This is a genomic window from Gillisella vitis (assembly GCF_021559775.1).
Lineage (GTDB): Bacteria > Pseudomonadota > Alphaproteobacteria > Rhizobiales > Rhizobiaceae > Allorhizobium > Allorhizobium ampelinum.
Genome location: NZ_CP056047.1, coordinates 2,575,859 through 2,691,201, shown reverse-complemented (window position 1 = coordinate 2,691,201; position 115,343 = coordinate 2,575,859). Strand labels below are relative to the sequence as shown.

General features: G+C 58.4%; 93 protein-coding genes, 1 tRNA gene, 1 other RNA gene and 1 pseudogene (2 of these 96 running past the window's edge). 34 read left to right on the top strand and 62 right to left on the bottom strand.

What is annotated here, in order from left to right; translation table 11 throughout:
• The 17 genes from AVCG78_RS12630 to cpdR1 all read right to left on the bottom strand — a co-directional run.
• Positions 1 to 162, bottom strand: partial view of a DUF2332 domain-containing protein gene (locus tag AVCG78_RS12630; RefSeq protein WP_071203777.1) — the 5' portion only. It extends 888 nt beyond the left edge of the window; only the first 162 of its 1,050 coding nucleotides appear in the window; its start codon is at positions 160 to 162; its stop codon lies off the left edge, out of view.
• Position 163: 1 nt separating this feature from the next.
• Positions 164 to 652 (bottom strand): MaoC family dehydratase, encoded by a 489-nt coding sequence (locus AVCG78_RS12625; protein WP_071203776.1) that lies wholly within the window; start codon positions 650 to 652, stop codon positions 164 to 166.
• A 303-nt stretch (positions 653 to 955) separates the two neighbouring features.
• Entirely contained in the window at positions 956 to 2,905 is a 1,950-nt protein-coding gene (gene glgX, locus AVCG78_RS12620; protein WP_071584634.1) for a glycogen debranching protein GlgX, read from the bottom strand.
• Positions 2,906 to 2,919: 14 nt separating this feature from the next.
• Entirely contained in the window at positions 2,920 to 4,548 is a 1,629-nt protein-coding gene (locus AVCG78_RS12615) for an alpha-D-glucose phosphate-specific phosphoglucomutase (protein ID WP_071203772.1), read from the bottom strand.
• A gap of 7 nt (positions 4,549 to 4,555) precedes the next feature.
• Positions 4,556 to 5,992, bottom strand: a complete 1,437-nt coding sequence (glgA, locus tag AVCG78_RS12610; protein WP_156601679.1) for a glycogen synthase GlgA — start codon at positions 5,990 to 5,992, stop codon at positions 4,556 to 4,558.
• Positions 5,993 to 5,997: 5 nt separating this feature from the next.
• Positions 5,998 to 7,263: a glucose-1-phosphate adenylyltransferase gene (gene glgC / locus AVCG78_RS12605; RefSeq protein ID WP_071203768.1), complete on the bottom strand. Its 1,266-nt coding sequence runs from the start codon at positions 7,261 to 7,263 to the stop codon at positions 5,998 to 6,000.
• 138 nt (positions 7,264 to 7,401) lie between these two features.
• Entirely contained in the window at positions 7,402 to 9,651 is a 2,250-nt protein-coding gene (gene glgB, locus AVCG78_RS12600) for a 1,4-alpha-glucan branching protein GlgB (protein ID WP_071584632.1), read from the bottom strand.
• On the bottom strand, positions 9,651 to 12,119 hold the full coding sequence (locus AVCG78_RS12595; protein WP_071203764.1) for a glycogen/starch/alpha-glucan phosphorylase: 2,469 nt from the start codon (positions 12,117 to 12,119) through the stop codon (positions 9,651 to 9,653). The genes glgB and AVCG78_RS12595 overlap by 1 nt, the downstream gene beginning before the upstream one ends.
• A 316-nt stretch (positions 12,120 to 12,435) precedes the next feature.
• Positions 12,436 to 12,648: a hypothetical protein gene (locus AVCG78_RS12590; protein WP_071203762.1), complete on the bottom strand. Its 213-nt coding sequence runs from the start codon at positions 12,646 to 12,648 to the stop codon at positions 12,436 to 12,438.
• A gap of 92 nt (positions 12,649 to 12,740) precedes the next feature.
• A complete protein-coding gene (locus AVCG78_RS12585; protein WP_143049383.1) occupies positions 12,741 to 14,078 on the bottom strand; it encodes a VWA domain-containing protein in 1,338 nt (445 codons plus the stop codon).
• A 154-nt stretch (positions 14,079 to 14,232) separates the two neighbouring features.
• On the bottom strand, positions 14,233 to 15,111 hold the full coding sequence (locus AVCG78_RS12580) for a transglutaminase family protein (RefSeq protein ID WP_071203909.1): 879 nt from the start codon (positions 15,109 to 15,111) through the stop codon (positions 14,233 to 14,235).
• Positions 15,112 to 15,125: 14 nt separating this feature from the next.
• Entirely contained in the window at positions 15,126 to 17,522 is a 2,397-nt protein-coding gene (locus AVCG78_RS12575) for a circularly permuted type 2 ATP-grasp protein (protein ID WP_139191372.1), read from the bottom strand.
• A gap of 140 nt (positions 17,523 to 17,662) precedes the next feature.
• Complete coding sequence (locus AVCG78_RS12570) at positions 17,663 to 21,007, bottom strand: transglutaminase family protein (protein ID WP_156583034.1); 3,345 nt, start codon at positions 21,005 to 21,007, stop codon at positions 17,663 to 17,665.
• Positions 21,008 to 21,320: 313 nt separating this feature from the next.
• Positions 21,321 to 22,748, bottom strand: a complete 1,428-nt coding sequence (locus AVCG78_RS12565; RefSeq protein ID WP_156537091.1) for a mannose-1-phosphate guanylyltransferase/mannose-6-phosphate isomerase — start codon at positions 22,746 to 22,748, stop codon at positions 21,321 to 21,323.
• A 272-nt stretch (positions 22,749 to 23,020) separates the two neighbouring features.
• Positions 23,021 to 24,163: a mechanosensitive ion channel family protein gene (locus AVCG78_RS12560; RefSeq protein WP_071203759.1), complete on the bottom strand. Its 1,143-nt coding sequence runs from the start codon at positions 24,161 to 24,163 to the stop codon at positions 23,021 to 23,023.
• Positions 24,164 to 24,366: 203 nt separating this feature from the next.
• Positions 24,367 to 24,441 (bottom strand) — tRNA-Val (locus AVCG78_RS12555).
• 264 nt (positions 24,442 to 24,705) lie between these two features.
• Positions 24,706 to 25,071: a response regulator CpdR1 gene (gene cpdR1, locus AVCG78_RS12550; protein ID WP_015917105.1), complete on the bottom strand. Its 366-nt coding sequence runs from the start codon at positions 25,069 to 25,071 to the stop codon at positions 24,706 to 24,708.
• 299 nt (positions 25,072 to 25,370) lie between these two features.
• Between cpdR1 and AVCG78_RS12545 the strand changes: the two genes are divergently transcribed.
• Together AVCG78_RS12545 and hisN are read left to right on the top strand one after the other, a co-directional pair.
• Positions 25,371 to 26,267, top strand: a complete 897-nt coding sequence (locus AVCG78_RS12545) for an N-formylglutamate amidohydrolase (RefSeq protein WP_071203757.1) — start codon at positions 25,371 to 25,373, stop codon at positions 26,265 to 26,267.
• Between the two features lie 352 nt (positions 26,268 to 26,619).
• Entirely contained in the window at positions 26,620 to 27,393 is a 774-nt protein-coding gene (hisN, locus tag AVCG78_RS12540; protein WP_071203755.1) for a histidinol-phosphatase, read from the top strand.
• Positions 27,394 to 27,453: 60 nt separating this feature from the next.
• Here hisN and AVCG78_RS12535 read toward each other — a convergent pair whose 3' ends face one another.
• Positions 27,454 to 28,503 (bottom strand): hypothetical protein, encoded by a 1,050-nt coding sequence (locus tag AVCG78_RS12535; RefSeq protein WP_071203753.1) that lies wholly within the window; start codon positions 28,501 to 28,503, stop codon positions 27,454 to 27,456.
• A gap of 218 nt (positions 28,504 to 28,721) precedes the next feature.
• Positions 28,722 to 29,729, bottom strand: a complete 1,008-nt coding sequence (locus AVCG78_RS12530) for an alpha/beta fold hydrolase (RefSeq protein WP_041697078.1) — start codon at positions 29,727 to 29,729, stop codon at positions 28,722 to 28,724.
• A 420-nt stretch (positions 29,730 to 30,149) separates the two neighbouring features.
• Between AVCG78_RS12530 and AVCG78_RS12525 the strand changes: the two genes are divergently transcribed.
• Entirely contained in the window at positions 30,150 to 30,617 is a 468-nt protein-coding gene (locus AVCG78_RS12525; protein ID WP_015917100.1) for an Hsp20 family protein, read from the top strand.
• Between the two features lie 86 nt (positions 30,618 to 30,703).
• On the opposite strand, the gene AVCG78_RS12520 is transcribed toward AVCG78_RS12525, so the two are convergent.
• Positions 30,704 to 31,750, bottom strand: a complete 1,047-nt coding sequence (locus tag AVCG78_RS12520; protein WP_071203752.1) for a threonine aldolase family protein — start codon at positions 31,748 to 31,750, stop codon at positions 30,704 to 30,706.
• 712 nt (positions 31,751 to 32,462) lie between these two features.
• On the opposite strand from AVCG78_RS12520, the gene gltB reads away from it, so the two are divergent.
• The 6 genes from gltB (at position 32,463) to AVCG78_RS12490 (ending at position 41,839) form a co-directional block, all read left to right on the top strand.
• Positions 32,463 to 37,184, top strand: coding sequence for a glutamate synthase large subunit (gltB, locus tag AVCG78_RS12515; RefSeq protein ID WP_081363319.1), 4,722 nt, complete (start codon positions 32,463 to 32,465; stop codon positions 37,182 to 37,184).
• A gap of 96 nt (positions 37,185 to 37,280) precedes the next feature.
• On the top strand, positions 37,281 to 37,511 hold the full coding sequence (locus AVCG78_RS12510) for an antitoxin (protein WP_234617775.1): 231 nt from the start codon (positions 37,281 to 37,283) through the stop codon (positions 37,509 to 37,511).
• Positions 37,508 to 37,906 (top strand): type II toxin-antitoxin system VapC family toxin, encoded by a 399-nt coding sequence (locus AVCG78_RS12505; RefSeq protein WP_015917096.1) that lies wholly within the window; start codon positions 37,508 to 37,510, stop codon positions 37,904 to 37,906. Before AVCG78_RS12510 ends, AVCG78_RS12505 begins: the two co-directional genes overlap by 4 nt.
• 18 nt (positions 37,907 to 37,924) lie before the next feature.
• Complete coding sequence (locus AVCG78_RS12500) at positions 37,925 to 38,083, top strand: hypothetical protein (protein WP_156583032.1); 159 nt, start codon at positions 37,925 to 37,927, stop codon at positions 38,081 to 38,083.
• Between the two features lie 11 nt (positions 38,084 to 38,094).
• Positions 38,095 to 39,549, top strand: a complete 1,455-nt coding sequence (locus AVCG78_RS12495; protein ID WP_071203749.1) for a glutamate synthase subunit beta — start codon at positions 38,095 to 38,097, stop codon at positions 39,547 to 39,549.
• A 355-nt stretch (positions 39,550 to 39,904) separates the two neighbouring features.
• Complete coding sequence (locus tag AVCG78_RS12490; protein ID WP_015917094.1) at positions 39,905 to 41,839, top strand: HAMP domain-containing methyl-accepting chemotaxis protein; 1,935 nt, start codon at positions 39,905 to 39,907, stop codon at positions 41,837 to 41,839.
• 386 nt (positions 41,840 to 42,225) lie between these two features.
• Here AVCG78_RS12490 and AVCG78_RS12485 read toward each other — a convergent pair whose 3' ends face one another.
• Both AVCG78_RS12485 and AVCG78_RS12480 read right to left on the bottom strand, forming a co-directional pair.
• The gene (locus AVCG78_RS12485; protein ID WP_156612381.1) at positions 42,226 to 43,449 is read right to left on the bottom strand and encodes an SGNH/GDSL hydrolase family protein; all 1,224 of its coding nucleotides are present in this window, start codon (positions 43,447 to 43,449) and stop codon (positions 42,226 to 42,228) included.
• A gap of 45 nt (positions 43,450 to 43,494) precedes the next feature.
• Positions 43,495 to 44,712: a lytic murein transglycosylase gene (locus AVCG78_RS12480; protein ID WP_071205801.1), complete on the bottom strand. Its 1,218-nt coding sequence runs from the start codon at positions 44,710 to 44,712 to the stop codon at positions 43,495 to 43,497.
• A gap of 257 nt (positions 44,713 to 44,969) precedes the next feature.
• Between AVCG78_RS12480 and galU the strand changes: the two genes are divergently transcribed.
• On the top strand, positions 44,970 to 45,857 hold the full coding sequence (gene galU, locus AVCG78_RS12475; protein WP_015917091.1) for a UTP--glucose-1-phosphate uridylyltransferase GalU: 888 nt from the start codon (positions 44,970 to 44,972) through the stop codon (positions 45,855 to 45,857).
• 62 nt (positions 45,858 to 45,919) lie between these two features.
• Here the strand turns inward: galU and AVCG78_RS12470 are convergent, their stop codons facing one another.
• Positions 45,920 to 47,437 (bottom strand): outer membrane beta-barrel protein, encoded by a 1,518-nt coding sequence (locus tag AVCG78_RS12470; RefSeq protein WP_174089706.1) that lies wholly within the window; start codon positions 47,435 to 47,437, stop codon positions 45,920 to 45,922.
• A 217-nt stretch (positions 47,438 to 47,654) separates the two neighbouring features.
• Between AVCG78_RS12470 and AVCG78_RS12465 the strand changes: the two genes are divergently transcribed.
• Positions 47,655 to 48,650 (top strand): KpsF/GutQ family sugar-phosphate isomerase, encoded by a 996-nt coding sequence (locus AVCG78_RS12465; RefSeq protein WP_015917089.1) that lies wholly within the window; start codon positions 47,655 to 47,657, stop codon positions 48,648 to 48,650.
• A gap of 244 nt (positions 48,651 to 48,894) precedes the next feature.
• Here the strand turns inward: AVCG78_RS12465 and AVCG78_RS12460 are convergent, their stop codons facing one another.
• Together AVCG78_RS12460 and AVCG78_RS12455 are read right to left on the bottom strand one after the other, a co-directional pair.
• On the bottom strand, positions 48,895 to 49,353 hold the full coding sequence (locus tag AVCG78_RS12460) for an NfeD family protein (RefSeq protein WP_071205805.1): 459 nt from the start codon (positions 49,351 to 49,353) through the stop codon (positions 48,895 to 48,897).
• Positions 49,354 to 49,359: 6 nt separating this feature from the next.
• Positions 49,360 to 50,394: an SPFH domain-containing protein gene (locus AVCG78_RS12455; protein ID WP_071584627.1), complete on the bottom strand. Its 1,035-nt coding sequence runs from the start codon at positions 50,392 to 50,394 to the stop codon at positions 49,360 to 49,362.
• 197 nt (positions 50,395 to 50,591) lie between these two features.
• Here AVCG78_RS12455 and queC point away from each other — a divergent pair, with 197 nt between their 5' ends.
• The 4 genes from queC (at position 50,592) to AVCG78_RS12435 (ending at position 53,709) form a co-directional block, all read left to right on the top strand.
• Entirely contained in the window at positions 50,592 to 51,299 is a 708-nt protein-coding gene (queC, locus tag AVCG78_RS12450) for a 7-cyano-7-deazaguanine synthase QueC (protein WP_071205808.1), read from the top strand.
• 4 nt (positions 51,300 to 51,303) lie between these two features.
• Positions 51,304 to 51,660 carry a 6-carboxytetrahydropterin synthase QueD gene (queD, locus tag AVCG78_RS12445; protein ID WP_071205810.1) on the top strand — a complete coding sequence of 119 codons (357 nt, stop codon included), beginning with the start codon at positions 51,304 to 51,306 and terminating at the stop codon, positions 51,658 to 51,660.
• On the top strand, positions 51,579 to 52,406 hold the full coding sequence (gene queE, locus AVCG78_RS12440) for a 7-carboxy-7-deazaguanine synthase QueE (protein WP_409065478.1): 828 nt from the start codon (positions 51,579 to 51,581) through the stop codon (positions 52,404 to 52,406). Before queD ends, queE begins: the two co-directional genes overlap by 82 nt.
• Before the next feature lie 88 nt (positions 52,407 to 52,494).
• A complete protein-coding gene (locus tag AVCG78_RS12435) occupies positions 52,495 to 53,709 on the top strand; it encodes a hypothetical protein (protein ID WP_071205812.1) in 1,215 nt (404 codons plus the stop codon).
• A gap of 82 nt (positions 53,710 to 53,791) precedes the next feature.
• Here AVCG78_RS12435 and AVCG78_RS12430 read toward each other — a convergent pair whose 3' ends face one another.
• Positions 53,792 to 55,825 carry a methyl-accepting chemotaxis protein gene (locus tag AVCG78_RS12430; RefSeq protein WP_071205814.1) on the bottom strand — a complete coding sequence of 678 codons (2,034 nt, stop codon included), beginning with the start codon at positions 55,823 to 55,825 and terminating at the stop codon, positions 53,792 to 53,794.
• Between the two features lie 339 nt (positions 55,826 to 56,164).
• Between AVCG78_RS12430 and AVCG78_RS12425 the strand changes: the two genes are divergently transcribed.
• Positions 56,165 to 57,256: an acyltransferase family protein gene (locus AVCG78_RS12425; protein ID WP_071205816.1), complete on the top strand. Its 1,092-nt coding sequence runs from the start codon at positions 56,165 to 56,167 to the stop codon at positions 57,254 to 57,256.
• A gap of 153 nt (positions 57,257 to 57,409) precedes the next feature.
• Here the strand turns inward: AVCG78_RS12425 and hemH are convergent, their stop codons facing one another.
• The 8 genes from hemH to AVCG78_RS12385 form a co-directional block, all read right to left on the bottom strand.
• Positions 57,410 to 58,444 (bottom strand): ferrochelatase, encoded by a 1,035-nt coding sequence (hemH, locus tag AVCG78_RS12420; protein WP_071205818.1) that lies wholly within the window; start codon positions 58,442 to 58,444, stop codon positions 57,410 to 57,412.
• Between the two features lie 148 nt (positions 58,445 to 58,592).
• Entirely contained in the window at positions 58,593 to 60,509 is a 1,917-nt protein-coding gene (locus AVCG78_RS12415; protein WP_071584626.1) for a 5'-nucleotidase C-terminal domain-containing protein, read from the bottom strand.
• Positions 60,510 to 60,692: 183 nt separating this feature from the next.
• Positions 60,693 to 61,061, bottom strand: a complete 369-nt coding sequence (gene omp10 / locus AVCG78_RS12410; RefSeq protein WP_041697066.1) for an outer membrane lipoprotein Omp10 — start codon at positions 61,059 to 61,061, stop codon at positions 60,693 to 60,695.
• A gap of 361 nt (positions 61,062 to 61,422) precedes the next feature.
• Complete coding sequence (locus tag AVCG78_RS12405) at positions 61,423 to 62,865, bottom strand: homospermidine synthase (protein ID WP_015917077.1); 1,443 nt, start codon at positions 62,863 to 62,865, stop codon at positions 61,423 to 61,425.
• Positions 62,866 to 63,030: 165 nt separating this feature from the next.
• Complete coding sequence (locus tag AVCG78_RS12400) at positions 63,031 to 64,107, bottom strand: hypothetical protein (RefSeq protein WP_071205823.1); 1,077 nt, start codon at positions 64,105 to 64,107, stop codon at positions 63,031 to 63,033.
• A 392-nt stretch (positions 64,108 to 64,499) separates the two neighbouring features.
• On the bottom strand, positions 64,500 to 65,144 hold the full coding sequence (locus AVCG78_RS12395; protein WP_071203348.1) for an aminotransferase class IV family protein: 645 nt from the start codon (positions 65,142 to 65,144) through the stop codon (positions 64,500 to 64,502).
• Positions 65,129 to 66,364: an aminodeoxychorismate synthase component I gene (locus AVCG78_RS12390; protein WP_071203347.1), complete on the bottom strand. Its 1,236-nt coding sequence runs from the start codon at positions 66,362 to 66,364 to the stop codon at positions 65,129 to 65,131. The genes AVCG78_RS12395 and AVCG78_RS12390 overlap by 16 nt, the downstream gene beginning before the upstream one ends.
• A 19-nt stretch (positions 66,365 to 66,383) precedes the next feature.
• A complete protein-coding gene (locus AVCG78_RS12385) occupies positions 66,384 to 68,243 on the bottom strand; it encodes a M3 family oligoendopeptidase (protein WP_156601721.1) in 1,860 nt (619 codons plus the stop codon).
• Positions 68,244 to 68,819: 576 nt separating this feature from the next.
• Between AVCG78_RS12385 and AVCG78_RS12380 the strand changes: the two genes are divergently transcribed.
• Both AVCG78_RS12380 and AVCG78_RS12375 read left to right on the top strand, forming a co-directional pair.
• A complete protein-coding gene (locus tag AVCG78_RS12380) occupies positions 68,820 to 70,367 on the top strand; it encodes a sigma-54-dependent transcriptional regulator (protein ID WP_041697057.1) in 1,548 nt (515 codons plus the stop codon).
• A 400-nt stretch (positions 70,368 to 70,767) separates the two neighbouring features.
• Entirely contained in the window at positions 70,768 to 72,687 is a 1,920-nt protein-coding gene (locus tag AVCG78_RS12375; protein ID WP_156583084.1) for a DUF882 domain-containing protein, read from the top strand.
• A 199-nt stretch (positions 72,688 to 72,886) separates the two neighbouring features.
• Here the strand turns inward: AVCG78_RS12375 and AVCG78_RS12370 are convergent, their stop codons facing one another.
• Positions 72,887 to 73,840, bottom strand: coding sequence for an AEC family transporter (locus AVCG78_RS12370; RefSeq protein WP_071203344.1), 954 nt, complete (start codon positions 73,838 to 73,840; stop codon positions 72,887 to 72,889).
• Positions 73,841 to 74,047: 207 nt separating this feature from the next.
• Here AVCG78_RS12370 and AVCG78_RS12365 point away from each other — a divergent pair, with 207 nt between their 5' ends.
• Positions 74,048 to 75,010 carry a LysR substrate-binding domain-containing protein gene (locus AVCG78_RS12365; RefSeq protein WP_071203343.1) on the top strand — a complete coding sequence of 321 codons (963 nt, stop codon included), beginning with the start codon at positions 74,048 to 74,050 and terminating at the stop codon, positions 75,008 to 75,010.
• Positions 75,011 to 75,116: 106 nt separating this feature from the next.
• Here the strand turns inward: AVCG78_RS12365 and AVCG78_RS12360 are convergent, their stop codons facing one another.
• The 3 genes from AVCG78_RS12360 to AVCG78_RS12350 form a co-directional block, all read right to left on the bottom strand.
• Positions 75,117 to 75,380, bottom strand: a complete 264-nt coding sequence (locus AVCG78_RS12360; protein WP_015917069.1) for a DUF2312 domain-containing protein — start codon at positions 75,378 to 75,380, stop codon at positions 75,117 to 75,119.
• Positions 75,381 to 75,606: 226 nt separating this feature from the next.
• A complete protein-coding gene (locus AVCG78_RS12355; RefSeq protein WP_041698200.1) occupies positions 75,607 to 75,918 on the bottom strand; it encodes a DUF1244 domain-containing protein in 312 nt (103 codons plus the stop codon).
• Positions 75,919 to 75,929: 11 nt separating this feature from the next.
• Positions 75,930 to 76,733 carry an N-formylglutamate amidohydrolase gene (locus tag AVCG78_RS12350; RefSeq protein WP_071584716.1) on the bottom strand — a complete coding sequence of 268 codons (804 nt, stop codon included), beginning with the start codon at positions 76,731 to 76,733 and terminating at the stop codon, positions 75,930 to 75,932.
• Between the two features lie 491 nt (positions 76,734 to 77,224).
• Between AVCG78_RS12350 and AVCG78_RS12345 the strand changes: the two genes are divergently transcribed.
• Together AVCG78_RS12345 and pyk are read left to right on the top strand one after the other, a co-directional pair.
• Positions 77,225 to 77,704, top strand: coding sequence for a DUF1036 domain-containing protein (locus AVCG78_RS12345; protein ID WP_041697052.1), 480 nt, complete (start codon positions 77,225 to 77,227; stop codon positions 77,702 to 77,704).
• Positions 77,701 to 79,140, top strand: a complete 1,440-nt coding sequence (gene pyk, locus AVCG78_RS12340) for a pyruvate kinase (RefSeq protein ID WP_071203341.1) — start codon at positions 77,701 to 77,703, stop codon at positions 79,138 to 79,140. Before AVCG78_RS12345 ends, pyk begins: the two co-directional genes overlap by 4 nt.
• Before the next feature lie 646 nt (positions 79,141 to 79,786).
• On the opposite strand, the gene AVCG78_RS12335 is transcribed toward pyk, so the two are convergent.
• The 6 genes from AVCG78_RS12335 to AVCG78_RS12310 all read right to left on the bottom strand — a co-directional run bounded on the left by AVCG78_RS12335 (position 79,787) and on the right by AVCG78_RS12310 (position 84,002).
• Positions 79,787 to 80,794 (bottom strand): alpha/beta fold hydrolase, encoded by a 1,008-nt coding sequence (locus AVCG78_RS12335; RefSeq protein WP_156583081.1) that lies wholly within the window; start codon positions 80,792 to 80,794, stop codon positions 79,787 to 79,789.
• 207 nt (positions 80,795 to 81,001) lie between these two features.
• Complete coding sequence (locus AVCG78_RS12330) at positions 81,002 to 81,802, bottom strand: tetratricopeptide repeat protein (RefSeq protein WP_234665062.1); 801 nt, start codon at positions 81,800 to 81,802, stop codon at positions 81,002 to 81,004.
• Positions 81,803 to 81,910: 108 nt separating this feature from the next.
• Positions 81,911 to 82,036: a type B 50S ribosomal protein L36 gene (ykgO, locus tag AVCG78_RS12325; RefSeq protein ID WP_003497670.1), complete on the bottom strand. Its 126-nt coding sequence runs from the start codon at positions 82,034 to 82,036 to the stop codon at positions 81,911 to 81,913.
• Between the two features lie 162 nt (positions 82,037 to 82,198).
• A complete protein-coding gene (locus AVCG78_RS12320) occupies positions 82,199 to 83,212 on the bottom strand; it encodes a 5-(carboxyamino)imidazole ribonucleotide synthase (protein WP_071584718.1) in 1,014 nt (337 codons plus the stop codon).
• A 69-nt stretch (positions 83,213 to 83,281) separates the two neighbouring features.
• Positions 83,282 to 83,782 (bottom strand): 5-(carboxyamino)imidazole ribonucleotide mutase, encoded by a 501-nt coding sequence (gene purE, locus AVCG78_RS12315; protein ID WP_015917061.1) that lies wholly within the window; start codon positions 83,780 to 83,782, stop codon positions 83,282 to 83,284.
• Between the two features lie 16 nt (positions 83,783 to 83,798).
• Positions 83,799 to 84,002, bottom strand: a complete 204-nt coding sequence (locus AVCG78_RS12310; RefSeq protein WP_041697050.1) for a YdcH family protein — start codon at positions 84,000 to 84,002, stop codon at positions 83,799 to 83,801.
• A gap of 340 nt (positions 84,003 to 84,342) precedes the next feature.
• Between AVCG78_RS12310 and AVCG78_RS12305 the strand changes: the two genes are divergently transcribed.
• Positions 84,343 to 84,516, top strand: coding sequence for a YdcH family protein (locus AVCG78_RS12305; RefSeq protein WP_015917059.1), 174 nt, complete (start codon positions 84,343 to 84,345; stop codon positions 84,514 to 84,516).
• A gap of 340 nt (positions 84,517 to 84,856) precedes the next feature.
• Here the strand turns inward: AVCG78_RS12305 and AVCG78_RS12300 are convergent, their stop codons facing one another.
• The gene (locus AVCG78_RS12300) at positions 84,857 to 85,117 is read right to left on the bottom strand and encodes an ArsR/SmtB family transcription factor (RefSeq protein ID WP_060718245.1); all 261 of its coding nucleotides are present in this window, start codon (positions 85,115 to 85,117) and stop codon (positions 84,857 to 84,859) included.
• A gap of 182 nt (positions 85,118 to 85,299) precedes the next feature.
• On the bottom strand, positions 85,300 to 86,067 hold the full coding sequence (locus tag AVCG78_RS12295; RefSeq protein ID WP_071202399.1) for a sulfite exporter TauE/SafE family protein: 768 nt from the start codon (positions 86,065 to 86,067) through the stop codon (positions 85,300 to 85,302).
• A 351-nt stretch (positions 86,068 to 86,418) separates the two neighbouring features.
• Here AVCG78_RS12295 and AVCG78_RS12290 point away from each other — a divergent pair, with 351 nt between their 5' ends.
• From AVCG78_RS12290 to AVCG78_RS12265, 6 genes and pseudogenes are all read left to right on the top strand, one after another.
• Entirely contained in the window at positions 86,419 to 87,081 is a 663-nt protein-coding gene (locus tag AVCG78_RS12290) for a thiamine phosphate synthase (protein WP_071202432.1), read from the top strand.
• Between the two features lie 299 nt (positions 87,082 to 87,380).
• A pseudogene (locus tag AVCG78_RS12285) lies at positions 87,381 to 88,430 on the top strand (tetratricopeptide repeat protein); the annotation flags it as partial.
• Positions 88,431 to 88,843: 413 nt separating this feature from the next.
• On the top strand, positions 88,844 to 89,644 hold the full coding sequence (locus AVCG78_RS12280; RefSeq protein ID WP_071202401.1) for an inositol monophosphatase family protein: 801 nt from the start codon (positions 88,844 to 88,846) through the stop codon (positions 89,642 to 89,644).
• A gap of 184 nt (positions 89,645 to 89,828) precedes the next feature.
• Positions 89,829 to 90,842, top strand: a complete 1,014-nt coding sequence (locus AVCG78_RS12275) for a flagellar motor protein MotA (RefSeq protein WP_071202403.1) — start codon at positions 89,829 to 89,831, stop codon at positions 90,840 to 90,842.
• A 3-nt stretch (positions 90,843 to 90,845) separates the two neighbouring features.
• Positions 90,846 to 91,877, top strand: coding sequence for a peptidoglycan -binding protein (locus AVCG78_RS12270; RefSeq protein ID WP_015917052.1), 1,032 nt, complete (start codon positions 90,846 to 90,848; stop codon positions 91,875 to 91,877).
• Between the two features lie 342 nt (positions 91,878 to 92,219).
• Entirely contained in the window at positions 92,220 to 93,878 is a 1,659-nt protein-coding gene (locus AVCG78_RS12265; protein ID WP_156601719.1) for an FAD-binding dehydrogenase, read from the top strand.
• Positions 93,879 to 93,882: 4 nt separating this feature from the next.
• On the opposite strand, the gene AVCG78_RS12260 is transcribed toward AVCG78_RS12265, so the two are convergent.
• Entirely contained in the window at positions 93,883 to 95,709 is a 1,827-nt protein-coding gene (locus AVCG78_RS12260) for an ABC transporter transmembrane domain-containing protein (protein ID WP_071584735.1), read from the bottom strand.
• A 166-nt stretch (positions 95,710 to 95,875) separates the two neighbouring features.
• Between AVCG78_RS12260 and rpmE the strand changes: the two genes are divergently transcribed.
• Complete coding sequence (rpmE, locus tag AVCG78_RS12255) at positions 95,876 to 96,097, top strand: 50S ribosomal protein L31 (protein ID WP_015917049.1); 222 nt, start codon at positions 95,876 to 95,878, stop codon at positions 96,095 to 96,097.
• Positions 96,098 to 96,294: 197 nt separating this feature from the next.
• Here the strand turns inward: rpmE and rcdA are convergent, their stop codons facing one another.
• From rcdA to AVCG78_RS12240, 3 genes are all read right to left on the bottom strand, one after another.
• Positions 96,295 to 96,810: a protease adaptor protein RcdA gene (rcdA, locus tag AVCG78_RS12250; protein ID WP_071202408.1), complete on the bottom strand. Its 516-nt coding sequence runs from the start codon at positions 96,808 to 96,810 to the stop codon at positions 96,295 to 96,297.
• A 408-nt stretch (positions 96,811 to 97,218) separates the two neighbouring features.
• Positions 97,219 to 97,413 (bottom strand): DUF1192 domain-containing protein, encoded by a 195-nt coding sequence (locus AVCG78_RS12245; RefSeq protein WP_015917047.1) that lies wholly within the window; start codon positions 97,411 to 97,413, stop codon positions 97,219 to 97,221.
• Between the two features lie 3 nt (positions 97,414 to 97,416).
• Positions 97,417 to 98,700, bottom strand: coding sequence for an MFS transporter (locus AVCG78_RS12240; protein WP_071202434.1), 1,284 nt, complete (start codon positions 98,698 to 98,700; stop codon positions 97,417 to 97,419).
• Between the two features lie 287 nt (positions 98,701 to 98,987).
• Here AVCG78_RS12240 and AVCG78_RS12235 point away from each other — a divergent pair, with 287 nt between their 5' ends.
• On the top strand, positions 98,988 to 99,143 hold the full coding sequence (locus AVCG78_RS12235; RefSeq protein ID WP_015917045.1) for a hypothetical protein: 156 nt from the start codon (positions 98,988 to 98,990) through the stop codon (positions 99,141 to 99,143).
• 119 nt (positions 99,144 to 99,262) lie between these two features.
• Here the strand turns inward: AVCG78_RS12235 and AVCG78_RS12230 are convergent, their stop codons facing one another.
• From AVCG78_RS12230 to AVCG78_RS12200, 7 genes are all read right to left on the bottom strand, one after another.
• Positions 99,263 to 99,589, bottom strand: coding sequence for a hypothetical protein (locus AVCG78_RS12230; RefSeq protein WP_071202411.1), 327 nt, complete (start codon positions 99,587 to 99,589; stop codon positions 99,263 to 99,265).
• A 105-nt stretch (positions 99,590 to 99,694) separates the two neighbouring features.
• Positions 99,695 to 100,864 (bottom strand): HPP family protein, encoded by a 1,170-nt coding sequence (locus AVCG78_RS12225; RefSeq protein ID WP_156582831.1) that lies wholly within the window; start codon positions 100,862 to 100,864, stop codon positions 99,695 to 99,697.
• A gap of 30 nt (positions 100,865 to 100,894) precedes the next feature.
• Positions 100,895 to 101,812, bottom strand: a complete 918-nt coding sequence (locus AVCG78_RS12220; protein WP_071202438.1) for a PhzF family phenazine biosynthesis protein — start codon at positions 101,810 to 101,812, stop codon at positions 100,895 to 100,897.
• A 160-nt stretch (positions 101,813 to 101,972) separates the two neighbouring features.
• Positions 101,973 to 102,998, bottom strand: a complete 1,026-nt coding sequence (locus tag AVCG78_RS12215) for a class I fructose-bisphosphate aldolase (RefSeq protein ID WP_071202413.1) — start codon at positions 102,996 to 102,998, stop codon at positions 101,973 to 101,975.
• Between the two features lie 184 nt (positions 102,999 to 103,182).
• Positions 103,183 to 104,385: a phosphoglycerate kinase gene (locus AVCG78_RS12210; RefSeq protein ID WP_071202415.1), complete on the bottom strand. Its 1,203-nt coding sequence runs from the start codon at positions 104,383 to 104,385 to the stop codon at positions 103,183 to 103,185.
• A gap of 119 nt (positions 104,386 to 104,504) precedes the next feature.
• Entirely contained in the window at positions 104,505 to 105,329 is an 825-nt protein-coding gene (locus tag AVCG78_RS12205) for a TIGR00282 family metallophosphoesterase (RefSeq protein ID WP_156601717.1), read from the bottom strand.
• A gap of 13 nt (positions 105,330 to 105,342) precedes the next feature.
• Positions 105,343 to 105,921 (bottom strand): 5-formyltetrahydrofolate cyclo-ligase, encoded by a 579-nt coding sequence (locus AVCG78_RS12200; protein ID WP_071202417.1) that lies wholly within the window; start codon positions 105,919 to 105,921, stop codon positions 105,343 to 105,345.
• Positions 105,922 to 106,232: 311 nt separating this feature from the next.
• Between AVCG78_RS12200 and AVCG78_RS12195 the strand changes: the two genes are divergently transcribed.
• On the top strand, positions 106,233 to 108,275 hold the full coding sequence (locus tag AVCG78_RS12195; protein ID WP_071202419.1) for a methyl-accepting chemotaxis protein: 2,043 nt from the start codon (positions 106,233 to 106,235) through the stop codon (positions 108,273 to 108,275).
• Between the two features lie 137 nt (positions 108,276 to 108,412).
• Here the strand turns inward: AVCG78_RS12195 and AVCG78_RS12190 are convergent, their stop codons facing one another.
• The 4 genes from AVCG78_RS12190 to AVCG78_RS12175 all read right to left on the bottom strand — a co-directional run bounded on the left by AVCG78_RS12190 (position 108,413) and on the right by AVCG78_RS12175 (position 110,068).
• Positions 108,413 to 109,051, bottom strand: coding sequence for an FMN-binding negative transcriptional regulator (locus AVCG78_RS12190; protein ID WP_071202420.1), 639 nt, complete (start codon positions 109,049 to 109,051; stop codon positions 108,413 to 108,415).
• A 123-nt stretch (positions 109,052 to 109,174) separates the two neighbouring features.
• A non-coding RNA gene (ssrS, locus tag AVCG78_RS12185) (6S RNA) lies at positions 109,175 to 109,332 on the bottom strand.
• A 64-nt stretch (positions 109,333 to 109,396) separates the two neighbouring features.
• The gene (locus tag AVCG78_RS12180) at positions 109,397 to 109,762 is read right to left on the bottom strand and encodes a cell division protein ZapA (RefSeq protein ID WP_015917036.1); all 366 of its coding nucleotides are present in this window, start codon (positions 109,760 to 109,762) and stop codon (positions 109,397 to 109,399) included.
• Positions 109,763 to 109,798: 36 nt separating this feature from the next.
• Positions 109,799 to 110,068, bottom strand: coding sequence for a DUF4164 domain-containing protein (locus AVCG78_RS12175; protein WP_015917035.1), 270 nt, complete (start codon positions 110,066 to 110,068; stop codon positions 109,799 to 109,801).
• 451 nt (positions 110,069 to 110,519) lie between these two features.
• On the opposite strand from AVCG78_RS12175, the gene tkt reads away from it, so the two are divergent.
• The 3 genes from tkt (at position 110,520) to AVCG78_RS12160 (ending at position 115,003) form a co-directional block, all read left to right on the top strand.
• Positions 110,520 to 112,496, top strand: coding sequence for a transketolase (tkt, locus tag AVCG78_RS12170; protein ID WP_071584737.1), 1,977 nt, complete (start codon positions 110,520 to 110,522; stop codon positions 112,494 to 112,496).
• Positions 112,497 to 112,694: 198 nt separating this feature from the next.
• The gene (gene gap / locus AVCG78_RS12165; protein WP_071202425.1) at positions 112,695 to 113,702 is read left to right on the top strand and encodes a type I glyceraldehyde-3-phosphate dehydrogenase; all 1,008 of its coding nucleotides are present in this window, start codon (positions 112,695 to 112,697) and stop codon (positions 113,700 to 113,702) included.
• 872 nt (positions 113,703 to 114,574) lie between these two features.
• Entirely contained in the window at positions 114,575 to 115,003 is a 429-nt protein-coding gene (locus tag AVCG78_RS12160; RefSeq protein WP_071584738.1) for a hypothetical protein, read from the top strand.
• Positions 115,004 to 115,094: 91 nt separating this feature from the next.
• Here the strand turns inward: AVCG78_RS12160 and AVCG78_RS12155 are convergent, their stop codons facing one another.
• A protein-coding gene (locus AVCG78_RS12155; RefSeq protein WP_071204973.1) for a GNAT family N-acetyltransferase crosses the window boundary here: on the bottom strand, positions 115,095 to 115,343 show its final stretch. 351 nt of this gene lie beyond the right edge of the window; 249 of the gene's 600 nt are visible here — the last part of the coding sequence; its start codon lies off the right edge, out of view — the gene reads right to left on this strand; the stop codon is at positions 115,095 to 115,097.

The window sequence follows — 115,343 nt, the reverse complement described above, 5'->3', positions numbered from 1 at the left end:
CGTGATGTCGCCCGGCCAATCGATCAGCCGCGCGCCAATGGCGCTTGCGGGCGTCAGCCGCTCGGCGGCAAGCCGGCACAGCCTTGCGGTAAAAGGAGACCCGAGGATATCACAGGATCGGGCCTGATCGGTGAGGGCATGCCGTAAGCTATCGATCGTCACCTCAAACCCCTTCTGGCCGGTTTTCAGGATCGAACTGGATGATGGTCTGCCAGATGGCGGTGAGCGCCGGTTTACGCTCCTCTTCGATCTCGACGCTGACATCATAGGTGGTCATCAACATGCCTGCGCCGCGAAAGCGGGCACCGGCCAGCACGAAGCGGCCCCGCACCCGCTTTCCCGAGCGGACCGGCGCCATCAGCCGGATTTTCTCAAAGCCGTAATTGATCCCCATGGTTTGTTCGCGGATCACAGGCAGGCAATCGTAATTCATTGCCGATAGCAGCGAGATCGTCAGAAATCCATGAGCAATGGTGCCGCCATAGGGCGTTTCGGCCTTGGCGCGCTCGGGATCGGTATGGATGAACTGGTGATCGTCAGTTGCCGTGGCGAAGGCATCGATCATGGTCTGATCGACGGTAATCCATTTGGATATGCCCAGTTCCTCCCCGACCATGGCGGGGACGTCTGCGAGAGAAATTTGACGCTGCATACTCTACTCTCGTTGGGTTGGGGCTCTGGTGGGTGTTCAGATCAAAAAGAACCCTATCGCCATTTGTGGCGGCTGAAAATCACGCACTCGATAATTGTTTAAAACCATGTCCTGAATGCTCAGAATCGAGCGGAAAGAATGAGAAATTCGTTAATTCCGGTGTGCTGGGGAATGGTTTAAAGACGTTTTCTATAAAAATCATTCAATGAATGTGGGCGCTTATCATGTCGTTTCTGCGTTCTGCTCCGGTGGAAACCACGAGGCCCGGCATTGGTGGTCAAGGCACATCTTGTGCTGACTGGCTCAACCTTCGACGAGAAATGCCACATGGCGTGGTTCCATCACCAGTTTTGAAACAGCTGCATCCGAAAAAACCTCCCGCCATCCCCCTCCCGTTGAGGCGGGTAGATTGACGCCACAGGCTTCACCCCTGTTGATCAGGATTGTCAACCGCGTGTCGCGTCCTGTGGTTCGATCCGGCGTGGCCACCAGCAGGCCTAAGAAGCGGGTCTGCGGATCTTGCCAGCTCTCGACGCGCATCGACTGGCCGGAGGCATCAATCCAGCTGACATCGCCATTGCCGGTGAAAAAGGCTGGATCTGCGAGGGCCGGAAACCGTTTGCGCAGGGCGGCCAACCGTCCGGTGTGGGCGAGCAGATCGGCATCGAGCGCTGCCCAGTCCAGCCAGGTGATGGCATTGTCCTGGCAATAGGCATTGTTATTGCCGCGCTGGCTGCGACCGCCTTCATCGCCAGCCGTCAGCATCACCCAGCCTTTCGAGGCAAACAGGGTGGAGAGCAGAGCGGTACAATCACGCTTGCGGGCGGTCAGGATATCAGGGTCGCTGGTTTCGCCCTCAGCGCCATTGTTCCAGCTGTGATTGTCATTATGGCCGTCTCTGTTATCCTCGCCATTCGCCTCATTGTGCTTATGGGCATAGGACACCAGATCGTGCAGCGTGAAACCGTCATGGGCGGCGATGAAATTGACGCTGCGGGTGTGAGGGCTGCCGTTGCGCGAGAAAATATCCGATGAACCCGCCAGCACCGTGGCCATCTCCCCGGTCAGCCCATCATCGCCGCGCCAGAAGCGGCGCATCGTGTCGCGGGCGCGGTCGTTCCATTCCAGAAACGGTGCCGGGAAATTGCCGAGCTGATAGCCGCCCGGACCAATGTCCCAGGGCTCGGCAATCATCACCCGGTCCTTCAAAATCGGGTCCTGGAGCATGGCCGTCAGCATCTCGCCTTGCGCCTCAAAGCCCGTCGCGGTCCGGCCCAGGACCGGGGCGAGATCGAAACGAAAGCCATCGACGCCCGCCGCCAGGACGAAATGGCTGAGTGTGTCGAGGATCAGCTGGCGCACCACCGGTCTGTCGCAGGCAATGGTATTGCCGCAGCCGGTATCGTTGACCAGCACGCCCGGCTGGTCGGGCAGGTGCCGGTAATAGCTCCTGTTGTCGAGGCCGCGCATCGACAGCGTTGCGCCGAACCGGTCGCTTTCACCGGAATGGTTGAAGACCAGATCGAGGATGACGCCGATGCCATTCTCATGCAGGCATTCGACGGTGCGGCGCAATTCTTCCACCCCGCCGGGGCAGAGGCGCGGGTCGAGCGCCATCAGGGCGACAGGGTTATAGCCCCAGCTGTTGGAAAGGCCGAGCGGCGGCAGGTGCCGTTCATCGATCCAGGCAATGATCGGTAAAAGCTCCACCGCATCGACGCCAATGGCTTGCAGATGGGCGATGATGGAAGGATGGGCGAGGGCCGCCACCGTGCCGCGCAGGTTTTCAGGCACATCAGGATGCAGCATGGTGAAGCCGCGCACCGGCAATTCATAGATAAAGCCGCCATCTGGCAGGCGGGGCGGCTCCAGCACGGCCTGCCCGGGCACGGTCAGGATGGCCTTAGGCGCCAGATCGGCGGTGTCCTCGCCAAATTGGCTGAGGCGCGGATCGTGACGGAAGGGACGGTCGATTTCCAGCGCATAGGGATCGACCAGCAGTTTTGCTGGATCAAACCACAGGCCTTGGTCGGGATCATACGGCCCATGGGCGCGGTAGCCGTATCGCGCTCCAACGACCAGTCCTTCGACGGTCAGCCGGTGCAGATCGTCTTCGCCGCGCTGCATTGGCAGGCGGCGAAGTTCGGTGTCTCCGGTCTCATCAAACAGGCACAGGTCCAGATGCTCGGCATCACGGGAATAGACCGCAAACTCCGCGCCTGTTGCGGTCAGACGAGCGCCAGCACCTGTCATAGGGCCATCCGCGATCAGGTGATCACGGTCGGTGCGTCGCGGCCAGTGCGGGCCTTGATACCGGCCAGGTCCTCGGCAGCGACGATCAGGTCGGCGAGTGCCTCCTGGGTTTCGATGCCGTGGTTGGACGAGTTTGGCTCATAGCGCTCGATATAGACGCGCAAAGTTGCGCCCGACGTGCCGGTGCCGGACAGGCGGAAGACCACCCGCGAGCCGCCCTCGAACATCACCCTGATGCCTTGCTTCTTGCTCTCGGAATGATCGACCGGATCGTGATAGGCGAAGTCATCGGCCTTTTCGACCTTCAATGCGCCGATCATGGTGCCGGGAAGGGTGGCAAGCTTGGCGCGCAGCGCGTCCATCAGGCCATTGGCGGCATCCGAATCCACTTCCTCGTAATCGTGGCGGGAATAGAAATTGCGGCCATAGGAGGCCCAATGCTGGCGCACGATGTCCTGCACGCTTTCGCCACGGCTGGCCAGTACGTTCAGCCAGAGCAGCACGGCCCAGAGCCCGTCCTTTTCGCGCACATGGCTGGAGCCGGTTCCGGCACTTTCTTCACCGCAGATCGTCACCTTGCCGGCGTCGAGCAGGTTGCCGAAGAATTTCCAGCCGGTCGGGGTCTCGTACATGCCGATCTTCAGCCGTTCGGCGACGCGGTCGGCAGCGGCACTGGTCGGCATGGAGCGGGCAATGCCGGCAATGCCGCCGGAATAACCGGGCGCTAGATTGGCATTGGCGGCCAGAATGGCCAGACTGTCTGACGGCGTGACGAAAATGCCCTTGCCGATGATCAGGTTGCGGTCGCCGTCGCCGTCGGAGGCTGCGCCGAAATCGGGCGCATCCGCTCCCATCATCTCGTCATAAAGCTCCTTGGCATGAACGAGGTTCGGGTCGGGATGATGACCGCCGAAATCCGGCAGCGGAATGAAATTGCGCACCGTGCCCTCAGGCGCGCCCAGGCGGTTTTCGAGGATTTCCTTGGCATAGGGACCGGTGACAGCGCTCATCGCGTCGAACACCATGCGGAAGCCGAGGCTGAACAGATTGCGGATACCGGCGAAATCGAACAATGTCTCCATCAGCGCGGCATAATCGGCCACCGGGTCGAGGACCTCAACAGTCATTTCGCCGAGATCGAACGAGCCGATCCGGTCGAGATTGATGTCGGCTGCCTCCACCGTCTTATAGGCGGTGATGGTCTTGGTATTGGTGTAGATCGCGTCGGTGATCTTTTCGGGCGCTGGCCCACCATTGCCGATATTGTATTTGATGCCGAAATCTTCGGTCGGGCCGCCGGGATTGTGGCTGGCCGACAGCACGATGCCGCCGAAAGCCTTGTATTTGCGGATGATGTGGGAGGCCGCTGGCGTCGAGAGAATGCCGCCCTGGCCGACCAGCACCCGGCCAAAGCCGTTGGCCGCCGCCATCTTGATGGCTTTCTGGATGACTTCACGGTTGTAAAACCGGCCATCGCCGCCAATCACCAGCGTCTTGCCTTTGAAATCTTCAAGCGAATCGAAAATCGACTGGATGAAGTTTTCGGCGTAATGCTCCTGCTGGAATTGGGGCACCTTCTTGCGCAGACCCGACGTGCCGGGTTTCTGGTCCGAATAGGGTTTGGTTGGAACCGTAATAATCATGCGTGTTTCAGCCTTTTCCGAGGAGGCGGTTATAAACATCGACGTAGCGCTGGGCGCTTGCTGTCCAGGATACGTCTGCTTTCATGCCCTGCTTCTGGATCTGATACCATAGTTTCTTGTCGTCGAAGAGGCGGATTGCCCGGCGTATAGCCTGTCGCAAACCCGCCACCATGACCGGGGCGAACTGTATGCCGGTGGCAGCCTTTGCCGCAAGTGCTGCCGCATTGGCGTCAATGACCGTGTCATTCAAACCACCGGTGCGGCTCACCACCGGAACACAGCCGTAGCGCAGGCCGTAAAGCTGGGTCAAGCCGCAAGGTTCAAATCGCGACGGAATGAGAATGGCATCGGCACCCGCCTGCATCAGATGTGACAGCGGTTCGTTATAGCCCATCACCATGCCGATCCGGCCCGGATGACGGCTGGCCGCCGCCTGCAAGGCCTCTTCCAGGGCTGGATCGCCGGAGCCGAGAATGACCAGCTTGCCGCCTGCCGCGACCAGATCATCGGCGACCTCGGCCAGCACATCCATACCCTTTTGCCAGGTGAGGCGGGAAATCACGCAGAAAATCGGTGCCGCATCATCGTCGAGGCTGAAATGCCGGGTGAGTGCCTCGCGATTGGCAACGCGCTTGCGCAGGGCAGCTGCGCTATAAGGGGAGGCGATCAGCCCGTCATCATCGGGGTTCCAGACGGCGGTATCGATGCCGTTGACGATGCCGAACAGGTCATTGGCGCGGCTGGCGATCAGTCCTTCCATGCCCATGCCGAAATGCGGATCGAGAATTTCCTCGGCATAAGACGGGCTGACGGTGCTGATGGCATGGGCGGTGGCAATGCCGCCTTTCAGAAAAGCCAGCGTGCCGTAATATTCAAGCGCTTCCCACAATGCATGCTCTGGCAGACCGAGAGCCGGGAGGATGTCAGTGGAAAATTGCCCTTGAAAGGCGATGTTGTGAATGGTGATGAGGCTCGGAATTTCCGGCTTCTCATCGTAGCGCATATAAACCGGCACCAGGGCGGCCTGCCAATCGTGGACATGGACGAGATCGGGCCGCCAATCATCCAGCGCACCTTGAGCGATCCGGGCGCCTGCCAGCGACAGCGCCGCAAACCGTTTCCAGTTGTCGTCATAGTCGCGGCCATTGCTATCCACATAGGGGCCGCCTGGGCGGTTAAACAGCGTTGGCGCATCAAGGATCAGCAGGTCCAGGCCCTCATGGCGGGCCGAAAGCACGGTTGCAGGCTCGCCTAGAAGATCAGGCATATGCAGCAGCACATCCGTGTTAGCCAGCTTGGCGAGGACTGCCGGATAGCCCGGCAGCAGGGTTCTGGTGTTTATGCCCAAGGGTTCGAGCGCCAGCGGCAGGGCGCCCGCCACATCGGCAAGCCCCCCGGTCTTGATCAGGGGATAGACTTCCGAGGCGACCGACAGGATGTTCATGTGCTCTACAGCCCCAGCTTGTCAATCATCGCCTGGGTAATCAGGCAGATACCGTTTTCACTGCGGCGGAAGCGTTTGGCGTCGATTTCCGGGTCTTCGCCGACGATCAGCCCTTCGGGAATGGCGACGCCATGGTCGATCACCACATTGGTCAAGCGGGCATGACGGCCAATGGTCACCTTGGGCAGAATGACGGCACCTTCCAGCCTTGAATAGGAATTGGCGCGAACCCCGGTAAACAGCAGGCTGCGATAGAGCGTCGAGCCGGATATGATGCAATCGCCCGAGACCAGAGAGGAAATCGCCGAACCGCGACGACCTTCATCGTCGTGGACGAATTTTGCCGGCGGATTGATTTCGGCATAGGTCCAGATCGGCCAGGATTTATCGTAGATATCCAGTTCCGGCAGGATGTCGGTCAGGTCGACATTGGCCTGCCAATAGGCATCGATGGTGCCGACATCGCGCCAATACGGGGTCTTTTCGAAATCCGAGCGCACGCATGAGGAGGCAAAGCGATGCGCCACGGCTTTGCCGTGTTCGACGATATAGGGAATGATGTCCTTGCCAAAATCCCGGCTGGAATTGGGGTCGGCGGCGTCGCGGCGCAGGCAATCCATCAGGAATTTGGTGTGGAACACGTAGATGCCCATCGAGGCCAGCGCCATGGTCTCGTTGCCGGGAATGCCCGGTGGATCGGCGGGCTTTTCGACGAAGGCAATGATCTGGTCCTTGTCGTCGACATGCATGACACCGAACGCCGAAGCTTCCATGCGCGGCACTTCCATGCAGCCAATGGTGACATCGGCACCGCTGTCAACATGCTGCTGGAGCATGAATTCATAGTCCATCTTGTAGACGTGGTCGCCCGCCAGGATCACCATATATTCCGGGCCATAAGGCTCGATAATATCGATATTCTGGAAGACGGCATCCGCCGTGCCTTCATACCATTGCGTTTCAGAAACGCGCTGGCTGGCGGGCAGGATGTCGAAGCTTTCATTGCGCTCGGGCCGCAGGAAATCCCAGCCACGCTGCATGTGGCGGATCAGCGAATGGGCCTTGTATTGGGTGGCGACGCCAATGCGGCGAATGCCGGAGTTTAGCGCATTCGACAGGGCAAAATCGATGATCCGGGCCTTGCCACCGAAATAGACGGCGGGTTTTGCCCGCCGGTCGGTCAGCTCCTTAAGGCGGCTGCCGCGTCCGCCGGCCAGTACATACGCCATGGCATCGCGCGCCAGCGGCTGAATTCTCTTTGTCGGCGTCATGCAATCTCCTCCCGCATGTCTAAAATACGTGTTCGTCCGAGAGCATCGTACAGAAAACCGGAATTAGCTCGATGCTCTCAGTTTTTGTTTACGCATCGGATTTATCCGAAAACCGGCTCTTAACTTTCGGTCCGATGCTTACTGTTCCAACTCCAGCATAATCACTGCCAGCGGCGGCAGTGACAGCGTCGCGTGCGCCCATGGCGCCTTGTCAGAGGCGGTTGCCGCATCGAGTACGGCCTCCACCCGGCCGCCATTGCCCTTGCCGCTACCGCCATAGATCTCGGCATCGGTATTGAGGATTTCCCGCCACCGGCCTGCCACCGGCAGAGGTACGTCGTAACGCTGGTAATAGACCGGCGTCAGGTTGGCGATAACAGCCACCGGCCTTTCGCCGGGCGTCTTGCGCAGCCAGGCAAAGACCGATTGATCGGCATCCTCGCTGATCAGCCATTCGAAGCCTTCACCCTCGCAATCGCGGGCATGCAGCGCCGGCTTGTTACGATAGGTAAAGTTCAGATCACGCACCAGGCGGCGCATGCCCTCATGCAGCGGATATTGCAGCAGGTTCCAGTCCAGCGACCGTTCCTCGCTCCATTCGCTCCACTGGGCAAATTCCTGCCCCATAAACAGCAATTTCTTGCCAGGATAACCCCACATGAAGCCATAATAGGCGCGAAGATTGGCAAATTTTTGCCAATCGTCTCCAGGCATTTTGGCAATCATCGAACCTTTGCCATGCACCACTTCATCGTGGGAAATCGGCAGCATGAAATTTTCGCTATAGGCATAGATCAACCCGAAGGTGATTTCATGGTGATGGTGCTTGCGATGCACGGGGTCGCGGGCAAAATAGCTCAAAGTGTCGTGCATGAAGCCCATGTTCCACTTGAAGCCGAATCCAAGCCCGCCCTCGTGGACCGGCTGGGACACTTTCGGCCAGGAGGTGCTTTCCTCCGCAATGGTCATCACCTGCGGATGGGCGCCATAGAGATGCTCGTTCATCTTTTGCAGGAAGCGCACCGCCTCCAGGTTTTCTCGCCCGCCATATTCATTGGGGATCCACTCGCCTTCCTTGCGGGAATAGTCGAGATAGAGCATCGAGGCGACCGCATCGACCCGCACGCCATCCAGGTGAAATTTTTCCGCCCAATACAGCGCATTGTTGACCAGGTAGGAGAGAACCTCGATCCGTCCGTAATTGTAGATGGCGGTGTTCCAATCGGGGTGGAAGCCCTTGCGCGGATCCTCGTGCTCGTAAAGAGCCGTGCCGTCGAAAAACCGCAGCCCATGGGCATCGGTCGGGAAATGGGCCGGAACCCAGTCGAGAATGACGCTGAGGCCGACCTTGTGACAGCCATTGACGAAGCGGGCAAAGCCTTCCGGCTCGCCAAACCGCGCGCTTGGCGCGTAAAGACCTGTCGTCTGATAGCCCCAAGAAGGGTCATAGGGATGTTCGGTAATGGGCAGGAATTCGATATGGGTAAAGCCCATTTCGGTGCAATAGGGGATCAGCCGTTCCGCCAGCTCGTCCCAACTGAGGAATGTGCCGTCAGGCCGCTTTTGCCAGGAACCAGCATGGACCTCATAGACCGAAATCGGCTGGCGGCGTTTGTCAATGCTGCCCCAATGGGCCAGATGCGCCGCATCCTCCCAGTTCTGGGAAAGCTCGGCGGCGGTGACGGACGCGGTCTGCGGGCGAAACTCGCTGCGGCGGGCGAAAGGATCGGCCTTCAGCGGCAAAAGCTCGCCATTGACGCCGATGATCTCGTATTTATAGGCCGAACCAGGCCGGACATCGGGGGCGAAAATCTCCCAGATGCCGGTATCGCGGCGCAATCGCATCACATGGCGGCGTCCATCCCATTCATTGAAATCGCCGACCACCGAGACCCGTCTTGCATTCGGCGCCCAGACGGCGAAATGAAAGCCATCGACGCCCTGATGCTTGATAGGATGGGCACCCATCTTGTCGAACAGCCGCAGATGTGAGCCTTCACGCAGAAAGTAATCGTCCATCGGTCCGAGAACCGGCCCGAAACTGTATGGATCGGTCAGCGACCATTCCACATCGCCCCGGCAGGCGCGGTAGCGCAGTGGCTGCTGGGTCTTGATCGCCACCGGACCGGCGAAAAAACCAGCTGGGTCAAGACAGGCCAGCTCTCCGGCAAGGCTGCCGTCGAGCGTGAGCGCGGTAATGCTTTCGGCGCCCGGCACAAAACAGCGGGCAATGAACCCATTCGCTCCGGCATGAACGCCGAGCACCGAAAACGGATCGGTGTGCAGGCCGGCGACGATGGCTTCGATCTCGGCAGAAGACAGGTGGTCAGCGGAGGGCGGATGGCCGCTCTCGGCTGATACCTGCGTCTGCCTGGTTGTTTTCTTCATCAGGCTCTCCAGATGTCGGCCGTATACTGTCTGATCGTCCGGTCGGAGGAGAACCAGCCCATGCGGGCCGTATTCAGAATGGCTTTGGATTGCCAGAGGGACTGGTCGGTCCAGACCGCGTCCACCTGACGTTGGGCTGTGGCATAGGCATCGAAATCGGCAGCCACCATGAACCAGTCATGGTTATAGAGCCCATCCACCAGGCTGGCGAACCGGTCCCGATCGTCAGGCGAGAACACGCCGGACGCAATGGCGGCCAGCGCCTGGGACAGTTCGCGCGACCGTTCGATGATCGGGCGCGGGGTGTGCCCCTCGGCACGCACCTTGCCGACCTCTTCCGCAGTCATTCCAAAGATAAAGATATTGTCTTCTCCGACGTGATCGCGCATTTCCACATTGGCCCCATCCAGGGTGCCGATGGTCAGCGCACCGTTTAACGCGAACTTCATGTTCCCGGTTCCCGATGCTTCCATGCCGGCGGTGGAAATTTGTTCGGAGAGATCGGCTGCCGGCACCATGACTTCGGCCAGCGACACATTGTAATTGGGAATGAACACCACTTTCAGCAGGCCGCGCACCGAGGGATCATTGTTGATGACCCGCGCCACGTCATTGGCCAGTTTGATGATCAGCTTGGCATTGTGATAGCTCGGTGCCGCCTTGCCAGCGAACAACTTGACGCGCGGTGCCCAGTCGCGTTCCGGATGCGAGCGGATCTGGTCATACAGCGCCACGGTCTCGATGATGTTCAAGAGCTGGCGCTTGTATTCGTGGATGCGCTTGATCTGGATGTCGAACATCGCCGAAGGGTCAAGCCTGATGCCCATGCGGCTGGCAACCAGATTGGCCAGTTGCTCCTTGTTGGCCCGCTTGACAGCGGCAAATTTCTGCTGGAAGGCGCTGTCCTTGGCAAAGGCATCCAGCGCGGTCAGCTTTTCGGCATCGTCAAGGAAGTCGTCGCCGATCGATTCGCGGATCAGCGAGGTCAGGCCGGGGTTGCACTGCATCAGCCAGCGGCGCGGAGTAATGCCATTGGTCTTGTTGTTGATCCGGTCTGGATAGAGCTTATGCAGGGTGGCGAATACCGTTTCCTTCATCAGCTCGGTATGCAGGGCCGAGACGCCGTTGATCGAATGGGAGCCCATGAAGGCCAGATTGCCCATCCGCACCCGGCGGTCGCCGCTTTCATCGATCAGCGACAGGCTGGTGATTTCCAGATCGGTGAAATTCTTCTGCTTGCGCGCTTCCACCAGGCATTTGGCGTTGATCGCGTAGACCAACTGCATATGGCGTGGCAACAGCCGCTCGAACAGCGGCACCGGCCAGCTTTCCAGCGCTTCGGGCAGCAGCGTGTGGTTGGTATAGGAGAAGGTCTCACGGGTCACGTCCCAGGCGGTGTCGAAGTCCATGCCGTGGACGTCGGTCAATTGCCGCATCAGTTCAGCGACAGAGACGGCAGGATGCGTGTCGTTCAGCTGGATCGCCACCTTTTTCGGCAGGTCGATCAGCGCATTGCCGTGCTGGAGATGACGCCGGACGATGTCCTGTAGCGAGGCCGAGCAGAAGAAATATTCCTGCCGCAATCGCAATTCCTGGCCAGCGGCGGTCGCATCGGCCGGGTAGAGAACACGGGTCAGGCTTTCGGCCCGGTTGCTTTCGCGCAGCGCACCGATATGGTCGCCTGCATTGAAGGCATCGAGCAGGATCGGGTCAATCGGCTGGGCCGACCAGAGCCGAAGCGTGTTGATGCGCTCGCCGCGCCAGCCGACGATCGGCGTGTCATAGGCAGTGGCAATCACCCGCTCGCTCGGCTTCCAGACATGGCGGATCTCCTCGCCACTGGTGCCGTTCGACGCGGTCTCGACGCCGCCGCCGAAGCCGACTTCATAGGAGCTTTCGCGCCGCTCAAATTCCCAGGGATTGCCGTGGGCGAGCCACGTCTCGGGCAGCTCCACCTGCCAGCCATCGGCCATCTGCTGGCGAAACAGGCCGTGGACGTAGCGAATACCATAGCCATAGGCCGGGATATTTACGGTCGCCATGCTTTCCATGAAGCAGGCAGCCAGACGGCCAAGTCCGCCATTGCCCAGCGCCGCATCGGGCTCCAGCCCGGCGATGATGCCAAGATCGACGCCGAGCGATTCCAGCGCTGCCTTGATCTCCTCGACCAGACCGAGATTGGTCATCGCATCGCGCATCAACCGGCCGATCAGAAACTCCAGCGACAAATAATAGACCCGCTTGGCATTTGTGGCATAGGTCTGGCGGGTGGATTCCATCCACTTGTCGATAATGCGGTCACGCACCACGAGAATGGTGGCGGTCAGCCAGTCATGCGGCTTGGCAACCTTCGCATCCTTGCCGATACCATAGGTCAGCCGCTCGATGATTTCGGCGGCAAGCGTTTCCGGATTGGAAACACGGGGTGTTGGAAGGGGAAGATCGGCCTTTGGATGAGTTTCATTCATGACTTCGCCACATGGTGAGGAGGAAAGGGCAGGGCGCGAGACCGATGGTCATGCGGTTTGCCAACCACCGGCACATGCAGTGTATGCATCCTTGGCGAATAGTTGCAACAGCGTATTTTTTTGAAGAGCAGTCGTTGCTTCGTGTTTTTATGGCTCAGTTAAGCCCCGGATTATTCTTGGGATTATTCTAGCGTCCGCACTTTGTGCCAATACTTCGCCCTTTGCGTCATCACGAAAGCTAAGAGGGCCTGCGATAATCGAGGTATGTTCGGGATGGGCCGCAAGGATATGGCCAGCCCGCAAGCCATCCGCCTCGCTACTTGTCGTTCATAGACGGCAGAAAGTCCTCGACCTGCTTGCGCTCGCCCTCTGCCAGAACCTCGATATGGTCCTCCCAGAATTTGGCGGCTTCCGCCGGTTCGCCTTCCCATTTGCGGGTATCGGTGATGTTGTCGTCCATCTTCAATTTTCGGGTGCCGCCCAGTTCCAGATAGCGCTTTGCCAGTTTCAGCGACGGTGTGTCTTCCATGGTTCGCTCCTTGTGTTTCAAGGAGGCTAAAGGCGCGCCAGAGGGGTAAAGTTCCAGACATCTTGGCCTAGCCTGGTTTTGACCTGCCAAAATCAGTTCGTCAGGCGGGTCGAGGTGGAGGTCGCTTTCTTGCCGATTTCCCCGAAGGCGGCGACAAGGCTTGCTGCGTCTGTCGCCTCGTAATAGTGCGAGGCGTCGCTGGCACAGGCACTGAGCAGCGACTTGCCATTGGCCGGTGCCATGAACGCAACCGTATAGATCTGGATGCCGTCGGCCTTGATGCTGGTGCATTGGCTGCGCACAGCAGAGTCGATGCTGGAGCTCCAGCTGCTGCTGTTGCCGGTCATTTCGCCGTCCGTCATGAACACGATGTAGCGGCCGATCTTGCTGACGCTTGACACATTATGGGCGGTAATCTCTGTCTTGTTGGATGTTTGCAGCGCGCTATAGGCAGCACTCAGCGCGCCCCTGGCATCGGTGCCGCCGGTAGCGCTGAGCGCGTTGACGTAGGTGACGACATTGGCGGTTCCCCAGCTCATCGCCTGGGCGGTATCGGCACTGGCATTGTAGGAATCGGCACCGGTGCGTACATATTCACTGTTTGGATCGGCCTTCTTGAGCTGTGCGGCCAGATCGGCGACGGCCAGCTTCAGGGATTCGATCTTCGTGTAGTTTTTCGTGCAGCTATAGCTCGTCGTCGTGGTCTTCTTGTTCCACCCATAGCCAGACGTCGTGGTTTTGGTGCAGGTCCCCGTGTAGGTCGTCGCCGTTTCATCATTCATCGAGCCTGACCGGTCGAGCACCAGATACATAGAGAGCGGGCTTTCGGAGGCCGTGGTCGCGGCCTGGGCCTTGCCATAGGCTTTCAGCGTCACGGTCTCCCAGCCCAAAACCCTCGAAAGCGGGTTCATCGTTATGGTGTAGCTGCCTGTCAGTTCTACGTCATAGGAGGTCGATGAGCTGTTGACCTGGGTAGTCTTGACGGAAATATCCGGTTCCGCCTGTGTGATCTGGTCCACCGAACTGGTGTTTTCGTCTCTGGCCATGGTATTGGCCAGCTGCGAGGAAAGGAAGCTCTTGGCAAGCGCAATGGCGTCAGCCTCGCTCATGCCGTTGCTCATTGCCGAGGCGGCGGCAAGGGCCGCGGCATCCACCGAGCTTTGCAAGGCACTTCTCGACTGCACCATCTCGGTCGCGTCCATCGCCAGACCTGCCACGCCGATGGATACCGGCAGCAGAACCGCCGTCATCATGCCGAAATTGCCGCCGCTATGCCTGAGCAGGCGGCATGCCAAAGCACCGGCTTGCCGCGCTTTCGTGGCGAGTAAACGACAGGCACGCAAACCAGGGTTAAGCGCCGAAATGACCATCATGTCCATCCGTGACGTTGATCCGGCACTTGTCATCTCTTCAACGAAACGAAAGCACACGGTCGTGTTTCCTGCAACAGGACCGTGGCTTGACGATCCGCATCGCTGCTGAGGAATTGATAGGACACACTGCTTGCAACTGGCTTAATGGGGTTGCTCAAATGCAACCTATTCCTGAAATAGTGCGGTTGAAACGGAGGCGACACTTGCCTCGTCAGCCAATCGGAATCAGGTCCACCGCCTGGACGGTCGTGTGATTGCCATAGCCTTTCAGCACGCCGATGACGGGTGCGACATCGGAATAGTCACGGCCATAGGCGACGACGACGTGGTCGGTGCCGGCGGCAATATCATTGGTCGGGTCCAGCTCGACCCAGCCGACGGTTTTGCCGCACCATACCCTGACCCAGGCATGCATGGCGTCGGCGCCTGCCAGCCGTTCCTTGCCCGGCGGCGGAATGGTGCGCAGGAATCCGCTGACATAGCCCGCGGGAATGCCGAGGCTGCGCAGCGCCACGATCATGATATGGGAAAAATCCTGGCAGACGCCCTTTTTCAGCGCAAAGGCCTGTTTCGGGGTGGTATCGACAGTGGTGGCCTTGGGGTCGTATTTGAAATCCTTGTGGATGCGGGCGCAAAGTTGTTCGGCAATCTGGCGCACGGTCATGCCGGGCTTCACGATGGAGCGGGCATAGGCGGCAATATCGGGGTTTTCAGGCAGCCGTGGGCTCGATCCGGTGAAATGATGCGGGGAGGCTGGCTCCAGCGACCAATATTCGAAAAGCTCGACGGCTAGCCGTTCGAGCAGTGGCGAAAAATCCGCAGTGAACGGTTGGCTATCCACCTGGATACGAGCCTGAAGGCGGATATCCAGTTTGTCATGGGAAGAGCGATAGGCGAAAGTCGTGGCGGGATGCGTGAAAAAATCGGCAAAACCAGTCCGTTCATCCGGCTGCGGCTCGATGGAAATCGAACCGGCAATCAGCCTTTGCCGCTCCGGCAGCGAGATCGGCATGATGCGCAGGATATGGCGTCCACCAGCGGCGGCCACATCGTAATCATAGCCCATATGCAGTGTCAGATCGTACAGCATCGATATGTCTTTGCTCATCCGAGGTAGGTTTGCGCCAAAAGATCTGACAGCAATTCCAGTTCTTTTTCCAGATGATTGTAGATATCAGGCGTCATCATTTCCGGTGTCATCACCGCCACGCTTGAATGCAGCCGAACGGTTTCGCGCAGGAAGCGTGACATCTGACCGTTGACCTTGGCATTGGGCAATTGCTCTACCTCATTGTGGATCTCGTTGAGTTGAAACAGGATGGAGCGCGGATTGAGCGGGTCGAGCGCCAGAAGATCGGTCACGGTCAGGTGGGCGGTGTTGACGTTATAGCGCCGCCGGTGGGTCATGACATTGTCGCCAATCTCTAGCAGCATGTCGAGCGCGCCATCCGGCGCATCCTGCCCTGCCATATGGCCGAGCAGCCGGGTCATGTGCATGCCGCGCTCCAGATAGCGGCCGATGGCGAGGAAGCGCCAGCCGGTGAAGCGATACATGTTTTCATGCACCAGACCGGCAAAGCCCGCCAGCTTGCGCAGCAGGATGGTCATGGCATGCGAGGCGTCGTCGCCGGGCTTGATCTTTTCATGAAAACGCCGCGCGGTCTTGGCGAGATCATTCAGCGCCAGCCATCCATCCGGCGAGAACCGGTCGCGGATATTGCTGGCGGAATAGACCGCGCTGTTGATATTGCCGAGCAGGCTTTCCGGCACGCCCTGGTCTGTATTGATGTCCAGTGCTTCGAGGTATTCGCTGACAAAGGCCAGAAGCGGCTGTTTCGGATCGGCTGTTTCGGCAAAGCGGGCATTCCAGGCACGCAGAATTCTAAGCGCCCCTTCGGCCCGCTCGATATAGCGGCCAAGCCAGAACAGGTTGTCGGCGGCCCGGCTGGGCAGGCTGCCCGGCATGTTGCGGGTAAACTGCTCTTCGGCTGGCAGCAGCGTGATCCGCTCGACCGGCTTTTCGGAAACGATCCACACATCGGCGGCAGACCCGCCGGCCTGCATGGCCATCGCCGCCACATCGCTGCCGCTGCCGATCCGCCCAAACCCGCCCGGCATGATCTGCCAGCCGTCCTTGGTGCGTGCCGCAAACACCCGCAAGCTCATCGGCCTCGGTTGCAGTCTACCATCGACCATGGCGGGGGTGGTGGAGAGCGTCACGGCTTCCTGACCGACCAGCTTGGCGCCGTCGGTTTCCAGCCAGCTGGCAATCGAGTGCTGGGCGGTTTCCCGCAAGGTCGCGCCGAGCACCGATTGCCTGTTGTCGTCGAAAAACGGTTGGCGGGAATAGGCCGGACCGATCACCATTTTCTCGATATTGCCGGCGACATGATCGCGTTCCTGTTTTTGCCCGCACCACCAGGTGGCAATTGAAGGCAGCAACAGGTCCTCGCCCAGCAGATGCCGACAGATGGTCGGCAGAAAAGCCATCAGCGCCCGGGTTTCGAGAATGCCGGAGCCGAGCGCGTTGACGAAAGTGACCGCCTGGTTGCGCAGCGCCTGCACCACGCCCGGTGTGCCGATATGGCTGAGTTGGTTCAGTTCCAGCGGATCGGCAAAGGCCGCATCCAGACGACGCCAGAGCACCCCGATCGGCTTCAGCCCGGCCACGGTACGCACCATCACCTTGCCGTTCACCACCGTCAGGTCTTCACCCTCCAGCAGCATGATGCCGAGATAGCGGGCGATATAGGCGTGTTCGAAATAGGTTTCATTGGCCGGGCCTGGGGATAGCACGGCGATCCGGTCATCAGGGCTTTGTTTGTGGCCCTGAAGCGCGTCACGAAATGCCCCGAAGAACGAGGCAAGCCGGTGGACATGGGTTTCGGCATAGATATCGGAAAAGGCCCGCGCCGTCGCCACCCGGTTTTCCAGCGCAAAGCCCGCGCCAGAAGGTGCTTGCGTGCGGTCGGCCAGCACCCACCAGGCGCCATCTGGCCCACGGCCGATCTCGAAGGAACAGAAATGCAGGTAATGGCCACCTGCCGGTTTCACCCCGACCAGAGGCCGCAGGAATTCGCCATTGGCGGCAATCAGTGCCGGCGGAATGAAGCCCTCCTGCACCAGCCTGTTATCGCTGTAAATATCGGCGACAACCCGTTCCAGCAATTCGGCCCGCTGCACCAGGCCGCGCGCCAGAACCTGCCATTCGGCATCGGCGATCAGCACCGGAATATGGGAGAACGGCCAGGCCCGCTCGGTGGGACCGGCAGAGCCATAGGCACGATAGAAGACCCCGGCATCGCGCAGATAGCGGTCGGCACGGGCAAAGCGCTCGTGCAATTGCTCTTCATCCATGCCGTTGATGGCGGCGACGAAAGTCTGCCAGACCGGACGGATGTTTCCGTCCCGGTCCAGCATTTCATCGGCGGCACCGGGCAAGGACCGATAGCCATCGGCAAACGCCGCTCCGGGGTCCTTCTCCAGCCTGTCCATCTCCATGGCCGTACGCTTGGTCATCTTCATTCCTGCCGAAGCATGTCATTCTCGTAAAGCGGTTTCGCATGTTTACCGGAACGACATGGCTTCTTGTTGACGCATGTCGTCTCCGTAAAACCGTTTCACACTTTTACGCGACATGCTTAGATCCCATGTGGTCGCCGCAAATCCAATGTGTGCGGAAATTCCGGCCAGACGGCTTCCGGCCACAGCGGATAAGATCCGGCTGTATGACCCCAGGGTTCGAACCGCGCAAGCCGCCTAGCCTCCGCTTCATTGCCATTCACAGGGAAAGTATCATAACTGCGACCACCGGGATGCGCGACATGATACACACAACCACCGATCGACCGCCCTGTCCATATATCATAAACGTCGAATGTTAGCGGTGTGTTTACAGGCAGGACCGGATGCAGACCCGATGCCGGTTGCCAGGCCTTGTAGCGAACACCGGCGACGGCCACGCCATTTGTGCCGCTTTTCTTCAGCGGCAGACGGCGGCCATTGCAGGCAATGGTGTAGCGGTCGGGATTGGCGGTCTCCAGCTTGACCTGCAAACGTTCAACGGAACTATCGACATAGCGCACCGTGCCGCCGATGGCACCTTCCTCGCCCATCACATGCCAGGGCTCCAGCGCCTGGCGCAGCTCCAGCTTGCTGTCTTCGTATTCTACCTGTCCGACGAAGGGGAAGCGGAATTCCAGCTGGGCGGCAAACCATTCCGGCTTGAAGTCGAAGCCGTGTTCGCGCAGGTCTGACAACACTTCGAGAAAATCCTGCCAAAGATAATGCGGCAGCATGAAGCGGTCGTGCAATGCCGTGCCCCAGCGCACGAAATTTCCACCGATGGGGTTCTTCCAGAACCTAGCGATCAGTGCCCGCACCAGCAATTGCTGGGCCAGCGACATGCGGGCATTCGGCGGCATTTCAAAACCACGGAATTCAACCAGACCCAGCCGTCCCGTCGGTCCGTCAGGCGAAAACAGCTTGTCGATGCAGATTTCCGAGCGATGGGTGTTGCCGGTAACATCGGTCAGCAGGTTGCGAAACAGCCGGTCGACCAGCCAGGGCAAAGGCGGGGCCGCGCCACTGTCTGGCATGGGGATCTGGGCCAGCGCGATTTCCAGCTCATAGAGCGTATCATGGCGGGCCTCGTCAAAGCGTGGCGCCTGGCTGGTCGGGCCGATGAACATGCCCGAGAACATATAGGACAAAGCCGGATGACGCTGCCAATGCAGGACCAGGCTTTTCAGCAGATCCGGGCGACGCAGGAACGGGCTGTCGCCGGGATTGGCGCCGCCAACCACCACGTGGTTGCCACCGCCGGTGCCGGTATGGCGACCGTCGATCATGAACTTATCGGCGCCAAGCCGCGTCTGGCGGGCCTGTTCATAGATGATATCAGTGGTGGCCACGCAATCCTGCCAGCTATCGGCGGGGTGGATATTGACCTCGATAACCCCAGGATCGGGCGCGACACGAATGACATTGATGCGCTCGTCCTGCGGCGGCGCATAGCCTTCGATGTGGATCGGCAGGCCGAGATTGTGCGCAGCGGTCTCGGCGGCGGCTACCAGTTCCAGATAGTCCTCGATCCGCTCCACCGGCGGCATGAACACGCAGAGCCGGCCATCACGCGGCTCGACGCTCATGGCTGTGCGCACGGCGCCGGTTATATCGCCGGTTGAGCCGGCAATATTCTGTTCGTTGCGGTCCTGCTGGGCGTCGCTGGTTTTGCGCGAGGCTTCCGACAGCGCCCGGCCTTCGCGGGCATCCGGGCCGAAATCCGGCAGCGGTGTGCGTGGGATGGATGGGTCCGCCGTGTGAATATAGGGATATTGCGAGGGTGGCACATAGGGCAGGGTGCCGAGCGGCATGCGAAAGCCAACGGGACTGTCGCCTGGAATCAGGAAGATTTTGCCGCGCCGGGTGCGCCATTTCTCGCTGATCCAGCGCCGACCGCTGGCCTTGGCGTTCCAGGCCTGGACCGGCAGGATATAGCCGGTCGGGATGGTCAAACCGCGCTCAAACACCTTGGCGATGCGGGCGCGCTCTTCCGGGCTTTCCAGCTTGGAATTGGACGGATCGACATTTTCCGGCAGGCTGCCTTCCTTGATGATCCAGGCTGCTGGGTCTTCATAGGCCGGGAGGATCATGTCCGGCTCGATCTCCAGCTCGGTGGCAATGCCGGCCATCAGCGCTTGGGCCTGCTCATGGCTCACATTGGTATCGGCTGTCTCCGTGGCAATCAGGTCCGGATTATGCCAGATCGGCTTGCCGTCCTTGCGCCAGTAGAGCGAGAAGGTCCAGCGCGGCAGGCTTTCACCCGGATACCATTTGCCCTGGCCGTAATGCAGGAAGCCGCCGGGGGCAAAGCGGGTACGCAGCTTGCGGATCAACTGATCGGCCAGCGCCCGCTTGGTCGGGCCAACCGCATCTGTATTCCATTCCGCCGACTGGAAATCGTCGATCGATACAAAGGTCGGTTCGCCGCCCATGGTCAGGCGCACGTCATGGGCCTTCAGATCGCCATCGACCTTCAGGCCAAGCGCGTTCAGTGCTTCCCAGCTTTCATCGGAAAACGGCTTGGTGATGCGCGGATGCTCGGCAACACGTGTCACCTTCATGTCGAAATCGAAATCGGTCTTGGCTTGCCCGAAATAGCCGCCGGAAATCGGGGCGGCGTTTTTGTAATGCGGTGTGGCGGCCAGTGGAATATGGCTTTCGCCGGTCATCAGGCCGGAGGTCGGGTCCAGGCCGATCCAGCCAGCGCCGGGAATATAGGCTTCCGCCCAGGCATGCAGGTCGGTGAAATCCACCTTGGTGCCGGAGGGGCCATCCAGCGCTTCCAGATCCGGTTTCAGCTGGATCAGATAGCCGGAGACGAAGCGGGCGGCAAAGCCCAGATGCCGGAGAATCTGCACCAGCAGCCAGCTGGTGTCGCGGCAGGAGCCGCGCGCCGAGGTCAGCGTTTCATCCGGTGTCTGCACGCCCGGCTCCAGGCGGATCACATAGCCGATTTCGCTTTGCAGGCGGGCATTGAGCGCGACGATCATATCGACCGTGCCTTGGCCCGGCGTCATGTCCAGGGTCTTGAGATAGGAATCGAGCGCAGGGCTGTCCGGCTCTGGTTTCTTGTAGATCGCCAGATCCTCGCGAATATCCTCCGGGTATTCGAACGGCCAGGTGACGGCCTCTTCCTCCGTGAAGAAATCGAAGGGATTGTAGATGCTCATATCGGCGGTGAGATCGACTTCGATCTTGAACTCGGTGACCGGATCGGGAAACACGAAACGGGCCAGATAGTTGCCGTAGGGGTCTTGCTGGAGATTGACGAAGTGATTTTCGGGCGTGACCTTGAGGGAGTGGCTCAGAACCTTGGTTCTGGAATGGGCCGCCGGTTTCAGGCGAATGATCTGCGGTCCCAGGCGGATCGGCGTGTCATATTTATAATGAGTAAGATGATAAATGCTTGCCTTGATCGCCATGAAACCCCTCGTCCGTGGTCCGGACCTAATGCCATTCTGATTGTGCCTGATCTTGTGCAATGCACAGAAATAAAGCAAGTCAGCTTCTTGGGAATTTGTTGGGCAGTGATTTGGCAGGCTGCAAACCGTCGCCCGACCCACGGTTGTTGGTACCTTTGCTCAAGGCGGTCTCCAGAGCGTCATCCTCGGGCTTGTCCCGAGGATCTGCCTCTGGCAGAGGGATTTTCGACGGTATCGAATGTTATATGCTTGGCACAAGGCCGAGCATGACGGCAGGGCAAGCCGCCTGCCGTGTCCAGCCTCGTTAAACCCCTCAGGTGCGACCGAACTCATCGACCAGTCGGACGATATCGTCCTCACCCAGATAGGAGCCGGTCTGGATTTCGATCATTTCCAGCATGATCTTGCCGGGATTGCCGAGCCGATGCACCGCGCCCTGGGGAATATAAATAGACTGGTTCTCATAGAGCATGGTCACCTTGTCGTTGATCGTCACTTCGGCGGTACCGCGCACGCAGATCCAGTGCTCCGACCGATGGAAATGCTTTTGCAGCGACAGTTTCTTTTCGGGGTGGACGAACAGCCGCTTGACCTGGAACCGGTCACCGTTGAGGATCGAGGTATAGCCGCCCCAGGGCCGCAGCGAGGTCGGGTGGGTTTCGGTGAGGTTTGCCGTCTTCTTGTCGCTGGCCAGAAGCTTAACCAGATTGCCGACTTCCTGGGCCTCGTCCAGCCGACCGACGAAGACCGCGTCTTCGCTGGCAATCACCGCGACGCCGTCCATGCCCTGCACGGCCAGATGGCTGTTGCGCGAGATAACCAGTGAATTGCGGGTGTTGTGGACGGTGGCATTGCCCTTCACGACATTGCCGTCGGCATCGGCTTCGCCGATCTTCCACACCGCGTCCCAGCTGCCGAGATCCGACCATTGGATGGCGGAGGGGACAACAGCGGCATTGGCGGTTTTTTCCATCACCGCATAATCGAGGGAAATCGAGGGGGCTGCGGTAAAGGCCTCGGTATTGAGCCGGATGAAATCGATATCCTTGGTGGCCTTGGCGACGGCCTCGGTCGCGGCTGCCATCACCTCTGGCGCATAGCGCTCCAGTTCATCGATGATATTTGTCGCGCAAAACAGGAACATGCCGGAGTTCCAATAGTAATTTCCGGCATCGATCAGGGCTTGCGCCTTTTGCGCATCCGGCTTTTCAACGAAACGGCTGACGGCATGGGCGCCGTTACCGAGATCGGCACCCAGTTCGATATAGCCATAGCCGGTGGCCGGTTCTGTGGGGGTAATGCCGAACGTGACGAGCTTGCCGCTCCGTGCGGCGGTGGCAGCAGCCGTGATCGAGGCAAGATAGACGGCATCGACGGTGATGGCGTGGTCGGACGCCAGCACGAGCAGGGCCGCATCAGGCCCGAATCGTTCCGCAACGACGCGGGCAGCGACGGCAATGGCGGCTGCCGTGTTGCGCGCCACCGGCTCCAGCAGGATGCCTGATAGCGCCACGCCCTGTTCGCGCGCCTGTTCGGCGACCAGGAAGCGAAACTCCTCATTGGTCACCACCAACGGCGCTTCATAAAGACTGGTATCGCTGACGCGCTGCAAGGTGGACTGAAAAAGCGTTTCCTCGCCCACCACTTTCAGGAACTGCTTGGCGGCGGTGGCGCGTGATAGCGGCCACAATCGTGTGCCTTTGCCGCCTGCCATGATGACGGGGACGATTTTATCGGTCATTCTCGGTCCTTTCTGCAGAAAGCGCGCAGCCGCAATCCCAGAAGGATCGTGTGGCGAAAGGCGTGGCAGCGCTCCAGCCTGGTGCTGGGTCTGGCGTGAAGGGGTTGTTGCATTTTTCTGCAAAACATCCAAGCGCTTCATCAGCGGCACCTGAATAATTCCACGAATCGGAGAGGATTGCGTTCTCGATCAGCAAGGGAGTGAAAAATGGCGCTGAAAAGCCCATTATCGCAGACAATGGTCATTCCCGTTGGCGGTTGATCGCTATGGTGTCAGGCGTCTATCTTCTCCGACCGTGCGGTCGCTCTGCCTTGGATCGGTGACATCGACCCGTCCTTCAACGTCTGTGGCTTTTCCTGATGAATGCGCAGGCGCGGCAAGGCATCGGGATAGTCCTTCTGGATGAAGTCCATCAGCTTTTCGCGCACATAGCAGCGCAAGTCGAAAGCCTTCCCGGCGCTGGCGGCGGACACCAGAATACGGATTTCCATCACCTGATCCTTCAGGTCCGTGACGGCGAGGTTGAAGACATTTCCATCCCACAACGGTGCTGACCTGACAATATCCTCAGTTTTTCGGCGCAGCGTGGAGACCGGAACGGAATAATCCATGTAGAGCATGACCGTGCCGATCAGCGCTGCACCTTCGCGGGTCCAGTTCTGGAAAGGTTTTTCGATGAAATAATTGAGGGGCAGGACCAGTCTTCGCCAATCCCAGAGCTTCACCACCACATAGGTGGCGGTTATTTCTTCGACATGACCGAACTCACCTTCAACAATCAGCGCGTCATCGATGCGGATCGGCTGGGTGATGGCCAATTGCAGCCCGGCAAACAGATTTTTCAGCATTGGCTGTAAGGCGAGACCGAGAACGATACCCGCCACACCCGCTGAGGCCAGCAGGCTGACCCCATATTGGCGCACCGCCGGAAAAGACATCAGAACGGCTGCCGCCGTGAGGGCGACGATGCCGGTGGCGGCCACCCTTTCCATGATGCGGGATTGGGTGACATGCTTGCGGGCTAGTAGATTGTCTTCGGCATCAAGCTTGAAACGGCGAAGATAGACGGTCACCCAGATATGAAGGGCGGTGCGGGTCATCCATCCGACAACGATGACGAAGCAGAGCAGCAGAGCGTGGCGCACGATATTGGCTGCTGCATCACTTAGAGGTGCGACAGTCACGCCGATGGAGAGCGTCCAGGTCAGGATGGCAAGCCGCAAGGGTCGTCGGGTGCGCTGCACCAGTGAGCGCCAGAAAAGATCGCGATTTTCCGTTAGCCGCGTCAGGATGCGGAAGCCGAAGTGCTGAATTAACATGCCCACCAGAAAAGCAAGAAGCAGGACGCAAAGCGAAACAGCCCAATCCGGCATCCATGCGACGGCATGTTGCAATGTTTCAAAAATAGTCTGCATCCAAACCCATCTAGGGTGCAATGCGGTATAGAAAATAGGGAAAGGGCAAAAAACTTGCCCGGGAACGATTCTTAAGGCTCTGGTCACGATGGTGAGCGAGCCGGCAGGCCACGGTGAACCGGCCTATGTGCGTGATAGGAACCAAGCCTGTCATCGACAAGCCGAAATGGCATTCAAATGCTCTAAAAGGGAATAAAATCGGATGGTGGGCGTGACAGGGATTGAACCTGTGACCCCTACGATGTCAACGTAGTGCTCTCCCGCTGAGCTACACGCCCATCCGATGGCGGGGGTAAACCATGAAACCGCCGGTTCCGTCAATAGCTATTGCGCGGTTTGGATCAAGAATTCGGCAAGCGGTTGTATCTGCTGGCTTTTCCGGGTTTACGCGCAAGCGCCTCGCTGTCGCGATCTACCATGCGCCAGAACCTGGCGCATGCATCATTTGCCGAGCCGCTTGCGATGCGACGCATGATGGTCGCAAATCGCGCCCGATTGGAGGATTCCAATCTGAGCGGCGCAGTCGCTGGAACCAGGCGGTCTCAGGCGGCGGTCAGCAGCTTGTTGACCTCGTCTACCAGGTCGCGCAGGTGAAAGGGCTTGGACAGGACCTTGGCATCCTTGGGCGCCTTGGAATCGGCGTTCAATGCCACGGCGGCAAAGCCGGTGATGAACATCACCTTCAGGTCCGGGTCGAGTTCGGTGGCGCGGCGGGCCAGCTCGATGCCGTCCATTTCCGGCATGACGATGTCGGTCAGGAGCAGCGAGAAGGGCTCTTCCCGAAGCCTGTCATAGGCGCTGGCGCCATTGTCATAGGAGGATACCTTGTATCCGGCCTTTTCCAGGGCTTTCACCAGGAAGCGGCGCATGTCGTTGTCGTCTTCGGCAAGAAGTATTTTCTGAGTCATTGCTGGACCGTTACTCAACTGGGATCATGGTGTTAAGCTTTCCCAGATATTCCAGCCCGTGTAAACAGCAGGTGAAGACGGGAAAGCCGGGTGTGATTTTTCGCCACTACAGCGACCTGTCCGCGTCTTTGGCGGCGCAGACAGGTCGCTGTAGCACATTATAACTGCTGCATAAGTGCTGCATGATTCTCTTATCATGCCGTATCCGGCTTCAAGATTAATGCAGTATGGACTTCGCGGTGGGCAACTGGCAACATATGTTTCATTATGAATTGCTGATTTGGTAAAGAAGGGGTGAGATGCAGCCGGAACGCGACGATTTCGAGCTGTTTGACGTGCGCGAACCCGAACAGCATAGCATTCCCTTTGTTTACAATTCCCCTCATAGCGGCAGAGATTATCCACAGGAGTTTCTCGCCCGTTCGCGCCTGGACAGGCTTTCCATCCGCCGTTCGGAGGATCATTTCGTCGATGAGCTGTTTGCAGCGGCACCCGACCACGGCGCCCCCTTGCTCTACGCGAAATTTCCACGCGCCTATATTGATGTCAATCGCGAGCCTTATGAGCTCGATCCGAAGATGTTTTCTGGCCCCCTGCCGCCTTACGTCAATGCCCATTCGGTACGTGTTGCCGGAGGGCTCGGCACCATTGCGCGGATTGTCGCCGAAAATATGGAAATCTACCGGGGGCGGTTGAGCGTGGAGGAGGGGATTGCCCGGATCGAGACGATCTACAAGCCCTATCACGCCTGCCTGCGCCGGCTGATTGCCCGCACCCATGCCCGTTTTGGGGCGGCTATTCTGATCGACTGCCATTCGATGCCGGGCAATATTCGGCTGAGCGGCAGTGCCATTCGTCCGGATTTCATCATTGGCGACCGATATGGCACCAGTGCTTCGGCAGAACTGACCCATGCCGCCATGCAGGTGCTCAGCGATTTCGGATTTACGGCGGTGCGCAACAAGCCCTATGCCGGTGGCTTCATCACTGAACATTACGGCCGTCCCGCCAGGGGCCTGCATGCTCTACAGATCGAAATCAACCGCGCACTGTATGTCGATGAGGCAACATTGGAAAAGCGACCGGATTTCGCCTCGCTTGCAGCCGTGCTGTCGCGGTTCATTGGTCAGATGGCGGAGCTTTCCAAAGGCATTGCCACGCCCGGCCTCGGCGATGGCGCGCTCGCCGCCGAATAGTGCATCGTTCCGAAAAGTGGAAACCGGTTTTCCGACCCTGCGATGCGTGGCGCGATAAGGCAAAAAAAACCGCGCTCGAGGCGCGGCAAGTCTAGGGAGGAAACACCCAAGGAGGGTATTTACAGTCGAAAGACTGTAAGACGTATCATATTTTGCATTGCACAAATGTCAAGTCGATTTTGACATTTTTTTAATCATGATTATTATTTAGGCATTTGCATCAAGGAAATGCTCGAATGGCGTGCAAATCGGCGCTCTGCCTGTCGTCCTGATAAATTTATGCTGGAGCGAATTCCGATCCGGCGTTTTATGCCGTAAGAAACGTCCACGTTCACCTTATTGAGGAAGCCGCATGCGCCCCGAGAAGACGTTTTTCGACAGCCTCGCCGAGGCCGCCAAGGCCGAGACACTGCCACGCTTTCGCTCACGGCTGGATGTCGTCAACAAGGATGCGGGCGGCTATGATCCCGTCACCGAAGGCGATAAGGCAGCGGAAACCGCGATCCGCGCGCTGATCGAGGCAGAGTTTCCCGATCACGGCATTCTGGGCGAGGAACATGACAATGTCGGCCTTGGCCGCGATTGTGTCTGGGTGATCGATCCGATCGATGGAACACGGGCGTTTATTTCCGGTCTGCCCACCTGGGGAACGCTGATCGGTTTTCAGCAAAACGGCCACGCGGTGATGGGCATGATGGACCAGCCTTTTACCGGCGAGCGTTATTTTGCCGATGGGGAGAAAGCCTGGTACAGCGGACCTGATGGCCAGCGGCAGATCGCAACGCGGGCCTGCGCTGGTCTCTCGGATGCGGTGCTTTACACCACCTCGCCGGATATTTTTCTGGAAGACGAGCGGCCGCGTTTCGATGCGGTGCGGGCCAAGGTCCAACTGACCCGCTATGGCGTGGATTGCTATGCCTACGCGCTGCTGGCGGCAGGTTTTGTCGATCTGGTGATCGAAACGGGGCTGAAGCCCTACGATGTCGGCGCTCTGATTCCGATTATCGAGCAGGCTGGCGGTATTATCACCACGTGGGAGGGTGAACGGCCGGAAGCGGGCGGCAAGATCATCGCCGCCAGTTCTGCCGCTGTCTACGAGCAGGCGCGCGCGATTTTGGTCGATTGATCGCCACCGGTGTCCATGAATTTCCATGGCCACCGGTAGCACTCTATTGGGTCGTTGTGTTTAGCCAAGCACTGCGACTTTGCTTTCGATGGCTTGGATTTCGTTGGGAACGTCGCCCTGCTGCTCGGACATCTTTAGGCTGGCATGAAACGGACATCCGGCAAATTTCGGATCATCCTTGTAGAGCGAAACGTAATGCTCTGGAAACGCCTTATCGAGGGCTCGGATGCCGGCTTTGATGTCTGCCTTTTCATCCTTGCTCAGCTTGTCGCGTGATTCGATATAGCTTTCCGTCGGATCGTCCAGTTGGGTTTCCAGATACCAGAAAATCAGGCCCATCAATTTGGGTAGAACCTCCTGCGCCATGGGATAGGCAGGTTCGATCTGCATGGTCTCAAGGGTCGTGGGCAGCGACAGGGATCGGATGAGTTGGTGCCCGAGCCAATGCATTTCCTTGGGGAAAAAGCGGAAGACGAATTGTTCGTGAATCGCTGTCGTGATCAGGTTGCCGCGCTCGGGCTTGGGCCTGTCCATCTTTTCTATCGTCTCGCAATAGGTGATCAGCCCCGCGAAATCCTCGGGATAGCCATGCAGCGGCTGATTGTTCTCGGCAACGAACAGCTTGGACATTTCCAGCCAGAACCGATGGGCGGCGATCTGTTCCTTTTCCGAAAACCCTGGCAGCCCCATGCGCAAGCGCAGGCGATGCATGGTTACCGCTGTGAAGGCGCATGTGTAGATGTAATCTTCATTGTAGGAAAACGCACCCGGATATTGCTTTGCCCAATAGGCATGCAGGTTGTTAATGCCCTCGACCGATTTCTTGGTCCGCTCATCATGCGGGCCATAGAACCACCACAGGGCATTGGCGCTGCCGGTCTGCTCGACACGGCTGGTAGAGCGATCCACCACCTTGCCGCCATCCTCGCGCCACACCACCTGCGCACCCCATTCCGACACGACGAAATTCGGAAAGGTCAGTGCATAGATGAAATTCTGCATGAAGTCGTTGAGGCCATAGCTGCTCGACAGCCGCCAGATCCGCACATAGTCCTTCTCCGGATCCAGAGATTGGATTTCGTTCTGGATCCATTTCTTAGGCGCATTCATAATCTTTCTCCTCCCAGAAAAAGCAAAGCGGGCGCTGACGGTCCGCGCCCATTCTCGCTAAACAATACGAATATGTACATTATTGATGTTCTGAATTCTGTCAATTCGGATCGGTCGCCAGCGATAAAAATGTCTTAAGCAATGCCAGGAGAAGGCTTTGGAAGCCGCGTGGGATTATCGGCGATGGTTGAGGGAGGCCCAGGGGCGGAGGGGCTGTGTCAAAGACCGACGAGTTCTGCCTCGCCTTCGATCTGCATCGGATCGCTGCCGGGAATGAAGGCATGGATGGCGGCAAGCGCCTGTTCGCGGTAGCGGTCTTGCTCCTGTAAAACCTCATGGCGGGCGCCGGGAATGGACAGCAATTGCGCGGCGCGGAAATGCCGGGCCAGGTGTTCCTGCGCGCTAAAGGGCACGACGCCGTCCAGCATCGGGGCGAGCAACAGGGTGGGAATGGTGATCCCCGTCAGATGGGCGGGATCGTTGACCCGCCGGATGGCTTTTGCACATTCATGCAGCCAGCGGGCCGAAGGCGCACTGATCGACAACTCCGGCACGGCGGCAAAAATCGCCATATTGCGGTCGAAGCGGGCGGCATCCGAGGTCAGGACATTGGTGGCGAAGGTGTGCGGCTTGCTGGCTGATGACAAAGGCCTGTTGCCAAGCCCGAGCGTTGATGCCAGCCGCGCCAGCGCAAACACCTTTGCCGCCGAAAGGGCTTCGCCATGCAGGCCGACAAAGGGGGCCGACAGGACCAGTCGCGAAATGCGCCCGGACAGCCGTGGTGCTGCGGCAAGGGCGATCAATCCACCGGTGGAATGGGCGATCATCGAGAATGGCAGGCGACAATCCGGCAGCACGACCTGTTCCAGGAACTGCTCCAGATCCCGCTCATAATCGGAAAAGCGCTGGACATGGCCCCAGCGTTTCTCCTTATCCCCTCTGGGTTTTGAGGACTTTTGCAGAAGTGTCCAGTCGGACAGGCCTTGGCCGCGCAGGTCGAAGGTAGCGACCCAAAGGCCCGCTGCTGTCAGGTCGCGGATGGTTTCAAAATATTTCTCGATGGATTCGCTGCGGCCATGCACCAGCACGACCGTGCCTTTGGCCGGGCTGATATCGCTCTTGAAGATCGCATAGCGCAGGCGAAGGCCGTCGTAACTGGTGAAGAAGCCGGCGTGATGATTGTCGGGAATGGGATTGCCGTCCACGGCATGAAGCACGCTATCCATGGCCTTGCCTTTCCAAGCACAATCGTCGGGTGTTCATACCGCATATTTGCGCGGACCGAAATCGGGTCAAGGAAAAAAGCCGCCCATTGCTTCAAGACGATTGGGCTTCAAGACAAATGGGCGGCAACAGGCACTGAAGACGCAGGGACGATATTCTTCAGTCACCAGGATCACTCCTGATAGGGGGACGCTAGTGCGGCCAAGGTGAACCGATGCCAAACCCGTCATTCATCAAAAATTCAGCCACAAAAAATCGGCCATCACGGTGCGTGCATGTCGAGGGGTCTTGAACTCGCAAATCGCCTTTCCCATCTCTTTATCGCAGGCGCCGGAAGGGCCTGCATCATCAGGCAGACACCGCCACATCAGGGGTATCTGCCTTCGTCATTATCGCAACCGTCGCTTCTCAGGAGGACATCTATGCGTCACGTTGATTTTTCCCCGCTCTATCGCTCCACCGTCGGCTTCGACCGCCTGTTCACCATGTTGGACAGCCTGGGTCAGCCGGATCAGGCCCAGAGCTATCCGCCCTATAATATCGAGCGGACGGGCGACAATACCTACCGGATCACCATGGCCGTTGCCGGCTTCGATGAAACCGAACTCAGCATCGAGGCCCATGCGCATGTGCTGGCGGTCAAGGGTGAGAAAGCCCAGGAAGACCAGGCCGAACAGACCGAGTTTCTGTATCGCGGCATTGCCAAGCGCGGGTTCGAGCGTCGTTTCCAGCTTGCCGACCATGTCGAGGTGACCAATGCCTCGCTGAAGAACGGCCTGCTGCATATCGATCTGCTGCGCAATATTCCCGAAGCCATGAAGCCGCGCCGCATCGCCATTGCCAGCGAACCGGTCGAGGCGCCCAAGGCGATTGAGTCTCGCGTCGTCTGATCCGGGTCTGGAAGACATGAAGAAGGGCGGCTTGGGGCCGCCCTTTTGCGTTTGGGGTGTTCTCGCAGCTGTCAGTCTTGAAATGCTTAGAGAATGTCGAGAAACTGATCGACATCCTGCTCTGTCGTGGCAAAGCTTGTTACCAGCCGGATCAACACATTGTCCTGACCGACCAATCCGGGCTCATCGCGGGGTGCCAGCCATTCGTAGAATTTCGCGCCGCGGGCCTCGGCCTGCCTGGCGGCATCCTTGCCGATAACAGCGAAGACTTCATTGCTTTCAGTTTGCCAGGCCAGACGGGCCTTGTTGTTTTTGCTGAGACCGGCGCGCATCCGCTCAGCCATGGCATTGGCGTGGCGGGCCAGATCCAGCCACAGATCATCCTTGAAATAGGCTTCCAGCTGGGCGGAAACGAAGCGGGTCTTGGAAAACAGCTGCGCTGATCGTTTACGGATATAGGGCATTTCCTCGGCCATGTCGGGGTTGAAGAACACGATGGCTTCCACGCACCAGCAGCCATTCTTGGTGCCGCCGAAGGAGAGAATGTCGACGCCGCGCTTCCAGGTCATTTCGGCGGGCGTGGCATCCAGCGCCACCAGCGCATTGGCAAAACGGGCACCGTCCATGTGCAGCGGCAGGGATTTGTCGCGGGCAATGGCGCTGATCGCGGCGATCTCGTCCAGTGTATAGATGGTGCCGGCTTCGGTGGCCTGGGTGATCGTTACTGCCATGGGCCGGCCCTGATGGACGGAAGGCGTGTCAAAGCGCGAAACGGCGGTGTGCAGGGCTGCCGCGCTCATCTTGCCGTCGCGGCCTTCGACCGGATAGAGCCGGCTGGCATTTGCCAGATATTCCGGCGCGCCACCTTCATCGGCATTCACATGTGCATCGAAATGGCAGAAGGTGACGCCACCGGCTCGCGCCACACTGGCCAGCGCCAGCGAATTGGCCGCCGTGCCGGTGCCAACGAAGAATACCGAGACCTCACGCTCGAAAATCTCGTTGAAATGCGCTTCGACGCGCCGGTCGAGATCGCTGGTGCCATAGGCGCTGGCATAGCCCGCCGCTTCCTTCATCAGGCTTTCGGCAATGGCGGGATGGGCTCCGGCCCAATTATCGGATGCAAAGAACATGATGGCTTCCTGATTGGCTGTAATGCTTGTCCATGGGCGTAGTACCAAGTGTCATTGAACATGACTTTTGGCACTCCCTTTGCAAATATCTCAAGCGTCTGCTGCATTTGAGATATTTGCAATGCTGTCAAGGCGAGGATGCGTGAGCATCTTCGAGACTTGATATAAAGAGACCCTAACGATTTTGCCGCTGTGTTCAATCCGGTCCGATCAGCCGTCGGGGGCCGGACCGATTATCACCCGTGCGATTGTCCTCGCATTCGGCGCTCCTGATTGGTTTCCTGCGCAAACACCTCAACGGACGAAAGAATCATGCGGCAGATCGCTAAAAAAGACAGATTCTGTCGCGTCATCGCCCGGCTTTTTGAGCCGATGGCTTGCGAAGCCGATTTGTTTCTGCCATATAGTTTGCAGAAATAGGTCAATGAAACTGACATATTTTCGGAAATCGAGTGGCAGGTTTTGGTTTTCTAGGCCTTTCGTCCTGGCTCTCTTGCGCTATACTCACCGGGATATCTGCTTTTGCAGCGGTCGAGAGAAGCTGTGCAGAAAGGTCAGGTTTGTGACCTGTTTTGCACATGGCAAGCGGGGCGCCCTGAAGATCAGCCCCGGGTTCGGGCAGCGATAAGCCCCCGTCGGTATTCGATTTTGTCAAATAGCTGTGTGCCGGATCGGATAGTTTCGACCGGACGGCTCAACTGGAGGGAAAACGATGACGCAGATGATGCCATCCGAAGCAATCGTGGCGGCCGATGCGACGCAGGCGACAGCCGGTGCCGGTACGCTAAAGCGTTATGGTCTTCCACAAAAGCAGGGCCTCTACGATCCGCGCAACGAGCATGATGCCTGCGGCGTCGGCTTCATCGCCCATATGAAGGGTGAGAAGTCCCACCAGATCGTCCGCGACGGTCTGTTCATTCTTGAAAACCTCACCCATCGCGGCGCGGTTGGCGCCGATCCGCTGATGGGCGACGGCGCTGGCATTCTGGTGCAGATCCCGGACCGGTTTTTCCGCGAGGAAATGGCTGCCCAGGGTGTTATTCTGCCCAAGGCTGGCGAATATGCTGTTGGCCACTTCTTCTTCCCCGCCGATGAAGAGCAGATCGCCCATTTCAAGAAGGTGATCACCGATGTCTGTCTGACCGAGGGCCAGCACCTGCTTGGCTACCGCGACGTGCCGGTCGATAATTCCTCGCTGTCCAAGGCCCCTGACATTGCCGCAACTGAGCCGCGCCAGATTCAGGTGTTCATTGGTGCTGGCCGCGATGCTGCCACGCAGGATGCTTTTGAACGTCGCCTGTTCTTGCTGCGCAAGGTGATTTCCAACCGGATTTATGACGAGTTTGGCGGCCAGGAAACCGGCTTCTATCCGGTGTCGCTGTCGTCTTCGACCATCGTCTATAAGGGCATGTTCCTCGCCTATCAGGTGGCTGCTTATTATAAGGATCTCGCCGATCCGCGCTTCGAATCGGCTGTGGCCCTCGTGCATCAGCGCTTTTCCACCAACACATTCCCGTCGTGGAAGCTGGCGCATCCTTACCGGATGGTCGCCCATAACGGCGAAATCAACACGCTGCGCGGCAATGTCAACTGGATGGCGGCCCGTCAGGCATCGGTCTCCTCGCCGCTGTTCGGGGACGACATTTCCAAGCTCTGGCCGATTTCCTATGAGGGCCAGTCGGATACCGCCTGTTTCGACAATGCGCTCGAATTCCTGATCCGTGGCGGCTATTCCATGGCGCATGCGGTGATGATGCTGATCCCGGAAGCCTGGGCTGGCAATCAGCTGATGAGCAAGGAGCGCAAGGCGTTTTACGAATATCATGCTGCATTGATGGAGCCATGGGACGGCCCTGCTGCCGTGGCCTTCACGGATGGCCGCCAGATCGGCGCGACGCTGGACCGCAACGGTCTGCGTCCGGCCCGCTACCTGGTAACGGACGACGACCGGATCATCATGGCGTCGGAGGCTGGCACGCTGCCGGTGCCGGAAGAGAAGATCGTCAAGAAGTGGCGCTTGCAGCCGGGCAAGATGCTGCTGATCGACATGGAAAAGGGCCGGATCGTTTCCGATGAGGAAGTGAAGTCGGATCTGGCTGGCAGCCTTCCCTACCGGGATTGGCTGGATCGTACCCAGTTGATCCTCGAGGATCTGAAGCCGGTTGAGCCACGAGCGCTGCGCCGCGATGTGTCGCTGCTCGACCGTCAGCAGGCCTTCGGCTACACGCTTGAAGATACCCGCATCCTGATGTCGCCAATGGCGACCACCGGCCAGGAAGCCATCGGCTCGATGGGGACGGATACACCAATTTCGGCCATGTCGTCGAAGTCGAAGCTGCTTTATACCTATTTCAAGCAGAACTTCGCCCAGGTCACCAACCCGCCGATCGATCCGATCCGCGAGGAGCTGGTGATGAGCCTGGTGTCCTTCATCGGCCCGCGCCCGAACATTCTCGACCATGAAGGGGCGGCCCGCGCCAAGCGGCTGGAAGTGCGCCAGCCGATCCTGACCAATGGCGATCTCGAAAAGATCCGCTCCATCGGTCATACCGAGGACCGCTTCGACACCAAGACGCTCGACTTCACCTATGATGTGGAGCGTGGCGCCGAAGGTATGCCTGAAATGCTCGACCGGCTCTGCGAACGGGCCGAAGCTGCGGTGCGTGGCGGCTATAACATCATCGTACTGTCGGACCGGCAAATCGGCCCGGATCGCATCGCAATTCCGGCGCTGCTGGCCACGGCCGCCGTGCATCATCACCTGATCCGCAAGGGCTTGCGCACTTCGGTCGGCCTGGTCGTCGAGACCGGCGAACCGCGCGAAGTGCATCATTTCTGCTGTCTGGCGGGCTATGGCGCGGAAGCCATCAACCCATATCTGGCCTTCGACACGCTACTGGACATGCACAAGCATGGCGAATTCCCCAGGGAAGTCGATGCCAGCGAAGTGGTCTATCGCTATATCAAGGCGGTTGGTAAGGGCATTCTCAAGGTCATGTCCAAGATGGGCATTTCCACTTACCAGTCTTATTGCGGCGCGCAGATTTTCGATGCCATCGGGCTGAATTCGCAGCTGATCGATCAGTATTTCTTCGGCACAGCCTCCAACATTGAAGGCATTGGCCTGGCCGAGATTGCCCAGGAAACGGTGGCGCGCCATCATTCCGCCTTCGGCAAGGACCCGATTCTGGCGACCTCGCTGGATATCGGCGGCGAATATGCCTACCGCCTGCGCGGTGAAAACCATGCCTGGAGCCCGGATTCGATTGCCTCGCTGCAACATGCCGTGCGTGGCAATTCGCAGGAGCGCTACCGCGAATTCGCGGCCATGGTCAATGAAAGCGCTCTGCGGATGAACAGCATTCGCGGTCTGTTCAAGATCAAGAAGGCTGCCGATCAGGGACGCCAGCCGATTTCGGTCGATGAGGTCGAGCCGGCGGCTGACATCGTCAAGCGCTTCTCCACGGGTGCTATGTCATTCGGCTCGATCAGCCGCGAAGCGCATACGACGCTGGCCATCGCCATGAACCGGATCGGCGGCAAGTCCAACACCGGTGAAGGCGGCGAAGAGAGCGACCGCTACCTGCCTCTGTTCAACGGTTCGCCCAACCCGGAACGGTCCGCCATTAAGCAGATCGCCTCTGGCCGGTTCGGCGTGACCACCGAATATCTCGTCAATGCCGATATGCTGCAAATCAAGGTGGCGCAGGGTGCCAAGCCCGGCGAGGGCGGACAATTGCCCGGCCACAAGGTGGATGCGACGGTTGCCAAGACCCGCCATTCCACACCGGGCGTCGGCCTGATTTCCCCGCCGCCGCATCACGACATCTACTCCATCGAAGATCTGGCGCAGCTGATCTACGATCTGAAGAACGTCAACCCGGCAGCCGATGTTTCGGTCAAGCTGGTATCGGAAGTCGGCGTCGGCACGGTGGCCGCAGGCGTTGCCAAGGCCCGCGCCGATCATATCACCGTGTCCGGCTTTGATGGCGGCACGGGTGCCTCGCCCTTGACCTCGCTGAAGCACGCGGGCAGCCCTTGGGAAATCGGTCTGGCCGAAACCCAGCAGACATTGGTCATGAACGGTCTTCGCTCGCGCGTTGCTTTGCAGGTTGATGGTGGTCTGAAGACCGGTCGTGACGTCATTATTGGCGCATTGCTTGGCGCTGACGAATTCGGTTTTGCCACCGCACCGCTGATTGCCGCAGGCTGCATCATGATGCGCAAGTGCCATCTCAACACCTGCCCGGTTGGCGTTGCCACCCAGGACCCGGTTCTGCGCAAGCGCTTCAAGGGTACGCCGGAGCATGTCATCAACTACTTCTTCTTTGTCGCGGAAGAAGTGCGCGAAATCCTCGCCTCGCTGGGCTTTGCCAAGCTGGATGACATTATCGGCGCCTCGGAACTTCTGGAAAAGAATGACATGCTGGCCCATTGGAAGGCCGAGGGTCTCGACTTCTCGAAGATCTTCCACAAGGTCGAAGCGCCCAAGGAAGCCACCTACTGGACGGAGCGTCAGCAGCATCCCATCGACGATGTGCTGGATCGTCGGTTGATCGAAAAGTCGATGCCCGCGCTGGAAAGCAAACAGCCTGTGGTGTTCGAGGTCGATATCAAGAATGTGGATCGCTCAGCCGGTGCCATGCTGTCGGGCGAGCTTGCCAAGCGCTGGGGCCACAAGGGCCTCAAGGATGACACTGTTCATGTGACGCTGAACGGCACGGCAGGCCAGTCCTTCGGAGCGTTTCTGTCGCGCGGCATCACCTTCGATCTGGTGGGTGACGGCAATGACTATGTCGGCAAAGGGCTGTCTGGTGGCCGGATCATCGTGCGTCCGCCGGAAAACTCGAGGATCGCCGCCGAACATTCGATCATTGTCGGCAATACCGTGCTTTACGGTGCCATTGCCGGGGAATGCTATTTCCGCGGCGTGGCGGGCGAACGGTTCGCGGTGCGCAATTCCGGCGCCATTGCGGTTGTTGAAGGCGTCGGCGATCACGGCTGCGAATACATGACGGGCGGCGTGGTTGTGGTGCTGGGCGAAACCGGCCGTAACTTTGCAGCCGGCATGTCCGGCGGTGTGGCTTACGTCCTTGATGAAAAGGGCGATTTCGCCAAGCGCTGCAACATGGCGATGGTGGAGCTGGAACCGGTGCCGGAAGAAGATGACATGCTGGAAAAGCTGCATCACCACGGCGGCGACTTGATGCATAAGGGGCTGGTGGACGTGTCGGAAGACATGACCCGCCATGACGAGGAGCGGCTCTATCAGCTGATCTCCAACCATCTGCATTATACCGGCTCGAACCGCGCCAAGCAGATCCTCGACAACTGGGCCGATTACCGTCCGAAATTCCGCAAGGTGATGCCGGTCGAATATCGCCGGGCGCTGGAGGAAATGGAACGGATGCGCATGGGCGTTGCCGCCGAATAGTTTTATGTTTAGCAGTTTTGTGATATGACATTGTCATATCACAAGATGGAGGTGGCCATGTTTCCGATATCAAAGGAGCGTAGGGCAAAGATATTCATGAACGGGAGAAGTCGTGCTGTGCGGATACCAAGCGACTTCGATCTCTCCGGAGATGAAGTCGTCATCCGACAGGAGGCGGATGGCGTAATCACCATTCAATCCGCTCGCCAGAAGCGCTCACCAGGCGGGTTGATAGAGTGGCTTCGGCAAGCGGAACCGCTCGGCCAAGACTTTCCTGAGATAGATGATCAGCCTCTTCAGGAGATTGATCTGGATCTTCCCGAATGAGTTACCTGTTCGATACCAACGCGATTTCGGAATTCATCCGAAATCCAGATGGCAAAACCGCGAAAAAGGTCGCTGCGCTTAAAGAGGGTGAATTGAGAACGAGCCTGATCGTGGCGGCCGAACTGAGATACGGGGCAGCCAAGAAGGGCTCAGAGCGTTTGGTCCGGCTCATCGAGACAGTTTTGTCCGAATTCGAGGTTATGCCTTGGGAGGCGCCGGCCGATGTTCACTATGCTGCGCTCAGGGACAGTCTGAGCCGCCGTGGGCAACCGATAGGCGATATGGATATGCTGATTGCGGCACATGCCCTCGCCTTGGATGCTGTGCTTGTGACGGATAATGAAAGAGAATTTTCCCGGGTTCCGGGATTGAAGATCGAGAATTGGCTGCGATAGCGGTGGAGAGGAAGCAGAATGCGCAAGATGCACGTCTTCGTTTCCATCATGCTCGGATTAGCGGTTCCGACCGTTGGCTATCTGGTCAACGGTTCGATTGGACTGGAGTTCATTGTGCTGGGGGCGATCATCGGCCTCGCCTACTGGTATTGGGGGCCTCTGGGCCTGCCGTTTTGAAAGGGTAAGACATGGGCAAGGTTACAGGTTTCATGGAAATCGACCGGCAGGTGGCGAAGTATCAGCCGGCCTCCGACCGCATCCGGCATTTCCGCGAATTCACCATTCCGATGTCGGAACCGGAAGTACAGAAGCAGGCGGCGCGCTGCATGGACTGCGGCATTCCCTATTGCCACGGCCCGACCGGCTGTCCGGTGCATAACCAGATCCCCGACTGGAACGATCTGGTTTATAACGGCAAGTGGGAAGAGGCGATCCGCAACCTGCATTCCACCAACAACTTCCCTGAATTTACCGGGCGGGTTTGCCCGGCGCCCTGCGAGGAAGCCTGCACGCTGAACCTGGAGGATGCGCCGGTATCGATCAAGACCGTTGAGCAGGCAATCGCCGACAAGGCCTATGAGCTGGGCTTCATCGTGCCGCAACCGGCCACGATCCATACCGGCAAGAAGGTGGCGATCATTGGGTCTGGCCCGTCAGGCATGGCCGCTGCCCAGCAGCTTGGCCGCGCCGGGCATGACGTGCATGTCTATGAGCGCGAAACCAAGCCGGGCGGTCTGCTGCGCTACGGCATTCCCGATTTCAAGATGGAGAAGAACTTCATCGACCGCCGCGTCGAGCAGATGAAGGGCGAAGGCGTCACCTTCCATTGCGGCGTCAATGTCGGTGTCGATGTAACGGTGGAAAAGCTGTTGGCCGATTACGATGCTGTCCTCTATTGCGGCGGCTCGGAAACCCCACGCGAAGCCGGCATTCCCGGCGTCGACCTGCACGGCGTCTATGATGCCATGCCCTATCTGGTTCAGCAGAACCGCCGGGTGGGCCGTGAAAACATCGACAGCATCGGCTGGCCGTCCGAGCCGATCATCGCCGGTGGCAAGCATGTCGTGGTGGTCGGTGGCGGTGATACCGCGTCTGACTGCGTCGGCACGGCTTTCCGCCAGGGCGCTGTGAAGGTTACCCAGCTCGACATCCGTCCGCGTCCGCCGCAGACCGAAGACAAGCTGGCCGTCTGGCCGTTTTGGGCCACCAAGATGCGCACCTCCTCCAGCCAGGCCGAAGGCGCTGTGCGCGAGTTCCAGGTGGGAACGCTCGGATTCGTTGGCGAAGATGGCATGCTGACCGGTGTCAAATGCTGCCAGGTGGATGACCGTCGCCAGCCGATCGCTGGTTCGGAATTCATCATCAAGGCCGATCTCGCCTTCATCGCCATCGGCTTTTCCGGCCCCTTCACCGACAGCGTCGTCAAGGAGTTGGACGGCAAGCTGGACCTCAATACCGACCGGCGCGGCTCGACCAACGTCATCGCCAATGACAAGGACTACCGCACCTCCGTCGATAAATTCTGGGCAGCTGGCGACGTGCGCCGTGGCCAGTCACTGGTGGTCTGGGCGATCCGCGAAGGTCGGCAGGCAGCCCGTGCCATCGATGAAGCGCTGATGGGTGTCACAGTTCTTCCGCGCTGAGTTTAGCCGGTTCGGATCTCTATAAGGGGGCTTTCAGCCCCCTTTTTTTGTTGGCTATGGGGCAGGGCACGCAAGGTCTATCGTCAATTGATGGGGATAGGGCACAACTTAAGAGTTTTATTTTATTCAGAAATATCTATGTCTTTCCTTGCGTAAAATCCTATAATTTTCCCAGTAATATCAATGGGAAAACTCATATTTTGACCTCAGTTTTAGGTTTGTTTTCACATATTTACCTTTGATAAATTAATGCCTTTTAAATCATGGATACAACCTATTGTAGCTCTCATGACGAGACGCTTTTCCTGTAGCAGCCTATCCAGATGTTTGGATTCCTGCCGACACGAGATCCCAAATGTCATTTCTCGACAATCTGAAAATTAAAACGAAGATTTTGTCTGTTGTGGTTTCAATCTGTGCGTTGGGCATTGGCGCTTCTGTCATGCTGTCGCAAGGCTTGAATGCGGTTGATAAGGAATATTCCGCTTTTATTGATCAGGACGCAGGCTCGCTGATGATGGTGGCGCGTTCAAGCCAGAGGCTGATGGCACTCGGCTATGACGCCTACCAAATCTTGGTTTATGACGATTCAAGTCCGGAAATCGTCAGGGCGAAAAAGGACTATGATGAGAGCGTTAAGCGCATTATCGCCATGATCGATGAGGCAATCGCCCTTGATCCTGCGAAGGCCGACCGGCTCGCTGCAATTCGTACACGGTATGAGGCGATCATCACGATAACATCCAAAGTCATTGACCTGGATGCTAAAAAACAAGATACCGAAGCCCGCGACGAATTAAGGCAGGCAGACAAGCTGATCGCCGAGACAGCTGACGAGACCCGCCGATGGGTGGTCGATGGTGCAAAAGAACTGTCTGATAAAAGTACGTTGATCTCGAATGAGACGCGCAATACAATTATTGCCACGCTTGGCGGCCTGTTTGTGGCGTTCATCCTGGCGATTTTTGCCGCTTTGTGGATCATCTCCCATGGTATTACCCGACCGATCGAACGGTTGCGGCTGCGTATGATTGCTCTTGCCAAGGGCGAAACGCGCGCGGAAATCGATGGCGCCGGACGCGGCGATGAACTCGGGCAGATGGCCGCCGCCGTGGCGGTGTTCCGAGACAATGCGCTGGACCGTGAGCGTCTTGAAGCCGAGGCCGAGGCCAGCCGTGGCTTGTCGGAAAAGGAACGCGCCGAGCGCGACGCGCAACGAGCCAAGGATGCCGCCGACACCAAATTTGCTGTGGATGCTCTGGCAGAGGGTCTGACGCGCCTGGCTGATGGGGATGTCAGCTACCGTATTGCCGTGCCATTCGTGGCTGGCCTTGATGGCTTGCGGTCGAATTTCAACAGCTCTGTCCAGAAGTTGCAGCAGGCGCTGGTGACCGTCAGGCAGAATGCGCGTGGCATAGATGCAGGCGCTAATGAAATCCGCTCTGCCGCTGACGATCTTTCGCATCGGACGGAACAGCAGGCGGCTTCCGTGGAAGAAACGGCAGCAGCGCTTGAGCAGATTACCACGACGGTCAAGGACTCGACCCGACGCGCCGAAGAAGCTGGCATTCTGGTGTCCAAAACACGCGATGGTGCGGAACGCTCCGGCGATGTTGTGCGCAAGGCGGTTGCCGCCATGCAGGAGATCGAAAGATCCTCTGGCGAAATCAGCAATATCATTGGTGTTATCGATGAGATCGCTTTTCAGACCAATCTTCTGGCGCTGAATGCCGGTGTCGAAGCCGCCCGCGCGGGGGAAGCTGGCAAGGGTTTTGCCGTTGTGGCGCAAGAGGTGCGCGAACTGGCGCAACGCTCCGCCAATGCGGCAAAGGACATCAAGGGCCTGATCGTGTCTTCAGGCCAGCAGGTGCAGGCCGGGGTGCAACTGGTGGCTGAAACCGGCTCTTCGCTCGAAACCATTGTCGGTGAGGTCCAGGAAATCAACCGGCATGTCACAGCGATTGTCGAGGCCGCACGCGAGCAATCGGTCGGACTTCAGGAGATCAATACGGCAGTCAATACCATGGATCAGGGTACGCAGCAGAATGCTGCCATGGTGGAGCAGACAACGGCGGCAAGCCACAGCCTTGCCAAAGAGGCAGCAACGTTGAGCGACCTGCTGTCGCGCTTCAAGCTGGAAGATCATGGCAAGGTTGTTGCGTTCGAGCAGACGAATGACGTTTCCGCGTCTCGCCCCGCACCGTCGCCTGCCCGGAAATTGACGGAAAAGCTCAGGGGCGCCTTTCATGGATCGGCTGCCGTAAAAGAGAAGGATTGGCAGGATTTTTGACGATAACCTTTCCAGGAGACGGACGTCCCGTCTTCCTGGAACGAACCGCTGGGCGCGTGACACGGTGTTTGGCCGGTACCATTTTGGATAGTTCGATACGTCTTACGTCAGCCCTTGTGAAACGGCCTTTGGTTTTCGAAGAGGACGAACAGTCTGTTCAAGAATTGCTGCTGGCCTGGCGAAAATGGTGATTTCGAGAAACGGAGCTGAGCGTACTTAGAGCATCGGACCGAAAAGTGGGAACCGGTTTTCCGTTTGGAAACGCGAATGAAGCAGGCAAGCGCAGAAATTGCCATTTGCAGACTGCCAGCGGCGATTATTGGACGGACTATAAGGGTTTGTCTTAGAGTCTGTCAGGTTCCATCTAAACCTGACAGACGCTCGCATTATTGTTTCGGCACGACCAAATTTATATTTGACGGAGACGCCAGCCGGTAATCGTCAACCCGACCTTTCGGCGCTTCCGGCATGATACCGGTCGAGACCAGCAGGTCGCGGGGCGAGGGGGGCGTTTGGGGGGCGGGTTTTTCAGTGCCGCCCAACAGGTGATCTGCGCCATCCAGTGCCGGATCGGAAATTTTCATGGGGGGAATACGGTCGGGGCCGCCAAGCTCTTCCGGCCCGGTCAGGTCGGGCAGGCTGGTCGCATCGAGCCGCACCAGGCCGGGGCTTGCCATGTCACCCAGGAATTTGCGGGCGGATTTTTCCAGGTAGAAGGCCATCTTGCGCTTGCCGGCATCGGTCATGCTGATGCCATCTGGGCCGCGCAACCGGGCCTGCTGGCCGTTGATGTCGGAGCCAGTCAGCACGAAGCCGCCGTCCGCATCAACGAAACCGTCCCAGATGTCGATAAATTCACCGCCTGCCGCTTCCGCCGCCTTGCGGTAGAGCGTGTTGAACTTGATCAGGTCTGCCGACATGCCTGGTGATTTAACCGGTGGCAGGCCGACCCAGATCAGCGGGATCTTCTTTGCTGTCACCAGCTTGGCAATGGCGTCGATCCGCTTTTGATATTCGGCAAACCAGGCCTCGGAAGGAAAGCGCTGATCGCCGCTACCCGGTGTCATCTGCTGGCGGTCATTGGCGCCAAGCTCGACGATCACCAAAGCCGGTTTCGTCTCCTCCAGCATTTTCGGCAATTGCCGCCGCCAGTCGAAATAATCGTCGCGCACCAGGCCGGAGGAGCCGTTGCTGCGGGTCTCGATGACAGTGCCGGGCGCTTCGGCAAAGGCCTGCTGCAAGCCGTCGCCGATGGCGCTGGCGAAGAAATCGCCGACAACAAGGATTTTCTGAGCGTTGTTGATCTTGGCGGGAGCCGCCTCTTGTGGCGGGGCTGAAACCGGGACGGGACGTGGCCGTGCCGGTGTGGCGGGAGCGGTGGCGGCAGGTTTCTTGCGGCTGCGCGGCCCTGCCGGGCGCGGCGCGGCGGGATATTGCCGTTCATAGCGGCTGTCGTCCGTGCGGCTGCCGAACAGCATGTCGAGCAGTGTGCGGCGGCGGGGATAATCCTGTGCCAGGGCCGGGCCAACGACGCTTGTCGCAGCCACGACGATTGCAAGCGCAAAAATCACATGGCGCCGCACGATCCGGTCTCTGTCTTCACCAGGCATGAGCAGTTTTCCCGTCGCGGCCCGTCAATGGCCGATCGCTCCCTATCAATGCCGCCTGAGCATTTCCAGCAGCGGCTTTGACGGTTCGCCATCGCCCTGCATGCCCAACCGTTGCTGGATGGCGGAAATCGCCGCTTTCGAACCAGAGCCGAAATTGCCGTCCACTTCGCCATTATAATAGCCAAGGGCCTTCATTCGGGTCTGCAACTCGAACTTTTCCTTGATGTCCAACGTGCCGTCCGGCCGTGGCCATTTCTGTTGCATTCCACCATAACCAGCGATTTCGTCGGCAAGAAGACCGACCGCCAGCGCATAGGTATCGGCGGCATTGTATTTCTTGATGGTGAAGAAGTTGGATGTCATCAGGAAGCCCGGGCCATTGGCACCGGCCAGCAGCTTCAACTGCGCCCGTTCGCCCGGATTGCGGAAAGCCTTGCCGCCTGGGCGGGTGAAGCCCAGCTTCTGCCACTGGGCCAGCGTCAGCGTCTTGCCCGCATATTTGCCAGCTCCCGCAGGCACGACGGCTTCATAACCCCAGGTCCGTCCACTATCCCAGCCGTTCTTGGCCAGAAGATTGGCCGAGGTCGCCAGCGCATCGGGAATGGAGTTCCAGATATCCTTATGGCCATTGCCATCGGCATCGACCGCATACAGCAGGTAGCTGGTCGGGATGAATTGTGTGTGGCCCATGGCGCCAGCCCAGGAGCCGGTCATTTCCTTCGGGCTCACATCGCCGTTTTGCAGGATTTTCAAGGCGGCGATCAGCTGCTTGCGGGCAAAGCCGCCGCGCTTGGGATCGGCATAGCCAAGGGTGGCCAGCGCCTGCGGCACGTAATGCAGCCGGTCATCCTTGGCGAGAACCGCGCCGTAATTGCTTTCCATCGACCAGATCGCCAGCAGAATATGGCGATCGACACCGAAATATTTTTCCAGAGAGGCCAGCGTGCGGCCATGCTTGGCGAGCATTTCCCGGCCGATCTTCACAGTATAGGGATTGACGCGGCTATCGAGGTAATCCCAGATTTCCGATTTGAATTCCGGCTGATAGGCCGCCTTGCGCAGCACATCGGGGTCCGGATCCTTGATGCCGGCAAAGGCGCGGTTATAGGTTTGTGCGCTGATGCCCGCAGCAGCAGCCGTGGGATAGAAATCCCGGATCCATTTCTGAAAGCCGGCATCGGCATGGGCCGACAGCGGCACAAGGCTCGCCATGAGGGAAAAGGCAAGCGCGCGAAGATGGCGCGAGGCGCGTTCTCTGGTCATTGGCATTCTCGTCCGTTCAGCTGGCTGTTGTCTCATCTGTCTATGCTGGTCGACACCGCCTGGTTGTGGCAGTGGGGCAATGCCTGGCTGGAATTGCGCAGGCATGGCCAGTCTGGTTCAGTCTATGACCATAGTCTCAACAAATTCTTTACCAATTTACCAAAATCGCAAACAGAATTGTAATTTCGTTGCAATTCTTTAGTAATCGGCGTTTGTGCGATTGCGTGCATATGTGAAAAATCCTCTAGGAGGGATGTGTGGGACAACTGAAAAAAATTCGTAAAGCCGTGTTTCCGGTTGCCGGTCTTGGAACTCGTTTCCTGCCCGCCACCAAGGCCGTGCCGAAGGAAATGCTGACTGTTGTCGATAAGCCAGTCATCCAATATGTGGTGGATGAGGCCGTGGAAGCCGGGATTGAGCATTTCGTGTTCGTCACCGGGCGCGGCAAAGGGGTGATCGAAGATTATTTCGATATCCAGTATGAGCTTGAACAGACGCTGAAATCGCGCAACAAAAATGCAGAATTGACGCTGCTGTCCGAAATCCTGCCCAAGGCAGGCGCCACCAGCTTCACCCGCCAGCAGGAGCCGCTGGGTCTCGGCCATGCAGTCTGGAGCGCTCGCGAAATCGTTGGTGATGAGCCTTTCGCTGTTCTGCTGCCCGACATGATCATGCGCGGCGAGACGGCCTGCATGAAGGGCATGGTCGATCTCTACAACAAGGCTGGCGGCAATATCCTCGCCGTTGAAGAATGTGCGCCCGATCAGGCGCATAAATACGGCATCGTCGGTGTCGGTGAGACGCTGGATGGCGGCTTCAAAATCACTGAAATGGTGGAAAAGCCAGCCAAGGGTACGGCGCCCTCGAACTTCTTCATCAATGGCCGCTATATCCTCCAGCCGGAAATCTTCTCGATTCTGGAAACCCAGGAACGCGGCGCGGGCAACGAGATCCAGTTGACCGACGGCATGTTGAAACTGGCCAAGATCCAGCAATTTGCCGGCTATCACTTCAAGGGTGAAACCTTCGATACGGGTGCCAAGGACGGGTTCATTCTCGCCAATGTCGCTTTCGCCCTGTCGCGTCCCGACCTTCGCGGTCTGGTGGAAGAGCCGATGAAGGCGTTGCTGGCCGCTTTGAAGTAAGCGGTTTTGCAAACGGACTGAAACTTAAAACGCCGTGCGTCCAACGCGCGGCGTTTTCTCGTTTAACGCCTGAGTTTCACGCCGACGCCCGCCGTCAGGGTCTTGTCGTCAGAACTGCTGTCGCTGGTGGATTTTTCCCAGGTCAGATCGGCGGTGAGATCCAGCCAGCGGTTGACCTTGTAAACCAGCCCGCCGCCCGCCGTGTAATACATGCCGGTGCTCTGGTTCCCACCGCGATAATTGCGCCAGGTGGTGCCGCCCGAAAGCTTGGCGATCAGGTTGTCGCGCAATTCATGGGTGACGGCCGCTGTCAGTGCATAGGCGACATCGCCGCTGACGCCTGCGGTGGTTGACGGTTCGATGGAGGTGGCAAGACCCAAATCGACATTGGTGCCGCGCAAGGGCGACCACGCGACATTGCCGTCAACAGTCATCGCGCCCAGATCGTCCAGCCGCGCATCATCGAAACTGGCCTGCTTATAGCCAAGCGCGATTTCGCCGCGCAGCTTTTCGCCCATGTCCGAACTGATCCCGGCCTTGGCACCGTAGATATTGCCGGAGCGACGATAGCCTGCGCTATCCTCGGTCTGGTCGTAGCGGGTCTTGCCAGCGGAGACCTCGACAAAGGGCGTCAGAGCCGGGGAGATTTCATAGCCCCACCGCGACGACAATGTGACGGCATTGCGGTTACGGTCGGAATTGGACAGCATGCTGCCATCGGCAAGCTTGGCATCAGTATAGACCCAGCGTTCGAAATCCAGCCCGAGCGAGCCTTTCAGGGGACCAACCTGCCGTTCCAGCACAGCGCCGGCGCTGAACTGATTGACGCCCGATTGGACCGTGGCATCGCGCACGGCATTGGGGTCGGTGGTGCTTTCGCGGCTGAAGCCATAGCCTGCCGTCAGCCGGGCGGCCATGTCATCGGCAAAATCCAGCCGCAATGCGGCATCGACGCGACCGGAAGGATCGCTGTCGCGGTCACCGGCAATGCGCTGACGCCATTGCCCATCGCCGGTAATCAGCAATTGATGGCGTGACCAGTCGGAGGTCAGCGTACCCTTCAGCCCGTTGTCCCAATAGGTGGTGTTCTGCTTGTCGCTGCCGGTCGTTTTGCGCTCAGTGCTGATGCCTTGCGACAATTCCGGTCTGAGAATCATCGTGCCGACATGAATGCCGGTGCCGTCATCCTCGGTCTTGCGTAGTTGACGCCGTTCGTCGACCGGCGATTCCCTGAGGTTGATGCGGTTGGCGTCCAGCGCATCATTGGTGATCCGGCGGAAACTGTCAGTATCCAGCACGTCTTCTTCGGTATCCGACTTGGCTTTGGTTGTGGCGGTTGACGTGGTAGCGCCTGTCGCTGTCGTATCGGTGGTTGCCGCTGCCTCATCGCTGCTTGTTGTGGAGCCACGCAGGGTGGCAAGACCCGTGCTTTGCTCAGTCGATCCCGACGTCATTTGCTGGGAGAGGGCAGGGCCAGCCCCAGCCGCGGCCAGACATGCTGCCAGCAATCCAGCGGAAACCATCGGGTGAAAACCCGCGCTGTGCTGCCGATCAGTGGGATAGGTCTGGCTGTCCGTCATTGCGGCCTGTTGGGGTCTGTCTTCTGAAGTAACTCTGGATAAGTCTTGCGGCGATGCTGCCATTACCGAAAGGTAAATTCCCATGGTTAATTATTCGTTGCGATTAACCATGAACGGGCGTTGCCAGCGTGCAAATAGCCCCGCCAGTCGTCATTTCTTACAGTCTGTAGGCAAGGGTGAATGGACAGTTAAGTTCATTAGCGCTATGGACATTGCCATGAACAAGCTGGCTGTAAAACTCGTGGAAGCAAGCGCCATCAAGGCTGCATTGCGTGTCGTCGCTACCGAACAAAGCGGGCTGGCGGCCCTGGAAGAGGCTTTGGCAGGGTATCTTGCCGGGCCGTTTTGCAACGCAATCGATGTTATCGGCAAAAGCTCGGGGCGGGTGATCGTCTCCGGCGTTGGCAAAAGCGGCCATATCGGCGGCAAGATCGCTGCGACCTTTGCCTCGACAGGCACGCCGGCTTTCTTCATCCATCCGGCGGAAGCCAATCATGGCGACCTCGGCATGATTGCCCGTGACGATGTGGTGATTGCCCTGTCCTGGGGCGGCGAAAGCACCGAGCTGAACGGCATCCTGTCCTTCACTCGCCGGTTTTCCATTCCACTGATCGCCATTACCGCCGGTGAGCAATCCACGTTGGCACGTGAAGCCGATATCGTGCTTTTGATGCCCAAGGTGCAGGAAGCCTGCCCGCATGGCTTGGCGCCGACAACCTCCACCATGATGCAGATGGCGCTAGGCGATGCGCTGGCGCTGGCGCTGCTGGAAGCCCGTGGCTTTGGGCCGAATGATTTCAAGACCTTCCATCCGGGCGGCAAGCTGGGCGCGATGCTGACTCATGTCGGCGACATGATGCATATCGGCGAGGACGTGCCGCTGGTGCCGGAAGGCACATCGGTGCCGGAAGCGATTATCATGCTGTCGCAGAAGCGTTTTGGCTGCGTCGGCGTCACCGACAGCGCCAACCGTCTGGTCGGCATCATCACCGATGGCGATATTGCCCGTAACCTCAACCGCAATCTCGGTGAGCGGATGGTGGAAGAAGTGATGACCCGTCATCCAAAGACGGTCCATACCGAAACACTTGCCACGACAGCCATGGCGATCCTCAACCAGCACAATATTTCGGCGCTGTTTGTGACCGATGAAGACGGTGTGCCAAACGGCATTATCCACTTCCATGATCTGTTGCGGATTGGTGTGGCTTAACGAGTGAGTGATAGCGTCGGCAGGTTTATATTGAACCCGCAGCGTAAAAGACTTTCAGTATTTCGGCTCCGCCGCCCCCTCATCCCCCTGCCGGGACCTTCTTCCCGCTGGGGAGAAGAGGGATAGAGCCGAAAACGTCTTTGGATCTTTTCCGGTGGAAAATGACTTCGGAGTGGAGGAGTCGAGGCGAGACAAAACACGACGTTTCGCTGAAGTACTCGGATTATTTTTTAGATAGGCCTCTTCAAACCGCATCAACCGTCAAATCGCGCCCATGGGCAGCGATGATCTTGACCTGGGTTCCAGTCTCCAGATCCGGTCCCGACACCGTCCAAAACGTATCGTCCAATTTGATGCGACCACGGCCCTCGCGGATCGGTTCCTGGAGGGTGGCAGTTCGCCCGACAAGACTTGCGGTGCGCTGGTTGAGCAGCGGCTCGTCGCTGCTTCTGGCGTCGGAGCGCAGAAACTTACGTCCGATCAGGATGGCGGCGACTGAAAAAGCGCAAAACACCAGCGCTTGAACCTGCCAGGGCCAGAAGGCATCGCCCCAGAAAGCCAGCGATAGCAGACCGGTGGCAATGGCGCCCAGCCCGATCCAGATCATGAACATGCCGGGCATGACCAGTTCGACGGCCAGCAGTGCCAGCCCCAGCACCAACCAGCTCCACGGTCCCCATTGATCGACCAGCGTGGCGAACATCGCGGCTTATTCCTCCGACTTGGCGAAGGGATTGATCGCGGGCGTGGTACTGACTGTGGTGGTTTTCGGAACGCTTCTGGTTGATGAGCCAGAGGCACGAGCCGGGTTGGAACTCGCCTGCGGAGCATCGCCTCCGAACACTTCGCGGGCGATGGCGCCAATGCCGCTCAGCGAGCCGATCAGCGATGAGGCTTCCATCGGCATCAGCACGATTTTCGAGTTGGAGGCGGTGCCGATTGCGGTCATCGCCTCGGTATATTTCTGCGCGACGAAGTAGTTGATGGCCTGGACGTCACCAGCGGCAATTGCCTCGGAAACCAGGGCCGTCGCCTTGGCTTCGGCTTCGGCCAGACGCTCGCGGGCCTCAGCCTCGCGATAGGCGGCTTCCCTCTGGCCTTCAGCCTGAAGGATAGCGGATTGCTTGGCGCCTTCGGCCCGCAGAATCTGGGCATTGCGGAAGCCTTCAGCTTCCAGCACCAGGGCGCGTTTTTCACGCTCGGCTTTCATCTGGCGGCCCATGGCATCGACCAAATCCTTGGGCGGCTGGATGTCCTTGATCTCGACGCGGGTGACCTTGATACCCCAGGGACGTACAGCCTCGTCCACCACTCGCAGCAGCCGGTCATTGATGACCTCGCGGTTGGACAGCAGTTCGTCGAGATCCATCGAGCCCATGACCGAGCGGATATTGGTCATGGTCAGGTTAAGAATGGCGTTTTCCAGATTGGCAACCTGATAGGCGGCCTCGGCGGCGTTCAAGACCTGATAGAAGGCCACGGCATCGGCGGAAACGCTGGCATTGTCCTTGGTGATGACTTCCTGGGTCGGAACATCCAGCACCTGTTCCATCACATTCATCCTGGCACCGATGGTCTCGATAAAAGGTGTGATGATGTTCAGCCCCGGTTCCAGTGTGCGGGTATAGCGCCCGAAGCGTTCCACCGTATAGCGAAAGCCCTGCGGCACGGTCTTGATCCCGGCAATCAGCACCAGGATGACGAAGCCCACCAGGGCAATAACCAGAATATCGAAGCCGGACATGTCTTCTCCCCACCGCCATTTTGTTGAGCCCTATGTAAGCTTGGCCCCACCCCGTTACCAGTGCCATGGAAAATCTAGGGTCGTTCTCCGGGCAATTACCCGTTCGGGCGGGTTTGCAAAACCTCACTTCTGCGCTATCAGGGCCACGGTTTTCACCACCGGTCGCAGCCTACCCGGAAAAAACAAGGACTAGAACCATGAAAATACTCGTCGTCTGCTCTGGCGGACTCGATTCCGTTTCGCTTGCCGACAAAATGGCGGCGGAGCATGAGTTGATCGGCCTGATCTCCTTCGATTACGGCCAGCGTCATAAAAAAGAGCTGGATTTTGCAGCACTCGCGGCCAAGCGGCTGGGCGTGCCGCACCAGATCATCGACATGACCAATATTGGCGCCAGCCTGACCGGCTCGGCGCTGACCGACGATCTCGACGTTCCCGATGGCCATTATGCCGAGGAGACGATGAAGATCACTGTCGTGCCGAACCGCAATGCCATCATGCTGGCCATTGCCTTCGGGGTGGCCGCGGCCCGTAAGGCTGATGCGGTCGCCTTGGCGGTGCATGGCGGCGACCATTTCATCTATCCCGATTGCCGACCCGGTTTCATTGATGCGTTCCAGATCATGCAGGCCCATGCGCTGGAGGGCTATGCCGATGTCAAGCTGCTGGCACCGTTCGTGACGGTCTCCAAGGCCGATATCGTCACCGAAGGCGCGAAATACGGCACGCCGTTTGACCAGACATGGTCCTGCTACAAGGGCGGTGCGCGTCATTGCGGCCGGTGCGGCACCTGCGTGGAACGGCGCGAGGCTTTTCATCTGGCCGGTGTCACCGATCCTACCGACTACGAAGACCCGGATTTCTGGGTGAGGGCTACTTCCGGTTTCCAGGCCAGGGAGGTTTGAAACCATGTACCGGATTACCAAGGAATTTCATTTTTCTGCCTCGCACCAGCTGAAAGGCCTGCCTGACGATCATCAATGCGCCCGGCTGCATGGGCACAATTACATTGTCCTGGTCGAATTGTCGGGCGAGGAGTTGAATGAGTACGGGTTCCTGCGCGACTATCATGAGCTGAAGGTGTTGAAGACCTATATCGATGAGACCTTCGATCATCGCCATCTCAATGATGTCCTGGGTCACGACAAGACCACGGCAGAATGTCTGGCCAAGCACTTCTACGATTGGTGCAAGCAGCGATTTGCCGAAACCTCTGCTGTCAGGGTCAGCGAAACCCAGAAGACCTGGGCGGAGTATCGCCCGTGACCGTGTCGGAAACCGTGATCCGGGTCAGCGAAATCTTCGGGCCGACCATTCAGGGCGAAGGCGTGCTGATCGGCCAACCAACCGTGTTCGTGCGCATGGGCGGCTGCGATTATCGCTGTTCCTGGTGCGATAGTCTGCATGCCGTCGAAAGCCGGTTTCGAGAAGAATGGCTGCCAATGAGCGTCGAGGCCATCTGGTCCGAGGTGGAAAGCCTGTCCGGTGGCGTGCCTTTGATGGTGTCGCTATCGGGTGGCAATCCGGCGATCCAGCCGCTGGGCGGGCTGATTGCCCACGGTCATGAGCGGGGTTACCGCTTCGCCCTGGAAACCCAGGGGTCGATTGCCCGCGACTGGTTTGCCGATCTGGATGTGCTGGTGGTGTCGCCCAAGCCGCCTTCGAGCGGGATGGAAACGGATTGGGATGCGCTTTCGCTCTGTCTTGAGAAAGCCGCAGCGCGCGGTGAGCAGCAAAGCCCGCTCACCGTGTTGAAGTTCATCATCTTCGATGAAGCCGACTATGCCTATGCGCGCGCTGCCAGCGCCCGGCATCCGCATCTGCCGGTCTATCTCCAGCCCGGCAACCATACACCCCCGCCGCCGGAAGACGATGACGCGGTCATCGACATGGATGGGATCATGACCCGGATGCATTGGCTGGTGGACCGGGTGGTCGAAGACCGCTGGTTTGCCGCCCGTGTGCTGCCGCAACTGCATGTGCTGCTCTGGGGCAACAAGCGCGGCGTGTGAGATATTTTATCCTTTTTGCGTCTTTTTCGTCGTATTTTGACTATCTCTGTGCCATTCTGCGTCCGTGCAAGATGTCGGAGGATTGGCGATGCTTGGAAGTCTGAAAAGCGCATTTGCTGCAAAATCGTTGAAATTCAAGGATACTGGCAGGGTATCGGCAACCGCCGATGCAAAAGGCAAATACGACAAGAAAGATGCACCACTGTCCGTTACGGATGTTGCGGCGGCATGCCTGGATGTGGCTTTCGGGACAGCCAATGGCGGCAATAGCACCGGCTATGCAGCCTTGGGACAAAGTGTCGCCGAAGCTGGCCGAAACGGATACAAGGCGCGGGGCAATGCCGGAATTTCTGTGCCGCCGAATCCGTTTTTCGTGGCACGTGGTCACAGCAGCGGGGACCTGACCAGTGAAAGCCCTGCGACGCTGAAATATATGCAGCGCCGACGGTACAAGGAAATCGGCAGCAATGCTGTTTCAATCGCCGGTTCGGTGTCGGTTGCAGCATCGATGGGCGCCTTGCCAATCAATGCCCTTTCCGTTGCCAAGCAGGTCAACAGTACGGCATCGACTGCCAGTCACCTGACAAAGCTGAAAATACTGGCAAGCAGGGTGGACGCCGCAAATCAGGGGCAAGCTGATGGCGTGCCGTTGTCGGATATTATTGCCGAAGTCATCAAGCGGAAGATTCACAAATCCGGCATAGAGGGTACGAAACTGGTGACGGGCTCGGTGCCTGTTCTGGGCGAAATCGCTACCGCATCCGTGAATGCCGGTATTAACGGCGCCACTTCGGCTTTCAAGACTTTTGACAAGGCGTTCCATGCTAAGTCATGCGCTCGGCTTGCCCTCGAAATTCATTGGCGGGCCTATCAGGAGCAATTCTCTGCCTATTGCCGGACACGCCGTTTGAACCCGGATGATTTTCTGCTTCGAGACGATTATCTCGCCCGTTCCCGTCCGCCGCGGTTGACCGGCATGAACCTGAAGGCCGCCAATGAAGAATTGCGCAAGGCCGACAAGCCACCACGGCTGACCGGCATGGGGCTTTCCCAGGCAAGGCAGGCCTTGGAAGAACATTCACCTCCGGCCTCTCGCTTGCCGTCCTCTGAGTTGAAGACTGTGGTCACAGAGGCCAGGAATAATTTCTATTTCTACCGGGATGCAGGGCCTGCGACTGAGTTGTTCAGTGAGATCTGTTCAAGACGGTCGGTATTGGCCCTGCTTGGGTCCTATGATGTCGGAGCTTTGATCATGGAGCCTGGTGGTTGGGTGGCGCTTACGGACAAGATTGCTTCTCTGTGACCGCCAACCTCTCATTTTTTCCTTAAACCATAGTCAAATCAAATAATTAGTCTATCGATAGCACAGGCGCTGCGCCCTTGGCTTAAAACTCCTCCCACTGATCCCGGGATTGAGCGGCAGCTGCACCGCCGCCAAAGGCCTTGGCGACGGCCTTGACCCGTTCGCGGGCCGGAGACGGAGCCGGGCTGCGGGCGGTTAGGTTTGCGGAGACCGGCTGCGGTGCGCTGCGACGAGGCGCAGGCGCAACTTGGCCTTGCTGCCCGGAAATCTTGAAGTGGCTGAGCAGGCCGACCAGGCTCTGCGCCTCGTCGGAGAGCGAATGGGTGGAGGCTGAGGTTTCCTCGACCATGGCGGCATTCTGCTGGGTCACCTGATCCATCTGGTTGATGGCGGCGTTGATTTCATGCAAGCCGGTTGCCTGTTCCTTGGCCGCATTGGCGATGGAATGGATATGATCGTTGATCGTCAGCACGCGGCTTTCGATCTTTGCCAGCGCCTCGCCGGTCTTTTGCACCAGCTTGACCCCGCCTTCGACCTCGTGGCCGGATTTGGTGATCAGCGCCTTGATGTCCTTGGCCGCATTGGCGGAGCGTTGCGCCAGTTCGCGCACTTCCTGGGCAACCACGGCAAAACCCTTGCCGGCCTCACCCGCGCGGGCGGCTTCCACACCGGCATTCAGGGCTAGAAGATTGGTCTGGAAGGAAATCTCGTCGATCACGTTGATGATGGTGGAAATTTCCTTGGAAGCGTTTTCGATCCGGCCCATGGCGTCCACGGCTTCGCGCACCACGACGGCTGATTGCGCGGCATTTTCCGTGGCTTCCGTCACGATCCGGCTGGCTTCCTGGGCACGTTCCGAAGAGCCGCGCACCACGACTGTGATCTCGTCGAGCGCCGCCGAAGTTTGCTCCAGAGCGGCGGCTTGCTTTTCGGTGCGCATCGACAATTCGTTGGTGGCATTGCTCAATTGGCCGGTGCTACCGCTGATGGCGTCCGTCTTGTGGCGGATGCTGGAAATCGTGTCGCGCAGGCGCTCAAAGGTGGTGTTGACATTGGCCTGCAATTCGCCGAACGCGCCTCTGAACTGGCCTTGCATTTCCTGGCTCAGATCGCCGCTTGCGAGATTGGCGATCACTCGTCGGGTTTCCGTCACTCCGCGCTCGACGCTTGCGATCAGCTCATTGATATTGTTAGCAAAACGATCAAGATTTGCATCGTCATAATGGGTGCCGATCCGCTTGCTGAAATCGCCATCGGCGGCTGCTGCGACGACAACGGACATGCTGGATTGCAGGTCATCGCTTTTTGCCCGCAGGGCCGCTTCCTGGGCATTCATGCGGGCGACGTCCTGGCCGTTGCGCTTGAAGGTTTCCACCGCCAAGGCCATGTCGCCGATTTCATCCTTGCGGGTGGCGCCCGGCACGTCGGTTTCGAAATCCCCATTGGCGACACGCTTGATAGCTGCGGTGAGCTGAACGATCGGGCGGCTCAATTGCTTGACGCCGATATAGATACCGAGGCCGACGCCGATCAGGATCGAGATGACCGTCACCGAGACGATCAGGATCATCATGGCTGTTTGGAAGCTGGCGACCGATGCCGTGACCGCCTGGAGTTCTTTCTTGTCGGCGCTGACGACGGCATCCACCTCGGTCTGGAAGGCTTTGCGGTTGGCGCGGTTGGCCTCGTTATTGCCCTGCTCATTGGCGGCCTGCGGACCGACTTCGGTGCCCAAACGGACTGTTTCCGTGCGGAATGTCCTGAATTCCGCTGCCTTGGCAACCATGGATTGGAAGGCTTGCACCTGGGTTTCCGGTATCATTTTCCGCCAGGTTTGAAGCGTGGCATCCATATCATCGAGACTTTTTGTCAGCCCCTTGCCGAACTTGTCTGCATCTTCCTTCGATTTCGCCGCATAGATACCCCGTGATTCCATCACCACCGAGGTGATCAGGCGGTTGAGTCGCTCACCCTGGAAGGCGCGCTCGGATAGATTGAGAACCTGTGCGGTCTTGTTGTCATATCGCAATGTCACGAAAATCCCGATCGCCCCGATCAGGGATGCGGCAAAGCCGAGAATGAAAACAAGTAGATATATTTTACCATTAATACGCATAGATTCCTCCTCCGCTGGGGCGCGGCAATCTCCCTCGATAGGTTCAATGTAGGGTGGAACAATTAATTATTGCTTTGATTTGTACCCGTGGGCTACACAATCCGCAGATTGTGGATGCTTGCTTTCACCATCAAGATCGGCGTGGATGATCAGTGCCGCAGGCAAGGGCGGGGAAGTTTATTTCAATATGGACTCATTAAGAACGGCGTTTTAAACGCAATCTGTATATTTGAAGTATGCAATAGAAAATTTTTAAGCGGGTCAGTATTCCACGTTTGGTAAAACGCAGGATGCTGCAGGGGAACGGGAACTGGTTTTCCCGAAACATGTTGTGAGAATATGAAAAAGCAGCCAAGTGAAAGCCATAAGATAACGTCACTTGAAGGTCTGCGCGGTATCATGGCATGGTGGGTGGTGCTGGGACATGTTTCCTTGTCATTCGGCTGGCATCTGCCAATTGTTGACCGCAATGTCCTGGCGGTGGATGTGTTTATCATCCTGTCCGGTTTCGTGATCGCCTGCCTGATCGACCGCAAGGCTGAGCCGCTGGGACTTTATATTGCCCGCCGTGGCTTCCGGCTGTTTCCGTTATATCTCGTGGTTCTTGCCCTTTCGACAGTGCTGCTGCAGGTGCAGGTTTCCGCCTGGCAGGACATTCCCTTCGCGACCCCGACCAATGCCAACCGGCTTTATCTGGCTCAACAGGGCCTGGGATCGCTCGGTCATCAGCTTATCGTCCATGTTCCGTTGTTGCAGGGCCTGGTGCCGGATCAGGTGCTCGATAGCGCCCCCTATACGATCGTCGGCCAGGCCTGGAGCATTTCCATGGAGTGGCAGTTTTATCTACTGGCGCCGTTTTTCCTGTGGGTGTTGGCCAAAAAGCAGCGCTGGCCGCTGGGAGCTGCTGTCTTCCTTGCCCTGATCCTGATGACGGATCTGCTTCCCGGCGGGTTCATCGGCTATAAGGTTTCCCGCTTTGCCATCGGCATCTGCAGCTATATGGCCTTCGACCGCAGGCGGGAATGGCGGGGATGGCTGTTGGCAATTCTGGGCTTTGCCGGTATTGCGATTGCCCGCGAAGGGCTTTCACAATTGCTGCCGCTTTTGCTCTGGGCGGTCGTTCTGCTCTCTGCAGCGGCACCCGTCCACCACTTGATGCACCTGCCAGCGCGGCTTCTGGGGTCGGCACTGCCGGTCCATCTTGGGCAGATTTCCTACTCGGTCTATCTTGTCCACATGATCCCGCTTTACGTGTCGATCGCCATTCTGACCGGATTGGGCGTTTCAAACTCGGTCCTGCAGGCCGGTGTTGTAACCTTCACGCTTGTCGCGACTTATCTTCTGTCCCTGGTCAGTTACCGCTTCATTGAAAAGCCGGGAATCGAGCTTGGCGCCCGATTGACCCGGCCAGCGGAACTGCAAACCGCGTGATTTTGGTTTAACGACTTATACGAAGATTCATTGAAAATGACTCTTCGTATTCCTTTTGAAAATATCTCAAGCCTCTGACGCATTTGAGATATTTTCAATGCCTTCAAGGCGAGGATGCGTGAGCATCTTCGAGGCTTGGTATTATCCGTCGTCTCAAACCCAGCCCTGTAATTCCCGGCGCACGACATTTTCCAGCACGCGCATGCCGTCCGGGCTGTCGTTCAGGCAGGGGATATGGCTGAATTTCTCACCGCCGGCGTGGTGGAAGATTTCGCCCGCTTCACCGGCAATTTCCTCCAGCGTTTCCAGACAATCGGAGACGAAGCCGGGATTGATCACGGCAATACGCTTAATGCCATCCTTGGCAAGTTTTTCCACGGTCTTGTCAGTATAGGGCTGTAGCCACTCCTCAGGCCCGAAGCGGGATTGGAAGGTGACCATCAGCTTTTCCTTCGGCCAGCCCAACCGCTCACGCAGCAGGCGTCCGGTCTTGTAGCATTGGCAATGGTAGGGATCGCCCTTCATGAAATAGGACTTCGGAATGCCGTGGAACGAAGTCAGCACCAGTTCCGGCTCCCAGTCGAGGCTGGCGAGATGGGCTTCGATGGAATTGGCCAGTGCATCGATATAGACCGGATCGTCGCTATATTGGGGCACGGTACGCAGGGCCGGTTGCCAGCGCATCTTGAGCAGCGCCTTGAAGGCTTCGTCATTAACGGTGGCCGTGGTGGCTGCGGCATATTGCGGATAGAGCGGAAACAACAGAATCTTTTCGCAGCCGGCCTTTTGCAGCGCGTCCATGCGCGATTTGATCGATGGCTGGCCGTAACGCATCGCCCAATCCACCACGACATTTGGCATATCTGTGAGCGATACAGCCATTTTCTCGGCCTGGTTGCGGGTGTAAGTCCGCAGATAGCTCTCGTTCAGGTCGTTGTTCCAGATCTCGGCATAGGCCTTGCCGACCTTGCCGGGGCGGGTGTTCAGAACGATGCCATAGAGGATGGGATACCAGAACAGTCGTGACCATTCGATGACCCGCTTGTCGCTGAGGAATTCCCTCAGGTAGCGGCGCATTGAAGTGTAGTCGGTCCCGTCAGGTGTGCCGAGATTGACGAGCAGCACGCCGACCTTGCCGAAATTGACCTTTGGATGTTCGGACGGAAGATGGTTGACGATCGCGCTCATATTTGGACTACCCTGGTCAAGAATTCGATGCTGCTGTTACGCTTTTGGACTGAGAAGAGATCACTGTCCAGAATGAAAAACGGCCCGGATTGCTCCGGGCCGGACCTTTTGTCGCATGCGGGAGGTTTGGGCTTCCCGCAACTGAAAGTTACTTTGCCGGAACGGTCAGGACGTCACCGATCTCGATATGGTCGGGATGGCGCAGCTTGTTGGCGGCGGAAATCTTCTTCCAGTCCTCACCATCGCCATAGGTGGCCTCAGCGATCTTCCACAGGCTATCACCCTTGACCACGGTATATTGCGTTGGCTGGGCGGCAGCAGGCGGTGCGGAAACGGCTGGGGTTACGGGCGCCGGAGCGGCGGGCGCAGGCGCGGCCGGCGCCGTTGGGGCAGGAGCTGGTGCCGTGGCTTGGGCAGCGGTCGCGGTCTTCGGCTGGGCCGCTGGCGCGACATAGCCAGCTGGCGTAACTTCGCTGACGCGGCCATCGGTAAACGGCTTGTAGGGCGAATTCTTAGCCAGGAAGTCGGCTGTCACATCGGCGAGATCCGGACCGTAATCATAGGCGTTCTGTCCTGCTGTCGCGAAGATCTTGTAGCCGTCGCCGCCAGAGCGCATGTAATTATTGGTGACGACACCATAGAGCTTGCTGGTATCGAGCGGCACGAAGCCGTCGCCGTCCTTGACCTGAACGTCGACGATCCTGCTGCCGACAGGCTTGGAACGGTCGAAGCTGTATTTCAGACCGGCGACCTGTGCGAACCGGCCAGCGCCATCATCTATCTGGCTCACGCCGTTTTCAAGCGCTGCAATCACGTCGGAGCCCTTGAGCTGGAAGGTGGCAAGCGTGTTCTGGAAGGGCAGGACGGTGATGACCGAGCCCATCGTCACCTTGCCGCCGCCGATCGAGGCGCGCAGGCCGCCGCCGTTCTGGATGGCGATGCTGATGCCCTGGCTGCGGGCATGATCCAGCATAGCCTCGGCCACCAGGTTGCCCATGGCGCATTCCTTGGCGCGGCAGGTGGTGGAGGCGCCGTCGATCGGGCCGGCACTTTCGCCGATTTCCTTCTGGCGCAATTCCTGGATAGGACCGGCCAGTTCCTTGACCTTGGCGGTCATTGCTTCATCAGGCTTGAATTTCGAATCGATCAGGATCGGATCGCCCTTGGCACTTTTCACCACGCCGTTATCGTCGAAAACAACAGTCAGATCACCGAGATATTTGCTGTAGGAGGCAGCGGTGACGACAGGCACCTTGTAGCCGCCGGGATTGTCGACCAGCGTCGGGTAGGGGCCTTCGGCCTTCGGATCACTGTTAGACAGCAATGTGTGGGAATGGCCGCCGACCACCACATCGACGTCAGGGATCTTGGCGATTTCCATGTCGCGGTGATAGCCGACATGGGTGAGGGCGATGATCTTGTTGACGCCTTCGGCCTTCAGTTTCTTCACTTCTTCGGTGATGGCAACGACATCGTCGGTGAATTTCACATTCGGACCCGGCGATGCCAGTTCCACGGTTTCCGGGGTAACGGCGCCGACGATGCCGATCTTCTGGCCGCCAATTTCCAGGATTGTCGAGGGCTTGAACTTGTCCTTCAGCTTCGATTCGGCATTGGCTTCCAGATTGGCGACCACGACCGGAAACTGCACCTTGTCGAGGAAGGGACCGATGGCTGTCTCACCGTCGTCGAATTCGTGATTGCCAAGTGTCATGGCATCGAACTTCAGGATGTTCATCACATCCAGTTCGGCTGTGCCTTTGTAGGTGGTGTAAAACAGCGAGCCCTGGAAATTGTCACCGGCATTCAGCGACAGGACATTCTTGCCAGCCAATGCCGCGCGGGTCTGGTCGAACGCCGTCTTCAAACGGGCCGCACCGCCAAAGCATTGGTTCTTGCTTTCCTCATCCGCGGAGCACGTCGAATCATATTTATTGATCGACTCGATCCGTGAGTGAAAATCGTTGATATGCAGGATGTTCAGTTCGAAATCGGCAAAGGCCGCCCCCGACGACAGGATGAGCACCGAGGCGCTCAACAGGCCAAATTTAAATCTTTTTAACATCCGTAACTCCTGATTTCATGGAACACCCGCTTTGGTTACCCCTCTTTTATGACGTTCTTATCGGGCTTTTGCGGAAGGTTGCATGTTTCCATCGTGCTTGGTTTATCGCAAGCGAAAATAAGCCAGAACAGCAAAAAGCCGGCCCCCTGGACCGGCTTTGCCAAGCGTGGATGAGTTGACGCGTCAGATCTTGCGGCGCAGCGAGAAATTCGAGCCGGCATCCGTGGTGCAGTTCAACTGTTCTGGCGAAACCAGCGCGCAATTGACCCGCGACTGGGTCTTGCGCACCAGCGAGGTCATGTTGATCTCCACCAGCGTCGGCGAGGTATTGGTATAGGTGCCGGAGGCCAGAAGCGCATTGGTATCGCTGGAGCGGGTGGCAAACGTGCCGCCCTGGAAGGTGGAAACGATGCCGTTCGGATCGACCCAGGCGCCATCAACGCCCTGTGGCTGCGGCGCATTATACGCGACCTGGCGCGGCGGCGGCGTGCCCACGCAGGAGGACACGGCAAAGGCCGCGACGAGCAAAATTGCGATGCTTTTGACCTTCATGACAGTCTCCATCCGGCAGGACATTATGGCCGCCTATGTCTCTGGCCTCTGCCCGGTCGCCTCGGCCGGAGAGGTCTCTTGCTCTTCATATTCCCGGTTGGTGACAACCGATTTCCTGAAATACCACGAGGGCCGATCAGGTTCCATGCTGGCGACCATGCCGCGAAGATCGGTTGAAAGCAAGGCTTCCAACCTCTTCCCGGCCACTTGAACACAATCATGTCGTTGTTGTTCCACAGGGACATGAAAAGCGTGCCATGTTGTTCTCAGCGCCGCGCTGCTTTTCGATGCGCGGCGCCGTTATTTCAGGCCATTGTTTCAGATCGGCAGACGGATATTGCCATCCGCCGTTCTGCAGCGTTTAGCGCACCAGGATATTCTTGAACTGCCAGGCGTCCTTGGTGTCGAGGTCTTCCGGGAACAGGCCGGGGCGACCGTCGAGCGGGGTCCAGTCGGTGTAATGGCCTTCGACCGGGCCGAGATAGGGCGACTGCACTTCCAGGCAGCGCTTGTAATCAACTTCGTCGGCCTCGACGATCCCAGCCTTCGGGTTCTCGATGGCCCAGACCATGCCGGCCAGCACTGCGGACGTTACCTGGAGACCGGTGGCGTTCTGGTAGGGGGCGATCCGGCGGGTTTCTTCCAGCGACAGGCGCGAACCATACCAGTAGGCGTTCTTTTCGTGGCCGTAGAGCAGCACGCCCAACTCGTCGATGCCATCGACCAGCTCGTTTTCATCGAGAACATGCAGGACCGGCTGGGCGGTACCGCCATTGCCGAACATTTCATGCAGCGACAGAACCGCGTCATTGGCCGGATGATAGGCGTAATGGCAAGTCGGACGATAGGCGACCTCGCCATCCTTCTCGACCGTGAAGTAATCGGCAATCGAGATCGATTCGTTGTGGGTGACGAGGAAGCCGTATTGCGGGCCGGGCGTCGGGCACCAGGTGCGCACGCGGGTATTGGCGCCAGGCTGCTCCAGATAGATCGCTGCCTTGCAGCCCTTCTTGTGCTTCTTGGCGTTTTTCGGCATCCAGTTTTCATGGGTACCCCAGCCGAGTTCGGCTGGCTGCAAGCCTTCGGAAATGAAGCCTTCCACCGACCAGGTGTTCCAGAACACGTTGAGCGGCTTCGGGGTCTTGGCGAGCTGCGTGTCGCGCTCAGCAATGTGAATGCCCTTGACGCCGACCTTCTTCATCAGCTTGGCCCAGCCTTCGCGGTCACCGACGGCTGGCTCTTCGAATTTCAGGCCGATTTCATTGGCGATATTCACCAGCGCCTGCTTGACGAACCAAGAGACCATGCCCGGATTGGCGCCGCAGGTGGAAACGGCGGTGGTGCCGCCGGGGTTCTTGTTCTTTTCCTGGCGAACGGTTTCGCGCAGTGCATAGTTGGTGCGCTCAGAGTTCTTCATATTCTTGTCGAAATAGAAGCCCAGCCAAGGCTCAACCACGGTATCGATGTAAAGCACGTCCAGCTTGCGGCACAGCTTCATCAGGTCGAGCGAGCCGGTATCGACCGACAGGTTGACGCAGAAGCCCTGGCCTTCGCCTTCTGTCAGCAGCGGCTTCAGCAGGTCCTTGTAGTTTTCTTTGGTGACATGCGCCTGGATGTGCTTGATGCCATGCTTGGCCATCAATTCGGCCTCGTCATTGCGCGGGTCGATGACCACCATCCGGCTCTTGTCGAACTTGAAATGGCGTTCGATCAGCGGCAGGGTGCCCCGGCCGATCGAACCGAAGCCGATCATCACGATCGGACCGGTGATCTCGCCGTAAACCGGATAGGTCTGGGTGGTCATTCATTTTCTCCTTGGAAGGCCGTTTGCCATAGGCGCATGATTTGCGAACACGGCTTTGCTCTGACCGGGTTCCTTCTCTTCCCTAGAGCATAATTCAACGACAGAATAAAGACGGCGTTTCAAGAGATTGCCTTCGGGCACAGGTAGCTGCCCGAAGCTGTTCGATCAGGTATCCGCCGCCGTGCGCTTTCGCTCCCGCCTGCCTAGCATTATGGCAGCGATCAGGGTCAAGATAAGGATCAGGGCGGCTGCCAGCCACAACAGCAGCAAACTGGCCAGCTCATATTCGCTGGTAATGCCTTGCATGGCACCATCGTCATAGGCGAAATTCCAGCCGCCGATATAAGCGATGCCGGTGACGAACAATGCGGCGATATAGGTGAGTGGCAGAAGCAAGGCGCGCGTCAGGGCGGATTTCCGGGTTAAATTGACCGCGGCGCCGACCTGGCCATTGCCTTTCCAGATGGTGATGGCCAGAACCGCGATGATCGGAAAATGTCCAACCAGATCCACCCGGCCGAATTCCAGCACGGCGGAGCCGAAGATCATCAGCAGTGCAAAGGCCGATAGCCGGCTGGCAACGGGCCCCCCCAGCAGCAGCATGGCGGCGGCGCCAAATTCAAACCAGCCGGAGAGGCTGAGAAAGACTTCTGGCGTCAACCCCATCGTCAAATAGGGCCGCGCGCAGAGCAGCGTCAGCGACCAGTCTGCGAAAGCCCATTTTTCCATGGACGCCCACATCAGCGTCCAGGACATCGTTGCGCCGAGAAGGCCGATCCGGTGGGCGGTGACGCTGGCGAGAACCCGGACCCGGAGCCTGTCGAGGCTGATGGCGATCAGGCAGATGGCAAATCCCAGGAAGAGAGGGTAATCCAGCAGATGATAGGTTCCGTATTGGCGGGCCGCGCCAATCCATAAACCAATCAGGCCAAGTCCGGTCAGGCCGGCCCCCCGACGGGAGAGACAAAGCGCGGCCAATCCGAGTTGCACCCACTGAATGCTCGCATCCGGGGCTTTGAGTTCCGGTGTCAACCAGATCGGCTCCGGGAGCATCCAGAGCCAGGATAACCAAAATGCAATGGTGAGACGGACCAGGTCGTCGGCCTTGAAGCCAAAGGGTCGCCGTATCAAGGAAAGGACCCGGCCAAGCCGGGCGCTTTTTCCTGCCGCGTCAATCGCTACACAGGCCCAGAGCGCAGGCAGGCTCAGGGCGAGGCCAAGCAACCAGGTTGGTGTCGCCATAAACTGACCCGGTAATACAGGTTGCTCTTGGATATTAAAAGATTGAAACCACTTTATATGCGCAAAGGAACTGGTTTCACTATTCCCAAAAATAAATATTGAAGCTAATATAGTAAATATTAATTTTCCTATTTTTCTATAATAAATATTGTTTTCCATATTGATTTACCTATTTAAAATAATCAATACGTAATTTTATCTACCAATTCTCTTAATATGACAATTTGAGAATCTATATTCATGATATTTGTAATAACTAAAAATTTATTTTTACTGTAGAGTTTTCATTTTAATTTTATATTATAAAACTAAAATCGTAAAAACCACCAGGACCATCCATTCGATCAAACGGTCGATCCTGTTGTTGCTATTGTTTTTTCAGTTTATGAAAATTAAGCGACAGCCCTGTGCTGTTCTTCCACCAGTTCGGCGCGGATCAGGCCGCGCAGGCTGTTTCCGACGAAGATCGCCCGTCCATTCAGGCTTTCCGGTTTCAACAGATCGGCGCGGGCCTTGCGGTCCCGGATCAGCTCGGCGCGCAGGATGCCAGGAATGAGACCGCTGGTCAGCGGCGGGGTGATCAGCATGCCATCCAGCCCCTGCACGAAGACATTGGTGAATGTCCCCTCGCAGATTTCACCACGCTCGTTCAGCAGCAGGACTTCGTCGGCCTCATCAGAAGAAAATTCGGCGCGGGCGGCGTCATAGGGATCGCGCCGCGACGTCTTGTGGCGATAGAGCGTATCCTCTGAATTCAGCCGGGTCTTTTGCGCGATGCGAAGACGCCAGATGGTGTTTTCGCCGACGGATTCGAAGGGAACTGCCGCAGCTTCCAGCTTGCCACGAAAATTCATGGCAAGGCGCACCCGGAGCGGGGTGTCGCCATGTACCACTTCTTTTAATGCCGCTTCGGGCTTGATCGGCTGGCGAAAACCCAGCGCATCGGCTGAGCGCGACAGGCGCCGCAAATGCTGGTCGAGCCTGATGAAGCCCTGGCCTGGCTCCCAGCGGAGCGTTTCAATCAGCGTGAAATCCATTGATCACCTACCGCAAAGCGCGCCTTGAGCAGACATTCCTGATATTCCTGTTCGGGCTTCGAATCAAAAACAATCCCGCCACCGACATTGAAAACCGCCCGGCGGCTTTTGAAAAGCCCTTGTTGTTCAGGGAAATGGTCTGAAATGGCCGGTTGATCAAATAAAGTCAGGGTGCGGATGGCAACGGAGAACTGCATGGGGCCTGCTGGATCGCAAAAGCCGATGGCACCGCAATAAATATCGCGCGGCCCCGCCTCCAGCCGGTGCAGGATCTGCATGGCGGCCAACTTCGGCGCGCCGGTAATCGAGCCACAGGGAAACAGCGCTTCGAGAATATCGCCAAGGCCCATTCCAGGCAAAAGCCTGCCGCGCACATGGCTGACCAGCTGGTGCAGGGTCGGATAAGTCTCGATGTCGAACAGTTTTGGCACGGTCAGGCTATCAGGCTCGATGATCCGGGAGATGTCGTTGCGCAAGAGATCAACGATCATCCGGTTTTCGGCCTGGGTCTTTTCGTCCGTCAGCATTGCCGCCTTGATCGCCTCGTCCTCGGCATCATCAGAGCCGCGTGCCGCCGTGCCCTTCATCGGATGGGTCTCGATAAAGCCGTCACTATCCACCTTGAAGAACAGTTCCGGCGAGCGCGAGACGATGGCCGGACCGCCGAGCTCCACCAGCGCACCATAAGAGACCGGCTGACGGGCGATCAGCGACCAGAAGACGTCGCGAGGGCTGCCCCGATAGGCCGCTTCAATGGGCATGGTCAGGTTGGCCTGGTAGCAATCGCCCTGCCTGAGATGTTGATGCAGGGTGTCAAACTGCTGCCGATAGGTCTCGAAATCCCAGGCTGCAACCGGGTTTTCCAGCAGGTGGGTGTTGCTCTCGGGGTGAGGTGGGTGTCCCAATCGATGTGAGTGTCCCAAGGGATGAGCAGGGTCAGATGGCGCGTTGAAAATGCCAAACTGGAGGAGCGGCACGTCTCGCCCATCAGGCATCAGCGGCCTCAGCTTGTCTTCAAACACAAAGCCCGCTTCATAAGCCAGCGCCCCCGCCAGCCAGTAGCCCTCTTGGCGGGCGCGTTCCAGCTGGGCAAGCGCCGGCAGCACGTCGCCGCCCCGCCGGGCGACGACGATGTCCACCGGATCGGTAAACACCAGCGTTTCACCGCTTTTGTCATTCCGAAACAGGATCGACGGTTGAAACGGTTCGGACTGCGCCATCGTGGCTCGATCTGCCCGTTCAGGCTTTGGCGTCAAGCGCTTCCAGCTCGTCGATCAGCCCTTCGATCATCGACAGTCCCTTGGCCCAGAAGGACGGATCAGTGGCATCCAGACCGAATGGCGCGAGAAGCTCGGAATGATGCTTGCTGCCGCCAGCCTTCAAAAGATCGAAATATTTCTGCTGGAAGCCCTGTTCAGCGTTCTGGTAGACGGCATAGAGCGAATTGACCAGGCAATCGCCAAAGGCATAGGCATAGACATAGAAGGGCGAATGGATGAAATGGGGAATATAGGCCCACCAGGTCTCATAACCTTCGGACACTTTGATGGCCGGTCCAAGGCTCTCTTCCTGCACCGATAGCCACAGTTCGCCAATCTTTTCCGCCGTCAACTCGCCCTCCTTGCGGGCGGTGTGCAGCTTGCGCTCGAATTCGTAGAAGGCAATCTGGCGCACGACCGTGTTGATCATGTCCTCAACCTTCTGGGCCAGCATGGCCTTGCGCTCACGCGCATCGCTGGCCTTTTCCAGCAGCGCCCGGAAGGTCAGCATTTCGCCGAATACCGAGGCGGTTTCGGCCAGCGTCAGCGGTGTCTGGCACATCAGCGCGCCCTGTTCGCCGGCGAGAACCTGATGCACGCCATGGCCCAATTCGTGAGCCAGCGTCATCACATCGCGCGGCTTGCCGAGGTAATTGACCAAGACATAGGGATGGGCAGACGGCACGGTCGGATGGGCAAAGGCGCCGGGCGCCTTGCCGGGCCGGGCGGGGGCATCGATCCAGCCGCCATCGAAGAAGCGACCGGCAATCTCTGCCATATCAGGCGCAAAGCTGCCATAGGCTGACAGCACGGTCTGGCGGGCTTCGTCCCAGGGAATGATCCGGTCGATGCTGTCGGGCAGGGGGGCGTTGCGGTCCCAGAAATTCATCTGCTCCAGGCCAAGCCACTTGGCTTTCATCTTGTAATAGCGGTGCGACAGGCGCGGATAGGCATCGCGCACCGCAGCCGCCAGCGCATCGACCACGGGACGCTCCACCCGGTTGGACAGGTGGCGGCTATCGGCAATATCGGCAAAGCCGCGCCAGCGATCGGAAATTTCCTTGTCCTTGGCCAGGGTATTGGTGACCAGCACGAAAATCCGGATATTGTCCTTGAAGGTCTTCGACAGCGCCATGGCCGCCTTTTCGCGCAAGGCCGGATCGGCCTCCTGCAACATGGTCAGAACCGGTTCCAGCGTCAGCTGTTCGCCGTCAATCTCAAACCGCAGGCTTGCCAGGGTCTCGTCGAACAACCGGTTGAAGGCCGCCGAACCGGTCTGGGATTTTTCCAGAAACAATTGCTCGAGCTTGTCATCCAGCTGGTAGGGCTTGTCTTGCCTGAGATCAATCAGCCAGGGCTTGTAATGGGCGGTGGCCGGATCGCGGGCAATGGCAGCATCGATCACCGCATCGTCCAGCCGATTCAGCTCCAGCGTGAAAAACAGCAGATGGGCGGCAAGCTCCGTCAGCCTGGCTTGTACATCGCCGAAGAATTTGCCGTTTTCCGGCTTGGTCATCTCACTATAATAATAGAGACCGGCATAGGAGCCGATCTTGCCGAGCAGGTCTTCGAGTTCTTCGAATTCCTTCAGCGCGGCTCCCAGGCCCTGATCCGCGTCCTTGGTGGCGGCATCTTCCAGCCGCCCCTTCCATTTGGTCTCAAAGGCCAGGCTCATTTCGCTGGCCTTGGCGAGGTCGGCCTTGAAGAGATCCGAGGAGGGGGCCGGATAAAGATCGGTGAGCTGCCATTCGGGCAGCGTGCCGAGGCCTTGGCCGTGCGCTGGTACGCTGGCGGATTCGGCTGCCGTAAGTCGGGTCTGGTTAACGGGGCTGAAAGGCATGATGGCACCCTTGTGGTCTTTCGGGCCGCGCCGTCACCAAAATGGAACAGGCGCCGGTCCGATGTGTTTGGCATGAGATATCCCCAGTCATAGCATGGCAAAGGCACCCGACAACAGCATATGGCAGATGTCTGTGCATTTCAGCGCTTGCCATTCTACCCGTCGATCTGGCATTTTATGAAAAAGACGTCTGTGCCGATATTTGACAAAATCGCGGCACGGAGGAATTGGACTGTGTCGAAGGCCGGGATTCCCAGGCTTTTTGCAGTCTTTTTTTTAAGGCATTGTATCGAAGCGGACAGTTTGGCGGGCTATAGATAAAATCCTAGCAAATGTTGGAACCTGTTTTTCAAAACTCCATGGCATTTTGCGGGACAAGGACGACGGTTACAGCCTTTGCTTGCGGAGGGAACCTGGAATGCGCAGCTTTTCCAGGGGTTGTGGCCGGGTCCGCAAGAGGCCGGGTTTGTAGAAGACCGAACTTGAAAGAGGATCTTGTTTTTGATCCTGCCGCTTATGGACATGGTCCAATGTTTCAACCGGCGCCAGACGCCATAAGGACTCGGGGAGCTAAAATTGACCGCTCATATTCTCGTTGTCGATGACGATCCGGTTCAACGCCGGTTGTTGAAGGCCGCTGTGGAAAGCCAGGGGCATGTTGCCCATCTGGCCGAGGACGGAGAGGCAGGCCTTGCCTATTTCCGTCAGCACAAGGCGGAGATTTCCGTCATCCTGCTCGATTTGATGATGCCGGGCGTATCCGGCCTCGATTTTCTGGTCGCCATCGGCGGTCAGGAGGCGGACGTGCCTGTCATCGTGCAGACCGGTCAGGGCGGCATCGATACCGTTGTGCAGGCCATGCGGGCTGGCGCCTTCGATTTCGTCGTCAAGCCGGTCTCGCCGGAGCGAATCGCATCGGCCATCGGCAATGCACTGCGCGTCGACCAGCGCGACGCCAAGTCGCGTCCTGCACGCCGGTCACGCACCGGGGCGGTGCATTTCTCCGATATCATTTCGGCAAGTCCGGCCATGACCCGGGTCATCGACCTGTCGCGCCGTGCGGCCCAATCGAATATCCCTGTCGTGCTGGAAGGCGAATCGGGCGTTGGCAAGGAAATGGTCGCCCGGGCTATCCAGTCGGGCAGCGACCGTGCGTCGCGGCCTTTTGTCACGGTCAATTGCGCTGCCATTCCCGCCAATATGGTGGAAAGCATTCTGTTCGGCCATGAAAAGGGATCTTTTCCCGGTGCCACGGAACGCCATATCGGCAAGTTCGCCGAGGCTGACGGCGGCACGCTGTTCCTCGACGAGATCGGCGAATTGCCGCTCGACACCCAGGTGAAGCTGCTGCGGGCCGTGCAAGAAGGCGAAATCGAGGTTATCGGCGCCCGCCAGACCCAGAAGGTCAATGTGCGGCTGATCTCGGCGACCAACAAGGATCTGATCGAAGAGGTCAAGGCTGGCCGGTTCCGCGAGGACCTTTATTACCGCCTCAACGTCTTCCCCATCACCATTCCGGCTCTGCGCCGCCGCAAGGAGGACATTCCCTTCCTGGCGCGCGCCTTTACCGAACGGTTCTCGGCAGAGCAGCGTCTGACCCGGACCCTGTCTCTGGGGGCTGGCGCACTTGCATTGCTGACGGCCTTCGATTGGCCCGGCAATATTCGCCAGCTGGAAAATGCCATCTACCGGGCGGTGATTCTTGCCGAAGGTACGGATCTGACGGAAAGCGATTTCCCGCAGATCCTGGCACAGATCCCAGGCGGTTTGGCGCAGGACAAGTTCTGGTCGGGTCTGCCTGGCACGGCCGAAAGCCAGCCGGAACAGGTGGCGCCGCGCGGTGCAGACCGGCCGGAACTGGCCTTTATCGACCGGCTACCTGCCCCCCGCGCCGAGGACCCGCGTCCGGTGGCGTTGGACAATGTCATCGTCAGCATCGACGAGAGCGGCAATGTCCGGCAATTGGCTGAGATCGAGGAAGAACTGATTCGTTTCGCGCTGAAATTCTACCGGGGTCAGATGAGCCAGGTGGCACGCAAGCTTGGAATCGGTCGCTCAACACTCTATCGCAAACTGAAGGATTACGGGATCGACCCGGATAATCCGCAGAAGCACGCCGCCTGAAAAAGGTGATATCCGGGTTTTTTCAGCGCCCGGCTGAAGATTTGAACACGCCGCGCACCTGACAGGGTGGGCGGCGTTGTCATTTTGGGCTATAAGGGCGCCGGTTTTGCTTAAAGTCTGGCCGGCTGAGTATTTCAGCCGTTACGCACAAAAGCTAGACGGATCGATAGTTGTTAACCCCCGGGTAAGGATGATTGATTACTGGTTGTCAATGGGTTGTTATGAATTGGTTCACCATATAAGAATCAATTTGAACGATGTGGCAAAATTGCCATGTGGATACCGTATTTCACAGTCATGTGATAAGCGAGCGATGTGACTTTTCTGACGGGGACGGATTTTGCGGATATCTGGTGCATTTGTATCGCCCTCAGGGCCAGGGCGGCTTGACCGCACGGCCATGATTTGGGCGAACATATCCAAGCTGGTTCTGACAGCTCTGGTCCTGATGACGATCGCCTTTTCCGCACTCTATGCCACGACCGGTTCGGCCGCCGCTGAAACGCGTTCACTGAAAATCCTTTTCGTCCATACCGGCGAGAAGCAGGAAATCACCTTCAAGCGCAATGGCCGCTACGATCCCAAAGGCTTGCAGCAGCTCAACAATATTGTGCGCGACTGGCGACGCAACGAAGCGACCAAAATGGACCCGCGCCTGTTCGACCTCGTCTGGTCGGTCTATCAAAAGGCGGGTGCCAGCGGTTATATCTATGTCGTTTCCGGTTATCGTTCGCCAGCCACCAATGCCATGCTGCGTTCGCGTTCTTCCGGCGTCGCCAAGGAAAGCCAGCATATGAATGGCACCGCGATGGATTTCTTCATCCCTGGCGTGCCGCTGAAAAGCCTGCGCGATATCGGCATGAAATTCCAGGCGGGCGGCGTGGGCTATTACCCCAATTCCGGTTCGCCTTTCGTGCATATGGATGTGGCGGGCGTCCGCTCCTGGCCGCGCGTTCCGCGCAGCGAACTGGTGCGCATGTTCCCCGATGGCAAGACCCTGCATATTCCTGCCGATGGCAAGCCGCTTCCAGGCTATCAGGTGGCGATGGAGGAATATAAGAAACGATTGGGGTCTGAACAAATATTGATGGCGGATAATAAATCCTCGCCACGCGGCAGGCCGCGAAACCTGATGGCCATGCTGTTTGGCAGCGGTGATGAGGACGAGGGTGACGAAGATGCAGCCCCAGCCGCACCGGTGCGGGCATCGGCTCCTGCCGCTACGCCAAGGCCTGCCGAGCTGACCAATCCAACGCCAACCAGTCCGATGCCTGTGGCCGTGGCCTCTGCGGCGCCTGATATCGCGGCTCCCGTTCCGCAATCGCGTCCTTCCCTGCGCCAAGGTGACGATAGTCTGGCTGTGGCGCTTTACTCTCCTGGCGGGCGCAATGCTGCCGAGGATGCCCTGCAGAAAGTTGCCGGCAATCCGTCGGGTGACGCTGGCGCGCCGTCAAGCGGCTATGAAGATCTGGCCGCCTACAAGGTTCCGGTGCCGACCCTGCTTGGGCCACGTGGCATGAAGGGTGATGCAGAGCCGGTGATGACCGCGTCGCTTGGATCGCCTGATGATAGCAACCCCATTGCCCAGCATATTCCGGTGCCAGCTGGCCGTCCAGCGCTTGCCGATGCTATGGCGGCAACCCTGCCGCAACAGCGTCCACAGGTGAGCGACGAGCCGTCCACGGTCGAAGAAGCCATGCTGTCTCCGGCTGCTGCCGAGGCACTGCAACAGAGCCAGGATGGCGCGCCGCTGAAGACTGTGGTGATCCCGCGTGACCGGCCAGCGCCTTCCGTTACTCCAGCTGTTGCCGAAGTTCGGCCTGCGGCTCCCACTGAGAGACCTCAGCCGGTCGTCAATCCGGCAGTGCAGCCGAAAGCCGTCGCCGTTCTCACCCAGGGACCACTTCCGGCTCAGGGCGTGACCCAGCCGCCAGCTCAAGCTAAGGCACAGCAGCAACAGGTGGCTTCGCTTGCGCAGCCCTCCCGTACCAAGCCGAGTGCGGGCCAGTTTGGCGATGTCTTTGACCAGCCCAAATCGGCAAGCCGTGTGAGTGAAGCTTCGCTTCCCGTCAAGGGCGGACGCCCTGGACCGAGTGAAGCGGATGCTGCCAGCCGTGGTCTGACCGGCGGGACCGAGTTGACCCGCACGATGATTTCGCAATGGGCGATGAACAAGAACCGCATCGAGCCGCCAGCCAAGGCTGGCCGTGGCGGGCGTGTCGTAACCCAGGCCATCACCGCACCGGTTGAGGCATCGCAGACCGGCTTTACCCCCGGCGCCCAGGCCATCGATCCGGGTCGCTTTGGCGCGGTAAGGTAAATATATCGAGCCTTTCTCTTCGGACAGGGCTACATAAAAAACCCGCGTAACCGCGGGTTTTTTCGTATCTGTACGTAAAGGCTTTGCTGGTTTCCCGCATGTCCCGTCGCAGTTTTTCCAAGAGGAAGATGCTGTTCAGGCCCCCGTAGAGGGTAAAGAGGGGCTCTATAGCATTGGACCTAAACGTGGGCATCGGTTTTTAGGCTGGCATGGATGTGGCAAAGGTCTGCAAAACGAGCGTCAGGGTCAAGACCGTTATCAGCAGCGACACGATAATCGCCAGGGATGTTTCTTCACTGAAATAGCCGTATTTACTGCCAAAAACATAGGCTCCAGCGCCAATGGGCTGTGCTGCCATCACAACAGCCGTTGCATACCAGATATTGATATCCGCCTTGAAGGCAAAAGCGATTATAAAGAGCGTGACCAGCGGCTGTATCAGGATCTTTATTAGGACGACCGGTACAATCCAACCGGCCATGGCGGAGAGCCGGGCTGCCGAAAACGGAATTCGGGCAAGGCCGAGACCAAGGGCAAAAAGCGCTGTCGGTCCGGCCGCCGCTGCCAGAAACCCGGCGAAGGAGGTGAGGATGGCCGGCAACGGAATCCGCAGCAGGCAAAAAAGCGCTCCGGCCAAAACCGCCATCGTCAGCGGATTTTTCAAGGTCGTCACCAAGGCGCGTCCCACGCTTGCCAAGGGGCTGGACTGTTTTTGGCCGGTGAGATCATGGGTGATGATCACGGTCATAATCGCTGGAATGTTATGCAATATTGTTGCAATGGCGGCAGGAACAGCAGCCTTGGGGCCGAAGGCGGCAATCAGGATGGGAATGCCCATATATCCCGTTGTCCCATAACAGGCGGCCATGCCGACAATCGAGGATTGCGGTGCCGGTGTCCCTTTTGCTCTGGCTAGAAACAGACCGGCAAGGTAGGCCGCAGCAATTCCAGCCAAAGTTGCTGCCATGAATGGCCACTGCGCGAGATCCGCCGGGTTGGCCCGCGCCACAGCCAGAAACAGCAAGGCCGGCAGCGCGATATACAGAACATATTCATTGATCAGCTTTTCGGCTTCGGCGGCAAACTGATGCTTCCGTCCGAAACCATAACCAACCAGAATGACTAGAAAAACGGGAACAACGACCTTTAACATGAATTTTGCTCGATCTGAAAAGGACAATGGGAAAACTAGAAGCGGGCATAGTTATCTGGCTATCTACCTGTTCTTCGCTTTTGACGTGAAGCCAGAATATTGTATTATTTCAAAGCTTTGCATGAATTTTTGCCGCTCATAATTTCTATTATTTGTTGCGGATAATTCAAAATGAATTATCCTGGTAGAAAATGCGTGGGAGGCATTATGAAGCAAAGTCTGCGGTTATTGACGCTTGATCAGATCAGGGCATTTGTCGCGGTTTGCGAGCACGGCAGTTTCACCAATGCGGCGAAAGACCAGTCACGGACGCAGACCGCCGTTACCCGTCAGATTCGCGCTGCGGAAAATATTTTGGGCGAAAAGTTGTTTCATCGATGCCGCGGGCATTTCGAAGGACCGACGGAAGCGGGCGAAAAGCTGCTGCCTTTTGCGATTAAAATTCTGGCAACTCTTGAGGATGCCTGGATGTGTCTGGAGCGTCCGGGTCTGAAAGGAACGATCAGGGTCGGTGTCAGGGATGACATTGACATGAATTGGCTGCTTGAATTGATTGGCCGCTTCAAGGCGCTGCATCCTGAATGCGACGTGGCGGTGATTTCCGATTTTTCCACAAGGCTTGAAAAGCGGCTCGAGCAACGCGAACTCGATGTTGCCATTGTCAAGACATTGGTCATGAGGCTGGGGCAGGCGGACGTGCACAACGTTCACAAGACGTTACGTTGCGAGCCGTTGCTGTGGGCGGCGGGAGCGGGCTTTCGCTTGCGCCCGCGTGAGCCTTTGCCTCTCGTGCTGTTTCATGAGGGGCGCGTCTATCGTCACCATGTCATTCAACGGCTGGAATCAGCAGGCGTCCCTTTCAGAATTGCCTATGAAGGGCAAAGCTACGGACATTTGCGGGCTGCTGTCGCTGCGGGCCTTGGCGTGACAGCCCTTGCTGAAAGCCAGGTAGCCATGGGGGGCCTGCAAAGTCTGATCGAGGTTGCTGGTCAGCGTCTCGATCCGCTTTCAGATGTCGAAATTGCCATGAAGGCAGTTCATACCCGCAAAAACCAGGCGCTATCGGGCTTCATGCGAGAAGTGATGCGATCATCCAAGCAGGATCGGCAGGCCTTTTGCGCGTCTGACAATCGAGACATGGCCAAATTACAAGAGTTGGAATTGGCTTAAGGGTATAGAGCATCGTGCAGAAAATCGGAATCAGCACGATGCTATCAGTGTTTGTTTGCGGATCGGATTTATCCGAAAACCGCTTCTTAACGTTCGGTCCGATGCTTTAGCCTTCCGGCGGGTTTTCGATCATGCCCAGAGCGTGAAGATAGGTATCGAGGATCAGGTCTTCCTCCATCCGCTCCTGCTCATCCTTCTTGCGCAGCGCGATGACCTTTTTCAGGATCTTGGTGTCGAAACCCATGCCTTTGGCTTCGCCATAGACGTCCTTGATATCGTCGGCGATGGTCTTCTTTTCTTCTTCAAGGCGTTCGATGCGCTCGACAAAGGCGCGAAGTTGGTCACGGGCGACGCCATGAGCATCAGACATGGGGATCTCCTTGCTGGGGATGGTCATTTGAGTGGGGGTGACGTGCCGTGAACTCTGCGCCACGTCAAGTTCTTTTGCATGGCGCAAAACCCGGGCCTTGGCAGATGGGTCAGCGGGATATCGGGTAAGCTCTTGTCAGAAATGGATAATAGCTTGAAACCCGAAAGAGGCCCTGGGTGGGATTAGGCAAAATTATCCATATCGGATGCCATGTCCATAGCCACGTTTAAGGCTCGTCCTGCGGGCGAGAGGCTTCGAAATCGGCCTTCTGGGCCTCGCTCGCCTGTTTCTGATGTCGCAATTTCCATTGCTCATAGGGCATTGCATAGACATGATGACGCGCCTCGTCACGGGTCATCTCGACACCCTTGGCGTCGGCGGCGTCCTGATACCAATTGGCCAGGCAATTGCGGCAGAACCCGGCCAGATTCATCAGGTCGATATTCTGTACATCGCTGCGTTCCCGCAAATGCGCCAGAAGACGTCGAAAGGCCGCTGCTTCCAGTTCGGTTTGCTGTTCCTTGGTCAGTTCGCTCATCTTTTGTCCGATCATTTTTCCAAGGCGGTGTAAGGGCCGGTGCGGGACGGAAATTGCTGCCATTGGTGCAGGGCAGGGTCGCGGTTCAATGCGGCAAAAATCGGTTCCAGCCGGTCTGCCCAGGCCGCGATGCCCGTCTCGTCGCCGATCAGGTCCTGGCGCACTTCCAGCAGCGCATGAGGCATGCCCGACACCATGCAATGGCGGTAGAGTGTATCGCCCTTCAAGGCGCCGTCATAGGGCTCATTGTCGCCGACGAGAATGTCGCCCGGCAGGCTGAGCGCGTCGATCAGTGGCCGCACAGCGCGCTCATCGCTATCCCAGAGCACGGCGGCATGCCAGGGGCGGGGCGTGCCCTTCCAGGTGGGAGTATAGGAGTGCAGCGACAGCACTAGCGGTGCCTTGCCGCTCGCCGAGGCAACATCGGCCAGCAACCGTTCAACAGCGCGGTGATAAGGCCGATGGAAATTTTCCACCCGATGCTGCCATTCTTCCGTGGTGATCGGGTGATTGCCGGGAATGATCGCCCCATCGGAAATTTTCATGATCAGCGTCGGGTCGTCCTCGCCACGGTTTGGGTCGATCAGCAGCCGGGAAAAACAGGACATCGCCGCCGGCACCCCGAGCCGGGCCGCCAATTGCCGGGTCAGGCCTTCCACGCCAATGTCATAGGCGATATGGCGCAGATAAGCGCTATCTGGCAGGCCAAGCGTGCCATAGCCGGCAGGCAGCCGGTTCATGGCGTGATCGGCTAGCAGAACGAGGCCTTGGCTATTGTCGCCGGCTATCGTCTCATAGGGTTTGAAGTCATTCATGGCTGACACATTTATGTGATGGGATTGTCTATGATGGGAGATGCGTGTGAAGCATCCTTCACCGATTATTCTGAGGATTGTTTGGGTCGAATTTGGACCGGTTGCGACGCAGAAACAGGATTATCACCAGTTTTTCAAGGCTTGAGCCGTGTGAGCCTTGTCAAATGCACAAAAGAGGCCGTCGCCCTTCAAATTTGCTGCATAATTCCTTAAATCGGGTTGGATTTAAGGAATTATGCAGCAGGCGGATTTAAAAGGATGCTTCGATGTCGCTTAACGCCTTATGATCATTCGTGTGATATCTGCTATTGCGGTTCAAGCCTGTGAGGCAAGAAGGATGTGGTTCGCTTCAAGGCGTGCTAGCGTCACCATACAGTCAAACTCATCCCTCATCATCCACGTGGGGATTACAATCGATTAGAGTTGCGTTGACTTTCTTGGTCCATAGTCGCAAGAAGGCAACACAGAAAAATGGAGTTCCGTCGGAAGCCGTGCCTCATTCCAACACACTCTCTTCCGTTACAGGTTCCGGGCGTCTTGCACGTCTCGGCCTGTTTTTGACCATTGTATTTTCACCGATTGCGTATGCCGCACCCGCTCAGGCGGATTTTCGCGTCTGCAATGGTTCGGCCAATCTCGTCGGCGTGGCCATTGGCTATCGGGCGGCGGAAGGCTGGATCAGCGAGGGCTGGTGGCAAGTACCCGCTTCGACCTGCGCAACGCTGATCGAAGGCGAGCTGAAATCGCGCTACTATTATCTCTACGCAGAAGATGCCGCCCGCGGTGGCCGCTGGACTGGCAATGTCAACATGTGCGTGGCGGAAAACGAGTTCAAGATCGTTGGCGTCGGGGATTGTTTCAAGCGCGGTTACCAGCAAATGGGTTTCAAGGAATATGACACGGGCCGCCAGGGGAGCTGGATGGTTCAGTTGTCCGACACGCCCGGCACGCAGGAAGGCCAGAAGCAATGAAGCGTAACCGCAAAGTCAAAATTCTCGCAACGCTTGGACCGGCTTCGCAAGATGAAGCCATGATCCGTAAGCTGCATGAGGCTGGCGCCGATCTTTTCCGTATCAACATGAGCCATGCCAGCCACGATGTGATGCGCACGCTGATCCAGCGCATCCGCAATGTCGAAGCTGCTTGTGGGCGCCCGATCGGCATTCTGGCCGATTTGCAAGGCCCCAAGCTGCGGGTCGGCAAGTTTGCCAACACCTCTGTGGAGCTGAAGCCCGGCCAGACCTTCACCCTCGACAGCTACGAGGCCCCTGGCGATGAAACCCGGGTCTATCTGCCACATCCTGAAATCCTGGAGGCCGTCAAGGTTGGCCATCGCCTGTTGATCGATGATGGCAAGCTGCATCTTCGTGCTGAAAAATGCGACGGCAAGACCATTGTCTGTAGCGTTGTGTCCGGTACCAAGATTTCCGACCGCAAGGGCGTCAGCCTGCCCGATACGATCCTCGCAACCGGCGTGCTGACCGACAAGGACCGCGCCGATCTGGATGCTGTTCTGGCCACCAATGATGTCGATTGGGTCGCGCTGTCCTTCATCCAGCGTCCCGAGGATCTGGCCGAGGTGCGCAAGATTGCCCGCGGACGGGTCGGGCTGATGTCGAAAATCGAAAAGCCGCAAGCGCTGGAACGGATCGACGAGATCATCGAACTGTCCGACGCCCTGATGGTGGCGCGTGGCGATCTTGGCGTGGAAATGCCGCTTGAGGCCGTTCCCGGCATCCAGAAGCAGTTGATTCGTGCCTGCCGCCGTGAAGGCAAGCCGGTGGTCGTGGCCACCCAGATGCTGGAATCGATGATTTCAGCGCCGGTTCCGACCCGCGCCGAAGTCTCCGACGTGGCGACAGCCGTGTTCGAAGGCGCTGATGCCATCATGCTGTCGGCTGAATCTGCTTCCGGCCAGTATCCGGTCGAAGCGGTCTCGACCATGGCGTCGATTGCCCGCACCATCGAGCGCGAGCCGCACTATCCCGGTATTATCTATGCCCAGCGCCCGCAGCCGGAAGCAACCGGCGCCGACGCGATTTCGCTGGCAGCCCGCCAGATTGCCGAGACCCTGAAGTTGACGGCCATCGTCTGTTACACGTCGTCAGGCAATACCGGGCTTCGCGCTTCGCGTGAGCGTCCTGAAGTGCCGATCCTGGCGCTATCGCCGGTGGTTCAGACGGCCCGCCGTCTGTCGCTGGTCTGGGGCCTGCATTGCGTCGTTTCCGAAGAACCGACCGATCTGGATGACATGGTCAACAGGGCCTGCCGCATTGTGGTTTCGGAAGAGTTTGGCAAGCCGGGCGACCGGGTGATCATTTCCGCTGGTGTGCCATTGGGAACGCCAGGTGCCACCAATATGCTGCGCATCGCCTATATCGGTCCGGATGGCCTGTCCGGCGTCTGACATTGCTAAGCCACGCAAGGCGAAGATGCGGATGCATCCTCGCCTTGAAGGCCCTATGCCGTAGAGGTATTTGAAAAGAGAATGTGAAGGGTCACCTTCAGTGACCATTCTGAACGTCCATGTATCCGAAAATTCTAGCGCCGCTTGTCAGGGATGACGGGCGGCGTTTTTCGTGACATGGCGCTGCCAGAGGGCCGGTTTAGCGGACTGAGACCTACGATTCAGTCTGGGTAAAATCCGATGGGAACAGCCGCAGATGGCGTGTCCTGAGTTTTCTAAAATTCAAGGCGGATGCCGTCATGGTTTGAGCCTACGGCACCATTCCATTGTGAAAATTCATTTGATTCGCGGAATTATACAGGATTTCCTAATATTAGATATTTGGAAATATCGCCCCGTAATATCGATAGCGCAAAATAATAAAGTCGCCTTGGGAGAGGCGACTTTATTACTTATAAATTATTTAATAACTCACAAATATAAATAGACTATAAATTCGTCTTTGATAATATTGCAGTTCTAAATTGGTTTGTTACTATGCCTATAGTTTTGCTCCAATTTGATTGTGATGTCAAGAACACAATCCTCTTGGTTGTAGATAGCCAGTGTCGGTGGTTATCGAGCTCTTAAGTAGCTGTCAATTTTATCAGTTTGTTGACATTTCAAGAGCGTCACCGATTTTCCGGGCCAAAGACCCAAGATCACGGTCGTGGCCGGCTATTTTTTCAATGGCGGCAACCGCCAGATCTGTGACGCAATAATCCGGCTTGTGGCCTAAATGTCGTACCCAGACCAACTCGGCACCTGCAATGTCGCGGGCAAGACCGATTGAGTGAATATCGGCCAGAACGATGCCGTCACTGTCACCGGTGACGATCACGGTGGGCGTCCGTATTTCCGGGTAGCGGGGCGCCATGCGGGTGACGTAGGCGTGCAAGCCGCAAACGTCGATTGCGTTGTAGCGGAAGGTGCTGGGCCGCAGAACGAGGGCAGGCGTGGTGCGGGCCATATAGTCGTCAGGACGTCGATTGGGAGCGAACACGGCCTTGGTGGCCGCATCCATCTTGGCAAGCCCTGCCAGTGGCGCAAGGGTGCGGGCAAAGAGGGGCCCGATGATTGGTGTTGCCGTCAGATGATAATGCCAATCGACCCCACCGGGCCAGGGATGGGTTGCAGGGGCCAGAAAAAGCAAACCCGCCGTCTTTTCTGGATGGAGAACAGCAAAACTTGCCGCAATAGCGCCGCCAAAGGAATGGCCGACGATAATGGCCCGCGACAGGCCAAGGGCGTCCATGGCTTCGGCAATGGCGTTGGCCTGGCCATCGGGCGTGTCGTTTTCCGGTCCGCCACGCGGTGAATAGCCATGGCCCGGCCGATCCACGAAGATCAGCTCCGCGCGTCCCTCAAGCGCCGGACGAAAGGCCTCGGCCTGATCGCGCAGATTGCCGCTGGCGCCATGAATGAACAGTAGCGGCGGTAGATCCGCGCTTTCAGACGCCGGAATATGCAGAAGGTTGAGGTGGGTGTCTCTTATCGGGACGAGCGTGCCAATATTCGGATTATCGTCAGTGATCTGTCTTATTTTGACTGTGGAAAACAACCAGGCTACAATCAGAGGTGTAATGATAATGACAAGGATCAGGATTGCAGGCATGGGATATGGGTTCCTGTTGCGTCATTTCGTAAAGCGAATTCGTTAGCAGATAAAATGACGCAGAAAATTTAAAAAGCGATCGCCTCTTTCATCCGCATAACAAGGCACGGGCGCGGAAAGTTACAAAGGTAAGATAGTCTTCAGATTTCCCGAAGCCACCGGTCAATAGCCGCAAAATTGGGATTGAGTATCGGCAATGGGTCATGATTACGTCCGGGCGCCTGCCAGCTTCTCGGAAAGCTCGGTCACAGTCTTCTGGGCGGCGCGGTCGGCGGGATAGATGGCGAGGTAGCGCTGCCAGGCTTCCATCGCCTTTTGATCGCTGCCGGTCTCGGCCAGAATATTGGCGAGCATTTCCAGCGCGCCGAAATGGCGCGGTTCGATGGCCAAGACGTGATTGAGATCGGAAATCGCCTTGCGGTAATTGCCCTGGCTATAATGCAGGCTGGCGCGGTGGCCCCAGCCATTGGCATAATCAGGTTCCAACACGATCGCCTGATCGAGGAAGTCCAGCGCTGCGGCGTTCTTCTTGTCTTTGATCGCCTTGTCGGCCCACTGCATCAACAGATTGACGGTTGGGCTGCCGGAATTCGACCAATCTGCCATCACGGCAGCGGCAATCGCCTTGGCTGCTTCTGGCTGGCGTTCGCGTTTCAACTGGGTCAGCAATTCGTCCGCAGGCTTGCCAGACAGCGCCGCTGTGTCGCTACGGTCTTCCAGGCGTTCAACCTCGCCCTGCTGCGGAGATGGGTCTTGCTGTGGAGATAATGGCGGCTGGCCATCCTTGTCCGCTCTCGGCTCACCCGTCTCAGGATGGTTCGGCTCAGGTTGAAGGTCCGGCGTGAAGGGCAGGGCAGGCGGCATAGGCTGGCTGGGTGCCGCGTCTGGCCCGTCCTGCGCAAAAGTGATGTCCTGCGCATACGTCGTGGCGGCAGGCCCGGCGAGGGCGCTGGCAACCAGAATACAGGCTGTGAGAATCAGGTGGGTGAACAAACGAACAGAGCGCATGCAGGTAATCTACCGTGCATGCGCTCTGTTTCAAACCGAATTCTGCGATTGACCGAAGTCCATGCATCACAGCGAGGTGATGCTGCTCTCCCGCAGGAGAGGTTTCGATCAGCCCTGACGGGCCTTGAAACGCGGGTTCTGCTTGTTGATGATGTAAACGCGGCCCTTGCGGCGAACCAGACGGTTGTCGCGGTGACGTGCCTTAAGCGCTTTCAGCGAATTCTTGATCTTCATTTTTAGATCCGCATGGTTGCCAGGGAACCGTCTGGTTCCGCCGGGATGTATATCGACGAAAAACGCACCGCTGGGCGCGCTGTTTCAGGGTTGGTGGCACATACCCCGGCTTAACCCGGCATGTCAACCGGAAAACCAGGCATTTTGCCCGTTGATGGCAGGTTATTCCCGGTTCCTGACCTCGGTGACATGTCCCATTTTGCGGCCGGGCCGTGCTTCAGCCTTGCCATAGAGATGGACGAGCGCACCGGGTTTCGCCAGCCAATCTGGAACGGTGACAATATCGTCGCCGATCAGATTGGTCATGACGCAATCGCCGTGGCGGGCCGGATCGCCCAGTGGCAACCCGGTAACGGCGCGGATATGCTGTTCGAATTGCGAGATTACGCAAGCCGCTTCCGTCCAATGGCCGGAATTGTGGACCCGGGGGGCCATTTCATTGGCGATCAGGCTGCCATCGGCCATCAGGAACAGTTCGAGCCCGACCACGCCGACATAGTCGAGGCCGTTCAGCAGCTTTTCCGCAGCGCTTTTGGCCGCAGCGGCGGTCTGCGGCGAAATCGACGCAGGCACGGTGGATGTGTGCAGAATGCCGTCGCGGTGAATATTTTCGGCTGGATCGTAGCAGGCGATTTCGCCTGATATCGAACGGGCGGCGATGATCGAGATTTCCCGCGCAAACGGTACGAAACCTTCGAGAATCAGTGGCACGGCGCCAAGCGCTTGATAGCCGCCGCTGGCATCGTCACCCTTGCGATAGACCCGCTGGCCCTTGCCGTCATAGCCGAAGCGCCGGGTTTTCAGCACGCCTTCGCCACCGAATTCGGCCAATGCCTGCTCCAGGTCCGCCTGGCTGTCGACGGTGCGAAACGGGGCGGTGGAAATGCCATTGTCGTTGAGAAAGCGCTTTTCGCTCACCCTGTCCTGGGATACTGCAAGTGCCTTGGCTGGGGGGTAGACCGGCACGCTGCGCGTCAGGGCTTCGGCGGCGGCGACCGGCACGTTTTCAAACTCGTAGGTGACCACGTCGCAACTGGCGGCCAGTTCGGCAAGGGCTGCCTCGTCGGCGTAATCCGCTGATATCTGCCGGTTGGCAACCTGGGCGGCCGGACAGTCGGCCTGCGGTTCCAGCACGATGGTTTTCAGCCCCAGCCTTGCTGCGGCCATAGCAAGCATGCGGCCAAGCTGGCCGCCGCCGATAATTCCAATGGTCTTCACGCGTGTGATCCGTACAGTTTATAAGCCTCAGGGAGCTTCGTCGGTGGGATAGTCGGCAACGGCGGCAGTCTGATTGTCTGTCCAGTCATCCAGCCGGTCGGCGAGATCGGCATCCTGCAACGCCAGAACTCTTGCTGCGAGCAGGGCGGCATTGACAGCGCCCGCCCGGCCGATGGCAAGCGTTCCGACCGGAATACCGGCCGGCATCTGCACGATGGAATAAAGGCTGTCGAGGCCGGACATGGTTTTTGACTGCACCGGCACGCCGAAAACCGGAAGCGCTGTCATCGAGGCGACCATGCCGGGCAGGTGGGCGGCGCCGCCGGCTCCGGCGATGATCACCTGGAAGCCCTCGTCGCGCGCGCCCTTGGAAAAGGCGACCATGCGATCGGGGGTGCGATGGGCGGAGACAATACGTGCCTCGTAGCTGACGCCAAGTGCGTCCAGGGTGTCGGCAGCGTTCTTCATGGTTTCCCAGTCGGACTGGCTTCCCATGATGATGGCGACGGGCGGTCTTTCATCCTGCATCGGCGGCACCCTTTTCTCAAGCAATGATATCGGGAATAAGCTGATCTTCCAGTTTGGTCAGCCTGTCCTTGATGGCAAGCTTTTTCTTCTTCATCCGCTGAATCCGCAAGGCGTCGCAGCCGACCTGAACCATGGCGTTGATCGCAGCATCATAATCCTCGTGTTCCTGACGAAGGCGTGCGAGTTGAAGCCTTGTATCCGCGTGGTCCTGATCCGGCATCGTCTGTCCCCATCTTGTCGCTGGCTGCATCTATTTCTGATGCATGGTGGAATGGCGCAAGCTCCTATCACCAAACGTCGGTAACGGGAAGTTAGCCCTTTCGCATAATTTCATCGGCATTGGCCGCGTCTTTTAACCAATCGATTTCCCTTGCGTTTAGAAAGGCCTAACGCAAGGAGGCGACCCGATATGGGAAGTATCACCTGTGCCAACATGAAATTGCCCTCATAAATTCAGGTTTTCGCCTTAGACATCGGCCAGCGATCGTGTCACACTGCTGTCGCAAACCAAGAAGCTCCAGCGATGGATGCTGGAGGTTGAAAAGGAAGGATAGAATCAAATGACCATTCAGGCTCATATTGAATCGCTTGCCAAGAAGCATGGAGTTTTGGAGGAGAAACTACATGCCGCCCTTTCCTCTCCCTCGACCGACGACAAGGAAATTCTGGAACTCAAGCGCCTCAAATTGCGCCTCAAGGATGAAATGGAGCGCCTGAAGTCGACACGACATTAAAGGCTGGATGATGCCTCCTTAAATCGGGCCCGATTTAAGGGTTTCATACAGCCAACAGGCCCTTTGAATCGTCAGGCGGCGGATTGATTGCTTTAGCGTGTCCGCCGCTGTCTTGATACTCTTTCCATGATCCAGGAGCGCCAAACATTGCCGCTCTTGACCGAAACCAGGCTCCGAAGCGCCGATTGCCTTCGGGGCCTTTTTCGTGGGCTGTTTTAGCAAGTCGAATCATGCGGTGCTATAAACGATTGGGAACGCCAGAGGCGCTGTGGCGAACGAAATATTCGCGCCGGTCATGACGATATTGGTATGCCAATCGTTTTGAGAACCGACCCCACCGTCAGTTCCAGAACTGGTCCAGCCACAGGTTCAGTCGGTTAAAGCCGGAATTATTGACCGAATAGATCCGCTTGGTGCCCTGGGTGGCCACTGTCACCAGATTGCAATCCAGCAGGGCCTTCAAATGTTGTGAGACGGCCGGTCGGCTGATCGGCAGGCCCTTGGCCAGATCGTTCACCGTGCGCGGCGCACGGCGTAACTCTTCCAGCAAATGGCGTCGGTTGGGATCGGCAATGGCCGAGAATGGATCGATTGTCGTCATATGCGCAAGCTATGATACATCCTGCCGTCCGGCAAGCGCAATTGTGCGATGCGAAAATGCAATTTTATCGGGATTTTGATTGTCGTCAATTTTACAATCCCCTTCCAGTCGCAAATGCCTTATCCCAAGTCTCGAGATATTTGCAAAAGCAATCCGATGCCAATCTTCAATCGCTCATCGGATTACAGGAAAAACAAACCGTCCCAAAACAGTTTCAGTCCGGCAATCAGCGTCATGGCATAGATCAGCGGATAGAAGGTCTGCGCTTTCATCCGACGCACCACCATGGCACCGGCCATGGTGGACAGCAGCGCCACCGGCAGCAGGCTGAGAGACAGAGTGAAATTGCTGAAATCCAGCTGGCCGAGCGCGATATAGGGAATGACCTTGATGGCGTTGAGGCAGGCAAAAAACCGCACGCTGGTACCGGTATAGGTCTTTGGATCGAGCTTTAACGGCAGGGCATAGATTTCAAACGGCGGACCGCCCGCATGCGCGACAAAGCTGCCATAACCGGCCAGCGTGCCCCAACCCGTGGCGGCCACCGCGCGCTGTGGTTTTGCAGGTCTTGCATCATGGCTTTCGCCGCGCAAGCGGCGCTGGAAATAGCGCCCGGCAAACACCACCGTAATGGCCCCGAGCACGAGCCGCATGGCGTCAGCCGGGATCAGCGCCGATGTGGCCCAACCAAAGGCGATCCCGGCGATAGCGCCGGGCAGAAGCAGGAAAAACGTGCGCCAGTCGCCATGGTGGCGCCAGGCGTGCAGCGCGACCAGATCCATCACCAGCAGGATCGGCAGGAAAATCGCCGCAGCCGTCATCGGCGGTACGACGAGCGCCAGAATTGGCACGCCGAGCAGACTGAAAGCGCCGCCCAGGCCGCCCTTGGACAGGCCGACCAATACGACGGCGGGAATGGCGGCAAGCAGGAATGAGAGATCTGGCAGCATGGATGGTCGAATTTCCGCGATGGTGCATTGGGAGCGCTGGTGCCTGTCGGGACGAGGTGTCTTCCAAGGCGGCGGCGGCTGTCTCTGACAGTTGGTGTTGATCCTTTCGTCAGTCCGGTCTATCGACTTCCTGCAAACATGGCGAGATCCTTTCGCCACAGAGAGAGTGCCAACAAAAACGAGAGCAATAGAGGCTTCAGCATCATTCTTTAAATCACAATCGGTTTAAAGAGAAAATCATGCCGCAGACATGACGTGCTACAGCACCTTATATGCCCTATATAAAGGGTGCAGGGCGCTTTGGCCCGGGTCGCCTCCCTTGCTCTTGCCATGAAGAAGACGGAAATCGCCATGTCCAAGTCGCCCAAGTTCCAAAGCCGCTGTCGGCTTGTTCTTATCACGCCGCAGATTGCTGATGTGCAGATCCTTGCCACGACTGTCGGCAATGCCTTGAAGGGTGGCGATGTCGCCTCGGTGATCATCCCGCAATATGATTTTGATGACGATACGTTCCAGGCCCAGGCCGAAGCGGTCGTGCCGCTGGTGCAGGCAGCGGGTGCCGCTGCCATCATCGCCGACAATAGCCGGGTTGCCGGTCGCGCCAAGGCCGATGGCCTGCATATCAGCGGCGATGTCGAGGCGCTGGCCGAGGCGGTGGAAAAATTCACCCCGAAGATGATTGTCGGCTCCGGTGCTGCCCGCGACCGGCACCATGCGCTGGAGGCTGGCGATGCCGACCCCGACTACATGTTTTTCGGCAAGCTGGATGGCGATATCAAGCCGGAAGCGCATTCGAAAAACCTGGCCTTGGGCGAATGGTGGTCGTCTATGGTGGAGATCCCCTGCATCGTCATGGGCGGCGCAGATCCGCAATCGGCCCTGGCTGTCGCTGAAACCGGCGCGGAATTTGCGGCCCTCTCCAGGGCGGTGTTTGACGATCCGGAGGCAGCCGCCACCGTGGTTGCTCAGGTAAATGCTTTGCTTGACGAAAAAGCGCCACGGTTTGAGGATTGAACGCCTCAATGACCCTTGCCTTGCCCCGTCTTGCCCTAACCCGTTTGGCCAAATTCCGGTTGCTGTCTGGACGATCCGTCTGTGCCAGCCTGGTTTTGGCGCTGGCATGTCCGACGGTCATGGACATCGGTGCTTATGCGCAGGTTCCGTCTGCGGCATCCTCACCTCCGGCGGCGAAGCCTGATGTGAAGGCGGGTGAGGGCAAATCAGGCGAGGCTGCCGATCAGGCCTCTCCTGAGACGCCATCGGAAAAGGCTGGGGAGCAAGGGCGAGGCCCAAAGCCGGGAAACGAAATCGAGGTGCCAATCGCTCCTGACGATAAAACGGCTCCCGAAAACAGCCCTGGCTCTGACCAGACAAACGGTTTTGTCAGGCCGAGCGGGCTTTCCGGTCCGGTATCCGGTGAGGATGCTGGCAAGGTACAGCGGCCGGGCGTGAAGGATGCGGGACCGGCTGGCGGTATTACGCTGATGGAGCGCATGGGTATTCCGCTGCCGGATCTACCGCCGGAAAAGCCCTATACCGGCAAGGTCGATCTTGCCTATGGCGCGTTCCAGCGCGGGCTGTTTGCCACCGCCTTCGATTACGCCCTGCCGCTCGCCGAGAAGGGCGATCCCGCCGCGCAGACATTGATTGCCGAGCTGATGACCCGTGGTCTGGCGGTCAAGCGCGACATGAAGGGAGCGGCCTTCTGGTATGCCAAGGCCGCTGCAGGTGGCGATCCGGCGGCATTGTTCAAATATGCGCTGATGTTGATCGAAGGGCGCTTTGTCTCGCCGGATCGCAAGCTGGCCGATGACTATATGCGCCGGGCAGCGGAAGCGGGCAATGCGTCGGCCCAGTTCAATTGGGCGCAATTGCTGGTCTCGGAAAATCCCGGCAAGAAGGGATTGCTGTTGGCGCTGCCTTTCTACGAGCAATCGGCGGAACAAGGCATCGCCGATGCGCAATATGCCGTCGCTCAGATCTATCGCAACCTGCCGGACGTGCCGGCGGAAAAGCGCCAGCTGGCGCGCGAATGGCTGGTGCGGGCGGCGCGTGCCGGTTTCGATACCGCCGAGCTTGATATCGGCATCTGGTTGATCAACGGCATTGCCGGGCCGCAGGATCTGGAACAGGGCTTCAAATGGTTGCGGATTGCCGCCAATCGCGGCAATGTCGCTGCCCAGAACCGGCTGGCGCATGTGTATGTGGCGGCGCTCGGTACCCGTCCCGATCCGGTCGAGGCGGCTAAATGGTATGTGCTGTCGCGTCGGGCGGGCCTTGCCGATCCTGCTCTTGAGGATTTCTATCTCGGCCTGCCGGACAGCCAGCAGAAACAGGCAATTGAAGCGGCCAACAAATACCGGACCGGCCAGCACAGACTGGGTCGCCCGGTATCGAAGGCCCAAGGCTCAGCGACGGGCAAAAATGGGGCGAGGGACGAGGTCAGCGACATCATCAGCAAGGCTGCAAAGCCAGTGACGCCACCGCCCATCGACCCGACCGGGCTTCCGGGCGTCTCCCTGCCTCCTGTGGGGGGCAAGCTCCAAAATGACGTCCCCAAAAATGATGCAGACAAGGATGAAAATCCCGACGATGGCACCGATGTGCCGGATCAGCCGCCCACCGCCCCCTGAATCGCGCAGGGACTTGAATTGCGCCAGATTTTGTGGTCTTGAACCGCTCAATCTTTGCACGCCGCTAAAAGGGCCGCGCCCGACCTCCATCCTGTTGATGGCGGATGACGGCCTGCTGCATCATTCAGTCTAAGGAAACCGCTATGGCTCGCTCAGCCCTTCTCAATGTCATGGTCCAGGCCGCCGTCAAGGCCGGGAAATCCCTGTCGCGCGATTTTGGCGAGGTGCAGAACTTGCAGGTTTCGGTGAAGGGTCCCGGCGATTTCGTCTCCCAGGCCGATATGAAGGCTGAAAAACTGGTGCGCGAGGACCTGCTGAAGGCCCGACCCACCTATGGCTTCCTCGGGGAAGAGGGCGAAGAGATCAAGGGGACCGATGGCGCCCATCGCTGGATCGTCGATCCGCTGGATGGCACCACCAACTTCCTGCACGGCATTCCGCAATTTGCCGTCTCCATCGCCCTGGAGCGCAATGGCGAAATCGTCGCAGGCGTGATCTTCAATCCGGCCACTGACGAGCTTTACACGACCGAAAAGGGTGGCGGTGCCTTCCTTAACGATCGCCGCATTCGCGTTGGTGCCCGCAAGGCGCTATCGGATTGCGTGATCGGTTGCGGCATGCCGCATCTGGGCCGCGGCAATCACGGCAAGGCGCTGCTGGAACTGCGCCATGTGATGGGCGAAGTGGCTGGCGTCCGCCGCATGGGGGCAGCGGCCCTTGACCTCGCCTATGTCGCCTGCGGCCGGTTCGACGGTTTCTGGGAAACCGGCTTGCATGCCTGGGATATCGCCGCTGGCCTGTTGCTGATCCGCGAAGCGGGCGGCTTCGTCAGCGATATGTCGGGTGGAACCGATAGTCTTGACCGGGGTGACATTGTCGCGGGCAATGAATATATCCAGAAGGCGCTGCTGGAAGTGGTCAAGCGGCCCTTGCCGAAGGCTTGATCGGCTCAAGCGCCAGCATGGCTTTTTCGGCGCTTTCGCAAAAGCGCCGGTTTTCGCTTCAATTCGACATGAATTTGAACTAGCCTCCGTCCACTTCGTGCTGCCTGGGCCGAGCCTTTCAGAGGTTTGACCCGTGGTTTGCGAAAGGGATCGACCGCTTGCCTGTAATGGAGACGTGCTGCCAATGACGGATGTGGATGTGGACGCCCCGGACGCTGAACCGGCCCGTTACGGCTCGAAACTGTCAAGCCCGGCCCCCATTATTCTGACGATGCTGATCTTTCTGATCCTCATCGGGTTCATTGCGGCCATCCTGTTTCGGCAGGCCGAACAGGCATTTTACACCAATCCGGGCCTGAATGGTCTTATTCTCGGGGTGTTGGCCGTCGGCATCATCCTGATTTTCGCCCATGTGGTCGGGCTGATTTCGGAAGTGCGCTGGTTCAATCATTTTCAGCGGTCCGGCACTGCCGATAAGTCCGGACGCGAGCCAAAATTGCTGGCGCCGATGCGCTCCCTGCTGGGCAATCGCCGCTCAACCGGCCTGTCAACGACGCTGCTGCGTTCCATCCTTGATTCCATCGCCACCCGGCTGGACGAAGCACGCGACACCTCGCGCTATCTGATCGGCCTTCTGGTGTTTCTCGGCCTGCTCGGCACATTCTGGGGCCTGATCGGCACGATCAGCTCGATCAGCAATGTCATCCAGACATTGGATGCCGGTTCTGGTGGGCAGGGTAGCGATGTGCTGCAAACCCTGAAAAACGGGCTTTCCGCGCCGCTTGCCGGCATGGGGACGGCGTTTTCCTCGTCGCTGCTGGGCCTGTCCGGCTCGCTGATCCTCGGTTTTCTCGATTTGCAGGCTGGCCGCGCCCAGAACCGATTCTATACGGAGCTGGAAAACTGGCTGTCTTCCGTCACCGATACCGGCTCCGATCAACCGCTTCCATCGGGTGTTTCCGGTCACGACATCGAGCGTTTGCTGGAGCAGATGAAAAAGATTGCCCAGCAGCCTGCCTCCGGCTCCGACCGGTCGGCAGCCGCGCTGAGCGGCTTGTCGGATGGCATCCAGGGGCTAGTGAAGAACATGCGCAATGAGCAACAAATGCTGCGTGACTGGATCGAAGCCCAGCAGGAAGACACCCGTGCCATGCGCAAGGCGCTGGACCGGTTGAACGACAAGCTCGGGAGCAAGTAGACCATGGCCCTGGGGCGCAACCGCAAGCGGGATCGCGGCGCCGACTATTGGCCGGGCTTTGTCGATGCCTTGTCGACGCTGCTGATCGCCATCATGTTCCTGCTCACCGTTTTCGTGGTAGCGCAATTCGTGCTCAGCCGGGAAATTTCCGGCAAGGACGAGGTGTTGAACCGGCTGAACAACCAGATTGCCGAGTTGACGCAAATGCTGGCGCTCGAAAAGGGCGGCAAGCAGGATCTGGAAGACGCGCTGGCCAACCTGCAATCCTCGCTGGATACGTCCGAGAAGGAACGCAGCCGTTTGCAATCTCTGCTCGATACCGGGGCGGGCAATTCGGCCCAGGCCCAGGTGAAGATTGGCGAACTCAGTGGTAAGCTCGATGAGCAGCAGCAGGTCAGCGCCCGCGCCATGAGCCAGATCGACCTCTTGAACCAGCAGATCGCCGCACTTCGCGCCCAGATTGCCGCTGTCGAACAGGCCTTGCAGGCCTCTGAGGCCAAGGACCAGAATTCACAGGCGAAAATCGCCGATCTCGGACGGCGGCTGAATGTGGCGCTGGCCCAGAAGGTCCAGGAACTCAATCGCTATCGCTCCGACTTTTTCGGACGCCTGCGTGAAATCCTGTCGGATCGGCAGAATATCCGCATTGTCGGCGACCGTTTCGTGTTCCAGTCAGAAGTGCTGTTTCCCTCCGGCGGGGCGGATATGAACCCGCAAGGCCAGGAGGAAATGGTCAAGCTCGCCAATGCGTTGATTGATCTTGCCAAGGAAATTCCCCCCGATATCAATTGGGTGCTGCGCGTCGATGGCCATACGGACAATGTCCAGCTGTCAGGCAATGGCCGCTATCCGGACAATTGGGCGCTCTCAGCGGCCCGCGCTGTCTCGGTGGTCAAGTTCCTGATTTCCAAGGGCGTCCCCGCCGACCGTCTGGCTGCTGCCGGTTTCGGTGAGTTCCAGCCGATTGCGCCCGGCGATACGCCTGAAGCCCGCGCCCAGAACCGACGGATTGAGTTGAAGCTGACGGAGCGGTGAGATGGGCGTATTGATGGGTGTGGCTCTTATAGGACGCAAAGGCTTTTATATGCCGCTTAACCCCCCTCTGCCTTGCCAGGCATCTCCCCCTCATGGGGGGAGATCGGCAGGAAGCACTTGCCGCACATCTTTTTAGCGACCGAATATGCTGGAAATAAAACGGTTTCTGTAGGGTAAGTGGTTTTCATATATCAATCTCCCCCCTTGAGGTGGGGTGAGACGGGAAAATTGTACGAAGAGCACAACCTCCCCCACGCTTGCTCTATTTTGACGTTCGCGTAAAAGTAAGTAAATTTTTCTGCCGAGGAGAGAATGGCAGCGAAATGTGCTTGGGAGGGCGTGATGAACGAGTTCGATGTGATCGTGGTTGGCGCGGGGCTGGCGGGCTTGGTTGCGGCAACCGAGGCGGCGGGGCGGGGCTTGTCGGTCTGCGTCGTCGATCAGGAGGGGGAGCAGAACCTGGGCGGGCAGGCTTTCTGGTCGCTGGGCGGCTTGTTTTTCATCGACAGTCCCGAGCAACGCTTGATGCGGGTGCGTGACAGCTTGGCCTTGGCCGAGCAGGACTGGTTTGGCTCGGCGGGTTTCGACCGGCCAGAGGACCATTGGCCGCGGCGTTGGGCGCAGGCCTATCTGCACTTTGCGGCAGGCGAGAAACGGGCATGGCTGCATCAGCTGGGCATGCGTTGGTTTCCAGTGGTCGGCTGGGCGGAGCGCGGCGGTCAGCTTGCCGATGGCCATGGAAATTCGGTGCCGCGCTTTCATGTGACCTGGGGAACAGGGCCGGGCGTGCTGGAACCGTTTCTCAACCTGGCAAAGACGCTGGCCGAGGCCGGGCGCATCACGTTCCGGTTTCGCCATCAGGTCGATGCGCTGGAGCGCCGGGATGGGCGGGTGACGGGCGTGTCCGGCACAGTGCTGGCCAATGATGCCGTTTTGCGGGGCGAAAAGAGCAACCGTGAGCCGCTTGGCGATTTCACCTATTCCGCCCAGGCCGTCATCGTTGCCTCCGGCGGCATTGGTGGCAACCATCAACTTGTGCGGCAGAACTGGCCGGTCGATCGGCTAGGGCAGCCGCCTGCCACCATGGTTTGTGGCGTACCTGCCCATGTCGATGGGCGGATGATCGCCATTACCGAACAGGCGGGCGGCAGCGTCATCAACCGCGACCGCATGTGGCATTATACCGAGGGTGTGAAGAATCACGACCCGATCTGGCCAGATCATGGCATTCGTATCCTGCCCGGCCCATCCTCCTTCTGGTGCGATGCCGACGGGAACCGGCTGCCATCGCCCGCCATGCCGGGGTTCGATACGCTTGGCACGCTGAAAATCCTGCGCGAGCGCGGCAGCGATTACAGCTGGTTCATCCTGACCGAGGCGATCATCAAGAAGGAATTCGCGCTGTCGGGCTCGGAGCAAAACCCGGATCTGACCGGTCGCAATATCCGCCTTCTGCTGAAACGGCTCGGCAAGCGCCCGACCGGTCCGGTCCTGGCCTTCATGGAACGGGGCGAGGATTTTGCCGTCAGCACCGATCTGGAGGAGCTGGTGGCCAAGATGAATGCGATCAGCGGTGAGAGCCGGTTGGACCCGGCTCATATTCGCCGCCAGATTGAGGCCCGCGACCGGGAGATCAGCAACACTTTCAGCAAGGATGCGCAAATCACCGCTATCCGCGGCGCACGTCACTATCTCGGCGATAAACTCATGCGCACCGCGTCACCACATCGGCTGCTCGATCCTGCCAAGGGGCCGCTGATCGCCGTGCGCCTGCATATCCTGACCCGCAAGACACTGGGTGGCTTGCAAACCGACCTTGAGGGCCGGGTGCTGGAAATGTCCGGTGAGCCGGTGCCGGGCCTTTATGCGGCAGGCGAGGTCTCAGGCTTTGGCGGTGGCGGAATGCACGGCTATAATGCGCTGGAAGGCACGTTTCTTGGCGGCTGCCTGTTTTCCGGCCGGGTGGCGGGCCGCAATGTTCTCGCGGCCAGCCCGTCCTGATGGGTTACTTCGCTTCTGCCAGGAAATCCTGCGCTCCGCTCTGGAATTGCAGCCGGGCCAGCCGGGCATAGATGCCGCCCTGCTGGATCAGGCTTTGGTGGGTGCCCTGTTCCACCACCTTGCCATCGTCGATGACAAGAATCCGATCGGCCTTCAGCACGGTGGCCAGCCGATGGGCTATGACGATGGTGGTGCGCGATTTCATCAGCTCGTCCAGGGCTTTCTGCACCAGGGTTTCGCTTTCGGCATCCAGCGCCGAGGTGGCCTCATCCAGCAGCAGGACAGGCGCATCCTTCAGGATAGCGCGGGCAATGGCGATGCGTTGACGCTGGCCGCCTGAAAGCGTGATACCGCGTTCACCAACCTGTGTGTCAAAGCCATGGTCAAGCCGGTCGATGAACTCGGTGGCCTGGGCGGCGCGGGCAGCAACGATCACCGCCTCGCGGCTGGCATCGGGGCAGCTGAAGGCGATATTATCGTGGATCGTGCCGGAAAAGATCGTCACGTCCTGGGGGACGATGGCAATGCTGCCGCGCAATGCCTCCGTTGACACATCGCGCAGATCACTTCCATCAAGACAGATGCGCCCGCTTGTCGGGTCGTAGAACCGCAGGATCAGCGAGAAGATCGTGCTTTTACCTGCGCCGGATGGTCCGACAATCGCCACGGTTTCCCCGGCATCGACGGCAAAGCTCAGGCCTTTGACGGCAGAGCGTCCCGGGCGGCTGGGATAGGAAAACTCGACATTTTCAAACCACACTTCGCCACGCGCGGGGGTGGGCAAGGGCTTTGGATGATCAGGCGATTGCACGGCAGAGACCTCGGCCAGCAATTCCGTCAGCCGTTCGGCGGCCCCGCCCGCCTGCATCAATTCACCCCAGACCTCAGACAATTGGCCAAGCGATGAGGCGGCGATGACGGAATAGAGCAGGAACTGGCCCAGGGTTCCCGCTGACAGCGTTCCGGCCAGCACGCTTTGGGCGCCATACCAGAGCACGCCGACAATGCTGCCAAACACCAGCGTGATGGCAACGCCGGTCAGGATGGCGCGCGAGCGGGTGGCGATACGGGCAGCCTGGAAAGCCTGTTCGACGGCAGCGCCGTAGCGGGCGCTGGCGGCGGCTTCGCCATTAAAGGCCTGGACCGTACGGGCAGCCCCAATACTCTCGCCTGCAAAGGCTGCGGCCTCCGCCAGCCTGTCCTGGGCAAGGCGGGAGCGGCGGCGCACGGAGCGGCCAAAGGCAATCAGCGGAAAGACGATGACGGGAATGGCAGCCAGCACCATCACCGACAGTTTCGGGCTGGTATAGATCATCATGCCCATGGCGCCAAAACACATGATGATGTTGCGCAGCGCCACCGATGCGCTGGCGCCAACGGCGGATTTGATCTGAGTGGCATCAGCTGTCAGCCGCGAGACGATTTCGCCGGATTGGTTGACATCGAAAAACGCAGGTGACAGGCGGCTGACATGATCGAACACTTCGCGCCTGATGTCCGAGACGATCCGCTCGCCAATGGTGATGACATAATAATAGCGCAGCGCGCTGGAAGCGGCCATGATCAGCGCCAGAACGATCAGCATGGCAAAATACTTGTTGATGAAGCCGGCATCGGCAGAGGCCATGCCGTGGTCGATCATCCGGCGCACGGCCAGCGGTAGCGCCAGCGTGGTGACGGCAGCCAGAGCCAGAAACACCAAGGCGGCCAATGCCATGCCGCGATACCGCATCAGGTAAGGGTTAAGCCTGGCGAGAGGCTTCAGGCTACGGCTCGATTTTGCCTGGTGTTCTTGGTTTTCCGACACTGATCCGTACTCCGCCCCTGCCATCCCAGCTTATGCGCTGGGGGCCTTGTTATCCCTGCGACCTTCATGTATAGGCAGCCCATCAAATTGGGAAGCCCGCGACATTACCAGTCTCCGGCTTCATGTATTGAATTGGGTCGGCTGACGCAATTGCGGCAAATAGACCCCCCGGCACATCAGGAAGACCGTCATGAAGGCTAACATTCATCCCGAATACCACAAGATCAAGGTCGTCATGACCGATGGCACCGAGTACGAAACATTTTCGACCTGGGGCACTGAAGGTCAGGTCATGAACCTCGACATCGACTCCAAGTCGCACCCGGCCTGGACCGGCGGCAACCAGCAGCTCATGGACCGCGGCGGCCGTCTCTCCAAGTTCAACAAGCGTTTCGGCGGCCTCGGCCTCTAAGTCATCGCTTGTATGTCTTTCCAAAAAGGCCCGGTCACAAGACCGGGCCTTTTTGGTTTGGGCTGATTTTCAGCGCCTTTTTGGCACATCGGATTTTACGCGAAAAACCCGGCACTGCTGGGCAGAGCCGGGTTTAGAAATCCGATGTCAACATGCAGCGCCGTCCGGCTGCCTGTGACCTGATTATTGAAAAAACATCAATTGGCGTTGAAGGCCGTGCGCAGCAGGTTCAACTGGGCCTGGACGCTGTTCTCATTGTCCGGCACGATGGATGCGTCATTCGGGCGATAGATTTCGCGGTCAAGCAGCGCGATCCGGTTTTGCAGGCGCAGCGAGCGTTCGATCAGGTCGCGGAAGGATTCCGGCAGATCGTTCCAGCCTGGCGCATTGCGGTCGACGTTGAAGCCGTCCAGACGGACCTTGCTCTTTTCAGAAATCACCTGGTCGCGCGACATTTCGCCATTATTGACCGCGCGCTGCAAAAGAAGCCAGGAGGCCATCTGCATCAGGCGTGTGGTCAGGCGCATGGATTCGGCTGCATAGAGCACGGAGGCCATGCGGGGCAGAACCTTTGCAGCCGAACGACCGGGGCCGTCGAGATATGCGGCGGTTTCTTCGACCAGCCCCATGCCTTCTGCATAGGTCGCCTTGAACTGCGACGACGAAGCAGCGCGCCCGGCAAAGCTGACCGTATTCAATCCAAGTTCCGACATCGACATTTTCCCTGTCTTACGCATCACTTATTGACGTAGCGCGGCGGTTAACGAAGTCCAGCGCCAATTCCATGGGTGAACGATGCTACCAATACCCCAAATGCGCAAGTCGTTTCTTAAGAAAGGGTTAATTCCCACAGTTTTAGGTAAAGTCGAAAGGCATAAAAAAAGAGCCGCAAAAGCGGCTCTCAAGGTAAAACAGGGAGAAAAATCAGACCAAATCGCCATTTGGTGAAACCGTCTGAATCCAGAAGAACCGGACAGGTTATACATTCGCATAAAATGCTTAATATTGCGTTAATACTGCATCGCGATAGATCAAAACGGCGTTGCTTGCCGCCGCATGCGAGGGTTCCCGGCCCGATCTTTACCATTGTGCGCAGCTGTAATATTTTGAACCATAGCCTGCTACTTTAAAGGGCGAAACAGCGATTCAGCTGCCGCTTTTCCCGCCATCTTGCTGGATTTTTCCGTTTCGAGACGGGCGATTTCCTGTTTTAGCAAAGTGATTCGCGTCTCCAATTCGCTTGCCGACAGGAGAGAAAGGTCGCAGCCGATCTCGTGTTCCGGTGGTTTGCGCGGCCGGTCCGGGTCTTCCATCATCGCTTATGCCTCCTTGTTTGCTGGCTCTTCACCACTGATGTCCATGCGTTCAGCTCTTGGGTCAAGTGTTGCCGATTGCGGGGTGGCCATCATGGTCGAGACCGGGCCATGGCCGGTAGAAAAATTCTCTTTTTCCTCGGAGGTGAGGGTGGGGCGTAACCGGCTGCGGAAAATCGCATAGGCAACCAGCAAAGCATGGGCGGTGGCGGTGACCCCAAACAATGCATAGGGACCGAACCATGTCATGACAGGGCCGCCGATGGTCGGGCCGATAATCGTACCGATACCAAACAGCAGCAGCAAGCCGCCGGACACTTTGACGAAATCGCCACTATCGGCAAAGTCATTGGCGTGGGCGACCGCAATCGGATAGAGCGAATTGGCTGCGGCCCCATAAAGCGCCACAAGCGGGATCAGGAAAACGGCGGTCTGCGGTCGCAGCACCAGAAGCAGCAGGGCCGCCACCAGGGCGACCGAGCCAATGCCAGCCAGAACATAACGCCGGTCCGTATGGTCGGACAGACGGCCAGCCGGAAACTGGGCGGCAGCACCGGCAAAGATCGTGATGCTCAACATGCTGGCGATCATCACATCCGGCAGGCCGACGCGGGCGCCGAACACCGCCACCAAGGTTCCATAGGCACCATTGGCGATGCCGATCAGCAGAATACCGACAAAGGACACCGGCGAATTTCGATAGAGTTTTGGCAGATCCAGCTTGACGGATTTCAACGGTTGCGGGGAGGCGGCGTTGGACATGGTGGTGGGCAGCATGGCCAGGCAATAGAGAATGCCGCAGATCATGAACAGCGTTGGCGTGTGGATATTGCCGAAGGCCACCATCATCTGGCCGCCAACCACCCCGAATAGGGTGACGGAAATGTAGAAGGAAAAGATCGAGCCACGGCTCTCATTGCTGGCCCTCTCATTCAGCCAGCTTTCGATGATCATCGAGGTGCCGGCGGTGCAAAAGCCGGTCAGCGTTCGCAGGGCGACCCACGAATATTGTTCGACGACCAGGCCGGTGATCAGCGAAATGATGGCGATGATCGCGATGAAGCAGGAAAATGCTCGGACATGGCCGACCCGCATCACCAGCTTGGGTGCAATGAAACAACCAAGCACAAAGCCCGCCGCCCAGGACGTACCGAGCAGGCCGAGAACCTCGTTGGAATAGCCTTCAAAGGAACCGCGCACCGGCAGAAGCAGTCCGTGCAGACCATTGCCGAGGAACAGGAACAGCGTGCCAAGCAGGAGGGAGAGGACGGGAAACAGATTTCGGGTCATGCAAATCACTTCGGAACGGGTCGAGGCGAAGGCCAAGCGTGGCAGGGCGCGGAATGCGTGGGGCCATTATTCCCCGGAATGGGGTCGATTTATGAAATATGTCAAACTGTTGTTACTGCGACGTTACAGCAGGTGATTTTCCAGCTATTTATGGGCTATGGCGCAAACCGCCAGATGATGGCCAAGCAAAGCCTGCTTCCCTTTGCCCGGTGATATCAGTATGACCGAGGACAAGCGCTTCATTCCTGCTAAAATGCGTTGGCTTCGTAGAGGTAGCGACCAAAGACATGAACAAGGCAATATCGGCCTTTCTGATCCTGGCCATGGCCGTGCAACTGATCCGGCCGCTCGGCTTGCCATTCCTTCGAAAGCGCAGCGACTTCTGGAAGCTTGCCGTACTGGCCTTTATCATCTGGACCGTCACGCTGCTGGTGCGGCCTTAAGATGTGGCGCGAGCTTTAGGATTGCTTTTCATGCTTGAGGTCTGTGTTTTATCGTAAAACCGCTGCAAATTTGTACGCTGCCGACAGCGCCGTGTACCAACTATGGTGGATGACTGCATTCAGAATTTCTTGGGGCAGAGGAAGGCGAGAAATTGTGCCATAAGTCCAGTGTTTTCAATTGCGGGCATATAGGCCGTCACCTCGCATGATGCGCGACTTCCCTCGACAGCATCGCATTGGGCAATCCCACCATTGCTGCTGCGTGGAAGCGCCTGATCCAATCGTTCCAGATCGGCCTTGGCAAGATGAGCTCTAAATTGGTCCAGCAGTTCGAGTTGATCTGCTGGCGCGGTATCGGTCGCCTTGGCTTGCGCGCAGGTGGTTGACGGGGCAGGCAAGCCCGGCGTTTGTGCCGCAGCCAACATGATTGCCATCACAAAAAGCATCGCCTCTCCTCCAAAGCAGGACCGCCCATAAGCGAATGGAAGCGAATTTTTATGGCCTTAATTTGCTGCTGGCCTGATACGAAGCGTTCTTCTCAAGGATTTTTCCTATCTTGCTTTTTGGTTCGACGCCTGCACCATGGCCATCAAGACATCCGTTTGGGCGATCATGCCGATCAGCTTTGCCTGGGCGTTGATGACAGGCAAATGATGCAGGGCCGCTTCGGCGAAGGTGACGATGGCTTCAGATAGCGGTGCATCTGGCGTGACGGTGCACACTGGTGTGGTCATGATGTCCTTGACCGTGCCGTTTGGCGCAGAGGCGCCTTGCAAGGCCAGCGCCAGCCGCCGGCCAAGACCGATCATCGGCTTGCCTCGTGACCAGCTTGCCTTGTCCATCAGGTCAGTCTGGGTGACGATGCCGAGAATGGTGGCGTCTTCGGCGGTCACCGGCAACGCCTTGACGCGGCTTTGGCGCAGGCGGTGCAGCGCCTCGCTCAGCGTCGTATCCGGGGAGAGGGCGGCAATGCCCGCAATCATCACCGCGCCGCAGGTCGTATGGCTGCTGCGACGGCGATAGGCACGCAGCTCGGTGCGGCGCAGGATATCCTCCAGATCGTCGCGGTCGATGTCGAGAAAGGCATCGTAATCCTTCAGGACGTCATCGAGATCGCGACGCTGGAAGCCTGTGGTATCAGCAATGCCGGGCGTTTGCGGCAAAGCAGGCTTGGCGCGATGCGGATAACGGCGGCCCGCAAGCCGGTTATAGAGCAGCGCGCTGGCCAGAAGCAGCAGGGAGTTGCAAGCCACCGGCCAGAGCACGAAGCTATAGCCGAGCGCATGAATGCCCGGACCGCCGAGCACGGCAGTCAGCGCGATGGCGCCGCTTGGCGGATGCAGGCAGCGCAGCGCAATCATCGCGGCAATCGCACCGCCGATGGCCAGCGCGCTGGCAAGCAGCAGATCCGGCACCCATTGCGCCACGGTTACACCAATCAGTGCGGCGCAAAGATTGCCGCCCAGGATTGACCAGGGTTGGGCAAGCGGACTGGTGGGGACAGCAAACAGCAGCACGGCGGAGGCTCCCATCGGCGCGATCAGCACCGGCAGGCTTGCAGCTTGCTCCGGTAAAAAATATCCCAGCAAAAAGGCACTGATGACGCCAGTCACCAGAATGCCCAGCGTTGCGCCGAGGGCGGAGCGGGCCTGTTCTGAAGAACTGATCGGCGTCACGTCCGGGATCAGGTGCTTCCATACGTCCCGCAGACCTGATTGCATTGCTGGTTTTCCGTTTCTGTATGGCGTGGATCAACGATCAATGCTGAGTGTTCCCTGCATGACGGTCACAGCGTGTCCTGAAATCTCGGTTCGGATGACGTTGCCGCCCACTTTCTGCACGGTGACTGTTATCAGGCTGCGGCGACCCATTTCAACACCCTGTTCGATGACCAGCGTCTGGTCAAGATCCGCTTCTGGTGCCTGCTGCGCCAGATAGGCGGCAAGTGCCGCTGAGGCGCTGCCGGTCGCCGGATCTTCCGCAACATTGTCGAAAGGCGAAAACATCCGGGCGCGGATATGGTTTTCCGACATTCGGCAATAGAGGAAGGTTGCGCCATCCGTTTCCTGGTCGGCATGGATTTCGACCAGACGGGCGAGAGCGGCAAGATCAGGCTCGCTGCGGCCAAGGGCGGCGAGATCGGTCAACTCCGCTGCGATGAATGTCAATCCGACGGAAATAAAGGCTGGCGCATGGTTTGCGGTTTGAATGTCACTCTCAGCCAGGCACATGGCGGCGGCCAGATCGGCTGTTGCCACCGGGCCGCTGACGAAAAGCGGTTGGGGCGCACGAATGCGGGCATTCACCAGACCATTGTCATCGCGGCTCAGCTGAACGGTGACGAGGCCAGCTTGTTCCTCAAAGCGCAGATCGTCGCCAAGGGATTGGCCGAACAAGGTTGATTGTCCGGCAAGGGCGATGGCTGTGCCAACATTGGGATGACCGGCAAAAGGTATTTCCATGACAGGCGTGAAGATCCGCACCTGCGCGGTATTGGCCGCGTCTGCCGGAGGCAGGACGAAGGTGGTTTCAGAATAGCCGAATTCGGCGGCAATGGCCTGCATCGTCGCATCCGACAGCCCTCGCCCATCGAGAATGACCGCCAGAGGATTGCCGCGAAACCGCTCAACGGTAAAGACGTCAAGCGTGATGAAAGGTACGGAGATCATGGTTGGCCTCCTTGTAGGTGATACGTAATGAACAACCGTGATCTCGATAGCAGTGGCGTCGCCGAAATGAAGATGAAATCCTGTCAGGGTGACAAGAAAAAGCCCCGCCGGGTGCAGCGGGGCTTCAAGATGCAGGATCAAATCTGTTCGATGCTTGACCTCAAGCGGCCTTTTCCAGGTCCTGTTTCCAGGTGCCAGTCGCGGCCAGGCTGTTCATGCGGGCGCGGTGGGTGAAGGCACGCTGACCAGCGGCAACATTTTCGCTGCGTCCGCCCCACGTTTTAATAGCGCTATCCTGAAGGGCGCGGCCATAGGAATAGGTCAGGGTCCAGGGCATGTCGTAACCGGCATTCATCGCGGAAAGATGGGCGGTTGCTTCCTCTGTGCTCTGGCCGCCAGACAGGAAGGCGATGCCGGGAACGGAGGAAGGAACCGTCGCCTTCAGCACCTTGACGGTCGCTGCTGCGACTTCGTCGACGGAGGCCTTGCGGGCATTCTTGCCGTCGATGATCATGTTGGGCTTCAGGATCATGCCTTCGAGATTGACACGGGCATCATAGAGATCCTGGAACACGGTGCGCAGCACCCATTCCGTCACTTCTGCGCATTTGGCAATGTCGTGGGTGCCCGGAGCGCCATCCATCAGCACTTCCGGCTCAACGATCGGCACGATGCCTGCTTCCTGGCACAGGGCGGCGTAATAGGCGAGCGCCTGGCTATTGGCCTTGATCGAGCCCCAGGTCGGCAGGCCATCGGCAATGGCGATAACGCCGCGCCACTTGGCGAAGCGGGCACCGGCCTTGTAATATGTGGCGAGACGCTCACGCAGCCCGTCCAGGCCTTCCGTCAGGGTTTCGCCCGGGAAACCGGCCATTGGCTTGGCGCCGGTATCGACCTTGATGCCGGGGATGGAGCCTGCGGCCTTGATGATATCAACGAAAGGCGTGCCGTCGGCTGCTTTCTGAAACAGGGTCTCTTCATAAAGAATGACGCCGGAAATGTATTTTTTCATCGCCTCGTCGGAGCGAAACAGCATTTCGCGGTAGTCGCGGCGGCTGGTTTCGGTCGATTCGAGGCCAATCGTGTCGAAACGCTTCTTGATGGTGGACGTGGACTCGTCCGCTGCCAGAAGGCCCTTGCCATCGGCCATCATCTTGACGGCGATGTCTTCAAGTCTCTCACTCATGTCCTATGCTCCCAAAAACGTTACCACTAGATATCGCGTAACAGATGTTGTTCGGGAGGAAAATGGGGCGTTAAGTCATTGAAACGATTGAAATCACTTCAATCGTTTTAAAATTCAATCTTTTTTAAAAGAAATTCAGGTGCGGCATATGTTCCATGCCCCACCTGAATTTTTTCGCAGGTTGTTAAGCTGGACGGGTCAATACGGCGACACCGGGCAGTTCCTTGCCTTCCATCCACTCCAGGAAAGCGCCGCCTGCGGTCGAGACATAGGAAAAGTCATCGACGACGCCAGCATGATTGAGCGCCGAGACAGTGTCGCCGCCGCCAGCCACCGACACCAGTTTGCCAGCCTTGCTGCGCTCTGCGGCATGTTTTGCGGCAGAGACGGTGGCGGTATCGAAGGGAGGAATCTCAAAAGCGCCGAGCGGGCCGTTCCAGACCAGCGTCGCCGCCTTGGTGATCCAGTCATTGACGACCGCTACCGATTTCGGACCGACATCCAGCATCATCGCGTCGGCTGGAATGGCTGAGACGCTGACGGTCTCATTGGCGGCATTGGCCTTGAACTCGCGAGCGACGACGCCGTCGACCGGCAGCACGATGGTGCAGCCAGCCGTTTCCGCTTCGATCATGATCTGCTTGGCGGTCGCGGCCAGATCGTGTTCGCACAGCGATTTTCCGACATCGATCCCCTGGGCGGCGATGAATGTATTGGCCATGCCACCGCCGATGACAAGCGCATCGACCTTCTTGACCAGGTTCATCAGCAGGTCGATCTTGGAGGAAACCTTGGCGCCGCCGACAATGGCGACCACCGGATGGGTCGGCTTGCCGAGGCCCTTTTCCAGCGCTTCCAACTCGGCCTGCATGGTGCGTCCTGCATAGGCAGGCAGAATATGGGCGAGCCCTTCCGTGGAGGCATGGGCGCGGTGGGCAGCGGAAAAGGCGTCATTGACATAGATGTCGCCGTTCTTGGCGAGTTCTGCGGTAAAGTCGGCGTCGTTCTTTTCCTCGCCCTTGTGGAAGCGGGTATTTTCCAGAAGCAGGATATCGCCGTTGTTCAGGGCGGCAACGGCCCTTTCGGCTGGCTCTCCAACGCAGTCTTCGCCGAACGCGACCGCCTGGTCCAGCACTTCCTCGACGGCGGAAATGATCTGGGACAGCGACATATCGGCAACCGGCTCGCCCTTGGGACGACCGAAATGGGCCAGCAGGATAACCTTGGCGCCCTTGGCCGACAGTTCCTTGATGGTCGGGGCGACGCGCTCGATGCGGGTCGTATCCGTCACCTTGCCGCCGGAGACGGGCACGTTCAGGTCGACGCGCAACAGTACGCGCTTGCCGGCGATATCGGTGAGATCGTCAAGTGTCTTGAAAGCAGGCATGGTGAGTTTCCCGTGTTGACTGTCGTTACGGTGTTGCGCGGGACCTTACACCGGTCTCGGCAGGAGGCAAGATTGATCGGGCTGTTGCCCGGCGCAATCAGGATATGAAGCCGAAGGCTTCAAGCCCAGAAAGCGGGTATGGTCTCCGTGAGGCGCGGGCCGATGCGCAAAGGGGCGATTTTCTCAGCCAGTCCGGTGCTGTCGGAAATCTCGACGCCGACGCCGCAGATTGTCGCTGGGCCGTGGGCGGCTTCGAACCGGCCCTTGGGCATTTTCGAAATGAAGCGGTTGAGCGGCTCTTCCTTTTCCATGCCGAGCGACGAATCATAGTCGCCGCACATGCCCGCATCCGATATATAGGCGGTGCCGCCATTGAGAATCTGATGGTCGGCGGTTGGCACATGGGTGTGGGTGCCGACCACGAAACTGGCGCGGCCATCGACGAAATGGCCGAAACACTGCTTTTCGCTGGTGGCCTCGGCATGAAAATCGAAGATGATGGCGTCGGCCTGTTCCTTCAGGGGGCAGGCGGCCAGAATGGTTTCCGCCGATTTGAACGGATCGTCCAGCTCTGGATGCATGAAGACCCGGCCCATGATATTGGCGACCAGCACGCGCGCACCGTTGCGGGCATAATAGAGACCAGACCCTTTGCCGGGTGTCCCCGCCGGATAATTGGCCGGGCGCAGGAACTGGTCGTGGCGGCCTGAAAAGGTGATCGCTTCCTTCTGGTCCCAGACGTGGTTGCCCGTGGTGACGACATCGGCGCCGGCATTGATGGTTTCGAGGAAAATATCCTCGGTAATCCCGAAGCCGCCAGCGGCATTTTCGCCATTGACGATGACGAAATCCAGTTTCAGGTCGGAGACCAGGCCGGGCAGCTTTTCCCAAACCGCCGTGCGGCCTGTCTTGCCAACCATATCGCCCAGAAAAAGCAGCCGCATTCCTTAAATCCAGTCAGGTCTTGAAGTTCTTGTATCCACTTTCCGTCAAAATGGCATGCAAAGCGACGTCATGGGGTTCGAAAGGCACATCTGCCACTTCCTGACAGTCAAATGCAATGCCGATCAGAAGCGGATCAAGGCCTTTCTGATGCAAACGGGCAATCGCCCGGTCGTAATGGCCTGCTCCATAGCCGATCCGGTTGCCATGCCGATCGAAGGCGGCCAGCGGAATCAGCAGGACCTGTGGATCGACCACCGGCGCGTCGGGGCCGGGACCGCGTGTGCCAAAACCGGTATCGATCAGCGATTCCTGGCTGTGCCATTGCCGGAAGCAGATGGTCTGGCGGTCCAGAACCACGGGCAGGCAGAGATCGGCACCGCGCTGGCGCAACATCTCCATTAACGGTTGCGTGTCTACTTCGGAGCGGATCGGCAGGAAGCCGGAAACCATGGCGCTTGGGGCAATCTCGATGGCGCCGGCGCCGTGATGGGCAATTGCGGCCGAATGATCGGCGCGAATGTGAGCGGGAATAGCGTCCCGACGGGCAAGGCTTTGTTGGCGCAAATGGTTTTTTGTACTGTCCAAGGGCATGTGTTCTCTCTTTGTTAGCAGTTGTTTAACCATAATCGCTCTTTGTTTTGCAAGAGCAGGTCACGATGGAACAATTTGCGTTTTAGTTGCAGTTAATTTAGTCTTGTATTTATGTTGTTGTATAATCAAAGAATTGCACTTTTCTGCCGATAGATGCGCGCTGCAAGCGTCCCGCATTGGTGCTATTTCCCTTGGAATGGGACGTAAAGGCCTTGGCGGTGAAGGGCTGGAGAAAGGTTTGTGACAATCTTGCCTTAACACTCGTCAAATATTTTAGGCTCAAGGGGCCATAAATATTTGAGGGTTTGGCAATGAAATTTCTATCCCGTTTCGGGCTGGTCGGGACGATCACTGTGGTGACGACCCTGATATTGGTTGTATCTCTGGGCGCTGTTGCCTGGACGATTTCGCGGCAGGTTCATGAGCGCGTGACGCAGCAGGCCATCGACAGCCAGAACAGCAGCCTGCGGGTCGCGGCCACGTTGCTGGAGCGCGATGTGCCTGGTGTGAAGGTCAGCTGGGGTCGGGATGGCAATGTTGAACGCATTTCGGCGCAGACGCTGCCGGCGCAATTTGCCAATCATGACACGATCGATTCCATTGGCCGGATGACGGGCCAGACGGCGACGCTGTTTACCCTGGATGAAGCGACCAAGGGTTACATTCGCCGCACAACCAATATCATCAAGCCGGATGGCCAGCGCGCCGTCGGCACGCCGCTCGATCCAACGGGTGCCGTCTATTCGGCCCTCGTCAAGGGTGAGACGTATCGTGGTCAGGCCGCCATTCTCGGCACGGATTACTATACAATCTACAAGCCGATCATCAATTCTTCCGGTTCTGTGATCGGCATTCTCTACGCCGGTGTGCGTGTTGCCGAAATTGCCGGTATCAGCGATCAGATGGCGCAAGCCGTGGCGATTACGGCGGGTATCGCCTTGCTGGTTTCCCTCCTGCTGATGGTGTTCATCACCCGCAAGACCATGCGCCCGATTCCGGAACTGACAGCGGCGGCATCCAGTCTTGCCGATGGCCGGACCGATGTTGAAGTCCCGCATCAGGGCTTGCGCAACGAGATCGGCGCTCTGGCGCGGGCGCTGGAAGTTTTCCGCGAAGATGCGCTCAAGAAGCTGCAACTGGAACAGGACGCAAACGAAACGCGGGCGCGCAACGACCGGGAACGGGCCGAGCGTGAGGCTGAGAAGGATGCGGATGCCGCCAATATCCGAAACTGTGCCGATATGCTGGCGGTTGCCATGAACCGCTTGAGCAGTGGCGACCTGACGACGCGGATCGACCAGTCGTTTATTCCTGAACTTGAACCGCTCCGGGTCGATTTCAACAATTCGGTCAACAATCTCAGCCTGGCCTTCGCCCGTTTGCGCAACGAGGCGATGTCGGTCGAGGCCAGCGGTAATGAAATGCGCAGCGCCGCAGGCGCGCTGGCCAGCCGCACCGAGCAGCAGGCAGCCTCTCTGGAAGAGACCTCGGCAGCGCTGGAACAGGTCACCGGCACAGTGCGCAGCGCCGCCGACCGTGCTCAACAGGCCGCGGCTCTCGCCTCCGATGCCCAGGTCAGCACAGAAGGCTCGTCCAAGGTGGTGGCGGATGCGGTGTCGGCCATGGGCCGGATCGAACAGGCCTCGAGCGAGATTTCCAAGATCATCAATGTCATCGATGAAATCGCTTTCCAGACCAATCTTCTCGCGCTCAATGCCGGTGTCGAAGCAGCACGGGCCGGAGAGGCGGGCAAGGGCTTTGCCGTGGTTGCTCAGGAAGTGCGCGAACTGGCGCAGCGCTCCGCCAATGCCGCCAAGGATATCAAGGCGTTGATCAGCAAGTCGGGGACGGAAGTGGCTGGTGGCGTCAGGCTGGTGCGCGAAACCGGCGATGCGCTTGGAGCGATTTCCCAACAGGTATCGATGATCAATGGCCTGATTGCCGAGATTGCGACGTCTTCGCGCGAACAGAGCACCGGCTTGCAGGAGATCAACACCTCCGTCAACCATATGGACCAGTTCACCCAGAAAAACGCCGCCATGGTGGAAGAAACCACCGCCGTCACCCACAAGCTCGCCGAAAGCGCCACCACATTGGTCAGCCTGATTGCCGAGTTCAAGGTGCCGGGTGAGGCCGCATCCTGGGCGCCAAACCATCAGCCAGCCCCTGCGTCACGGGCGCCTGCCGCCAAGCCTTTGGCCGCATCGCGCATCAAACCTGCCCAGCCCAGCTCCCGCCCTGTCGGTTCTCCGGCGCGCTCGATGATGGGCAAGCTGGCCAGCGCCTTCACTGGTGGCTCATCTGCCGCTGCGGCCTCCAGCGCCTCCGGCGGCAACAATTGGGAAGAGTTTTAAGCAGTAGCGGCAGCTTCTATCGTTTCGACAGGATGGAAGCTGCCTCGATATTTCTTTCGCTTAAAGTCTTGAACCAATGAGGTTCAGATTCAACCAAGCTGCTCTAGGGTCTCAAACCACGTTATTCCCTTTTTGGCTCAGCTCTTGGCACGTCGCATCAGCGCGGCCATGGCGTTGGCCTGGGGCGTTTCTTGCTCGCCAAGCCCGTCCAGCACGCCTTGCCGGTCGATGTCGGTCCGGTTCTGGCTGGCCTTCAGCTTGCCCTCAAGATGAGAAATCTGCACTTCGACCCCAACGATGCCGCGCATCTGGGCTGCGACGAAATTGTCCGGCGCGTCATCGACGGCCCAGGGGCGAGGACCGGAGGCTTCCATCTGATCGGTCAGCAGGCGGACCTGCGCCAGCAGCCAGGCTGGGTCCTGATGTGCTTTTGCCATGCCTCTGACCTGCACGGCTTGGTAATTCCAGGTTGGCACGACTTTGCCGGTTTCCTGCTTGCTGGGATACCAATTGGGTGAGATGTAATGGTCAGAGCCCATGAAGGCGACGAGAACCTCGTCTCCTGCATCGATGGCCTGCCATTGCGGATTGGCCCGCGCCATATGCGCCAGCAGCCGGTCCGGCTGCGTGTCGTTACCGCGCAACAGGAAGAAGGGCAGGGGATTGGCGATCAATCCGCTGCTTCCAGAGGAGATCAGCAGGCCAAACGGCTGTGCCATGATGAACTGGCAAAGCGCTTCGTGGTCGGTCTGGCGAAAATGAGGTGGTTGGTACATGGCTGTTTCCGGGAATTATGCAGCAATACCATGCATTGTGCCGCGCCCGCCGCTTTGAAAGCAAGCCGCTTTGAACGAAGCGGTAGCTGCGCCAAAACCGTCTAAAACTGATAGAAGGGAAAAGTGCGGTCCACGCAACCGATGGATTTTTGCGATCCTGGGAGCCTACAAAGTAGGTGGGCGCCGTATGTCCGAACCCACGGGTCCGAACAGGGACAGCTCCCTCAAGATCGGGTATGGCCCCAGGGATTGTGTGTTCCTGTCGAGAGGCGCAGACCGCATGACAGATATAGGCGCTTTCCGGCCCTTGCGCCAGTGGTGCTGGCGGTTGCAGCCATGTTTATTTCAGTGGTGCTGGTTTTCCGTCGGGCTGGCCGCAGCCTGTGGCTTTTCGGTCAGTTTGCGGGTCAGGCCGTTGAGGCGTTCCGTCAATTCCATGATGGCGGCGAGGATGTCGTCTTCACGGCCAATGGCGCCAGCGGAGGTGGCTTCGGCAGCTGCAATCCGGCGTTTCAGCTCGGACAATTCGTCCATCACCATGATGCCCGCCATCACGGTGACGCGCAGGTCGCCGATTTCGCCGAACTGGCTTTTGAGGTGGCTGACATAACGGTCGAACTGGCTGGCCAGATCGGTCAGGTGGTTTTCCTGCCCTTCCTCGCAGGCCATGCGATAGGCTTTTCCATCGATGGTGACCGTGACTTGTGCCATGTCTGTCGAATGATCCCTGAGTGAGGCGAGGCTGGCCTAGCGGTCCAGTACGGCCCTGATGGTTTCCATTGCTGTCACCAGGCGGCGCGAGACTTCGCGATTGACCTCTTCCAGCCGGTTGGCGCGAAATTGCGATTGGTCAAGCTCCTGGGCGAGGCGAGCGCGGTCGATATGGACGCGCTTCACCTCTTGCTCCACCTCGCCATTGGCGCGTTGCAGTTCCAGTCGCATGTCTATGGCATTTTCCAGGCCGGAAATGGCCTGTTTCAATGCGCCGAGCGCGGCTTCCGCTTTATCCGTCGCCATCTCTACTCTGCCCCGGCTGATGAAGTTTTCAGGCTCTGTTCGAACCGGAAAGCCTCCAGATGTTCTTGGTCGTCCCAGATATTCGTGCTCGTCTTTGTCGTTTCGGAAAACCGGCCTCATTTTTCCCTGACAAACTCCAAAAGGCAAGCCGAATCGACCCCTTGGCCCCTATAGTTCTCATGCGACATTAGTCATTGCCTGTAGCTGGCGTCAACAAACCCCAGCTTTTCGGTGTGTCATGCTTGTGGACGAGTAGACCCGTCGCCGTCCATGGCGCGCATCAATACGAGACAATGATCAATATTAAGGCAAAAACCGAAAATATGCCTTCCACGCAATCACCCGGCCTCAATTTATTGACTTGCCCGTCCTAGATGTTAAGGATCACCCACTTTCTGACGTTCGCCCGAACGGCGTTCGTCCATCGAGACCCGGAACAGGCGGAACAGTCATGATTTCTCCCGAAAAGCACAACCGGATGGCCAATGCGATCCGATTTCTGTCCATGGATGCGGTCGAAAAGGCCAATTCCGGCCATCCCGGCATGCCGATGGGCATGGCCGATGTCGCGACGGTGCTGTTTACCCGCTTTTTGAATTTCGATCCCAAGGCGCCGAAATGGGCCAATCGCGACCGTTTCGTGCTGTCGGCTGGCCACGGCTCTATGCTGCTCTATTCGGTCCTTTACCTGACCGGCTATGAAGACATCAGCATCGACGACATCAGGAATTTCCGCCAGCTCGGCTCGAAAACCGCAGGCCATCCGGAATATGGCCATCTCTCGGGCATCGAGACGACAACCGGCCCGCTCGGCCAGGGTGTTGCCAATGCCGTCGGCATGGCAATTGCTGAAAAGAAGCTGGCTTCCGAATTCGGCAGCGATCTGATGCATCACCACACCTATGCCATCGTCGGCGATGGCTGCTTGATGGAAGGCATCAGCCAGGAAGCGATTTCGCTGGCCGGCCATCTGAAGCTCAACAAGCTGATCGTGCTCTGGGACGATAACGGCATTTCCATCGATGGCGCGATTTCGCTGGCCGACAGCACCGACCAGCATGGCCGATTCCGCGCTTCGGGCTGGAACACGATGGCTGTTGACGGTCACGACCCGGAAGCGATTTCGGCTGCACTTTCCGCCGCCCAGCTTTCCGAAAAGCCAACGATGATCGCCTGCAAGACGGTGATCGGTTTTGGTTCTCCCAACAAGGCTGGCACCCATAAGGTGCATGGCTCGCCGCTCGGTGCCGACGAAATTGCTGCCACCCGCAAGGCGTTGGGCTGGGCCGATGAGCCTTTCCACGTGCCCGCCGATGTGTTGGACGCCTGGCGCGAAGCCGGTGCGCGTGGTGCCGCGACACGTGCCGAATGGGAAAAGGGTCTGGAAGGCTCCGATCACAAGGCCGAGTTTACCCGCCGCTTCGCTGGCAAGCTGCCGGAAGGTTTCGATGCTGCCATCGACTCCTATAAGAAGAAGCTGGCCGAGACCAAGCCAACCCTTGCCACCCGCAAATCCTCCGAGGATGCGCTGGAAGTGATCAATGGCGTGGTGATCGAAACGCTCGGCGGTTCCGCCGACCTGACCGGTTCCAACAACACCAAGACCAGCCAGACTGCGTCGATCACGCCGACCGATTTCTCCGGCCGTTACGTGCATTGGGGCATTCGCGAGCATGGCATGGCGGCGGCGATGAACGGCATCGCCCTGCATGGCGGTCTCATTCCGTATTCCGGCGGCTTCCTGATTTTCTCGGATTATTGCCGTCCGTCGATCCGTCTGGCCTCCTTGATGGGCATTCGCGTTATTCACGTCCTGACCCATGATTCCATCGGTCTTGGCGAAGACGGCCCGACCCATCAGCCTGTCGAGCAGATGGCAGCCCTGCGCGCCATCCCCAACCTGATGATGTTCCGCCCAGCCGATGCCACGGAAGTGGCCGAATGCTGGCAGATCGCCTTGACCCATACGGATCGTCCGTCCGGCATTGCGCTGACCCGTCAGAACCTGATCGCGGCCCGTACCGAATATTCGGCGGAAAATCTGTCGGCCAAGGGCGGCTATGAGCTGCTCGGCGCTGACGATGCCAAGGTGTCGATCTTTGCCACCGGCTCGGAAGTCGAGCTGGCGATCCAGGCCCGCGCGGCGCTCGCCGCCAAGGGCATTGCTGCCCGCGTCGTTTCCGTGCCGTGCTTCGAACTGTTCTTTGAGCAGCCAGAGGAATACCGCAACGCGGTGATCGGCACGGCCCCGGTGAAGATCGGCGTTGAAGCGGCGATCCGTCAGGGCTGGGATGAGATCATCGGCTCGCACGGCACCTTTATCGGCATGAAGTCCTTCGGTGCTTCCGGCCCCTACAAGGAATTGTACAAGCATTTCGGCATCACCGTTGAAGCGATTGTCGAAGCGGCTGAAGCCAAGCTTTCCTGAAGAGGGTTCAAGAGCGGGTCTGGCGGGCCCGCTTCTCTTCGGGCTTGACTGAACGCCTTGACCACATGAGTGCCTTTACCCAATGCCTGGGGCTGCCCAAGGCGAGAACCGCTTGGCCATCGTCGTGCCGTTCCAGACCATCACCGTTCCGGGGGCCACCCAGCAGCCCGGAGCCATCCGAGAAGCGGGAGTTATGCAATGACTGTGAAAGTTGCCATTAACGGCTTTGGCCGTATCGGCCGCAATGTGCTGCGCGGTATCATCGAATCCGGCCGGACCGACATCGAGGTCGTGGCCATCAACGATCTTGGCCCGGTCGAGACCAATGCGCATCTGCTGCGCTATGATAGCGTCCATGGCCGTTTCCCCTCGACCGTCAAGGTCGAAGGCGACAGCATCATCATCGATGGCCGCGCGCCGATCAAGGTGACCGCGGTTCGCGATCCCAAGGACCTGCCCTGGAGCAATGTCGATATCGCGCTGGAATGCACCGGCATTTTCACCGCCAAGGAAAAGGCATCGCTGCACCTGGCCAATGGTTCGAAGCGCGTGCTGGTTTCGGCGCCTGCTGATGGTGCCGACAAGACCATCGTTTTCGGCGTCAACCACAACACGCTGACCAAGGACGACCTGATCGTTTCCAACGCCTCCTGCACCACCAATTGCCTGGCACCGGTTGCCTACGTGCTGCAAAAGCTCGTCGGTATCGAAAGCGGCTACATGACGACCATCCATTCCTACACCGGCGACCAGCCGACGCTGGATACGATGCACAAGGACCTGCACCGCGCCCGCGCTGCTGCGTTGTCGATGATCCCGACCTCGACCGGTGCTGCCAAGGCCGTTGGCCTGGTTCTGCCGGAACTGAAGGGCAAGCTGGACGGTTCGGCGATCCGCGTCCCAACCCCGAACGTCTCGGTTGTTGACCTGAAGTTCATCCCCGGTCGCACGGTCACCAAGGAAGAAATCAACGCCGCCATCAAGGCAGCGTCGGAAGGCGAGTTGAAGGGCATTCTCGGCTATACCGAAGAGCCGCTGGTTTCCATCGACTTCAACCACGACAGCCATTCCTCGACCTTCTCCGGCGACCAGACCAAGGTCATGGACGGCGGCAAGCTGGTGCGCATCCTGTCCTGGTACGACAACGAATGGGGCTTCTCCAACCGCATGGCCGACACCGCCGTCGCCATGGGCAAGCTGATCTGACAGCCTGTCCGATAATCGCCGCTGGCCGGCTGCAAATGGCAATTTCTGCGCTTCCGGTGCTCACGTACTTGAGTACGCTCCGCTCCGGTTCTCGAAATCACCATTTTCGCCAGGCCATCGGCAATTCTTGAACAGACTGTAAGCAGCATCGCTGACTGGATGATATGATGAAAGCGGATCGGGAAACCTGTCCGCTTTTTTTGTTTGTTTGGCATAGGCGCAAAGGGTTTAACGTGACGCCACCCCCCTCTGTCCTGCCGGACATCTCCCCCTCAAGGGGGGAGATCGGATAGACGTTCGCGCCCATGCCTTAAGAACGGCTTCAATTTCAAACCTTGTACAGACGATAGGAAGCGAGCGGCCAACTCCGGGCCGATCTCCCCCCTTGAGGGGGAGATGCCTGGCAAGGCAGAGGGGGGGGGTGAACCTCACGGCACAACCTCTCCGCCATGACGATACCGAATGCAGTCATTTTCAGACATGCATTCAACACCCTAACCCTCCACAATTGTCCCTGATGATTTCAACGGAAGTCCCTCAAAATCCGCTTCCCCTCTCCACCCGTTATACGCTAAACCAGTTGCGGGACCAGTTGTAACGCGCTGGTCCTGGAGTATCGAAACTCCTCAAACAGCGGCCGGTGTCGGTCGTTAAATGACACCCCTCAGCCATAGGTTTGTGGCTGAGGCGGTGGACTATGTCTATACGGTCCACTCTCCATCCTTCTATGGTCGGGGAGGCCTTGGTGCATGTCCAGAGCTTCGGCTTAAAGGCCAAGGCAGTCGTCTGTTTGCGGCTTTCGAACTCCCCGATCACCAGAGGGCTAAATCCTCCGGTGATCGCTTGGCTCACAAGTACGGGAGGAATGGACGATGGCCGATTATAATGTCTGGGCCGATGCTTTCGATACATGGCAATCCATGGCCGATTGGGTGAAGGCGATCGCCATCATCATGCCACCGGTTTTCGCAATGGGCGTGCTGGCCCTGCTGCTACGCTACCGCCTAGCGCTGCGGCGAGACCTACCACGCCCGGTCGCCTACGATCTGCTGGAACCCCAACCGGATGACCCGCCAGCCGGCATCGACAACACCATCCTCGAAGCCGCCACCGACCTTCAATACCGCCTGGAAGAAGCCCGCCGCAGACTGATGCCCCCGGACGAACCGGCGCGGGGAAGTTTGGAAACCCGGCAAAAGATCGAACAGATCATTCTGGAAGAATACCACCGCAAATCCGACCCGGCTGATGCGCTGGCGCGGGTGCGGCGGTTTTTGAGGGAGGAGGGGGGGGCTGGGTGATCGCCCTGAGGTGGGGGATTGAGGCTATCGTGTTCGGCCCCAGCTACTTCCCACTCACTTTGGGACATTCAATTGCAAAAAAGTTGAGACGTTATGGTCTGGGTTTTTCGAGCTGCCAATTCAGGTTGGCTTTAACCGCCGGCCATTCGGACGCGATGATCGAATAGACGACCGTATCCCTGATGGTGCCATTGGCCATCAACATATTGGAGCGAAGCACGCCATCAAGCTTCGCTCCAAGCCGCTCGATTGCTCGGCGACTTTGGGTATTCATGAAATGCGTTCTAAATTCCACGCATATGCAATTCAGGACCTCAAAGGCGTGCTCTAATAACAGCAA

Bases quoted from the DNA above. Each gene is read 5' to 3' on its own strand.
- AVCG78_RS12625 (WP_071203776.1), bottom strand. From the start codon at position 652: ATGCAGCGTCAAATTTCTCTCGCAGACGTCCCCGCCATGGTCGGGGAG.
- glgX (WP_071584634.1), bottom strand. From the start codon at position 2,905: ATGACAGGTGCTGGCGCTCGTCTGACCGCAACAGGCGCGGAGTTTGCG.
- AVCG78_RS12615 (WP_071203772.1), bottom strand. From the start codon at position 4,548: ATGATTATTACGGTTCCAACCAAACCCTATTCGGACCAGAAACCCGGC.
- glgA (WP_156601679.1), bottom strand. From the start codon at position 5,992: ATGAACATCCTGTCGGTCGCCTCGGAAGTCTATCCCCTGATCAAGACC.
- glgC (WP_071203768.1), bottom strand. From the start codon at position 7,263: ATGACGCCGACAAAGAGAATTCAGCCGCTGGCGCGCGATGCCATGGCG.
- glgB (WP_071584632.1), bottom strand. From the start codon at position 9,651: ATGAAGAAAACAACCAGGCAGACGCAGGTATCAGCCGAGAGCGGCCAT.
- AVCG78_RS12595 (WP_071203764.1), bottom strand. From the start codon at position 12,119: ATGAATGAAACTCATCCAAAGGCCGATCTTCCCCTTCCAACACCCCGT.
- AVCG78_RS12590 (WP_071203762.1), bottom strand. From the start codon at position 12,648: ATGGAAGACACACCGTCGCTGAAACTGGCAAAGCGCTATCTGGAACTG.
- AVCG78_RS12580 (WP_071203909.1), bottom strand. From the start codon at position 15,111: ATGCTGTACGATCTGACACTGCATATGGGCTATGATTACGATGTGGCC.
- AVCG78_RS12575 (WP_139191372.1), bottom strand. From the start codon at position 17,522: ATGGAGATGGACAGGCTGGAGAAGGACCCCGGAGCGGCGTTTGCCGAT.
- AVCG78_RS12570 (WP_156583034.1), bottom strand. From the start codon at position 21,007: ATGGCGATCAAGGCAAGCATTTATCATCTTACTCATTATAAATATGAC.
- AVCG78_RS12565 (WP_156537091.1), bottom strand. From the start codon at position 22,748: ATGACCGATAAAATCGTCCCCGTCATCATGGCAGGCGGCAAAGGCACA.
- AVCG78_RS12560 (WP_071203759.1), bottom strand. From the start codon at position 24,163: ATGCAGACTATTTTTGAAACATTGCAACATGCCGTCGCATGGATGCCG.
- cpdR1 (WP_015917105.1), bottom strand. From the start codon at position 25,071: ATGACTCAGAAAATACTTCTTGCCGAAGACGACAACGACATGCGCCGC.
- AVCG78_RS12545 (WP_071203757.1), top strand. From the start codon at position 25,371: ATGCAGCCGGAACGCGACGATTTCGAGCTGTTTGACGTGCGCGAACCC.
- hisN (WP_071203755.1), top strand. From the start codon at position 26,620: ATGCGCCCCGAGAAGACGTTTTTCGACAGCCTCGCCGAGGCCGCCAAG.
- AVCG78_RS12535 (WP_071203753.1), bottom strand. From the start codon at position 28,503: ATGAATGCGCCTAAGAAATGGATCCAGAACGAAATCCAATCTCTGGAT.
- AVCG78_RS12530 (WP_041697078.1), bottom strand. From the start codon at position 29,729: ATGGATAGCGTGCTTCATGCCGTGGACGGCAATCCCATTCCCGACAAT.
- AVCG78_RS12525 (WP_015917100.1), top strand. From the start codon at position 30,150: ATGCGTCACGTTGATTTTTCCCCGCTCTATCGCTCCACCGTCGGCTTC.
- AVCG78_RS12520 (WP_071203752.1), bottom strand. From the start codon at position 31,750: ATGTTCTTTGCATCCGATAATTGGGCCGGAGCCCATCCCGCCATTGCC.
- gltB (WP_081363319.1), top strand. From the start codon at position 32,463: ATGACGCAGATGATGCCATCCGAAGCAATCGTGGCGGCCGATGCGACG.
- AVCG78_RS12510 (WP_234617775.1), top strand. From the start codon at position 37,281: ATGAACGGGAGAAGTCGTGCTGTGCGGATACCAAGCGACTTCGATCTC.
- AVCG78_RS12505 (WP_015917096.1), top strand. From the start codon at position 37,508: ATGAGTTACCTGTTCGATACCAACGCGATTTCGGAATTCATCCGAAAT.
- AVCG78_RS12500 (WP_156583032.1), top strand. From the start codon at position 37,925: ATGCGCAAGATGCACGTCTTCGTTTCCATCATGCTCGGATTAGCGGTT.
- AVCG78_RS12495 (WP_071203749.1), top strand. From the start codon at position 38,095: ATGGGCAAGGTTACAGGTTTCATGGAAATCGACCGGCAGGTGGCGAAG.
- AVCG78_RS12490 (WP_015917094.1), top strand. From the start codon at position 39,905: ATGTCATTTCTCGACAATCTGAAAATTAAAACGAAGATTTTGTCTGTT.
- AVCG78_RS12485 (WP_156612381.1), bottom strand. From the start codon at position 43,449: ATGCCTGGTGAAGACAGAGACCGGATCGTGCGGCGCCATGTGATTTTT.
- AVCG78_RS12480 (WP_071205801.1), bottom strand. From the start codon at position 44,712: ATGACCAGAGAACGCGCCTCGCGCCATCTTCGCGCGCTTGCCTTTTCC.
- AVCG78_RS12470 (WP_174089706.1), bottom strand. From the start codon at position 47,437: ATGACGGACAGCCAGACCTATCCCACTGATCGGCAGCACAGCGCGGGT.
- AVCG78_RS12465 (WP_015917089.1), top strand. From the start codon at position 47,655: ATGAACAAGCTGGCTGTAAAACTCGTGGAAGCAAGCGCCATCAAGGCT.
- AVCG78_RS12460 (WP_071205805.1), bottom strand. From the start codon at position 49,353: ATGTTCGCCACGCTGGTCGATCAATGGGGACCGTGGAGCTGGTTGGTG.
- AVCG78_RS12455 (WP_071584627.1), bottom strand. From the start codon at position 50,394: ATGTCCGGCTTCGATATTCTGGTTATTGCCCTGGTGGGCTTCGTCATC.
- queC (WP_071205808.1), top strand. From the start codon at position 50,592: ATGAAAATACTCGTCGTCTGCTCTGGCGGACTCGATTCCGTTTCGCTT.
- queD (WP_071205810.1), top strand. From the start codon at position 51,304: ATGTACCGGATTACCAAGGAATTTCATTTTTCTGCCTCGCACCAGCTG.
- AVCG78_RS12435 (WP_071205812.1), top strand. From the start codon at position 52,495: ATGCTTGGAAGTCTGAAAAGCGCATTTGCTGCAAAATCGTTGAAATTC.
- AVCG78_RS12430 (WP_071205814.1), bottom strand. From the start codon at position 55,825: ATGCGTATTAATGGTAAAATATATCTACTTGTTTTCATTCTCGGCTTT.
- AVCG78_RS12425 (WP_071205816.1), top strand. From the start codon at position 56,165: ATGAAAAAGCAGCCAAGTGAAAGCCATAAGATAACGTCACTTGAAGGT.
- hemH (WP_071205818.1), bottom strand. From the start codon at position 58,444: ATGAGCGCGATCGTCAACCATCTTCCGTCCGAACATCCAAAGGTCAAT.
- AVCG78_RS12415 (WP_071584626.1), bottom strand. From the start codon at position 60,509: ATGTTAAAAAGATTTAAATTTGGCCTGTTGAGCGCCTCGGTGCTCATC.
- omp10 (WP_041697066.1), bottom strand. From the start codon at position 61,061: ATGAAGGTCAAAAGCATCGCAATTTTGCTCGTCGCGGCCTTTGCCGTG.
- AVCG78_RS12405 (WP_015917077.1), bottom strand. From the start codon at position 62,865: ATGACCACCCAGACCTATCCGGTTTACGGCGAGATCACCGGTCCGATC.
- AVCG78_RS12400 (WP_071205823.1), bottom strand. From the start codon at position 64,107: ATGGCGACACCAACCTGGTTGCTTGGCCTCGCCCTGAGCCTGCCTGCG.
- AVCG78_RS12395 (WP_071203348.1), bottom strand. From the start codon at position 65,144: ATGGATTTCACGCTGATTGAAACGCTCCGCTGGGAGCCAGGCCAGGGC.
- AVCG78_RS12390 (WP_071203347.1), bottom strand. From the start codon at position 66,364: ATGGCGCAGTCCGAACCGTTTCAACCGTCGATCCTGTTTCGGAATGAC.
- AVCG78_RS12385 (WP_156601721.1), bottom strand. From the start codon at position 68,243: ATGCCTTTCAGCCCCGTTAACCAGACCCGACTTACGGCAGCCGAATCC.
- AVCG78_RS12375 (WP_156583084.1), top strand. From the start codon at position 70,768: ATGATTTGGGCGAACATATCCAAGCTGGTTCTGACAGCTCTGGTCCTG.
- AVCG78_RS12370 (WP_071203344.1), bottom strand. From the start codon at position 73,840: ATGTTAAAGGTCGTTGTTCCCGTTTTTCTAGTCATTCTGGTTGGTTAT.
- AVCG78_RS12365 (WP_071203343.1), top strand. From the start codon at position 74,048: ATGAAGCAAAGTCTGCGGTTATTGACGCTTGATCAGATCAGGGCATTT.
- AVCG78_RS12360 (WP_015917069.1), bottom strand. From the start codon at position 75,380: ATGTCTGATGCTCATGGCGTCGCCCGTGACCAACTTCGCGCCTTTGTC.
- AVCG78_RS12355 (WP_041698200.1), bottom strand. From the start codon at position 75,918: ATGAGCGAACTGACCAAGGAACAGCAAACCGAACTGGAAGCAGCGGCC.
- AVCG78_RS12350 (WP_071584716.1), bottom strand. From the start codon at position 76,733: ATGAATGACTTCAAACCCTATGAGACGATAGCCGGCGACAATAGCCAA.
- pyk (WP_071203341.1), top strand. From the start codon at position 77,701: ATGAAGCGTAACCGCAAAGTCAAAATTCTCGCAACGCTTGGACCGGCT.
- AVCG78_RS12335 (WP_156583081.1), bottom strand. From the start codon at position 80,794: ATGCCTGCAATCCTGATCCTTGTCATTATCATTACACCTCTGATTGTA.
- AVCG78_RS12330 (WP_234665062.1), bottom strand. From the start codon at position 81,802: ATGCGCTCTGTTCGTTTGTTCACCCACCTGATTCTCACAGCCTGTATT.
- ykgO (WP_003497670.1), bottom strand. From the start codon at position 82,036: ATGAAGATCAAGAATTCGCTGAAAGCGCTTAAGGCACGTCACCGCGAC.
- AVCG78_RS12320 (WP_071584718.1), bottom strand. From the start codon at position 83,212: ATGCTTGCTATGGCCGCAGCAAGGCTGGGGCTGAAAACCATCGTGCTG.
- purE (WP_015917061.1), bottom strand. From the start codon at position 83,782: ATGCAGGATGAAAGACCGCCCGTCGCCATCATCATGGGAAGCCAGTCC.
- AVCG78_RS12310 (WP_041697050.1), bottom strand. From the start codon at position 84,002: ATGCCGGATCAGGACCACGCGGATACAAGGCTTCAACTCGCACGCCTT.
- AVCG78_RS12305 (WP_015917059.1), top strand. From the start codon at position 84,343: ATGACCATTCAGGCTCATATTGAATCGCTTGCCAAGAAGCATGGAGTT.
- AVCG78_RS12300 (WP_060718245.1), bottom strand. From the start codon at position 85,117: ATGACGACAATCGATCCATTCTCGGCCATTGCCGATCCCAACCGACGC.
- AVCG78_RS12295 (WP_071202399.1), bottom strand. From the start codon at position 86,067: ATGCTGCCAGATCTCTCATTCCTGCTTGCCGCCATTCCCGCCGTCGTA.
- AVCG78_RS12290 (WP_071202432.1), top strand. From the start codon at position 86,419: ATGTCCAAGTCGCCCAAGTTCCAAAGCCGCTGTCGGCTTGTTCTTATC.
- AVCG78_RS12280 (WP_071202401.1), top strand. From the start codon at position 88,844: ATGGCTCGCTCAGCCCTTCTCAATGTCATGGTCCAGGCCGCCGTCAAG.
- AVCG78_RS12275 (WP_071202403.1), top strand. From the start codon at position 89,829: ATGACGGATGTGGATGTGGACGCCCCGGACGCTGAACCGGCCCGTTAC.
- AVCG78_RS12270 (WP_015917052.1), top strand. From the start codon at position 90,846: ATGGCCCTGGGGCGCAACCGCAAGCGGGATCGCGGCGCCGACTATTGG.
- AVCG78_RS12265 (WP_156601719.1), top strand. From the start codon at position 92,220: ATGAACGAGTTCGATGTGATCGTGGTTGGCGCGGGGCTGGCGGGCTTG.
- AVCG78_RS12260 (WP_071584735.1), bottom strand. From the start codon at position 95,709: ATGGCAGGGGCGGAGTACGGATCAGTGTCGGAAAACCAAGAACACCAG.
- rpmE (WP_015917049.1), top strand. From the start codon at position 95,876: ATGAAGGCTAACATTCATCCCGAATACCACAAGATCAAGGTCGTCATG.
- rcdA (WP_071202408.1), bottom strand. From the start codon at position 96,810: ATGTCGGAACTTGGATTGAATACGGTCAGCTTTGCCGGGCGCGCTGCT.
- AVCG78_RS12245 (WP_015917047.1), bottom strand. From the start codon at position 97,413: ATGATGGAAGACCCGGACCGGCCGCGCAAACCACCGGAACACGAGATC.
- AVCG78_RS12240 (WP_071202434.1), bottom strand. From the start codon at position 98,700: ATGACCCGAAATCTGTTTCCCGTCCTCTCCCTCCTGCTTGGCACGCTG.
- AVCG78_RS12235 (WP_015917045.1), top strand. From the start codon at position 98,988: ATGAACAAGGCAATATCGGCCTTTCTGATCCTGGCCATGGCCGTGCAA.
- AVCG78_RS12230 (WP_071202411.1), bottom strand. From the start codon at position 99,589: ATGCTTTTTGTGATGGCAATCATGTTGGCTGCGGCACAAACGCCGGGC.
- AVCG78_RS12225 (WP_156582831.1), bottom strand. From the start codon at position 100,864: ATGCAATCAGGTCTGCGGGACGTATGGAAGCACCTGATCCCGGACGTG.
- AVCG78_RS12220 (WP_071202438.1), bottom strand. From the start codon at position 101,812: ATGATCTCCGTACCTTTCATCACGCTTGACGTCTTTACCGTTGAGCGG.
- AVCG78_RS12215 (WP_071202413.1), bottom strand. From the start codon at position 102,998: ATGAGTGAGAGACTTGAAGACATCGCCGTCAAGATGATGGCCGATGGC.
- AVCG78_RS12210 (WP_071202415.1), bottom strand. From the start codon at position 104,385: ATGCCTGCTTTCAAGACACTTGACGATCTCACCGATATCGCCGGCAAG.
- AVCG78_RS12205 (WP_156601717.1), bottom strand. From the start codon at position 105,329: ATGCGGCTGCTTTTTCTGGGCGATATGGTTGGCAAGACAGGCCGCACG.
- AVCG78_RS12200 (WP_071202417.1), bottom strand. From the start codon at position 105,921: ATGCCCTTGGACAGTACAAAAAACCATTTGCGCCAACAAAGCCTTGCC.
- AVCG78_RS12195 (WP_071202419.1), top strand. From the start codon at position 106,233: ATGAAATTTCTATCCCGTTTCGGGCTGGTCGGGACGATCACTGTGGTG.
- AVCG78_RS12190 (WP_071202420.1), bottom strand. From the start codon at position 109,051: ATGTACCAACCACCTCATTTTCGCCAGACCGACCACGAAGCGCTTTGC.
- AVCG78_RS12180 (WP_015917036.1), bottom strand. From the start codon at position 109,762: ATGGCACAAGTCACGGTCACCATCGATGGAAAAGCCTATCGCATGGCC.
- AVCG78_RS12175 (WP_015917035.1), bottom strand. From the start codon at position 110,068: ATGGCGACGGATAAAGCGGAAGCCGCGCTCGGCGCATTGAAACAGGCC.
- tkt (WP_071584737.1), top strand. From the start codon at position 110,520: ATGATTTCTCCCGAAAAGCACAACCGGATGGCCAATGCGATCCGATTT.
- gap (WP_071202425.1), top strand. From the start codon at position 112,695: ATGACTGTGAAAGTTGCCATTAACGGCTTTGGCCGTATCGGCCGCAAT.
- AVCG78_RS12160 (WP_071584738.1), top strand. From the start codon at position 114,575: ATGGCCGATTATAATGTCTGGGCCGATGCTTTCGATACATGGCAATCC.